Genomic DNA, 114,631 nt, shown 5'->3' with positions numbered 1-114,631 from the left:
TCACCGCGTTCGACGTCGTACTTGACGGCTCGAAGGTCTGCATCCACGGCCATCGCGAACGAGGTCGTACCGGTGACATCCCCACGGAAGTTCTCCTCGAACTTCGGGTAGTTCACCTGCGCCAGGGGCTCCCGAGCGAGCTGCCTCTCACGAAGTTCGAACTGCGTCTTCTTGATGTACTCGATAGTGAAGTCGCCGGCGGGAAGAACCTGCCGGATGCGCTCCAGCGCGCTGTACGCCGCTTGCGACGTAGCAGCGGCGATTCCGCTGATGATTACGCCGCGGAATCGCTCTGCGTTGTCCCGAGCGCCCGGGCTGTAGGAAACGCCCTCCGGCCTGTCCACGTCGTCCTTCGGGTCAACCGCCCACCTCGTCCACAGGTAAAGGTCTTCAAGCGCCAAGATGCCGTGGTCGCTCTCCATGGCAATTCGCCCAGCGATGCCCTCGCGGTCACGACCGAACGCAGCGGCAAGGTCAAAGATGAACGTTTTGACGGCCATCGGGTCCAACGGCCCCCAGGCGTTCACGGCATTGCGCCACCGCAATGGACTTTGAATGAACCAGCGGGTGGCCCAGGTCAGCGCATGTTCGCGCTGCGCCCGCAGGGCCTCATCCACTGGATCAGCCAGGGGCGAACAGTAGGCCGCCTTCATCTTCTGAAGCGCCAGGCGCTCAAAGTCATCTCGCGGGACCTTGCCTGGCACCGACAGCGCCGCCTTGAGCAACCGATTCACCACGTAGTCGCGCGATGGATTCACGCTTGCCAGGTGGGTCCATGCAAGGCCGGCGAGCGCCTCTTGGACCTGTGGAGGTGCGTCAGGAATGGATGCCAGCAGGTCCTCGGCATGCTCCCTAGAAGTGGCGCCGTTCGCTGCCTCGCCCGCGATTGCAACCAACTCAGGAACGGAGACGGCGGGATACGCCTCGACGAGGGGCCAGAACCACTTCGGATAGCCGTTGATTTCGAGGAGCGCATATCGAAGGGCCCGGCGAACTTCCGCGTCGGTGAGGGCGGGGAGCGCCATCCCATCCGCAAGCTCAAGCTTGAGGCCCTGCAGGCCAGCTGCAGTGATGTGGAAAGTCGAGTTCGGCTCGCTCTCTTTGAAGGTCGGGGCTTTGTCGCGCCACAGGCGACTCATGCCTTGTCGGGTAGCCGCAGCAATCTTCGCGCCGGCGGCCTTCTCGAACGCCTCGAAGTCGACCTCACCGTATCTTGACGTGCGATTCGTCTGAAGCAACCACCCGGCGATCCACTCAAGCGCCAGGGTATCCGTTCCGGCAGCCAGGGCGCTCAAGCGCTCGGTGAGCTGCCGCTTCGCCTTGGCGCCGACGGTGAGCTTCTCGTTCTTCGGCTTGACCGGTTTAGGCGTCGGCTGCTGTGCGAAGGCTTGCGCGCGTTGAGCCTGCCACTCCGCGTACACGCGGGTGAGCTGCGCGTCGTTCACTTGAACTACATCCTCGGGCGTGTAGGTGGTGGGTCGGCGAAAGCCAACGACCGCCAGCAGCAGATCGTCGTCATTAAGCTGCCTCTCGAGGGTGGCCCGCAGAACTGCGAGGCGCACGGCCGCATTCGCCTCTACCGCTGACCTCAGCTCCTCGATTGCGCTGCTCTGCAGATAGCGGTCGTGGATGTCACGGGTCGCGACCAGGTACAGGCGAGCGACCTTGATCGCCTGGGCGCCATCGGTCCGCACCACCAAGGCTTCGAGAACCGTGGCAACGAGGTCGACGTACTGCTGATCCTCGCGGTTGCGTTTTTGAGTCACCTCCCTCTTCACCATGCGCACAACGAGCCCGCGCGCCAGCTGATACAGCTGGTCGTCAGTTGCATCGGCCAGCATGCTTCCCTTCTCAAGGGAGTAGGAAAGCTGGAACCCGCGCGGCCCGGCCAGGAACTGGTTGTCGACCATCACGGCGACATCACGAGGCGAGAAATAGCTCCATCCCAGTTCTCGCAACAGGAGGCTGACGACGCCTTCGCGCACAGTGGTGCTCACCACCGCAGCGGCGGCGAGAGCAGCAAGATCGGCGGGCCGACGCAATGCAAGGAAGTAGCCGACGTCGCTGCTGTCAGAGAGGACGAGGTCGAACTTGGACCCGTGACGCTTGAGAAGCTTCGCCCGCAACGGCTCGATCTTGCACGCGGTAGCAATGTCGAGCAGGACGTCGCGCGCCCAGTAATTATCCTGGTACTGGTCGTACAGGCTAGCGATGGTACCGGCCAATCGGTCTGGCCCGGCCTGCCAGAAGTTCTCAGACGTCAACCGGAACATGGTGCGGCCGATGTGGTCGCCCTTTTCCACCAAGCGCTTGATGCTCTCTGTCAAAGCGTCCTGCGCAGCCTTGGTCGGGACGGCCGGATTGCGCAGGTCACCGAAGAACGCCAACGCCTGCGGGTCTTTCTGCACGATGACCTCGCGGCAATGCGCGTTCAGCGTGGCGAGCCATCCCGCCATCGGCAAGAAGGCGCGCTGCACACCTTGCTCGCCGCTGGTCGCAGCCCAGGTGAAGTTCTCGAGGAGCCGCTCCGCCTGATCCGGCGAGTCCACCAAGCCGGCGAGCCGTTTGGCCGCGAGGAACGGCGCGAGCTCATCGGGATAGACCTTGACCTGGTGGAAGCCCGCGTCGATGAAGAGCTGGGAGTTCAAGAGGGCCTTGATGCCTGCCTCGTGAAGCATCGGAGACGCAATTAGCCGGGCTGACAAGGCCGTTTCAGGAATAGCCAGGGTCGCCTCGGGCATCTCGATGTTCACCAGCTGGCACACAACCGACGCTGAGGCCAGGCGCTGAGCCGCACCGGTCAGGACCTCCTGTGCAGGGCTGCCAGCGTCAACGAGCCGATGGTCGGCCCCACGCAGGGTGCCGATGGCGTTCACGACGCGCTCGAACACCTCGGTCAAGGATTCTGGCGGGCTGGCCACCATGTTGATGCGAGCAAGGATGTCCAGGCCGCCCGGGCTGCGGACGAAGCCCGACAAGCCGCGCTCATTGGCAATCTCGATCAGTTGCTTGGCATCCAGCGCTGGATATCGCCCCGTGAGGTACACGGCAGCCTGGTGGTCTTCCAGATGAGCCATGGAGAACAGGCGCAGCGGCACTGGCTCCGGCGCCTCGGCTTCCACTGCTACGCTGGCCGCACCGCCAGTACCGAGACCACTCGGTCCGCCCGAGCTCCCGATAGTCTTCGGAGCCTGCTTAGAAAGCAGCTCCGAGAGCTTCTCGAAGACGCCTGCAGTGAGGACGGCCGGCCGCGTCGAAATCACCCACCGAACATGCTCGTTCGGCCAGCTCAGTTCGTCGGCAACGTCTCCGACGAGGTGGCTGATGCTCTCGTCCTTGCCGCCGGCGGCGGCCTCGTCCAACGAGTCGACAAACACCGTAATGGGGCCGACTGGCGCAGCCTTCCACACGCGATAGGCGTCGCGGTCATCGCCATTCAATGCCTTGTCGAGACTGCCGCGATCCGCGAGTTGGCGCAGCGCGATGAACACGGCGGTCTCGCCATTCGCACGCAGTTGCGCCGCCTGCTGGCGCATTTCGGTGGTCTTCCCGAAGTTTGCTGCTGCAACGATGACGCTGCTGCGATTCTCGAGCACTTTGGCCCACGCCACCTGCTTGCCACGTAGCTGCGCAGCGATGAGTTCGTCCTGGTCGTAGCTTTCTCGCTCGACAAAACGTCGATTCAAATCGTAGTAAGCCAATTCGTCCTCCGCTGTTTGTATCTGTTTTATGCGGGAGCAGTTTAGTCACATGCAAACACTCTGAATTGCATCAGCGGCCCACGCGCATCGAGTGCTCGATTTTTCTGTGCAGCGGTCAAACTTGCCGCTGTCCATCGGTTGACCGGTGAGGAAAAAAGCGGTCGCTCGGCCTATCGGCGGCGAGTGACTCCGAGCAGCCTAAAGCTGACCACCCAGTAGAGGTCCAAACGTTGATTTCCACCTCAAAAAGGGTCAAGCTTGTGCGGATGCAAAAGCATGGTGCACTAGTTGCTTGATTGGGGTGGTTTGGGGAGTTATTCCGGAGATTCCCCAATCCAACCCGTTGATTCACAGGCTGTTACGGTACGCCATTGGGGAATGTGTCGACTGATTGGGAACTAGTGTGCTTGGCGCCTGAACGGTGCTACGGCCGTCTGTAGGCCTCATCTTGCCCTGGACGGGTTCTCTGGCCTGCCAGAGCCTGTCCTGAAATTTTTCGTAGTCGATCATCGAATGACTCAGAGCGAAATCTTCGTAACTCGTGGGCAATGGTCGCTGGTCTCGACTACTTGGTTTGGCATCGTCTTCACGGGCACCTTTGAAGACGTAGGAGCCTTCTGAAGTGCACCCAAGTCCTGGCTCAACAAGATGTGGTCTAGGCCCTCAAACCCTTTGCAACCCATGGATTTTGACAAAGGCACCTGCACAAGGCTGGGGTCGCCGTCGGAAATTTCCTGCCAGAGGTACTTGCTCGTCACGCTGCCGTTGGCGTCAGTCTTGTTGGGCTTGTCTGCGAAGGTGCCATCTGCGCGCACTTCGTTCTTGGATACATTAGCTTTTTCCTCCTCGTCGAGCTTCCGGTTGAAGTCGCCCAGTACGACGAAAAGGGGTGAGCGCTTGGCAACGTCTTCGATCCAGTTTTCGAGCGGCACTACCTGCCGATTGAGTACTTTGCACGCAGCCTCGTCACTGGTCAGCAGATTTCCGTCCGAGTAACTGTCCTTGTTGAGGCTTGCGCAGCCTGACTTGAGATGCACGTTGAGGAACGTGACCAGTTTGCCGTCGATGCTCAGTACTAGTTCTAGACCTGGGCGTACCTTGCGAATTGACGTTGGGGTGGTTGGGTCTTCGGTGACGGAGAGACTTGGTTGAGCAGTGCATGCACCTTTCCCCAAGGACCTCCTCCAAGCAAAGCCGACGGTTTGGAATGCGTTGTGAGGAGCTACACAAACTTCAAAAGATGCTGCGTGCGCTCCTAGAGCTGCGCGGATCGTCTCCTCTGACTTCACCTCTTGGATCGCAAACACAGCGATCTGATGTTCCGTGACCAGAGCGTCGAAGGTGCCTCGCAGGCCCTGAAGCTTCTGTTGGTACATTGTGTTGGGTCCGGCGGCCCACTTCTTTGCAGTGAGCTTGTAGGCATTGCAAGGTGCCACTTGCTGGGCCTGCTCAGCGCCCCCAGCAACTTCCGCGAAGGCTGCTTGGCATTTCGCCGCACGGGCCAGTTCATCCTTCGTGGGCTCCTCGCCCTTTATCTTCTTGGGCCTGCTGTCGCACCACTTCACCGTCGGGGCAGTGCACACCTCGATGTGCTTGCTGAAATCAGCCTCAGTACCTGCCCAGGCTAAGTTGAATGCAGCGACTCCGATTTCTGCGGCCGTTGCGGGCAAGAAAATGTATGAGGCAAGTGCCCCGGCTACAAAGCGTTTGAGCATATCCTGATCCCTCCATTTTCGTGAAGAGCATGCTACTTTGCTAAATCGGTGAAGTCATGAAAAGAATGCGCATCAACCAGCGAATGCGTGATTTTCCGTTTGCGTCAGCACCCTTTACGATGGGCAATCACCGAGGAGAATCGGATGGCCGAAGTCATGGAAGCGCTTGGTTTGCTTGGCGGAGCTGCGGCAGTTGTGGGGGCGCTCAGCGCTTGGATCGGCAAACTCTGGGCTGATCGCATTCTGAGCAGGGAGAGTAGTGAGCACCAAAACAGGCTCAAAGAGCTTGAGTCAAGCCTTCGTCATCAAGTGGATGCCCAACTCGCACAAGTGAATTTCGAGTTGGGAACTTTGAAAGAAAAGACACTGAAGGCCCATGCGGACAAGCTTGTCTGCTATGGGTTTGCCATCGATGGCGTCGCGAAGTTGCTCGCCGAATTCAGCGCATTTGTGAACGACGTGCCCGGGGCAAGATCGTTTGATGAAGCGTTCGTGGACTTTGACTCCGCAAGAATCCGCGCCTATGGGCACATGGCTTTGGTTGCTCCCCAGTCTGTCATGACCGCTTACGATACCTTGGTCGAATACTTCATTTCAGTTCGCAACGGTGAGGTGCAGGCTGACTGGAAAAAGGGGCGAGAGCTTGCGCTTGCGTGGATAAATGCAGCTCGCACCGACATGGGGGTAGATCCAACGCCTGTCCGCTATGAAGGTACCCTTTGACCGGGGCAGGGTTGTGGCGACATCGGTGAGTAAGGGGCAAGGGATGAACGGGAGATGCCAAATTGATCGATGAGCAGCGGGTCGCTCCAGGAGAGATCCTGCCCGCGACACCGGAAAACCTGGAGCGTGTTGCAAAGCGATGGGAGGGCTTGCACGAGCGCCTGGACGCCAAGATGAAAACCATCCAAGGCCTCGACCGGACGCCTGAAGAGAGGCTGATCGCACAAGCTGCCAAATCCCCTACATCCGCAAAGCGCGTGAGTTGGCTGCGCAAGGCGGCAGATCACGTCAGTGATAGCACGGCCCATCTGGCCGCTTGCAAGAAGGGTTGCGCGCATTGCTGTCACATCGCCGTGATGATTTCGCGAAGTGAGGCCCAGGTCATCGCCAAGGAGACGGGGGCCAAGCTCAATGTCAAAGCGGGTGCGTTCACGATGGACCACGCAGAGGAAGCTCCTGGCGCGTATCAGGCTGCGACAGATCAGGCCTTTGGGAAGCCTTGCCCTTTTCTGGCCGATGGGAGTTGCAGCATCTACAGCAGCCGCCCCTTGCAATGCAGGCTTCTGTTTAATCTCGATAACGATGCCCTTCTATGCCAACTCATGCAGGGAGGGGCAACCAACGTGCCGTACCTGAATACCAAAATTCACCACTACGCTGCGGTGACCATTCTGGGCGCGCACCAGGACTATGACGACATCCGCCACTGGTTTCCTCAGGGTCTGAAGTAGAAAATCTGCGCCAGCCCAGCTGGATCGGTAGCGCTACAGGCTCCGTAGCCGTTCAACCAGCGCCTCGGCACTAGCTGCGGTTATACCTGTCTTGCCATCCACGAGGAACAAGGAGCGATTGAACGGACGGTACAGCCATGAGCGGTCGTCAATAGCCAACCATGGAAACACAACGCGATCATTGGCACGTAGCCAAGCATTGCATTCGGCTTCCCGTTCAAAAGCCTGCAGCGACTCAGGAACGCTCTCCAGTTGGCTGAATTTAGCTGTGGCACCTACGAAGCGATGGGCAACGTCAGTGGAGAAGCGCGCGCGCAGATCGTCGAGCGGAGCTTGAAGACGCCAAGTACTGGTGATCACAACATCCCAGTCGGGAGTACGGCGCAGCACTTGTTCGAAGACTGGCAGGCAGCAGAAATGCCGAGACTCGTGGCAGTGCTCCGGATGCAAGACACCGTCGAAGTCCAAGAAAAGTGTTTTCACAAAAAAAGTATAGGGGGATATCTGTTGTAAGTAGTCCCTTAGTTGGTGGAGATTTCGCAAATACTTCGCTGGCGTCTAGAGAGGGCGTCAGCTCGTTGCAACCCGACGTCCGCACTCCCGAGGTGTTTGCCTCACCGACGCAAGTAAGTACCCCCAAGCCTCTCCAGTACAAAGTATTGCGTGCCCCTCTGTTGAATTGCGCGTCGCATAGCAATGTGTAATAGTAGAACAATGTTCGTATATCCCACATCTCAAGGAGAGCTAATTCGAGCCGCGCGCGGTACACGCACGCAGGCCGAATTTGCGAAGTTGCTAGGTTGCGATCGATCTTGTCTCTCGCGTTATGAGAGGGAGCAGCTCGGTGCTTCCCCCATGGTGATCAGCCGGTGCTTAGACATCGTTGCGAAGTCGATGAGGAGCAGCGAGGAGACGCCTAGGCCGTATGAGCGTGCGCTTGCGCAAGCGCGCCGTGTTGTTGCAGAACTGGAGAGGTTGGGGGACAAATGAATCTGCCGCTTTTGGCTCCTATGCCGCATGAGTTCGTGCTTGCCCACGCTGGGCGGATTGGGTTCTTTTTCTGCGGTCGAATTGCCAAGAGCCAAAGGCTCCGGCTCATCGAGAGGCTCGCGGAGAAGCACTGCGAAGGCACGGCCGCGTTCTCTCTGCTGGAGCAGGTGGCCACGATCGCGGGAATGAACGCCTCAGACTACGCGAGGCAGCACAGCCTTTTGCCCGCGCTACGAGTCGCAGAGCGGGATACAGCGCCAGCCCTTCATGGATCTGCAGTCAGGCAAGGGATCACAAAACTCGTCGGATCACGACTGCACACACACAGAGTGCACCTGTGCCCCAGGTGTGTCGCAGAAGATTTGTCGCACTGGGGCTTTAGCTGGTTTCGACGTACCCACAATCTTGCAGGCGTTGAGGCCTGCCCCGTGCACGGCGAGGCTTTGCACTGGGTGAAAAATCCGGACCCGTTTTCACTTCTTCCACAGCACTGGGTTGAACTGGGTGAAGTCGAGCGTGTCGAGTTTGACCTCGCGAATGAAGCTGAACGCCAGTTTCAAATTCGGTTACAAGAAATCTATGAAATGTTTCTGGATCGAGATAGGCCGTTCGACTTGTCCGCGATCTATGGCCCATTGGCCCGCAGGGTGCGTGAAATCGGTCTGAGGAACAGCCGTACCGGGGTGAAACCGCCGCTCAGCGACTATGTTCTGAACTCTGCACCGCGAGCGTGGCTTGTTCGCCATTGGCCAGAGCTTTGCAAGAAAGAGTCTGGAGAGTTCTTTAGTTCATTGGATCGACTTCCCGGCCCATACGTGACTCCAGGCTCTGGTTGCGCCTATGCCGTAGCGCTTGTGACACTCTTCGAATCAACGGAGGAAGCCGCGCGATCACTGGCCACTCCGGTCGCACGACGTAAGCCAGATGAGAAAGCGGCAATGAAGTCTCAGTATTCGGCGGAGTACTGGACGACGGAATTTTTGGAGGTATTCATAAGTTGCGCAGGAAACATAACTGCGATTTCTAAGCAACTGGGCCTCGACAGAGGTTATGTGGCAAGGAAAACAAAAAGCTTGGGTTTGCCATCCCTGAAGGGGATCAGCTCCACGCCCAGGTGGCGTGCACTGGAAAGGTTTGGTGCCGGGGAAGGCCTTGCAGCGGCTTGCTCGGCTGAGGGCGTAGACCTCGGGCTTGTTGAGGAACTGCTGCGTGTAGCGAGTGGAAAGCTGTTCCGAGCCGTGAAATCAGTAAAAAGCAAAAAGAGTTCCGAGGTCACCGCACGAGGCGTTGCGATCCTGACGACTTAGGCGGGACTCGGAAAACATGGATTTGGTTCGACTTGTGCGAGGCAGGAGAGGTGCAATGATTCGCCTGGATGCCAGAAATGTCGCTCACTAGGGCCCTGGAAGCCAATGAGTTCATGTCTCTGAAGTTCAAGTCAGCTACACCGAAGCGAATGTCACTCTCACAGAACTGTTTTTTGCGATGTTGAGGCCTTTGCCAAGCTGTGGGAACAGGCGTTCAGCAAGGCCATGCGGGTGAGGGGTAGTTTTGCAATCGCCGACAACTTCTGGCGCAGTCCGCCCACGGTTTCGCAAATGATCCCGATGGTCATTCGTTTGCCCGGGTGTGCAACATGCCATTCCAGCGCAGTCAATCGGACAGCTTGTGCAAGCACAGCATCACGTGTTTTCCAATCTCTACGCTGTGTCGCGACGGCCAATGGTTCAGAGCGTTCGCGAATGGAAGTCTGAAGCCAAGTACGGTCATTTCTATACAGCCAAGCATATACAGCGGGATCCAGTTTTCTCCAATCGCTGGAGGAGGATGTTGGAAAGGCTTCAACGATCTTTCTCCAGGAGCCGCGTGATTGCTCCTGCATTCTGGAGAATCTCGCTTCCCGCCATTGAGCATGCAGGCCTGGTTCGGTTAGCAGCACTCGGGTCACGCTTTCGACCGAAATGCCTGCCGCAGACGCTGCGATAGTTTTATCAATGCCCCTCTGGAGTTGCTTTATCAACTGGACGCGTACATCTGGGCTTAGGACCTTGGGGCGCCGAGGAGATGCAATGCCCTCTCTCGCAGCCCAAGACATTGCTGTGGCGACTGTGACACCCGACTGTTTTGCCGCCATGGATATCGATTGCCCTGAGCGAACTGCCTCCACGAGACGGGCCCTGCGGGGATCGCCGGAATCGCCAACTCCTTTCATAGTCGGCCCCGTCGTTTTGCCTGCGGGAGCTATGTCATAGAGAGAGAGGTACTCATTGTTGTTGTATGCGGACCAAAAGTCCTGCCAAGAATCGAACAACAAGGCAATCCAAAAAAGATGAATTAGCGGATGCCGACTGATCCTGGGGCTAGTCGGATGGACCATTCTGCGCAGCCGAGCAGATAGGCTTCGCAGACCCTTTGTCGATGCCAACCATGGCCAGAACTTAGTGAGCGAATTGGCAGCAATGACGCCATAAAGTGTTTGATCAAACCGGATCTGGTCGATTCTTGAGGTGACGTGATGCGCAATCTCCAGCCGCACCAGTTCGCTGAGGTAGAGTTTGTCCAACTTTTCAGGGGAAAATGCGAAGGGCCTTGGAAGACGCCAAAAAGCCAGCGCGCTTTCCGCAAGAAGATGATGGTCGCCGTTCCAGAAAAATTCTTCATCCATCGAACTCTGCAGGCGCGCTTGCTGAGGAAGGATCCAGCCGAAGCGATCCCGCCCTGACACCTTGTCTGTTGCAACGAGGAGCGGTTTTCGATGCACCTGGCAGATGTGAACTCCGGGTACTTGGTGTTCTACATGCCAGTAAGCAACACCATAGCCACTTTGGTCCAACTGCATGCACACTGGGCATGCCTTGAGGGGGTGCGAGGCGCCGAACTGGGAAGCCGCTAAGCCCAACTGGGCTTTCATGACTGGCGACGAACCCGTTGCTATTTGCGTCAACCAATGTTCAGATTTTGGAGCCGGGTGAAAAGGGAAGTAGAACGGAAGCAGAGTGCGCTCAAGGATGATCTCTCGGGCGGTTCCGAGTGCGCCGTGAGTTCGATCAACCAGTGTTTGAACATGCGATGGGACATCATGCGCAGATCCGGCTCGATGACTACCGAACAGCGTCGCACAAGTCTGGGCGGGCGTTCTATGACCACTGATGAAGTGGTAGCGACTGCACAGACTGAATAGAGTCTCTCCCGGCAACCAGTCAAGCAGTGGTCGGAGCGCAACCAGCTCACCCATTGAGACCGCCGATGCCATCGGCGGATGTCAGCGGATTCGTCGCAGCAAATGCGACAAATGGCTCGGTGTAATGCCCAGCCGAGCGGCGACTACCTTGTGGGGGTTGCCTTGGTCTATCAAAAGTCGCGCCTCTGCCACTCGCTTTCGATTCACGACACTTTGCTGCATCTGGGTGCGACCGGGCGACAATGACTCAGCGGCCTCCAGCCACGCCTCAGCCGCAGCCGCTCGGGTGAACCAGTAAGAGGGGACCCATTCATTCGGATCAAGTTTGCGACGGAGGGCCGCAGAGGCGCGGACATCATTGAGCTCGCAAAAATCTGGCGGCAAGAGTGCGCGCACTCGTGGAAGCGCCCCGGAGCGCATCTGCTCCTTAAGGTGACTCAGCGGGTAGCCACTTCCTTCTGTATCTAGCCCCCACAGTACTCCAGCGACGGTTTTCTCTTCGGCGTAGGGATCTTCGCCGCGATCGCTTGCGAAATCAGCTTCTGACCACCCAAGCTTTGCGATAACGCGTGCGCCTAGTCTTGATTCGGCCGCTATCTGAGAATGGGCGCCGTTTTCATTCAAGCGGATTGCCTGTGTTTGACTGTGATACGCGCATCTAGTTGACGCAGGCATGGCTAGTCGGAAGCAGTCATGGCAGCGAAGGCGTGGAAAAAGACCTAGAGCGCCAAGACCAATGACTGCGAGCGCCTCGGCAGTTCGGGGGCGGCATTGTCCGTGGTCTTTCCATTCGCGCATAAGCATAGAAAATCCAACTCTCATCAAGCGCGCCGGGTCTCGCATCAGCGAGCCAAGCCGAGGAATCACCGGTACTGGCAACAGACGCGGGAGCGTAGCGAGCCAATCACTTCGCGTCCGCGTTGCCAGAAGCGTTGGCGATGTCAGTGCAATTGCCGAGTCACGACGTCGGATCCAATCGTCAGCGACGGCCTCCATATCTGGGGCCAGCCTCGCGAAAAACTCAGGCGAACATTCGGTGGCAATGTGAGCGGCGTCGCGCGACGCGGATACAGCGCTGGCTCTGATAAGACTCAATGCGTAGTAGCACTCCAGCGCGTGCTCACCCTGCCCACGACCATGCCGCCAATACAGACCCGGGGTCAGTGAGCCCTCCTCGTCTACGATCGCGCGTCCTGTTTTTCGCAGCCGCCTATAAACCGGAAGGAAGCCATCCACCCTGTCAGCCGTGGTTAGCGGGAGCCAGCCTAGCGGGGCGATATGGTCGTGAGCGCTGATGTGCATGCCCCCCAATTTACATGTGAACCAAGTGGATTTCACAAAGTTGACAGCCACGTTTCCAAGTGGCCGAACAGTCGGTGTAACGGCGCTGTAGCTGCCAAGAAAGTGCGTCCGAACTGCGTCGAAGCCTGGGGTTCAAAATGCCCACCGCTGCTGCGAATGGTGCACCAAATTTGAGTGGGCGAACGTCGACACATCGGGTCATTCACTGGGTCAGCAATTGCTTGCTGCGCAAGCTGACAGCCACGTTTCCAACAGGATCACCACGAGATCGGTTTGTGATCTAACCTTTCAGGCAATTGCAGCGCTTTTCACTCGTCTTCATCCAATGAGCCCTCTCCTTAGCGCAGCCCAAGTCAGTCAGTACTTGGGCATCTCCAAACGAAGTCTGGAAACCCTGCTGTCGCGCGGTGACGGGCCTAGATTTTTGTGGGTCGGGTGTCAGCGACGCTGGGCGCAGAGCGAACTGACTGAGTGGACTCGCACAAGAATCGTGAATTCGAAGAAGGAGAGCCAATCCACACTCAACTAGTACAAGTTTCCAAACAAAAAACGCCAGCACAGGGCTGGCGTTTCAGGGCTATCAGTGCCGGGGCACAGAATCGCAGTTGGCGCTTTGATTCTAAGTCGTCTGGTCAGGTAGTCAAGTCGTGCACGCCCATATCAGGGCAGCAAGGAGCTGACATTGGCATCGATCAGAATGACTGAGGCAAGATTGCGCCTTATTCAAAAAAGGCAGTTGCGAGATGCGTGGGGCAAAGACTATGTGGCGGCCGTCTGGGCGACGCCTGCCGAGGCTCCCGGAATTTCCACCCCGACCATCTTGCACCCCGCCAAGGTTGGTTGCAGGGCGATGCACACTTTGAGTCGACCGGAGACTTGGACGGCACTTCTGGCTCTGTATCACCCTTCGGTCTGGGACATTCACGAACAGCGGATGCTTTACCCAGGACCACGCCCCCATTTTCTGGATGGTCACTCCTCAGCCGTTGGGCAATCGTTTAGGCCTTTTCGCGGGACACTGGTCGTGTCCGAGGAGATGGGTGCTTTGAGCAAGCACCCGAAGTGTCGTGTGCAGCGCGCAGACGGAGATGACTGGGCCCCCTTTCCCTACATAGGTGACTTGCTCTTATTCATGCGCGACGCAGCAGGCCCTTACTGTGTCAACTGGTCGGTGAAGGACAAGAAGGAGGACTTTCGCCGACGCGGACCCCGGCCAGGCAAGCCCCTAAAAGACGAGGTTGACGCCTCAGCGCTTCATCGACATGCATTGGAGGCCGCCTACTACTTGGATGCGGGTATCCCTACCGTTCAGGTCGCTGGGAGAAAAGTCGATTCGACTATGAGGTCCAACCTCAATCGGTTGTTTCTCAGCCATTCGGAACCTGTGCCATTGTCACTACAGATGCGTTCGAAGCTCTGCGCTCACTTCGCTCAGGCGGTTGGTTCATCCAGACCCGCGTACAAGATTGTCCGGGAAGCGGCACAGTCCCTTGGGGTTGAGGAGACGGTGGTGAAAAACGTTCTTGAACAAGGAATTTGGAATCGCAGCATTCGAGTAGACCTGTTTGAACCAGTGTTGCTTGATCGACCGCTCAAGCGAGAGCGCGAAGATCCAGTGTTTGTTTATGGTGATTGGTTCTCCAGGGGGCGCGCATGATGATGTGTGGTCACCAATTGGAGGTGCCTGAGGGGCTTGGCTGCCTTGCTGTCGGCGTTCGCTACTACTTCTGCGGAAGATGCCCGTCCACTGGAGTCTTGTTCGCATGGTTCTACCGAGAGCAGAAGGCGGAAGGGGCATGGCGAGTCGGCTACGTACGCTTGGCTGAAAGCCTCGTAGAAAGAGAGCTTACGAGGTCAGAACCGGGTATCCGGCCATGCGAGAGGCAATGCAGCTTGCCCCCAGCATTGGCTGATGTTGAGGGGCTCAACTTCGACGAATTGCTGCAGCCCAACTACGCGCGAAAAAAGTCCCATGACGACGACGTCCAGCATCGACTGGATGCTATCTGCCCACTGTTGGATCATGAGCGAGAGATCCTGCACGCTCTCAATCCGTTAAAGGAAATCGCTCGCATTCGAAAGCGCCTAGGTTTGAAGTCGCATGTGCATCGTCTCCAATACTGGTTTTTCTGCTACGTGCTGCATGGGCGAAACAGGTGGTCATTGAAGCCCAGCACCCACTGCAATGGAACATGGTCCCGAGACTCCGAGAGACACGCAGGCAAAAAATTCGGCAGGACTCACGCCAATGGCAAACGCTGGGGCTGGCCATCGGTGATTTTTCGTGACCAGGTAATTGCGAGCTACCTAAAGAGGTGCGGAAACGGAAAAACGATGCGCTCAATTTGCAATGCTGCGCTCACTGAGGACTTCGGATGCACCACTGTCTTCGACGAGCAGGGGCGCATACAAATGGTTCATCCAATGAACGAACCGTTTCCCACTTATGGCCAGTTCAGGCACATAGTCGTGAACAAGTTCGGTTTGAAAGAAGTCCAAACTACAGTCTATGGTCAGGCACGCATGCGCAGAGACGCTGTTGTAGACGAGGGGAGCTACTCGTCGCAGTACGCCAATGCGCTCGAGTGCTTGGAGGTTGATGCGTACTACTGCAAAGACCGACCTATAGCTTCTGACTCTGATGGCGTACTGCCAACTTTGGTTGTCGCCCGAGCGGTTTGTGGGGTAACCGGAAAGCGGCTTGGTATTGGTTTCTCCATCATCGGTGAGCGCCAGGATGCGTACAAATCAGCAATTGTTTCAATGGCGATGCCTGCTGAGATGCTTGCGCGGGTCTATGGCGTCCCGGTGGACTCACTGCGCGGGCACACGCCAACTATGTCCCGCTCGTTGTTGTCAGATCGAGGGCCTGCGGGGCAACAGTCGCTGCTGGATGATTTGGAGGCAAAGTTTCCCGTCAAGTCCATCACGGTCTCTTATAGCGGTCAGTCGAAGCCGACTGTTGAATCCGCAAATCCTCGAACGCCTAAGCTTGAAGGCGCACCGTCGTTCCTTCAAAGCAGCCACTTCCTGGGATCAATGATGAAGCGTGAGGTGCTTCGCACAATGGCTGAAAATCATCATTCCAACATCATCGAGCGGTTGGCGCCCGCCGTTGTTCACGAGTTTCACACACTGGCTTACCCCGCGACGCCACATTTCTACTGGACCTACTTGAGCGAGCGACTGCGCACCTGCGCCCAGTTTATGGACTGGCGCGACGCCATGCGCGCATTTGGGACTCGCACTAAGTTTGCGGTACTCAAGTCTGGGCTCGCGTGGAAAGGTGTCACTTTCAGTTCGCAAGAGCTTCGCGACGGTCTCCATGAGGAGCTGGTGCGCAAGGGCGTTGAATACGTTTCAGGGTACACGCTCAGCCTTGTCGCAAGATGCGTTTGGGTCGAAATTCGAGGGAAGCTATTGGAGCTTGAACCGAGCCTGCGGATTCAATCTGATATGGAGGAGCTACTTCTGCCCTTGTCGTCTCTGGTAGACCTTGTGCAGGAGAGGGCGGAGGTCAATTCAGCCACTCGGCAGGCTGCGCAGGCGTCGATGGTTCAACTGGAGAGAACGGTCAAGGAAGAAACGGGCTTCTCGCTAAACGCTGGGCAGCGTCGCGGCGGTTCTCCGAAAAAGACGGCTTCTGCCTTAGCCGAGGCAAAGGCTTTGCGCGGTGCGCCATCTGTGCCGACTAGGAGGCGTGCATGAAATCAAATCCATGGGTCGCTCCATACCTGATCGGTGGTGGTCCCAATCGCTATGCCCATATCGAGCGTCATGCGGTGGCTCAGCGTATCGATGGACAATCCGTTGTCGCGCGGGCAGAGGTTCTGAAAGCCGCGATGAAGAATGTTTTTCTCTGTGGCGAGCAAGCATCTTTGCTGCTGGACGAGCTCCTGGGGATAGGAGAAGGCCATGCACGGAATAACTTCGGATCTTCTCAACAGATGATTGGGGCAATGTACAGTCTTCAGCCATGGGGCGAGACTCAGTCTGCCCGCATGCTGACGGGCCTCGCAGGAACTGGCAAGACCCAGCTTGTACAAGCTATGAAGCGATTTTTTCTTGATCGCTCAGGAGGCGTTGAGCTGGCTGGGCACGGCAAATTTTTGAGTCAGCCTGCATGGTTTATGTCACTGAAGGAGGGAAGTAGTCTCAATTCCCTGCTTGCTCCCTACTTAAACGCCGAGATTGCAGGCGTTGAGGGTAAAGGCCTTCCAAAGAAAAGCCTCAGCCAACCACACCTTCTGCAACTCGCAAGCAGAGTCAGCCGTAGGGACGGTGTATGCATGATCTTTGTCGACGAGTTTCAATTCATCACGAAAAGTGACCAGGCGAACTCGCTGGCGATGTCGCTACTGCTGCAACTAATCAGCCTGGGCCCCCGCGTCGTCTATGTGGCCAATTTCAGTCTAGCCCGTAGGATGAGGAGGCGGCGTCCCGAGGACCGCCACCGAGTACTCCCTGATCCTTTGGAGCTCCTTCCTGATGCATCGGATAGCGCTGACTTCCGGAACTACATTGTGGAGCTGACCCGAGTAGCTCCGGACGACTTCAAATTCGAAGTCTCGGAAGTGACGGGACTACTGCACCGTTACACGTTCGGCATCAAGAGGGCTGTGGTCGAACTGATGGTGGGAGCCTGGGCGCACGCCAAATCAAATCGGGGTGGGCGCGCCGATGTTACGGAATCGGATGTGAAAGCCGCCTATGCTTCATCCGGGTACTTGGCTCATCGCAACGACGTGGAAGCTTTGTGGCGCCATTCCGTCGGTGGCAAAGATATAGATCCGGATTTGCTCAATCCGTTGCGTATTGAGGATCTGGCGGGAAACGTGGTCGTCGCTCAGAGCGCAATCGACAATTTCAACCAGCGCGTCAACGAACGGCATGTCGAAAGCATGCTAACCCCTAGTGAGCGAGATGCTCTTGCAAAACTCGCCCCTCCAAAAAAAACCAAGACTGCAGGCGGGAAGGTACGCCCATTGCGTCCAGGGGCGGCGACCAAGCAGGCACTCCTCGATGCGTTCGAGCACGTGGCCAAAGACTTGTGATCGTTTCTCGCAGAATTGTCGCTGCCATCGCGCGCACTGCGGCTTGCTGCCCAAAAGAAGAAACTGATTCAGTGGATTGGCCGTTGCTTGCAGCTTCGGCTGAAATTACAACTTTTGTTTTCTATTGATCTGGTGGCTTCGACGGATGCGCTTCTTATTACGGCTTCAGAGAGGCCAACCCTCAAATGCGGATTTTTCCAGACTATATTTCTCTGGCCACCTCCACAGCCCGTTCGCGCAGCCATTGCAAAGCCAGATCCTTGTCACGGTGGCGGTGCCATTGCAAGGTCTGGCGCATGACGGGAATCTCCAGTGGGGGCTCCCACACCTGAATGGGCAGCCCGTACTGCAGTGCGCGCTGGGCAAGGCGCTTGTGCACGGTGGCAATGCGTGCCGTGCCGATCACCAGGCTGGGCAGGGATGCGAGGGTGGGCGCGGTGACTTCGATGCGGCGCTTGACGCCGAAGCGCTCCAGAAACCAGCCATCGAACGCGGGGATCTGCCGCGCGCCGGAGTAGTCGGCCACCACATGTCCCGCCGCCAGGTAGTCGTCAAAGCTGAGCTGGCCTTGGATGTGCGGGTTGCCCGTCCAGGTGACGCACATGTATGTCTCCTCGAACAGCGTCATGCTCGGGTGTTTGGCCGACACATATTGCTCGGGGATGATGAGCATGTCGGCCCCGTACTCCTCCAGCTGTTCCACGGGGCGGGCGTTTTGCGCCCGCAGATGCACCTGGACCCCGGGCGCTTCGTGAAACAGCCTCTCGATCAGCGGCTGCATGAACACGGTGGTGGTGAAGTCTGACACCAGCAGCGTGAAGCTCCGGGTGTCGGTAGAGGGGTCAAAGCGGGGCTTCTCGGCGATGGTGCTGTCGATGCGCATCAGCACTTCACGCACCGGGTCCAGCAGCGCCTCAGCGCGGGGCGTGAGCACCATCTGACGGCCCTGCGGCACCAGCAATTCATCGTCGAAATACGCACGCAGCCGCGCCAGGGCATTGCTGGTGGCGGGCTGGCTCAGGTGGATGCGCTCGCCTGCGCGGCTGATGTTGCGTTCGGTCAGCAGCGCGTCCAGCGCCACCAGCAGGTTCAGGTCGAGTTTGTTGAATCGCATGGGCTACGGGTAAACGTTGATATCCGCGATATCAATTGATGAAATCTGAAAAATCCATTTTTCGAATGTGAGCTTACTCCCTACAGTAACCACCGAACCGATGTCCAGCCCCTTTGGTCATCAGATTCCCAAATAAACAGAACGGAGACAAATGATGAAACACTGCCCATCAGGCGCAGTGCGGCGGGGTGCTGCCCAAAGCCGCAGAAGCCGCCTCACGCTGGCCCTTGCCACTCTGGCTGTCACCCCCTGTGTTTCTGCCATCGAGCTGGACACTGGCAACCCCGACTGGAAGCTGCGCTGGGACAACACCGTCAAATACAGCCTCACCGGACGCCTCAACACGGCCTTGCCTGAGTTGTCTTCCGTGTTGCCCGTGACGGCCAACCAGAACGACGGCAACAACAATTTCAAGCGCGGCGTGGTGTCCAACCGCGTGGACCTGCTCAGCGAGCTGGATCTGACCGGCCCTCGCTACGGTGCGCGCCTGAGTGCGGCGGCCTGGTACGACCAGACCTACAACAGCCATACGGACAACACCAGCGCCACGTCCAACCACAGCCCTGCGAGCGATTTTCCGGCGGAGACCCGCAAGCTCATGGGGCGCAAGGCCGAGCTGCTGGACGCCTTTGTCTACGGGCGCTTTGACGTGGCTGACAAGCCGGCCACCGTGCGCCTGGGCCGCCATACCCTGCTGTGGGGCGAAAGTCTGTTCTTCGGCGCCAACGGCATCGCGGGCGGCCAGGCCCCGCTGGACCTGATCAAGCTGCTGTCGGTGCCCAACTCCACCTTCAAGGAAGTGGCCCGGCCGACCGGCAAGGTCTCGGGGCAGGTGCAACTGTCGTCCGACGTGACGGTGGGCGCGTACGTGAACTACGAGTGGGAGAAGACCCGGCTGATGCCCGTGGGGGCCTACCTCTCGACCAGTGATTCGCTGGGCCCGGGTGCAGAGCGCATCAATGCGGGGCCCACGGGCACGTTCATCCGGCAGGCGGACCTGGATGCCAAGAACTCAGGCCAGGGCGGCTTGCAGCTGCGCTGGCGGGTCGAGTCCATCGACACCGATCTGGGTTTCTATGCCATCCGCTACCACGCCACCACCCCCAGCAACATCAACAACGTGCTGGTAGGCCTGCCCCCCGCGCTGAGGGCCAGCAGCTACCGCTGGATGTACCACGAGGGCGTGCGCGCCTATGGCGCCAGCTTCTCCAAAACGATAGATAACTGGGGCCTGGCGGGGGAAGTCTCGGTGCGCCACAACGCGCCCCTGGCCAGCTCTGGGCAGTCCACCCTGGCCACCATTGGCGTGAATGCGGGCCTCAACAACAACAGCAACCCGGGCTACGCGGTGGGCGAGACCGCGCACGCGCAAGTGTCCTGGATCGCATCGCTGGGCCCTTCGTGGATTTCGCGCGAAGCATCGTTTGTGGGCGAGGTGGCCTGGAACCAGCGCACCAAGGTCACACGCAATGCGCAGATGCTCAACCCCAATGCCGACAAATCGGCCACTGGCGTGCGCATGGTGTATTCGCCCAGCTACCGGCAGGTGCTGCCGGGTCTGGATCTCACCCCCTCCATCGGCATGGGCTACACGCTCGGCGCCTCGTCAGCCGTCGGCCCGGGGTTTGGGGTGGACAAGGGCGGCGACATCAACCTCGGTCTGGCCGGGGTGTACCTGGGCACATGGAACGTGTCGCTGAACTATGTGCATTACCTGGGCAAGGCCGCGCCCACGCTCGATGCCGCCAACAACGCGCAATACAAGCAAGCGCTCAAAGACCGCAACTCGCTGACGCTCTCGGTCCGCACCACCTTCTGATCTGGAACTCTGTCATGAAGCACTACCTGCACATCGCGGGCGCCTGCCTGCTGTCGTCTGTGGCCCTGGGCGCTGCACACGCCGCCGTGAGCGCCGAGGAAGCCGCCAAACTCAAAACCGAGCTGACCCCCCTGGGGGCCGAGCGCGCTGGCAACAAGGAGGGGACCATTCCGGCATGGAGTGGTGGCTATACCACCCCCATCGCGGGGTTTCAGAATGGCGGGCGCCGGGGCGATCCGTTTGCGGGCGAAAAGCCGCTGTACAGCGTCACCGCCGCCAACATGGCCGAACATGCGAGCAAGCTGACCGAAGGCACGCAGGCGCTGCTCAAGAAGTACCCGCAGACCTTCCGGGTGGATGTGTACAAGACGCATCGCACTGCCGCCGCGCCGCAGTGGGTGTATGACTACACGGCCAAGAATGCCACGCAGGCCAAGCTGGATGGCGAAAAGGTGACGGGTGCCTACGGAGGCATTCCCTTCCCCATCCCCAAGACGGGCGAGGAGATCATGGCCAACCACGAACTGCACTGGCGTGGAGAGGCCTGGCAGGCCGACTTCCGGGGCTATCTGGGCACGGCCAACGGCCAGCGCGTGCTGTCGGTGGAGGGGCGTGGCGACTTCCAGATGCCCTACTACGCCCAAGGCCAGCACGACAAGTTCACGGGCGAGTACTGGACCATCCGCCTGGTTAACAGCGGCCCACCGGTGCGTGCGGGCGAGGCCATCACGGGCCGGTCGCACCTGGACCAGGACAAGAGCGCATCGTGGGTGTACCTGACGGGGCAGCGCCGTGTGCGCAAGCTGCCCAATGCCTGCTGCGACACGCCCACGCCTGCCACCGCAGGCGTGGCAAGTTTCGACGAAATCGACGTCTTTGCCGGGCGCAACGACCGCTTTGACTGGAAGGTCGTGGGCAAGCAGGAGATGCTGATCCCCTACAACAGCAACCGCCTGCATACGCCCACCAAGGACAGCGATGTGCTATTGGCCAATCACCTGAACCCCGACCACGTGCGCTGGGAGCTGCACCGCGTGTGGGTGGTGGAGGCCACCCTCAAGCCCGGCCAGCGCCACCAGGCGCCCAAGAGCCGCTACTACGTGGACGAAGACACCTGGGTGGCCGTGCTGGGCGACCGCTGGGATGCCAAGGGCCAGCTGTGGAAGACCATCTGGTCCCACCCGGTGGTGATGCCTGACCTTCCTGCCACCACGCCGCAGCAGCAGTGGGGCTTCAACGATCTGATCTCTGGTGCCTGGTATGCCAGCGGCGTGGTCAACGAGCGCAACCAGCACTACAAGATTGTGCCGCGTCGCCCGGACAGCTTCTTCTCGCCCGATGCCATGGCGGGCGAGGGTGTCCGCTGAGCGGGACGGAACCATGCATATTGCGATCTATGTAGCTGCAGCCATCGCTGCGGCGGGGGCGGGCTGCGCCTTCGCACAGGTGGGGGATGCACTCCAGCGCCCTGCACTGAGCGTGAAGGCACCTCAGCGCGCCGTGCTGCTGGCAGCTGCCGCTGCAGGGCAGCGGCTGGTGGCGGTGGGCGAGCGCGGAGTGGTCGCGCTGTCCGACGACCGGGGCGTGACCTGGCAACAGGCGGCCTGCCCGGTCAGTGTGAGCCTGACGATGGTACGTTTTGCAGACGAGCGCCGCGGTGTGGCCGTGGGCCATGGCGGCACGGTGCTGACCACGTCCGATGCCGGCGCCAGCTGGTCGTTGCGGCTGGACGGCCGCCGCCTGGCCGTGCTGGCCAAGGCGGCCGCTACCACGCCCCAGGCGCTGCAGGACGCAGAGCGCCTGGTGGCCGATGGCCCGGACAAGCCCTTCATGGATGTGGTGGTGTGGGACGCCCAGCGCATGCTGGCGGTGGGCGCCTATGGCTTGGCCTTCTACACCGCCGATGGTGGGCAGACCTGGGCGCCCTGGATGGGCAGGTTGCCCAATCCCAAGGCCCTGCACTGGTACGTGGCGCGTCGCCAGGGCAATACCCTGCTGCTGGCGGGTGAGCAGGGGCTGCTCGCCCGCTCCAGCGACGGCGGCGCCACGTTCGAGGCCTTGCCATCGCCCTACAAGGGCAGCTGGTTTGCGGGCGAGCTGCAAGCCAACGGACAGGCGGTCCTGGCGGGCCTGCGGGGTAACGCCTGGCGCACGGGCGACGCGGGCAACACTTGGTCGCAGCTGGTTTCGCCCACGCAGAGCACGATCACTGCCGTGGCCGACGACGGCCAGGGCGGTCTGTGGTTTGCCACCCAGGCGGGCGCTGTGCTGCGCCAGCAGGGCGATGCACTGGTGCCGCTGAACGCTGCGCCCGTGCCCATGCCGTCTGCACTGCTGCCGCAGCGCGAGGGTTCTTTGCTCGCGCTGGGCGTAGCCGGTGTGGTGCCCGTGGTGATACAGGGGGCGCAGCCATGAGCACGCCGTCCTTCGATACCCGATCGGGCTCGCTGATCGAGCGGGCGCTGTTCAACCACCGCGCCGTGGTGGTGCTGTTGTGTGCCCTGGTCACTGCCCTGCTGGGCTGGCAGGCCACGCGGCTGCAGCTCAATGCGAGTTTTGAGAAAACCATTCCCGCTAGCCATCCCTACATCCAGAATTTTCTGGCCTACCAGTCGGAACTCAGTGGCCTGGGCAATGCGGTGCGCGTGGCCGTTGCCCGCCCCCAGGGCAACATCTATGACGCGCAGTACCTGGACACCTTGCGCCGCCTGTCCGATGAGGTCTTCTTGCTGCCGGGTGTGGACCGTGCGCGAATGAAGTCGCTGTGGACCCCCACCACGCGCTGGGTGGGTGTCACCGAAGATGGGCTGGAAGGGGGGCCGGTCATCCCCGATGGTTTTGATGGATCGTCAGCCAAGCTGCAGCAACTGGTGGCGAACGTGGCACGCTCCGGAGAGATCGGCCAGACGGTGGCGCGCGATGCCGCATCGACCGTGATCTTTGTGCCCCTGCTGGCCAAGGATGCCCAGGGCCAGTCGCTCGACTACGCCCTGCTGTCGCGGCAGCTGGAGACGTTGCGTGGCAAGTACGAGGCCGAAGGAGTGGCTATCCACATCACCGGCTTTGCCAAGATCGTGGGCGACCTGATTGATGGCGTGCGGGCCGTGCTGGTGTTCTTTGCCATCGCGGTGGCCATCGCCACGGCCATGGTGTTCTGGTACACGCGCTGCATCCGTTCCACGCTGCTGGTCGTGCTGGCGTCGCTGGTGGCCGTGGTGTGGCAGCTGGGCCTGCTGCCCTTGCTGGGGTATGCACTCGACCCGTATTCCATCCTGGTGCCGTTTCTGGTGTTTGCCATTGGCATGAGCCATGGTGCGCAAAAGATGAACGGCATCATGCAGGACGTGGGACGGGGCGTGGACAAACTGGTGGCGGCGCGGTTCACCTTCCGGCGCCTGTTCCTCGCGGGCTTGACGGCACTGCTGGCAGACGCGGTGGGGTTTGCCGTGCTGCTGGTCATCGACATCCAGGTGATCCGTGAACTGGCGATTGCCGCGTCGATTGGCGTAGCCGTGCTGATCTTCACCAACCTGATCCTGCTGCCCATCATGTTGAGCTACACCGGTGTCAGTGCGGTGGCTACCGAGCGCAGCCTGCGCGCCGAGCAGGCCGATGCGGCAGGCGCTGCCAAACACCCGCTGTGGGCTCTGCTCGACCGCTTCACCCAGCGGCCCTGGGCCACGGTGGCCGTGGCCGCCGGGCTGGTCATGGGGGTGGGGGGCTTTCTTGTCAGCACGCAGCTCAAGATTGGCGACCTGGACCCGGGGGCGCCCGAGTTGCGCGCAGACAGCCGCTACAACCGCGACGTGGGATTCATGAACGCAGCCTATGGCGCGGGCAGTGACGTGCTGGCGGTGATGGTCAAGACCCCTGAGGGTCAGTGCTCCCACTTCGATGCGCTGAACAAGGTCGATGCGCTCGAATGGGAGCTGCGCCAGATCGACGGCGTCGAGAGCACCAACTCGCTCTCCCTGCTCAACCGCCGGGTGCTGTCGGGCCTCAACGAAGGCAACCCACGGTGGTACGAGTTCTTGCCCAACCAGGACATGCTCAACACCGTGACGGCCAGCGCACCCCGTGGGCTCTACAACGATGCCTGTGGGTTGTTGACGGTGTACGTCTATCTGCGCGACCACAAGGCCGACACCCTGGCGCGCGTCGTGGGCCACATCGAGGCCTTTGCCCAGCGCAACAACACGGCAGACACCCAGTTTCTGCTGGCCGCCGGGTCTGCGGGCATTGAGGCGGCCACCAACATCGTGGTCAAGGATGCGTGGCGAACCATGCTGCTCATGGTGTACGGGGCGGTGGTCGTGCTGTGTTTTGTGACCTTCCGCTCGTGGAAGGCGGTGGTGGTGGCCGTGCTGCCGCTGGTGGTCACGTCCTTCCTGGCCGAAGCGTTGATGGTGGCACTGGGCATGGGCGTGAAGGTCGCCACGCTGCCGGTGATTGCGCTGGGCGTGGGCATTGGCGTGGACTACGCGCTCTACATCCTGTCCATCACGCTGTCGCAACTGCGCGAAGGCAAGAGCCTGTCGGAGGCGTACTACCGCGCCCTGCTGTTCACCGGCAAGGTCGTGATGCTGACCGGCGTCACGCTGGCTGTGGGCGTGATCACCTGGGTGGCGAGCCCGATCAAGTTCCAGGCCGACATGGGCTTGCTGCTGGCGTTCATGTTCCTCTGGAACATGCTGGGAGCCCTGGTGTTGTTGCCCGCGCTGGCCCACTTTTTACTGAAGCCCGCGACGCCTATCGCCAACGTCCGCGCGACTGGGCGCGGTGTGCACGGGGTGCCGCAGGGCGCTCATTGACTGACAACGAGGACGAACCATGACCACGACCCACACGATGTGCGTTGCTGCCGGTCTGTTGCTGGCATGCGTCAACGCACAGGCCCAGCCCAGCCCCCAACCGGCCGCAGTGCTGGATAGCTACATCGCCGCAGTCCACGCGGGTGACATGGCCGCCGTGCGCGCGCTCATCGCGCCGGAGGTGGAGCGATCGGACTTTCCCGGCTGCACCCCGTCCATGGACAACCCCACCTGCCTGGCGCACTACATCGACGCCACGGTGGTTCGGCCGCAGGCCCGTTTGTCTGTGCTGAGCACCGAGGTGGATGGGGACCGGGTGTCTGCACTGCTGGAGGTGCGCAGCGAGCTGTATCACCGCGCCGGTGTGGAACGCATCGTGGGCCGCGATGTGCTCCGTGTGACCGATGGGCGGATCCAGTCCTTCCGCTTTGTCCCCGACTTTTCCGACGCGCCCACGGCCGTCTTTTTTGGCACGCTGGGCATTGGCCCGCGTGCCTCCCAAGCCCCCGCAAAGTGATCCTATGTTCAAGTACTTTCCTACCAACTACGTCTGGAACCTCTCGGTCGATCTGGCCATCGAGATGGGCGCACGCATCGGTGAAATCGAGGAGATGTGCGCTCCGCTGCAAGAGGCCGCCAAGGCGCCCGATGCCGCTGGCACGCAGGCCTTCCGTGAAACCTGGGTGCGCATGGCGGACAAGCTCTGCGGCTTGGCCGAAGAAGATGAAGCGCGCGGCTGGCTGTATTCCGCTGGCGAGAAATACCGCCGCGCCTCCAGCTATCTCATCACCGCAGAGCGCCTGCAGGCGCACAGCGCTCCGGGCCGACTGGCCCTTTACGAGCGCGAGCTGGAACTGTTCCTCAAGGGCTCACGCCTGCTGGGCGACCGGGTGCAGCGTGTGGAGATTCCCTATGAAGGCAAGCACCTGTCGGCGCTGTACTACCCGGCCCATGGTCTGAAATCGGGGGAGCGGGCGCCCTTGCTCGTGCAGCTAAACGGCCTGGATTCGACCAAGGAAATGAAGTATCTGGTCGGGTTGCCAGCATGGCTGGCCCAACGTGGTGTGTCCTCTCTGGTAGTGGACCAGCCGGGTACCGGCGAGGCGCTGCGGCTGCACGGGCTGACGGCACGGTACGACACCGAACACTGGGCGAGCCGCGTGGTGGACTGGCTGGAGCAGCACCCCGACGTGGACCCAAAGCGCATCGGCTGCGAGGGCGTTTCGCTAGGCGGCTACTATTGCCCGCGCGCCGTGGCCATGGAGCCGCGTTTTGCCTGCGGCGTAGCCTGGGGCGCCAACCACGACTGGCGTGATGTGCAAAAGCGCCGGTTGGAGAAAGAGGGCGACTTCCCCGTGCCGCACTACTGGGCTCACGTGTGCTGGGTCTGGGGCGCCAAGGACGTGGACGAGTTCATGCACATCGCGGAAAACGTGCACCTCGATGGCGTGGTCGAGAAGATCAAGGTGCCTTTCCTGGTCACGCACGGCGAGCGCGACTCGCAGATCCCGCTCAAGTGGGCGCACCGCACCTATGAGCAGCTGGTCAACAGCCCGAAGCGCGAACTCAAGATCTTCACCGACCGTGAAGGCGGCGTGCAGCACGCCAGCTTTGACAACAGCATCAACGCCGGCCACTACATCGCCGACTGGGTGGCCCAGACCCTGGGTAGTCATACCGCCTGAGAGCCCCGCAACTGCCCTGACAACCTCTACCACCAAGGATCAACAGATGAACATCATTGGACCCGACGCGCTCGTTTTTGGCGTGGACGACGTCGCTGCCTGCGCCCAGTACCTTACCGACTACGGACTCACTCCCGTGGGCGTCACCGCTGCTGGTGGGCGCTTTGAAGCGCTGGACGGCACATGCGTGGAGATCCGCTCCCAGAGCGATCCTTCCCTGCCCCCCGCGCTGGGCACTGCCAGCATGTTGCGCGAAACGGTCTACGGGGTCGCAGATGCGGCCACGCTCGACGCCATCGAAGCCGAGCTGGCGCGCGACCGCGCCGTGGTGCGCCAGGGCGGCGTGCTGCGCACCGCCGATGACTTGGGCTTTGCCCTCGCTTTCCAGGTCACGGTGCGCAAGCCGCTGGCATTGCCTGCTGAGGCCGTGAACGCGCCCGGTGCCGTCCCGCAGCGTGGGCCCAACGCCCTGGGCCTGTCGCCCGACATGGCGGCGCGGCCCCGTTCGCTGTCGCATGTGGTGTATTTCGTGCCCGATGCGGCCAAGGCCGAGGCGTTCTACGCCCGACTGGGCTTTGTGTGCACCGATCGCTTCACGGGTGTGGGACCGTTCTTGCGCCCTGCGGGCACGCAAGACCACCACACGCTGTTCATGATCCAGACGCCTCCGTTTATGAAGGGCTGCGAACACTTCACCTTCCACATGGGCGGCCCCACCGATGTGTTGCTGGCGGGGACGCGGTTTGTTGAAAAGGGCTACCAGAGCTTCTGGGGGCCGGGGCGCCACAAGTTTGGCAGCAACTGGTTCTGGTACTTCAACTCGCCCCTGGGTTGCCATGTGGAGTACGACGCCGACATGGACCAGCATGACGACAGCTGGGCCGCGCGCGAGGTGCCGATGAGTGCCGATGCTTCGCAGCTCTTCCTCTTTCAACACCGCGAGAAGTGGGCGCCTTCGGGCCCGCCACCTGCTGGTGCACCGCACTGAGAGCCGACCATGAAGCTCTGCCACTGGAACGATCTGCCCGATGGCGAGTCGCGGGGCTTTGACCCCGCAGGCCGTGGGCAGGACACGGTGCTCATCGTGCGCCAGGGCGAGCGGCTGTACGCCTATGCCGATCTGTGCCCCCACCTGGACACCCCCATGGCATGGCGCAAGGACAAGTACCTGAATGCAGCAGGTGATCGCATCGTCTGCGCGGCACACGGCGCGCTGTTTGACATCACCAATGGGCTGTGTACCTTGGGCCCGTGCCTGGGCGACGCCTTGGTGCCCGTGCCATTGACAGTACAAGCGAACGGCGAGATCCACATCGCCCCTACCAATCACAAGGAGACAAACCCATGAGCCTTTCTCACCAACGCATTTTGATCATCGGCGGGGGCTTTTCCGGCATGGCAGCCGCCATCGAACTGCGCAAGCAGGGTGCCCAGGTGGACCTGGTAGAGATCGACCCCGGCTGGCGCAGCTACGGTGCGGGCATCAGCCTGGGGGGCGCCACGCTGCGGGCGTTTCGGCGCCTGGGAATTCTCGAAGCGTTTCTGGCGCAGGGCAACGCCTCGGACGGCGTGAAACTGCACCTGCCTCACGGCCCTCTGGTGGCCACCTTGTCCACGCCCCGCATTGCGGGGGGCGATGTTCCAGGCGGCGGTGCCATCATGCGCCCGGTGCTGGCCCGCATCCTGGCCGAGGCCACCCGCGCGGCGGGCACCAACGTCCGCCTCGGCTGCACCTTTTCTGCCATTGAGCAAGAGGCCAACGGCGTGCAGGTCACTTTCACCGACGGACAGCGCCAGCGCTATGACTTGGTGATCGGCGCCGACGGCCTCAACTCCAAGGTGCGTGAGGCGGTGTTTGAAAACGCCCCCCAGCCACGTTACAGCGGCCAAGCGGTATGGCGCGCCGTCCTGCCCAAGCCGCCAGAGATCGAGACCGCCACGATGTGGATGGGCCCGAAGATCAAACCCGGCGTGAACCCTGTCTCCAAGACCGAGATGTATCTCTTCGTCACCGAGCCGCGCCCGACCAACGACCATGTCGATCCGGCCACCTTTGCGGACCGGTTGCGTGCATTGCTCGATGGGTTTTCCGCCCCCACGCTGCAGTCCATCCGCAGCCAGATTGGACCGGATTCACAGATTGTGTTTCGCCCGCTCGAAGGCCTGCTCATGCCACGCCCGTGGTCGCGCGGCCGGGTGGTGCTGATTGGTGACACGGTGCACGCCACCACGCCGCATCTGGCGTCCGGGGCCTGCATCGGGATCGAGGACGCCTTGGTGCTGGCCGATGAACTGGCTCAGTCGGGCGATGTACCGACTGCGTTGTCGGCCTTCGAAGCCCGCCGCTGGGAGCGTTGCCGCATGGTGGTCGAAAACTCCGCCCGGCTGGGCGAGATCGAAATCGAAGGCGGCGACAAGGAGGAGCATTCGCGCATCATGCGCGAGTCCCTCATGGCGTTGTCCCAACCCATCTGAGGCGAGGTGCGCATGATCACAACCCAATCGCTGCGGGGCCGGGTGGCCCTGATGGTGGGCCACTGCGCAGGCATGGTGGATCTGGTGGCCTTGCCCGTCTGGGTGGGCACGCTGATATCGGTGTACCGCTTCGACCCGCAGCAGGCCGGCTTGCTGGCGACGCTGTTTTTGGCTGGAGCGGTGGCCGCCAGCCTGGTGTTGGCGCCGTTCTTTCAGTTGTTGCGCGGGCGCACCGTGGCGACCTGCGGCTTTGCCGGCGCGGCCGTGGCGTTTGCCGTGGCGTCCACCACCACCCAGTTCGCCTTGTTGGCGATGCTGCATGCGGGGGCAGGTATTGCTGCGGGCACGGCCCTGAGCGTTACCCATGGCACCATTGCCCGCAGCCCCAACCCCCACCGCATGTTCGCCCTGGTGGGCATGGCACTGGGGGTATTTGCCATCGCGTTCCTGGGGGGCACCCCCGTGCTGGTGGCCAAGCTGGGTGGACCCGCGTTGTTCCAGGTCTTTGCCGGCGTCATGGCAGTGGGCGCGGTGGTGGCGGCTCTGGCGTTTCCCGAGGCCGACAGCGTAGGCGGCGCGGCCACTTCGCGGGCTCCGGCTGCGCCTCTGCCCGCTGCGGTCTGGTGGGGCGTGCTGGGCATCGCGGCGCTCGGGCTGGTGCAGTCCATGACCTTCAGCTTTCTGGAGCGCGTGGGCAGTGACCGGGGCTACGGACTTCAGGCCGTCACCGGCGTGCTGATTGCCCTGGGCGTCGTCAACCTCTTTCCCGCAGCGTTGGCCGCTGTGCTGGAAAAGCGCTGGGCTGCCCGCAGCGTTCTGCTGTCGGGACCTGCGCTGCAGGCCTTGCTGGTGGTGGTGATCATGAACTCGCCCGTGTTTGCGCCCTATGCCGCAGCCGCCGCCGTGTTTGCGGCCGTGATGATCTTCACGCACACCTTTGCCTTTGGCGTGCTGGCGCGGCTGGACCCCAGCGGCCGTGCCTTGGCCGCCACCCCCGCCATGCTCATGTTCGGCGCGGCCATTGGGCCCATCCTCGGCGGCACCTTGGTCAAGGCCTGGGGCTATGGCAGCCTGGGGGTTGCGGCTTTGGTGATCGACGCGGTGGCGGTCTATGCATTTGCACGCATCCACCGTGCCCCGGGTACTGCAGGTGCAGTGAAAGGCATGGCATGAGCAGCCCTGTTGCCTTTGTGCAGACGCAGCCCTGGCTCAGCCGCCGCGCCTGCCTGGTGGCGGCTGCAGCAGGCATGGCTGCGCCGTGGGTCCAAGCGCAGTCAGGCCGACACATCACCTTCATCGTGCCCCAGCCTGCGGGCAACCCCAGCGATGTGTTTGCACGCAAGCTCCAGACCCTGATGCAGCGGGAGCTGGGTCAGACCATCGTCATCGAGAACCTGCCGGGCGCCGGTGGCTCCATCGGTGTACAGCGCATGCTGAACGCGCCTGCCGATGGTGCGACGGTGGTGGTGGTTTCGCAGACCGAGCCCATCCTCACCCCGTTGTCGCTGGCCAGCGCGCGCTACAAGCCCGAGCAGATGCGCGCCATCGGCACACTGGGGCGCACCAGCTACGTGCTGGCAGGCCGGGCCGACATGCCCGCCACCACCCATGCGCAGTTGCTGGACATGGCGCGGCAAGCGGCTGCTGCTGGCAAGCCACTGACTTTCGGGCACATTGGGCAAGGCTCGATGATCCACCTCATGGGGACCCAGTGGGCGCGCCTGTGTGGCGTGCGGCTGGTGCATGTGCCTTACCGGGGCGTGCCACCGGTCGTGCAAGACCTCATGGGCAATCAGATTGATATGTCCTTTGTGCCGCTGGGCGGCGCAGCGCTGAACATGCTGGAGACGGGCAAGCTGCGTGCCTTCGGTAGCACCGCCGCCAAGGCGCCTTCGCTGCTGCCCCACCTCGCACCGCTGAGCCAGCAGTCTGCAGCGCTCAAGGGCTTTGAATACACCGCCTGGGGTGCGCTGCTGGTGGCGCGCCATACCCCCGATGCGGCAGTGCATCGCCTGCACCAGGCCTTCGGTGTGGCCCTGCGCGACCCCGAGGTCCAGAGCTTTTTGCGCGCCAACGGCACCGAGCCCCAGGAGCCGCTATCGCTCGACGCCCTGGAAAAGTTTTACCAATCCGAAATCCAGATCCATCAGGCCCTCGCCCGCACCGTGGGCGTGGTGCCTGAGTGAGCTTTGTAACCCCTGCCATGACCAAACCCCCACGCCGCTTTGTGGACCTTTCCATTTATCTGGAAAACGATGTCCTCTCCGACCCGCCGCCCCTGGCGCCCAAGATCACCTACCAAAAGCACGCCGACACGCTGCCCGAGTTCATGGCCATGATCCCGGGCACGCAACCGGATGATTACCCCGATGGCGAAGCCGCAGCGGCCGAGTGGGTGACGCTCACCACGCACAACGGCACCCACCTGGATGCGCCGTGGCACTTCCACTCCACGCAGGATGCAAAGAACGGCGGTGCCCGCCCCTCCATCACCATCGACGAGGTGCCGCTGGAGTGGTGCTTTCAGCCGGGTGTGAAGCTGGACTTCCGCCATCTGCCCGATGGCTATGTGGCCACTTCGGCCGATGTAGAGGCTGAGCTGGCCCGCATCGGGCACACGCTGCAGCCGCTCGACATCGTGGTGGTCAACACCCGCGCTGGGTCGCGCTACGGGCACAAGGACTACCTGGGCGCCGGTTGCGGTATGGGCTACGAAGCGACGATGTACCTGCTGGAGCGCGGTGTGCGCCTCACGGGCACCGATGCCTGGAGCTGGGATGCGCCGTTTTCGTATACCGCCCAGCGCGTGGCCGAGACGGGCAACAAGGCCCTGATCTGGGAGGGGCACAAGGCGGGCCGCGATATCGGCTACTGCCATCTGGAGAAGCTGCACAACCTGGAGGCGCTGCCGCCCACGGGTTTCACGATCAGCTGCTTCCCCCACAAGATCCGCGGTGCCTCGGCAGGCTGGACGCGCGCGGTCGCCATTTTTGAAGACTGAGGAGTCCGTTCATGGGTTTTCCATCCATCCACCGCGTGGTCACGGGCCACAACACTCAAGGCCGGGCCGTGGTCGCCAGCCAGGGGCCGCTGCCTACCGTGGTCGAGATTGCCGCCATTCCCGGTACGGTGTTCCATGAGGTCTGGAGCACATTGCAATCGCCCGCCGTCGTGGACAACGGCCCGGACCCTACGCTCGGTCCGCTGGTGCTGCCGCCCCCGCAGGGTGGCACGCGCATCCGGTTCGTGGACATTCCGCCCGATACGCCCGAGTTCCTCGCACGGGGTGCCGAGCGCATGCATGACGCCTTCAGCCAGATTGGCGATGCGGCCGCCTCCACGGTGAAAACCGACTCCCCCCACCCGCTGATGCACCGTACCGAATCGGTGGACTACGGCGTGGTGATTGAAGGCGAACTGACGCTGGTGCTGGACGAAGGCGAAGTGCCACTGCGCCCCGGCAGCGTGGTGGTGCAGCGGGGTACCAACCACGCATGGGCCAACCGTTCGGGCGCGCCGTGCCGCATGCTGTTTGTGCTGGTGGACGGGCGCTTTGATGCGTCGGTGGCCGCACCTGCCAAGGAGCAGTCATGAGCACGCGCCGTCAATGGCTGGGCGCTGCAGCGTCCGCAGCGGTGGTCCCCTGGGCGTGGGCCCAGGCCCCGTATCCCGCGCGGCCGTTGAGCTGGGTGGTACCTTACCCGGCGGGGGGCTTTGGCGACGCGATGTCGCGCCTGCTGGTGCAGAAGCTGGGAGAGCGCATGCAGCAAGCCGTGGTGGTGGAAAACAAGCCCGGCGGCGCCGCGCAACTGGCGGCCCAATACGTCAAGCAGCAGCCCGCCGATGGCCACACCTTGCTGTACGCCGATATCGGCCCGCTGGCCATGTACCCAGCGCTGTACGCCAAGCTGAGCTTCAGCCCCCTCAAGGACTTTGCGCCCCTGACACGGTTGTTCAGGTCGCCGCTGGTCGTGGTCGTGCCTGCGGGCAGTCCGTTCCAGACACTGGCCGACCTGCTGCGCGCGGCCGCTGCGGGGGATGGCCTCAACTATGGCTCGTACGGGCAGGGCAGCCAGCCCCATGTGTGGACCGAGCAGCTGCGCATCAAGACACGCTCGCGCATGACCCATGTGCCCTACCAAGGCGCAGCGCCCGCGCTGCAGGACCTGATGGCCGGGCGCCTGGACTTCATGTGCGATGTTGTGGCTTCGAGCCTGCCACTGGTGCGCGAAGGCAAGCTGCGCGCGCTGGTCAGCGTGGGCAGCGAGCAGCGCCTGCAGGTGCTCCCCCAGGTGCCCACCCTGACCGAGGCCGGGCATGCGGACCTCGATATTCCGGGCTGGAATGGTGTCATGGTGCGGGCTGGTACCCCGGCGTCCGTGGTCGATGTGCTTCACAAGGCGGTGGTGACCGCGCTGGAGTCTCCCGAAGTGCTGGGCCGCTACCGGCCGCTTGGCCTGGAGCCTGCACCACTCACGCCAGCTGCATTCGGCGAGTTCATCCAGGGCGAATCGCAGCGGTGGGGTTTGGCCATTCGCCAGGCCGGGATCAAGGTCGAATGAGCCTCTTTGATCTGCAGGGCCGCATCGCTCTGGTCACTGGGGCCACCCAGGGCCTGGGCCTGGCCATTGCGCGCACCCTGTCTGCCCAAGGCGCCAGCGTGGTGGTCTCCGACCGTTATGCACTCGCCTGCGAACAGGTGGCTGCATCGTTGCCGAACGCCATCGGTGTTGCTGCCGACATGGCCGCGCCAGCTGACATCGCTGCGCTGGTGGAGCGCGCCGGGCCCTTGGACATCCTCGTATGCAACGCCGGCATTCAGGGGCCGGCCGGCCCTCTGGCTGATGCCAGAGATGCCGACTGGCATCAGGTGTTTGACATCAACCTGCGGTCCGCAGCGCGGCTGTGTGCACTGGCGTTGCCTGGCATGGCGGCGCGGGGCGGTGGCAGTGCCGTGCTCATCTCCAGCATTGCGGGCCTGCGCGGCAACCGTTCGATTGGCCTGTACGGTCTGACCAAGGCGGCCCTGGCCCAGCTGGCGCGCAACCTGGCCGTGGAGTGGGGCCCAGCGGGTGTGCGGGTCAATGCCGTGTCGCCCGGCCTCATCCGCACGCCGCTGGCCGAGCAGCTCATGGCTGATGAAGCCTTCATGGTCAGGCGTGTGCAGGCCACGCCACTGCGGCGCGCTGGAGAACCCGAGGAAGTGGCTGGTGTGGTCGCCATGCTGGCCAGCCCGGCCGGGGCCTTTGTGACTGGACACAACCTGGTGGTCGATGGCGGCACCACCATCAGCGATGGGAGTTGAAAACATGTACCACATGCTGAGCTGCAGATCGGCGTACAACGCTCGCCCGCCTTGTCCGCCGTTTTGCTCTCCGTTGCCGAAATGCCGGGCCTGGCGGACTTCCAGGTTATCGGCTGGTTTGGCCAGGTGTGCACCGCCGGGTGCTCCCAACCAAACCGCGCGCGAATTCGGCGCATTTCTGACCGCAGAGACCGACCGCTATGCCTGCGTGATCCGGGCGACGGGGCTGCGACTGGAAACCCCTTCTTCTTGATAGGACTGGCGATGCGATTTGCAACTTTGAAAGACGGCAGCCTGGACGGCCGCCTGGTACTGGTTTCATCCAACGGTCTGCAGGCCGTCGATGCCGCTCCGATAGCTGCGAGCCTGCTGGGGGCCTTGCAGAACTGGGACGCTGTGGAACCCGCTTTGCGTGAGCGCACGGCAGCGCTGGAGGCGGGCACCGCAACCGGCATCTTTGCGTTCGATCCCGCCGCCTGCAGCGCGCCGTTGCCGCGCAGCCCGCAGTGGCTCGATGCATCTGCGTTCCTCAACCATGGACGCTTGATGGAGCGCGCCTTCAACACGCCACCCATCCCGCATTTCGACACCATCCCGGTCATGTACCAGGGCGCGAGCGACGACTTTCTGGGCCCGCACGATGAAGTACCGATGCCCAGCGAGGCCGACGGCATCGATTTCGAAGGCGAGTTCGGCGTCATTTGTGGCCCGGTACCCATGGGCGTGACGCCTGAAGCGGCATTGGGCTGCGTGCGTCTGGTCGTGCAGATCAACGACTGGAGCCTGCGCGCGCTGGGCCCGCACGAAATGAAGACGGGCTTTGGCTTTTTGCAAGCCAAACCCTCCACCAGCTTTGCCCCGCTGGCGGTGACTCCCGATGAGTTGGGGGATGCCTGGCAGGACGGGCGGGTGCATCTGCGGCTGCACGTGGACTCCAACGGCCAGTGGTTTGGCCACCCCCATGGGGGCGAGATGAATTTCAGCTTTGGCCAGTTGATTGCCCACGCGGCCCGCACACGTCGACTCACGGCGGGCACCATCATCGGGTCGGGCACGGTGTCCAACCAGGGGCGCGATGCAGGCTCTGCTTGCCTGGCCGAGCGGCGCGTGATCGAGATACTGGACGAAGGTGCGGCCAAGACGCCGTTCATGCGCTACGGCGACACCGTGCAGATGCAGGCGCGTTGGCCCGATGGCCGCGAGGGGCCGTTTGGTGTCGTGAGCCAGCGCGTGGTGCCACCCGGTTCGGAGCAGCGCTGATGCATGTCCTCATCACGGGCGCCGGGGGTTTTGTAGGGGCCGCCCTGGCGCGGCGCCTGCTGGGGCCGTCCCCGATGCTGGCGGGTCAGCGGCCTGTGCGCTTGACCCTGGTGGACCGGATGGCCCCCGCCCAGGTGCCGCCGCCCAGCGTGCGCTGGCATGCGGGCAGTTTTGCCGACCCCGCACTTCTGCAGGCCATGCGCGAGGACCCTCCAGGCTGCGTGTTCCACCTTGCCAGCGTGCCCGGTGCGCTGGCAGAGCGTGACCCGTCGCTGGGTGTGCAGGCCAACTTGCTCGATACCGTGGCCTTGCTGGAGGCGCTGGCCGGTGGAATGCGCGACGGCGGTGGCAGCGCTCCACGCGTGGTGTTTGCGAGTTCTGTTGCGGTGTATGGGGCGGTCGGACCATCCCCTGTGTCCGAGTCGCAGGCGCCCCAGCCCTTGTTGAGTTATGGCACCCACAAATGGGCGACGGAATTGCTGCTGGCCGACTACAGCCGCCGTGGTGAACTGGACGCCTGCAGCCTGCGCTTGCCCGGTGTGGTGGCCCGCCCGTCTGCTGAAACCGGTCACGGCTCGGCATTCATGAGCCAGATCTTTCATGCGCTGCGCTCCGGACAGTCCTACACCTGCCCGGTGTCGCCCCAGGCCACGGCCTGGTGGATGTCGCTGGAGCGTTGCCTGGACAACCTGCTGCACGCCGCACAGCTTCCGGCAACCACCATGCCATTGTCCCGGTGCTGGCAGCCGCCTGTGCTGCAGGCTTCGGTCGGGGCGGTGGTCCAGGCCATGGCGCAATCCCTCGGCCGAGATGCGCAAGCGGGTATCCGCTACGCACCCGACCCACACATCGAGGCGTTGTTTGGCCGGTTGCCGACCATGCAAACTCCCCAGGCTGACGCCGCCGGGTTTGCGCACGATGGGTCGGTTCAGGCACTGGTGGAGCGAGTGATGCGCCACTTGGGCATTGCGGAGCAGGCAGCGTTCTTGCATGGTTAGCCAAGGTGCTCTGGTCGTGGCCGACACGGCTGCCTGGATGTAGAGGGGGGCGTCGCCGGGCGGCAGGCGAACTGTTGTGCTGCAACTGGTGGGGCAGGTCAACAGCTGGCTTTGCATGCCCGGCGATGATTTTCCGATGGGGATGGCGTGACTTCCTTGCATCCGAGCGAACCTTTGCCGGTTGGCAGACACCGCGCCACGGGCGGGGGCGACGCCCAGAGGGAGCATGGAAAGGCTTGTCTTTGGGCGCGATGCCTGTCGGCCTCAGCGGACCACCAGGGTCGGCCCCCTGGCCAAGTGCAAGATCTTGTACGCCACTGAACCCATGAACAGGGACTCGGCAGCGGTCAGGCCCTGCGAGCCGATGGCGATGCCGCAGCTGCCCAGGGTATGGGCCAGGCCCACGATCTCTGTTGCGGCGTCGCTCCCCATGAGGGCATGCAGGCGCCAGTGCAGGGCGGCGGCCTCCAGCAGCTCGCGGGCGGGGGCCATGGCGGTCCAGCCGCGTTGCACCAGTTCGGTTTCGGCGGCCTCTAGGCTCAGCCAGGGCTCTACATGCACCAGATCCACCTCGGCGTGGGGCGCGAGTGCCGCCAGGCGTGCAGCTATCGCGGCGGCGCGCAGTGCGCAGGCCGAGCCATCTACCGCCACCAGCCAGCGCGCACGACCCGTGCCCGCCGGTCTTGAGCCCGCGCTGTGCCAGGTCGCGGCAACCAGGCGGCCCGTGCTGTCGCGCCGCGCCAGGTCGGGCGCGGGCAGGGCGTCTGGCAGGGCCGTTGTGGTCATGATGCGCTCCGGTGTTGCCGGTGGCCTGAGAACTTCAGGCTGAGCACCACGGAGATCAGGATGATTGACCCCACGATGGACAGCGACCACTGCACCGGCATGTGGAACCAGGGCATGGCCAGCATCTTGCCGCCGATGTAGATCAGCACCAGGGCCAGGCCGTACTTGAGCAGGTGAAAACGCTCGGCCATGTCGGCCAGCAGAAAGTACAGCGCCCTCAGCCCCATCACGGCGAAGATGTTGGAGGTGAACACGATGAACGGATCGGTGGTCACGGCAAAGATCGCCGGAATGCTGTCCACCGCAAAGACCAGGTCGCTGGCCTCGATCATCACCAGCACCAGGAACATGGGGGTGGCATACCGCAACCCATTGATGTTCACAAAAAAAGCCTGGCCATGAAAGCCGGGCGTGATGCGCATGTGGCCGCGCAGCCAGCGCAGCAGCGGGTTCTGGTCCAGGTCGGGCTTCTGGTCGGCCATGACCAGCATCTTGATGCCGGTCACCACGAGAAACAGGCCGAACACATACAGCACCCAGGCGAATTCAGACACCAGCCAGACGCCGCCCAGGATCATGACTGCGCGCATGGCGATGGCCCCCAGCACGCCATACAAAAGCACGCGGCGCTGCAGCTCGGGCGGGACGGCGAAGTAGGTGAAGATCATCACAAACACGAACATGTTGTCCACCGACAGGGCCTGTTCGATCAGGTAGCCGGTGAAAAACTCCAGCGCCTTGCGGTTGGCTATCTCGCGGCCGACGGCGCCATCCAGGTACCACCACAACAGGGCGCCAAACGTGCTGGCCATGGCCACCCAGGCCGTGGCCCAGCTCGCAGCTTCTTTCGCTGATACGCGGTGGGCCTTGTTGCCACCGAGCACGAACAGGTCCAGCGCCAGCATGACCAGCACAAAGGCGATGAAGCCGGCCCACATCGGGGCCGTAGCCAAGGATTCGATGGTGTGCATCTGTAGCCCCTGGGGCGGCGTGGCTCGCCGTGCTGTGTGGCGGTGGAGAGGGGTGGCGCGGTCGGTCTGGCGGCCCCGCCGTGGTGCCTCAGCTGGCAGCCATCCACAGCACCAGGATGCCCGCCCCTACCCCTGCGGGTATGCCAAAGCGTTCGAGCTTCGAGGCGGGTTCGCCAGCAATCACTTCCACCGGCACGGTGCTGCGTTCGATCACCTGGTTGGTGATGGAGTGCTCCACCAGGCGCACCAGCGAACTCTTGCGTGCGGTGCTCATCAGGATGCAGTCGCACGCCAGCCGGCGCGCCACGGCCACGATGCAGTCAGCCTTGTCGCCGACCTCGTAGTGGACGGTGTAAGGAACTCCGGCCGCATCCAGGGCCTGCCGCACAGGCGCAAGCGCGAGGTCGGCTTGCTCGCGGTGGAAGTCGGCCCGATCGCTTTTGTTGGTGAAGTCGCTCACATGCTTGGAGAACGGTGGCTGTACGTTGAGGACATGGACCTCCAGGCTGGGGTTCTTCTCGAACTCGCTGATCACGTGGCGTATGCCGTGTTGTGATTTGGGTGAGCCATCGGTGGGGACAAGGACTTTCAACATGGTGGTCTCCTTCACATGCATCGGTGTGGCGGTGCCATGCGCCCCGCGCCAGGCGCCTCGACGAGGCCCCACGATAGCCGCGCAGCCGGTTTGTAAAAGCAGATAATTGAGAAGCAACAGTTCTGAAAAACCGGAGAGACACCGGAGAACACCGGGAAGGTACCGAACCATGGGGCCCGACTTCAGCTATCGGCATCTCTACTACTTCTGGGTGGTGGCCAAGGAAGGAGGGGTTGCGCGCGCCGCCGAACGCCTGGGCATGGCCGTGCAGACCGTGAGCACGCAGGTGCGCGAGCTGGAGCGCTCTTTGGGTTATGCCCTGCTCAAGCCCGCAGGGCGCGGAGTGGCGCTCACCGATGCCGGGTTTGCCGCGATGCGGCAGGCCGAGCAGATTTTTCAGCTGGGGGAACAATTGCCCGCGGCCGTGCGGGATGCCGTGGGCGCCCCCGTGGTGCGCCTGGTGGTGGGGATCTCCGACGACCTGCCCAAGCTGGCCGTGCACAGCCTCATGCAGCCGGTGATGCAGGAGCCCAACCTGCGGCTGCTGTGCCTGGTGGACGAGTTCGAGGACCTGCTGGGCGACCTCGCACTGCATCGGCTTGACGTGGTGCTGGCCGACCGCGCTGCGCCGCCCAACCCCAACCTGAAGGTCTACAGCCATCTGCTGGACACATCGCCCTTGGCCTGGTACGCGCCAGCGCCCTTGCAGACGGCCGCACGGCGGGGGTTTCCGCAGTCCCTGTCCCAGGTGCCGGTGCTGCTGCCCACCCACCATGCCGCAGTGCGCGCCCGCATCGACCAGTGGTTCGAGCGCATGGCCATCCGGCCGCAGGTGGTGGGCGAGTTCGAGGACAGCGCCCTGCTCAAGACCTTTGGCGCGGCGGGCATGGGGGTGTTTCCGATGGCGGGCCTGGTGCACGACGACCTGACGGCCCGGTATGGCGTGAAGCGGGTGGGCGCGTGCGAAGGGGTGGAGGAGCACTTCTTTGCAATAGGTGCGCGCAAGAAAGTGCTGCACCCGCTGGTGGAGCGGTGGCTGTCGGCCGGACACTAGCAGCCCGTCGCACTTGGGTGGCGCAGTGCATACGGACCCCGGGGTGGTCAATTGCTATCGAATATATAGCTAAAAGTCCATATTGAACGCGCGCAGAGGCCGGTTTTTGTTTGAATTTTCAGCGCCTTGGGCAACGCAGGTGTTTCCAGCGCCGCCGCCAGGCGCGGTGGGCCAGGGCCGGTGACAATAGCGCCCCCGTCTGCCACATGGCCCCCAAGAAATGACACATCCCCCCGCCAGGAGCTGGAACAGCCAGTGGTTCGTGCCCACCGGCGAACAGCAGCAGGTGCTGCAGTCCAGCGCACCCGCCCTCATCATCAGTGCGCTGGCGGGCACGGGCAAAACCACCACGCTGTGCATGAAGGCCTGCCAGCTGCTGGCGGGCGTGGGGCCGCAGGGGCGCATCCTGGTGCTGGCCTATTCCCGCGCCGGTGTGACGGCGCTGCGCGACCGGTTTCTCAAACTCCACGGCGCCGTGCCCGCCAGCCTGGAGATCCTGACGATCGAGCAGCTCAGCGAACAGGTGCTCAAGGCCCAGGGCGATCCGGTGGTCAAGCTCGATGACCCGGTGCAGCGGCGCTTTTTGATCCTGCAGGCCCAGCAGGCGTTGCGCCAGGAACTGGCGCGCAGCCCGGACCCGGATGCCGACGCCGTGCTGGCGCATGACGTGGACATCGACGCTTTTCTGGCCTTCGAAGCCCTGGCCAAGAAACGGCAGCTGGACAAGCAGTGTGAGGACCATGGCGGCACCTTGCGGGATTTCTGTGAAGCGCAGGACCTGGACTACGGCCTGTACCGCCTGCTGCGGCACTACGAGCGCATGCGCGTGGGCATGGACCACGAACCCCGCTTCTATGCCGAGGGCGACTGCAGCTTCGAGCTGTGCCGTCAGCTCGACCTGCTGGGCTGGGATGAGCCCTGCGAGCCGCTGATGGGGCGCTATGGCGCGGTGCTGTTTGATGAACTGCACGACCTGGACGAAGGCGCGCTGACGATTTTGCGCAAGCTGGTGCAAAGCCACAACGGCGTGTTTGTGGGCGCGGGCGACTTCAACCAGCACATCCATGAGGGCGCTTTCTCGGTGTTTGGCGGCGCGCTGCAGCACATGCTGGGCAGCCTGCCTGCGGGCACGGAAGTCCTGCGCATTCACACCACACGCCGCTTTGGCGCGGAGATATGTGCGGCCCTCAATCCCTTGTTCGGGGTGGAGTTTGCGTGTGCTGCGCAGAGTTCAGACTCGTTCGTGCACCTGGGCTACGACACCGACGCGCACTGCGCGCAGCAGCTGGTGGAGCTGCACACCCAGATTGTTCAGGGCTGGGGCGGCCTGCGGGCTGACACATCCGACAAGGCCGACAAAGGCGCGCACAGCGCGCTGAACGTGGTGCTGCGCAACCCGCAGGACAGCATCCTGCTGGAGTGGGTGTTTGGGCACGAAGGCGTGCACTACGGCTGCCAGGGGATGGGCGCCTTCTACCTGCGCCGCGAAGTGGCCCTGGTGCTGGGCCTGATGTGGGCGCTGGACGGCGACAGCGCCGCAGAGCGACCCCTGACCCCGGGGATCGTGGCCGCCGCCATCCAGGGGCTGCTGCACTATGGCCGCCGCAACGCCCGGCCCGATGCGGTGGACCCCGACGTGCTGGCCCAGGGCCAGTTTGACGATGCAGGCTGGAGCGTGGGTCCGGGGGCCAGCGAAAGCCAGCAGCTGGCCGCGACCCTGCATGGCAATGCGCCGCTGATGCAGCGCTACATCGTGCACGGCACGCTGGACCGCAACGCCCCGCCGCTCGCAGACGCCTGTGCCCAGGCCATGGCGCTGGGGCCGGAAGTGCTGGCCGATGCGGGCGCGTTCTTCAGCCATGCGCTGGTGCGCCACATTTTTGACGATGCCGCCATCCATGGCGTGGAGCGGCAGGCCTGCCTGGCCAGCCTGGAGCAACTGGCACGGCTGGCGCAGGGCATGCCTGCGAGCGAGTTCCTGGGCCGCCTCACGCTCATGGCCACCACCAGCATCGCGATGTACCAGGCCAAAGAGCCCGTCACCCTGCGCCTGCTGAGCGTCGAGGCGTGCAAGGGGCGCGAGTTCATGTTTGTGGCCGTGCCGTTTGTGGAGCGCGGGCGGTTTCCGGGCCCGGCCTCGCATGCAGAGGCCTACCGCGAGCGCAACATGCTGTACGTGGCCATGACCCGTGCGCGCACGGCGCTGTGGCTGCTGGAGAGCGCTGCGCGGCCGGTGAGCCCGGGGCCGGTGTAGCCAGGGCTGCCAGGGAGGGGGCTTAGACCTTGCCGCGTCCCTTGCGCGGGGCGCGCGCGGCCTGTGCGGGCGCCCGGGTGCCTGCCTGGTCGAGCCACAGCAGGGCATCCATCTGGGACATGAAGCGCCGCAGGTAGTCGGGCGACAGCGCGCGCATCAGGCTCAGCGAGCGCAGCACCAGCTTGTGCGAGTTCAGCGGGCCCGCGTTTTCGGGCCCCCGGTGCAGGGCCTGCACCACCTGCTGCTCGGCCGAGATCTTGGACCAGACCTCGCTGAACTGGCGCACGCTTTTCATGTCGGGCAGGTGTGTGCCTGCGCTGGCGTGCAAGGCGTCGGTGGTGTCGGCATGGGGCTCGGCCGATGCGCGGGCCCTCAGCTCGCGGTTGAGCCGGGCCAGGGGGGATGGCGCAGCGGTTGCCGGGGTCGCCCCCGTGCCGGGTGCCGCCGCTGCGGTGGCGGCAGACCGGGCCTCGCAGGCATAGGTGGCCACGGCCTGCTCCAGCCGCTGCGCCAGCACCTGCTGCACGGCTGCGGGCTGGCCCGGCAGGCGCTGCGCCAACACCTCCAGGTAGTGGAAGCGGGCCGGGTTGTGGCGCTGTAAGCCTTCGGCGCGCAGCGTCTCCAGCATGGCCTCGCCGGGCTGTTCATTCATGGCGCGGGGCTGGTGTGTTCGAGGCCTTGGGCACCGGGGCCATTTCCACGCGCCGGTTCTGCGCGCGACCCTTTTCATCGGCGTTGTCGGCCACGGGCTGCTCGGCGCCAAATGCGGCGGCAAACACCTGGGACGAGGGCATGCCCTCGTCGATGAGCGCGCGGGCCACCGTGAGGGCCCGCTGGGCCGACAGCTCCAGGTTGTCGGCAAAACGCTGGTGGGGGCCGCGCAGCAGCGTGGTGTTGTCGGTGAAGCCGCTCACCATCAGCATTTCATCGCGCTCGCGCAGGTAGACCTGCAGGGGCTGCACCAGGCTCTTGAGCAGCTGGCGGCCTTCGGGGCGCAGCTCGTCGGAGCCCGTGGCAAACAGCACGCTGCCGCTGATGCCGATGCGGCCGTTGTTCACCGTGACGCGGCCGCTGGCCAGCGGAATGGCCAATGCTTTCTCCAGCGCCATGCGGCGCTGTTCTTCCTGCTGGCGCTTTTCCACCTCCTGCTTGAGGCTGGCCACCAGGTCGATCTGCACCACCAGCACCCCGGCCAGAATCAGCACGAACGCGCCCAGCAAACCGGCCATGAGGTCGCCGAATACCGCCCACACGGGGGCGGTGGGTTCGGCGCTGTCGTCCAGGGTGTCGTCCAGGCCGGTCACGCGGCGGCTCCCTCGGCCACTGCTGTGGCCACGCTGGCAGGTCGGCCCGCGTTGCCATGCAGCCTGCGCAGGTCTTCCACAATGCCCTGCTGGGCGCTGATGCTCAGGTCAATCACCTCGCGCGCCTGGGCCACGTAGTAGGCCAGTTGTTCGTCGCTGCGGTTCATCGACTGGCTGATGGCGCCCTCGATGCTCTGCAGGCCTTCCACCAGCTTGTCGTTGCTGGCGCTGAACAGGCCCACGCCATGACCGAAAGCCTCGCCCAGGCTGGACAGCTCCACCGCGCTGGCAGCCACATGGGCGGCCACTTCGTCCACTTTGCCAGCCTGTGCGCCCAGCGCCTGGGCAAACTGGTCGCCCGCCTGTTCCAGTACCCGGGCGGCGGAGCCGACCAGGGCGTCGATGGCCGCGCGCTGCTGCACGGCGGCATCGTTCACGGCGTGCAGCAGGGTGCCCAGCTGCTCCACCATGGCGGTGCGCTCGGCCAGCGCGGTGTTGTCGCGCTCGCTCATGCGCGCCATCTCCTGGCGCAGCTGGGTGATGACCTCGGCCGCAGCCTGCGGCACGTCGGATGCGGTCTGCAGCAGGCGCGTGAGCGGCGCCTCCAGCGCCGACCCGAGCGTGGCCAGGTGCTGTGCGACGGCGGCCTGCAGCGTGTCGAGCCGCTCCACGGCGGCCTGGCCGCGCTGGGCTTCGGCGTCGCGCAGGGCCTGCAGCTCGGTGCGCCACACGCTGGTGAGTTCGTCCATGCGCTGGCCCTGGGCCTGCACCCACTGGGCCTCGGTGGCAAGGCGCGTGCGCAGCAGGGTGTCCGACTGCTCCATCAGCGCCGCCGTGCTGCCCAGGGTGCGCGCCACCTGCTCGGTCATGCGCTCGGTGACCTGGGTGGCGGTGGCCTCCAGCGCCTGGCACACGCCCTGCTGCTGGGCCACCGCTTGCTCGCCCACACGCTGCCACTCGGCCGTCAGGGCGCCTGCCATGCCGTCCATGGAGCGGCTCCAGGCCTCCAGCCGCTGCTGGTCGGCGGCGAGCTGGGTGGTGTGCGATTGGGCCACGGTGTTGTTCAGGGCCTCCAGCCAGGCGCTGGAGCGCTGGTCGAGTGCCTGGCTGGCGGTTTGCAGCGTGTGGCCGATCTGGGTGGCCGTGCCTTCGAGTGCCTGGCAGGCTGCTTGCTGTTGCGCCACGGTGTGTGCGCCCACCTTTTGCCATTCGGCACTGAGGGTGCTGGCCAGGCCTTCCATGGTGCGGCTCCAGCCCTCCGTGCGCTGCTGGTCGGCCGCCAGCTGGGCCGCGTGCGATTGGGCCACGGTGTCTTGCAGGGCGGCGAGCAGGGCGTCTGCGCGCTGGTCGAACGCCTGGGTGGCGCTGTGCAGGGTGTGGCCGATCTGCGCGGCAGCGCCCTCCAGCGCCTGGCCCACGCCCTGCTGCTGTGCCACCGTCTGGGCGCTGGCCTGCTGCCATTCGGCGGCGAGTGTGGTGGCCATGCCGTTCAGGGCGTCGCGCCAGCCTTCCAGGCGCTGCGCATCGGCGGCGGCCTGTGCGGTTTGCAACTGGGTGGCCGATGCCTGCAGCGAGGCCAGCAGGGCGCTGGAGCGCTGGTCAAACGCCTGGGTCACGGTCTGCAGGGACTGCTCCAGTTGGGCCACCAGCGTGGATTGGGTCTGGCTGTGGCTTTGCAAGGCGGTGATCCAGGTGTCGGCCACCTGGCGGGCCGTACCCTCCCATTGGCCCGACAGCGCCTGCATCTGCGCATCGGTGGTGGCGCGCAGGCGGTCGTGCGAGCGCTGGGCCTCTTGGGCCAGGGTGGCCATGGCTTGCTCCACCACGGGGCGGATGGCCTCCCCGGCCTGGCGTGCGCTGGCGCCCAGGCTGTCTTGCAGCGAGGTGCCCACGGCGCTGGCCAGCTGGGTGTAGGCGGCAGCGGCTTCGCGGTGAAATTCTTGCTGCTGCGTCACCAGCTGGGTGCCCAGCTGTTCGTTGCGCCGCTCCAGCCCTTCCGCCAGGCCCTGCAGGCGCTCAGCGATCAGGGGCAGGGCCTGGGCCTGTGTCTGCAGGGCGTGCAGCATCTCGTCATGCCGATGGGCGGGCGAGAAGGGGCGGAACAGGGTGGGGATGTGGGCATCCAGCAGGCGCACGGCCGCCAGCCGCTCGCGGCGGCTCAGCGCCGACAGCAGGCCCAGCATGGCCGAGGCGGCCACACCGGCCACCGAGGTGCCAAACGACAGGCCCAGCCCCTTGATGGGCGCCGACAGCGCGGCGCGGATCGACTCCAGGCTGGACGAGGTTTCCAGCGCAGACATGGTGCCGCTGAAGGTGATCACCATGCCGAGGAAGGTGCCCAGCATGCCCAGCATGACCAGCAGGCCCACCAGGTAGGGCGTGAGGGCGGGGCCTGGCAGTGCCACACGCTCGCCTTCGATGCGCTGGCGCACGGGGTGGCGCAGCGCGGGGGCCAGGCGGCCCAGCCAGCCGTTCAGGTCGGCCAGCGGTGCTGGTCCTGCCGTGCCGTCGGTCAGCGCGCGCCCCAGGGACTGGGTGGCGGCGCGGAATTGCCACAGCTCATAGGCCCCCAGCACATAGACCGCGCCAATCACCGCCGTCATGGCCAGCGCCAGGGGGCTGGTTCCGACAAAGCCCCAGCCCACCCAGCCCACGGCCGCCAGGCCCACGGCGAAGACGGCGGGCATCACACTCTTGTTCATTCCTGTTGTCCTGTTTTCTCGTTGTGGGCGGCTTCCAGCAGCCCCGTGATGGGTAGCAGGCGCACTTGCATCTCGGCCAGCAGCAGCGCCTGCATGTCTTGTTCAAAAGCCCACAGCCAGCCGCCTGGCTGGCGCCAGCGGTGCGGCTCATCGGCCAGGCCCCGGGCTTGCAGCGCCTGCTGGTGCGCCTGGTGGCGGTGGGCCAGGCGGCGCTCCAGGTGGCTGGGCAGCGACGCCCACAGCCGCTGCTCGCGCGCGCCCAGCATCTGCTCCATGACGGCATCCAGGGCCGCCAGCTGCCGCAGGGCGGGGCGGCCCTTGGCGATGGCATGGCGCACCTGGGCCCGCAAGGCCAGCAGCCGCGTGTCCATCTGCCGCTGCAGCTCCAGGTAGCGGGGGCCATGGGCACCAAAGTCGGCATCGACCTCGGGATCGGGCAGCGCCACGGGCGTGTTGTCGGCCCGCGCGCGCAGGGGTTTGGGGGCTGCGGTCCGGGCCGTGAGCAGCGCGGACAGGTCCGCCTGGATCTTCTGGACAAAACGGTCCAGTGCGGCCAGGTCGATGGCCAGGCCAGGTCCGGCCCCTGCGCGCCCTGCCTCTGGCAAGGATTCGATGGCATGCAGCGCCCGGCTGAGCTGTACGGCGTCCACCGTGCCCAGCCACTGGCTCAGGGTTTGCGCCACATCGGGCTGCGGCAACTGTGCCGCCCGCGCGCCATCGTCCCGCGCCCATTGCTGGAGCAGGACAACAAGGCGTGAGCTGTTGAGTCGGTGGTGCAGGTACATCCCGTGGAGGCCATTCACTGTGCTGGCACCCCGCACTGGATCACTCCGGGCGCAGGGGCATCAGGGAACGGGTCCCCAGTGGGCAAAGCCCGCCATTTTCGCAGGAACGCCGAACCGGCCCGCCCGGGCCAGGAGGGCGTTGCAGGTGTTACATGTCCGGAACCCCTGGGAGAGATGGGAAAAGCGGCGCAGAGAGGCCGCAGGCGCCCTGCGCCGGGGCGCTATGACCCAGGGAGGGCTGGCGGGGCTTGGGGGAGCCGCCAAGGAGTGGGGGCTCAGTAGGTTTCCAGGTGCAGGCGGCCCTCGCGCTGCAGGGTCGCGCCCACGGTGTCCCAGTCCAGCCCGGCCTCGCTGGCAATGTCGCGCAGGGCCATCACCACGCCTTCTTCCATGCTTTTCAGGCCACACACATAGAAGTGGCTGCTGCCGTCCTGCAGCAGCGCGGCCAGGTCGGCGGCGCGCTCGCGCATCAGGTCCTGCACATAGCGCTTGGGCTGCCCGGCGGTGCGTGAGAACGCCAGGTTGATGTCGATGAAATCCTTGGGCAGGTTTTGCAGCGGGCCAAAGTACGGCAGCTCCTGCTGCGTGCGGGCTCCGAAAAACAGCATCAGCTTGCCGCCCTCGAACTTGCCGCTGTTGCGCAGGCGCCGCCGCCATTCGGTCATGGCGCGCATGGGGGCGCTGCCCGTGCCGGTGCAGATCATCACGATGTGCGAGCGGGGGTGGTTGGGCATGAGGAAGGAGCTGCCAAACGGCCCCACCACCTGCACCTTGTCGCCCACCTTCAGGTCGCAGATGTAGTTGGAGGCGATCCCCTGCACAGGGTGGCCGTCATGGTCCTGCGTCACGCGCTTCACCGTCAGGGCCAGGTTGTTGTACCCGGGCCGCTCGCCGTTGCGCGGGCTGGCGATGGAGTATTGGCGCGCGTGGTGCGCCTTGCCCAGTGCATCGGTGCCGGGTGGGATGATGCCAATGGACTGCCCCTCCAGCACCGGGAACGGCATGCTGCCAAAGTCCAGCACCACGTGGTGGGTCTCGTTCTCGAAGCCCGTCTCGGTGCAGTTGAAGTTGCCGACCACGGTGGCTTCGGTAGGGCTTTTGGGCGGGAACAGGTTGGTGTAGGGGTGGGCAGCCGACCAGGGCGGCACCGTGGCGCCGTACTGGGCCGAGCGGAACGCTTGCGTGCCCGGTTCCACGGGCGCGGCAGGGCCGGAGGTAGGTACGGCATCCACGGGCGGCACAACACCTTCGGCGGTCAGCGCATCGGGCGGGAGTTCGGGCGGCAGCTCTTCCCAGGTGAACTGCTCCTCAATCGTGTATGCGCGCGCCAGCGGCATGGTGCGCCAGTTGTCGATGGAGCCTGTGGGGCAGGGCGAGATGCAGGCCATGCAGCCGTTGCACACATCGGCCCGCACGACGTAGTTGTTGTCGTCGTGTGTGATGGCACCTACCGGGCAGGTGGCCTCGCAGGTGTTGCAGCGGATGCAGATCTCGGGGTCGATCAGGTGCTGCTTGATGACGGCGGTCTGGACGGCCATATCCATGGTTGTTCTCCTGAAGGCCTCGCGGTCGGTATGGGGGTTGTACCGGGAGGCGGGCGGGGTGCGCTATCGGCAAAAACGTGGGGCCCCGGCCCATGTTGCCCTGCTCCCTGGTATGGGCAACGGGGCAACGCTGGTGTGTGGGTGGGTCAGCCGAACCGGACGTATTCAAAGTCCACGGGTTGGCGGTTGATACCCATGACCGGGGGAGCAATCCAGCCCGCAAATTTGCCAGGCTCGACCACACGCCCCATCAGCGAGGCCACAAAGGCAAAGTCCTCCGGCGTGGGCAGCCATTCGGCCTTGCGCGCCGTCCATTCCGCTTCGCTCACCACGCGGCCATCGGGCGACATCTTGATGCCCGCGAGGGCGCCGATCTGGCGGTTGAAGGCCTTGTGTGGCACGACCAGGCGCGTGGGGATGCCGGCTTTCTCCAGCACCTTGTTCCAGCGGCCCACCCCGGCCATCGAGTCCTTGATGAAGTCGTCGCGCAGCACCTCGTTCAAGGCGTTGAGCATGGGCACGTCCTTCTCCTGCAACTGGCCGTTGACCACTTCCAGCACCTTGTAGGTCTGGCCTTTGAGGATGTGGTCGTCACCTCGCTTGCCTTCTTCGTAGCGGCCCTTGAGGCCCGAGCTGTAGAAGGTGGCGGCGTTGCTCGACTGGTCGGCACCGAACAGATCGATGGTCACGCTGTAGTGGAAGTTGAGATAACGTTGGATGGTGCCGAGGTCGATGGCGCCTGCTGCGCGCACCTGGGCCGGGTCGTCGGTCTTGAGGTCGTTCATCACCTGCGCGGTGCGCGACAGCACGCGCGAGACGCCGCTCTCGCCCACGAACATGTGGTGGGCCTCCTCGGTCAGCATGAACTTGGTGGTGCGTGCCAGCGGGTCAAACGCGCTCTCAGCCAGGGCCGACAGCTGGAACTTGCCATCGCGGTCGGTGAAGTAGGTGAACATGAAGAACGCGAGCCAGTCGGGCGTCTTCTCGTTGAACGCGCCCAGGATGCGCGGGTTGTCTACGTCGCCCGAGGTGCGCTGCAGCAGTGCCTCGGCCTCTTCGCGGCCGTCGCGGCCAAAGTGCTTGTGCAGCAGGTAGACCATGGCCCACAGGTGGCGGCCTTCTTCCACATTGATCTGGAACAGATTGCGCAGGTCGTACATGCTGGGCGCCGTCAGGCCCAGGTGGCGCTGCTGCTCGACCGAGGCGGGCTCGGTGTCGCCCTGCGTCACGATGATGCGGCGCAGGTTGGCGCGGTGCTCGCCGGGCACGTCCTGCCAGGCTTTTTCCCCCTTGTGGTCGCCAAAGTGGATCTCTCGGTTGGTATCGCCGGGGTTCAGGAAGATGCCCCAGCGGTAGTCGCGCATCTTCACGTGGCCAAACTGTGCCCAGCCATTCGGGTCCACGCTCACGGCGGTGCGCAGATAGACCTCATGGTTGGTCGAGCCCTCGGGGCCCACGTCGTCCCACCAGTTGATGAAGTTGGGCTGCCAGCCTTCCAGGGCGCGCTGCAGCGTGCGGTCTTCGCTCAGGTTGACGTTGTTGGGGATCTTCTCGCTGTAGTTGATGGTGCTCATGGATGTCTCCTCGCGGGATGGAAAACCGAACGGTTGGGGTGGGGCTAGACGCGGTTCAGATCAAAGCCAGCTTTCTGGCCGGTGCCGTAGACCTTGAGCGCACCTTTGTCGCCCACGGCGTTGGGGCGGTTGAAGATCCAGTTCTGCCAGGCGGTGAGGCGGCCAAAGATGCGAGTGGCCATGTTCTCCTTGCTGGCAAAACGCAGGTTGGCCTCCAGCCCTGTGAGCGCGTCGGGCGACATGGCGGCGCGCTCCTCAATGGCGATGCGGATTTCGTCGTCCCAGTCGATGTCGTCCGGGGCTGCAGTCACCAGGCCCAGCGCCAGCGCAGCGTCGGCATCCAGAGCCTTGCCGACGGCTGCGCGGGCGGCCTCCAGTGGCGCGGCTTCTTCGTAGAAGCGGCGTTGCAGGCGGCTTTGGTCGTTCACCATCGGCAGCAGGCCGAAGTTGAACTCGTTGAGCGTGATATTGGGTGCGCGTTCCGTGTCGTCGGGCAGGGCCAGCATGTAGGTGCGATCGGCGGCAAAAGCCAGCTCGGCCAGGGAGCCCGCAAAGGCCGAGCCGGGCTCTACCAGCGCGAACAGGCTGCGCGAAGACACATCGAGCCGCGCGAAGGTGCGGCGCAGCGCGCCGATGGTTTCGCGTACCAGCCAGTGGTCCTGGTGCGCTATCAGCGTGGCGTCGCTGGCCAGCACCGCCTGTGCGTCGCCTTCGGTCTTGAGCAGCCAGGTGCCGATGTCCAGCTCGTTGGTGCGCAGGTTCAGGATGGCATCGTCCAGCTGGCGCGCCAGGGCCAGGGGCCACCAGGCGGCCCCTGCGGCTTCGATGCTGGCGATGTCCGTAGGCTGCACGCCAGTGGGGACCTTCAGCGTGATGGTGGCTGTGCGGCGGGTGCGGTCGATGTCCACGCTCACATGGGCGTAGCGCAGGCTGTCGGCCGTTTCTTCGCGCTCCACGCGGGGCAGGGCCACGCCTTGCGCGTGGCTTGGGCGGGGGCTGCCCTCCGCCAGACGTGCGGCGGTGTCATCCACTGCAGCAGCGAACTGCGCAGGCTTGGCAATGCGGTCCACCAGGCGCCAGTCCACCGCGCGTTGGCCGCGCACGCCTTCCACGCTGGTGCAGAAGATGTCGGCCAGGTCGTGGCGCACGTGGCGCTTGTCGGTCACACGGGTCAGGCCGCCGGTGCCGGGCAGCACGCCCAGCAGCGGCACTTCGGGCAGCGACACGGCCGAAGAGCGGTCATCCACCAGCACGATCTCGTCGCAGGCCAGGGCCAGCTCGTAGCCGCCGCCTGCGCAGGCGCCATTCACGGCGGCCACGAACTTGAGGCCCGAGTGCTTCGAAGAATCCTCGATGCCATTGCGCGTCTCGTTGGTGAACTTGCAGAAATTCACCTTCCAGGCGTGGCTGGAGACGCCCAGCATGAAGATGTTGGCGCCCGAGCAGAAGATGCGGTCCCGGGCGCTGGTGACGATGACCGAGCGCACCTGTGGATGCTCGAAGCGGATGCGGTTGAGGGCATCGTGCAGCTCGATGTCCACGCCCAGGTCGTAGCTGTTGAGCTTGAGCTTGTAGCCGGGGCGGATGCCGCCGTCTTCGGCAATGTCGAGCGACAGGCGTGCCACTGCGCCGTCCACGGCCAGCTTCCAGTGGCGGTACTGCGTGGGGTCGGTCCGGTAGTCCACGCGGGACGGGGGCTGCACAGGGTGGGTCATGGCGTCTCCTTGGAATGGGTTTGTGCAAAATAATGCATGTTTTGCCTGTTGATGTGCATCATGATGCATATCAACAGGCAAGTCAATGCATGTTTGTGCGGTGATTCGTCAGGAGGTGGCGCGTGGTGGAAAGGGCGGCGCTGGGCGGACAGGGCCACACCCTGTGTGGGGCGTGGCAGGTGTGGGGCTCAGGCCGCCCGGGCTGTGGCCTTGCGCACGCCCGCGTGCAGGGCGGCCAGGCTTTGCTCGGGCGTCTGGCCCGAGGTGTCGATCGTGATGTCGGCCTTGGAATAGAAGGCGGCGCGCCCGTCCAGTATGCGCTTGAGGTCGTCCATGGCTTCCCTGCTGGCCGCCATGGGTCGCATGTCGCCCTGGGCTACCACGCGGCCCATGTGTTCTTCGGGTGCTGCGCGCAGCCAGACGGTGGTGCAGTGCGCCAGCAACTCGTTGAAGGTGGCCGGGTCCGACACAATCCCGCCCGGTGTGGCGATCACGACCTCGCTGTGGATCTGGATGGTTTCTTCCAGCGCCCTGCGTTCATAGCGGCGATAGGCCGTGGTGCCATAGAGGTCGTGGATCTCGCGCACGCTGCAGCCCGCCAGGCTTTCGATCTCGCGGCTCAGTTCGATGAAGGGCACGTCGAGTGCACGCGCCAGCAAGGGCCCCAGGGTGGACTTGCCTGCACCCCGCAGGCCCACCAGGGCGATGCGCCCGTGCCGGGCTGTGTCATTGCTGCCGCCGCTCAGCAGCTCATGCAGGGCCAGGCGCACGCGGCGCAGCTCGGGCTCGCTGCGGTGCTCCAGCAGCTCGCGGATCAGCAGCCATTCGGGCGAGCTCGTCGTGAAATCGCCCATCAGTTCGGCCAGCGAGCAGTGCAAGGCGCCCGCCACCTGCTGCAGCACCAGGATGGACGCATTGCCCGTGCCGTACTCCAGGTTGGCCAGGTGCCGCTCGGACACGTCGGCCGCCACGGCCACGGCCTTGCGGGTCAACCCCCGCTGCGCGCGCAGGTTGCGCACCCGCTCCCCCAGCGCCACCAGCACGGGGTTCTTGGGTTCCTCGGTCGTGGTTGCGGCCGTGGCAATCGTTGGCAAACCCGTCCCTGCCTCTTCTTGTTCGTTCATACCCATCCTTGTGCGCCAATTGCCGCCCTGTATTTGCTCAGGGAAAATACCGAATATGCACTATAGTGCTTGACGCTGACTGAATCAGAAACTATTGTTCGTGTGACGCAACATACTGCATGTTTCGGGGTGGCGCAAGGACATGGATCAAACCATTGCCTTTGCACTTTCGCCCCTGATGCCTTCACCTGAGACACCCATGTCCACCAAAGCCGTATTTCACCAGACCCTTGCCACGTTGACGGGCCAGATCGCTGGACAGCCGCTGGATGCGGCGCTGGCGGGCTGGCTCAACCAGAACCACGGCCCCGGGAGCGATGTGTACGAGCGGCTCAAGGACGCGTGCACGGTGGGGGTGCGTGAAGGCTGGTTGTGCGAGCGCGAGGGCGGTGGCATCCGCTACGGCCGGGTTTTCAAGCCCGAGGACGCCTTGCACCGCTTCTCGGTGGATGTGGTGGACATGCAGGACCTGGCGGGCCCGCACCACACGCACCCGAACGGCGAGATCGATTTGATCATGCCGCTCACGCAGGGCGCGACTTTTGATGGCCACCCTGCTGGCTGGTGTGTCTACCCGCCCGGCAGTGCACACCATCCCACGGTGGCGCAGGGACGCGCCCTCGTGCTCTACCTCCTGCCCGAGGGACAGATCCACTTCACCCGGTAGGCCCCACGCTGGCCTGACGACTTGTTGCCGACTCCTTTCCCCTATTTGAAGAAAGCCCCGCATGACTGAACTGCTCCCCAACTATGCCGCAGGGCGCTGGCAACACGGAACCGGGCCGGGCACCGCGTTGCGGGACCCTGTGCTGGGCACCGCGCTGGTGCGGGTGGATGCGGCAGGGCTGGACCTGGCCGAGGCATTTGCGTTTGCGCGTGATACCGGTGGCGCGGCCTTGCGCGCAGCCACCTACCGCGAGCGCGCCGCGATGCTGATGGCTGTGGTGAAGGTGTTGCAGTCCCATCGCGACAGCTACTACGAGATCGCTACGGCCAATGCCGGTACCGTCAAGAACGACTCGGCCGTGGACATCGATGGCGCCATCTTCACGCTGGGCCAATATGCCCGATGGGGAGATGCTCTGGGCGACGTGCGTGCCCTGCGCGACGGAGGCGCGGTGAAGCTGGGCAAGGAGACTGTCTTCCAGTCGCAGCATCTGCAGGTGCCCCGGCAGGGCGTGGCACTGTTCATCAATGCGTTCAACTTCCCGGCCTGGGGGCTGTGGGAGAAGGCCGCTCCCGCTCTGCTGTCGGGCATGCCCGTCATCGTCAAACCAGCCACGGCCACTGCATGGCTGACGCAGCGCATGGTCCAGGATGTGGTGGATGCCGGTGTGCTGCCCGTGGGCGCGCTGTCGGTCATCGCCGGAAGTTCAGCGGGGCTGATGGACCAGCTGCAGCCCTTCGATGTGGTGTCGTTCACGGGTTCGGCTGAGACGGCGGGCGTCATCCGCGGCCACCCTGCGGTGGCCCAGCGCTCGGTGCGCGCCAACATCGAGGCCGACAGCCTCAACAGCGCCCTGCTGCTGCCGGGCGAGGCCCCGGGCAGCGAAGCCTTCCACCTGCTGGTGCGCGAGGTGGTGCGCGAGATGACCGTGAAGTCCGGCCAGAAGTGCACAGCCATCCGCCGCATCCTCGTGCCCGCCGAGGTGTACGACGCGGCTGCCGAGGCCATTGGTGCCAAGCTGGCTGGCATCACAGTGGGCAACCCGCGCAACGACAGCGTGCGCATGGGCTCGCTGGTCAGCCGCGCCCAGCTCGCATCGGCGCGCGAAGGCCTGGCCACACTGTTGGCCCATGCCACGGTGCTGTACGACGGCCGCAACCAGCCTCTGGTGGATGCCGACCCCGCCGTGGCCGCCTGCATGGGGCCCGTGCTGCTGGGCGCGCGCGATGCCGATGCTGCGCAGCCAGTGCACGACGTGGAGGTCTTCGGCCCCGTGGCCACGCTGCTGCCCTACCGCGACAGTGCGCATGCGATCGCGCTGGCGCAGCGCGGCCAGGGCTCGCTGGTCACATCGCTGTATGGCAATGACGAGGCCGCACTGGCGCACACGGCGTTGGCGGTGGCTGCCAGCCATGGCCGCGTGCATGTGGTCACGCCCGATGTGGCGCAGGCCCACAGTGGCCATGGCAATGTGATGCCCATGTCGCAGCACGGCGGCCCGGGCCGTGCGGGTGGTGGTGCCGAGCTGGGCGGGCTGCGTGCGCTGGACTTCTACCACCAGCGCAGCGCCGTGCAGGCCAGCCCCGCAGTGCTGGCGGCACTGGGTGTGCCCGATCTGGCGTAGCCCCTTTTTTTGCGCAGGCCCTTTCCCTGCAAGAACCTCGGAGACATCCCCATGACCCGCCTGCCAGAGCATTTCAACTTTGCGGAGCACCTGTTTGCGCTGAACCGCGCGCGCGGCGACCGCATGGCCTACATCGACGACCATGAAACCCTGAGCTATGGCGCCCTGGAGGACCGTGCGCGCCGCTTGGCGGCGGTGCTGGCGGGGGCCGGTGTGCGGCGCGAGGAGCGGGTGCTGCTGCTGATGCTCGACACCTGCGACTGGCCCGTGGCCTTTCTGGGCTGCCTGTACGCCGGTGTGCTGCCTGTGGCCGTCAACACCTTGCTCAAGCCGGAGGACTATGCCTACATGCTGTCCCACTGCCGCGCGCGGGCAGTGCTGGTGTCGGGGGCGTTGCTGCCTGTGCTGAACGACGCCATGCACCGACAGCCGAACGAGGTGGCCCTGCAGGTGGTGTCGCAGCCGCAGGGGCCGTTGCCCGGCGGTGCGCTGGACATGCGGGCTGCCATCACTGCTGCGGCGCCCCTGTCGGCGCCCGCTGCCACGGGGCCGGATGCGCCGGGTTTCTGGCTGTACTCATCAGGCTCCACAGGCAAGCCCAAAGGCACGGTCCACACCCACGGCAACCTGTGGTGGACGGCCGAGCTGTATGGCAAGCCGGTGCTGGGCCTCACCGAGCAGGACCGGTGCTTCTCGGCTGCCAAACTCTACTTTGCCTATGGCCTGGGCAACAGCCTCACCTTCCCCTTGTCGGTGGGGGCCACGGTGGTGCTGATGGCCGAACGCCCCACGCCCGATGCCACCTTCGAGCGCTGGACGCGGCACCAGCCCACCGTGTTCTTCGGGGCCCCCACGGGTTTTGCGGGCATGCTGGCCTCGCCCCGCCTGCCGCCACGCAGCGCGGTGTCACTGCGTATGTGTTCATCGGCGGGCGAGGCCCTGCCCGCCGAGATCGCGCAGCGCTTCAAGGCCCACTTTGGCTGCGACATCATCGACGGTATTGGATCCACCGAGATGCTGCACATCTTCCTGTCCAACCGTCCGGGGGATGTGCGCTACGGCACCACGGGCAAGCCCGTGCCAGGGTACGAGGTCTCGCTGCGTGGTGAAGACGGGCGCGAGGTGCCAGATGGCGAGATTGGCGACCTGTACATCCAGGGCCCCAGCGCAGCGCTGCTGTACTGGAACAACCGCGAGAAGACGCGCGAAACCTTCCAGGGCGCCTGGACCAAGAGCGGCGACAAGTATGTGCGCGATGCTGAGGGTTACTACACCTACGCCGGGCGCAGCGACGACATGCTCAAGGTCAGCGGCATTTATGTATCGCCTTTTGAGGTGGAGGCCACGCTGATGCAGCACCAGGCGGTGCTGGAGGCCGCCGTGATCGGTACGCAGGACGCCGATGGTCTGACCAAGACCAAAGCCTTCGTGGTGCTCAAGGAAGGGCAAGCGGCCACGCCAGACGACCTCAAGGCCTTTGTGAAGGAACGCCTGGCTCCCTACAAGTACCCACGCCTCATCGAGTTCGTACCCGAACTGCCCAAGACCGCGACGGGCAAGATCCAGCGCTTTCGGCTGCGCGAGCGCGAGCAGGGGCCGCAGCCATGACGGCCGTGGTGGATGCTCCGCGCAAGGCCTCTGTGGCCTGGCGGCAGCGCACGGTGGAGATGGAGTACGCGTGGATCGCGCCCGAGCGCAAGGCGGCCCCGCTGGTGGTGTTCCTCCATGAGGGTCTGGGATCGGTGGCGATGTGGAAGGACTTCCCGCAGCGGCTGTGCGAAACGGGAGGATTCCGGGGGCTGGTCTTCTCGCGCCCCGCCTATGGCCGGTCCACCCCGCGCGCGGAGGGCGAGGTGTGGGGCGTGGACTTCATGCACCAGCAGGCGCACGAGGTGATCCCCGCCTTTCTGGATGTGCTGGGTGTGCGGGAAGCGCCCTGGCTGTTCGGCCACAGCGACGGTGCCTCCATCGCGTTGCTGTTCGCTGCGCGGTGTCCGGAGCGCACACGCGGCCTGGTGCTGCTGGCCCCGCATATCTTTGTGGAAGGCGTGACGGTGGAGAACATCGAGCGTGCGAAGCATGCCTACCTGCATACCGACCTGGCGCAGAAGCTGGGCCGCTACCACGACGACCCCAACTCGGCCTTCTGGGGCTGGAACCGCATCTGGCTGGACCCTGCGTTCCGCGCCTGGAACATCGAGGCCGAGATCGCCGCCATCCGTGCGCCCGTGCTGGCCATCCAGGGGCTGGACGACGAGTACGGCACGCTGGCGCAGATACGCGGCATTGCGCAGCAGGTGCCTGGCACCCGGCTGCTGGAGCTGCCTGGATGTGCGCATTCGCCACACCGCGATCAGCCCGAGGCGGTGATTGCGGCCACCGTGGCCTTCATCGTGGGCTCCGATTTGTGACGCGCATCCCACGCTGCAGGCCGTTGTAGCGGCGCGGCTATTCCACCCGGCGGCGCAGGCCCTCCAGGTTGGTGACCGTGATGCCGCCGTATTCGATCTCCAGCAGGCCCGCAGCCTGCAGGCGCTTCAAGGCTGCATTGCAGCGCTGGCGCGACACCCCCGAAAGGTTGGCGATCTCCTCTTGCGAAACCTGCAGGTGCGGGTCGCTGCCCGGGTGCAGCCAGGGGTGGAACAGGCCCGCCAGTGCCCGCGCCACCTGGCTGTCGGTGTCCAGCAGGTGGTGGGCCGTGAAGTTGCCCAGGAACCAGTGCAGGCGTTCGTTGATCTGGCGCAGCAGAAAGTGGTCGAAACTGCGCTCGGTAGCATGCAGCCACTCGAAGGTCTCCACCGGCATCAGCGCAACGCGGCTGGGGCGCAGCGCAATGATGTCGGCCGTGCGCGGGCTGCCGCGCAGCAGGGTGCCTTCGCCAAACCAGCTGCCCGCCGACAGCCCGCCCAGCGTGACCGAGCGGCCGTCGCCCGAGGTCACCGTCCACTTGAGCAGGCCTTCGATGGCGCCGTACCAGTGCAGGGGGGTGTCGCCAAGTCGGCACAGTGCGCCTCCCTGGGGCACATCCACCTCGCGCAGCTCATCGCGCACACGCGCCTGCGCGCCGCTGTCCAGCTGCGGAAACCAGGCCGACGCTGCGAGCAGATCGTCCATGGTGGGGGGCGTCACTTTGACCAACATGGTGGGGCATTCTCCTGTGTGCTGCACCGTTCAAAAGGCAGACCCACGTATACCCTGAGTCCAAATGTCGTCGGGATGACTGAATGGGCGGGGTCGGGAAAAAATAATCTGCAGCACTGGCATTTTCCGTTACGCACCGTGATGACCCAACGCAAGGTCTTTGACACCACAGCCCTTGGCTCAGGGCGTGGCCTGTCGGCCGCCAGATCCGCGTTGGTGCACCACTGAGCCGCACCTCTTTTCATCGCCACAACAAACCACCCGCAGGAGACACAGGATGATGTACACACGCCGCCACTTCATGAACCAAATGGGCAGCGCAGCGGCGCTGGCAGCCCTGTCGCCCCTCGCTGCGCAGGCCCAGGCCCAGGCGCTGGATCAGGTCAAGGTCCTCTACGGATTTCCGGCGGGCAGTGCAGGGGACAGCGTGGCGCGCCGGGTGGGCGAGAAGCTGGCAGGCTCGCCCTACACGCGCAACCCTGCTGTGGTGGAGAACAAGCCCGGCGCAGGTGGACGCATTGCGCTGGAGTCGCTCAAGGGGGCTCCTGCGGACGGCTCTGTGCTTACGCTCTCGCCGTTCTCGTGTACATCGATCTATCCCCACATCTACAGCAAGCTGAGCTACGACCCCGTGAAGGACTTCGTGCCGGTGTCGATTGCTGCGGTGATGCACCATGGTCTGGCTGTGGGGCCGCTGGTGCCAGCGTCGGTCAAAACGGTGAAGGACTTCCTGGCCTGGGCCAAGGCCAATCCGGTGCTGGCCAACTACGGCTCGCCCGCAGCAGGCTCCACGCCGCACTTCATTGGCGCTCTGCTGGGGCTGAATAACGGGGTGGAACTCAAGCATGTGCCTTACCGGGGCTCCATCCCGGGCGTCACGGATGTGGTGGGTGGGCAGATCGCCTCCATGGTCACGCCCAGCGGCGATTTCATCCCCAACCACAAGGCCGGAAAACTGCGGCTGATTGCGACTTCGGGCCAGGCGCGCTCCCCGTTCTCACCCGAGGTGCCCACGTTTGCCGAGCAGGGCTTTCCAGAGCTCACGACCGAGGAATGGTTTGGCTTCTACGCCCCGGCCCGCACGCCCGCTGCCGTGGTGGCGGCCGCCAACGCGGCCATCAACGCTGCCATCAAGGAAAAGGCCGTCATCGACAGCCTGGCCGTGGTGGGGCTGATCGCCAAGGGTTCCACCCCCGGCGAGATGCAGGCATCGCAGCAAGCCGAGTTCGAGCGCTGGGGCCCGCTTGTCAAGAAGGTCGGCTTCACGGCTGAGTCTTGATCGCACGAGGAACCCATCGCATGGATCTGACTGTGAAGCGCGTGGCCGTGGTGGCCACCGGTGTCATCGGCGCGAGCTGGGCCGCGTACTTCTTGGCGCGTGGTCTGGACGTGGATGCCTGGGACCCGTCGCCAGGCGCGCAGGAGCGCCTGCGTGCGGCTGTGGCCGCGCACTGGGAGGCTTTGTCGCGCCAGGGGCTGGCGGACGGAGCCCACCTGGATCGCCTGCGTTGGCATGACCGGCTGGAGGACGCGCTGGCGCAGGCCGACTTTGTGCAGGAGAACGGGCCGGAGCGGCTGGACGCCAAGGTGGAGCTGTTTCGCCGCATGGATGCGGCAGCGCCTGCCCACGCGATCCTGGCATCCAGCACCTCGGGCCTGGCCATCAGCGACATCCAGCAAGCCTGCGCGCGGCCTGAGCGGGTGGTGCTGGGCCACCCGTTCAACCCGCCGCACCTGATTCCGCTGGTGGAGGTAGGCGGCGGCCAGCAAACGGAGCCCGAGGCTGTGGTGCAGGCGATGGCGTTCTACGCCCACATTGGCAAGCGCCCCATCCAGGTGCGGCGAGAGATCAAGGGGCACATTGCCAACCGCCTCCAAGCCGCGCTCTGGCGCGAAGCCTTTCATTTGGTGAACGAGGGCGTAGCCACCGTCAGCGACATCGACACCGCCATCGCCCAGGGCCCCGGCCTGCGGTGGGCGCTGATGGGGCCGTTCATGAATCTGCACCTGTCGGGCGGCGAGGGCGGCATTGCGCACCTGCTGGCCCACCTGGGCGGGCCCATCGAGGACTGGTGGCGCGACCTGGGGGCCCCGTCCATGGATGCGGCCCTGCAACACCAGGTGGTCGAAGGGGTGGCGCAGGCGTTGGGCACGCGGCAAGCCACTGAGCTGGCCCGCGCGCGCGATGCGCTGCTGATCGAGCTGCTGCGCGCCAAGCAATCGTCGGGTGCGCTGGACTGATGCGCCCTGCACACAGAAAAAATCCTCCGAGACAACACCATGCACCCTGCATTCCTTGACGACGAAGACCAGATCGCGCCGCCGCGCACGCTGCGCCGGTCCCTGGACGATGGCGCGTTCACGCTGCGCTCCCCCGAGGCCCTGCGCCCCTATGCCCGCTGTGTGGGCGAATGGCTGGAACGCTGGGCGCAGGAGACGCCCGACACGCTGGCCCTGGCCGAGCGCGATGCGGGCGTCGAGCAATGGCGCGGCCTGAGCTACGCACAACTGCGCCGCGAAGTGGGTGCGGTGGCCCAGTCGCTGCTGGACCTGAAGCTGCCCGCCGGGCGCCCCATTGCCATCCTGTCCGACAACGCGGTGGATCACGCGGTGCTCATGCTGGCGGCCATGCATGTGGGCATCACACCCTGCTCCATGTCCAGCGCCTACGCGCGCTCCCAGGACCCTAGCCGCTTGCACAGCATGCTGGCGGTGCTGGAGCCCAGCCTGGTCTACGCCTCCGATGCGCAGGTCTACGCGTCAGCGCTGGCCGGTTACGGCGGTGAGGTGGTGAAGGTCTTCAGCCGCCATGCCGACCGCTGTGCAGGCGCGCTGGCGTTTGAGCAGCTGCAGCGCGGGCAGGAGACACCTGCCGTGCGCGAGGCGTTTGAAGCGCTGGACGCCGATGGCCATGCCAAGTACCTGCTCACCTCCGGCTCCACCGGGCGGCCCAAGGTGGTCATCAACACCCACCGCATGCTGTGTGCCAACCAGCAGATGATGGCCCAAACTTGGCGCTTTCTGGCCCACGAAAAGCCGGTGCTGGTCGATTGGCTGCCCTGGAGCCATACCTTCGGTGGCAATCACAACCTGAACATGGTGCTGTGCCACGGTGGCACGCTCTACATTGACGAAGGCCGACCGGTGCCGGGGCTCATCGACAAAACCGTGCGCAACCTGCGCGACGTGCAGCCCACCATGCTCTTCAATGTGCCCCGGGGTTTCGACATGCTGCTGCCGTTTCTGGAGGCCGATGACGCCCTGGCCGCGCAGGTGCTGGCTCGTGTGCGTCTGGCCTTTTATGCGGCGGCCGCACTGGCCCCCTCCACCTGGCAGCGACTGGAGACGCTGGCCCACCGGGTGCGTCCGGCACGGCCCCTGTGGCTGACTACCTCGTGGGGTGCCACCGAAACCGCACCCGCCGTGACCACCGCCCACTGGCGCCTGGAGGGTGCGGGCTGCATTGGCGCGCCGCTGCCAGGGCTGGAACTCAAGCTGGTGCCCAACGGCGGCAAGCTGGAGATGCGGGTCAAAGGTGTTTCGGTGTTTGCGGGCTACCGCAACGCGCCCAGCGAAACCGTCGCTGCTTTCGACAGCGAGGGCTACTACCGCATTGGCGACGCAGGCTATCTGGCCGACGCCGACCGGCCCGAGCGGGGCGTGGTGTTCAACGGGCGCGTGGCCGAAGATTTCAAGCTGTCCAGCGGCAGCTGGGTGTCGGTGGGCACATTGCGGGTGGAGCTGGTGTCGCAGCTTGCGCCGCTGGTGCAGGACATCGTGCTCACGGGCCACAACCGCGACGAGGTGGGGATGCTGGTGTTCCCATCGGCAGCCGGTGTGGCCGATACGGGCAGGCTGGAAGCGGCCTTGCGCGCGCTGATGCATGCGCGGCGCAATGCGGGCGCGGGGTCTTCACAATGCCCCACACGGGCGCTGGTGATGCGGGAGCCGCCCGATGCTGACGCGGGGGAAATCACCGACAAGGGCTATATCAACCAGGGGGCTGTGTTGTCACGCCGCGCAGCAGCGGTGGCTGCGCTCTACGCCGAACCCGCTGCTGCGGGTGTGATCACCGGCTGACTGTCCGGGGAGAGGGGCGGGGGAGGCGTGCATGGGGCAGGGCCCATGCACGCAGGCCGGTACGGCCTGCAAGAACCAAAGGCCTTATCAGGCCGTTGCGTCCTTGAGCTTCTTCAGCGCGCGGGTCTTGATCTTGACCGATGCGGGCTTGGCGGGGAACCAGCGCTCTTCACCGGTGAAGGGGTCCTTGCCGAAGCGCTTCTTCTTGGCAGGCACTTGCTGCAGGCCGATCTTCAGCACGCCGGGCAGCGTGAATTCGCCAGAGCCCTTCTTGTGCACGGAGCCCAGGATGGCGGCTTCGAGGGCTGCCAGCACGGCCTTGGCGGCCTTGGGTTCCACGCCCGATTGCTCGGCCAGATGGGCTACCAGCGTGGTCTTGTTGAAAGCCGTCTTGATGGGCTTGAGCGCTGCGGGGGCCGCTGCTGCAGGCTTGGCAGCGGGGGCTGCGGCCTTCTTGGCGGGAGCAGCCTTTTTGGCTGCGGGTGCTGCGGCCTTGACGGCGGCTTTCTTTGCGGGTGCTGGAGCTTTCTTTGCAGTTGCCATGATTGTTTCTTCGTTGGTTTGGATTGCGATCGGCCCTCTCCGATTTGTCGAGAGCCTGCGTGATTTTAGGTGCGAGAACGCCCAGACCGATAGAGGGCATGTCCTGCCGGTGTCTGAGGCTTCTGCATGGCCCTGTGCCGAGGGGCATGGTGTGGGCCGCACTGGGGGTTTGGGGGGCAGTGCCGAGGTGTGTTGAACGCACACAAGCAGATGCCTCGGAGCGCCTGGTGGCCCGGGCCACAGCAGTCCACGGCCGCCCGGGAAAGGTCTGCCAGACCAGCCTTCATACAATCCCGGCAGGCCGCAGCGCGCAGGGGCGGCCTTTCCTGTGCTGCCTGGTGCAGCTTTCCTTTTCTGGTGTGGTGCCCGCAAAGCGCTTGTTTGTTCATGCAACTCAGTCGAATGCTCCACCTGCTGGGGGCCCTGGTTCTGGTGGCCACGATGGTGCTGGTGGGGCGCCTGGCCACCACCGAATGGCAATCGGTGCACAAGGCGTCGGAAAGTTTGCGCTTGCTGGAGCAGCTGCGACGCGGGCTGGTGGCGGTGGAGATGGTGTCGCGCGAACGTGGGCCCACCAACGGTGCGCTGGGCGATGCCTTGCCCATGGCGCAGCAGCGCGCCCAGGCGTTGCAGGAGGCGCGGGCGCGTACCGACCAGGCGTTCGAGGCCCTGCGGCAGGCCGTGGCGGCCGCACCCCGTTCTACCGCCGACGGCATCCATCTGGTGCAAAGCCTTCAGACCGCGCGCAGCGCGCTGGTACAGGCCCGCGCAGATGTGGACCAGGTGCTGGCGCTGCCGCAAGCGCAGCGCTCGGCCGAGGCCATCCGCGACGCTGTGCAGGGCATGGTGGCCGTGGTGCCCCTGCTGTCGCCGGTGACCAACCCACTGGCCAGTGCCGCCCAGCACGCCTACCCCGCGCTGGGCGACGATGTGCAGGGCGCGCGCCTGGCCGCAGCGCTGCGCGAATACGCAGGCCTGCTGGGCTCCCACTTCACGGCGGCCTTGGTCAAGGCGCAGCCGTTTTCTGCGGCCGAGCGCCGAGCCATTGACGAGACGCGGGGGCGCATTGCGCAGTTGCGCACGCTGGTAGAGCTGCGGCTGCAGCTGCCGGATGAGGCCCAAGCGGTGTCGCAGGCGTGGAGCACGGTGGAGGCGAGGTACTTTGGCGTGGCGCAGGCGCTGCTGGGCCAGGTGCTGGCGCAGGGCGATGGGGAGGGCCACTACGGCCTGTCGGCCGCCGAGTTCGCGGCCCTGTATGTGCCCGAGATGAACCCCATCCTGGCGCTGCGCGATGCGCTGCTGGCCCAGGCCCGCGACCGCGCGCAGCAGGAACACCAGCGCGCGCTGCGGGTGCTGGTCTGGGCGCTGGCGGGCTCCGGGGCGCTGCTGCTGGTGCTGGGCGGTGCGCTGTATGTGATCCAGCACCGCGTGCTGCAGCCCTTGGCCAAGACCACGCGGGCCCTGAAAGCGCTGGCCAACAACGACCTGCAGGCGCCTTTGCCCGTCCCCCTGGCCGACGACGAGATGTCGGCGGTCATCGGTGCGGTGCGCGCGCTGCAGGGCCAGACCCGCCGGCGCCAGGACCTGGAGCGCGAGCGCGACCTGCTCATCGAGCAGCTCAGGGAGCAGTCCGAAACCGACTACCTCACGGGCCTGCCCAACCGCCGTGCCTTCATCACCCAGGCGCGCACCGCCCTGGCGCAAGCCACGCGCTACGGCGTTGACATGGCTGTGCTGGTGCTGGATGTGGACTGGTTCAAGCAGCTCAACGACAGCCTGGGCCACGCTGCGGGCGACAAGGCGCTGCTGGCGGTGGCCGATGTGGTGCGCGCCGAACTGCGCGAGGGCGATCTGGCGGCGCGTTTTGGGGGCGAGGAGTTTGTGCTGCTGCTCAGCCACTGCAACCGGGAGCAGGGCCTGCAGTTTGCCAATCGCCTGCGTGAGAAGGTGGCCGCAGCGCAGGTGATGGGCGTGGCCGACCCCGAGGTGCGCGTGACGGTGAGCCTGGGGATTGCGGACTCGGCCCACGGGGGGTGGGGTCTGGATGCCCTGCTGTCCGCTGCCGATGCGGCGATGTACCAGGCCAAGAATGCGGGGCGTAACCGGGCCGTGGCCGCTTCAGTGTCGCCAGACTGAGCGCCTTGCCAGGCTTTCTGCCTGGCCTGCTCAGTGGTGGTGGATGGCGGCCTGCTGCCGCTGGCGCCACTGCTGATAGCGCGAGCGCTGCAGCGCCAGCAGCTCCACCAGCCCCCAGGCCAGGGCGCACACCAGCATGCCCCGGCCCACGGCCCAGCGATAGGCCTCAGTCCTGCGCAGCGGCCGGTGCATCGTCAAAGGCTCCGTCGCACGCCCATTCGTGGGTGCGGGGCAGGTCAAAGCTCAGCCAGCCCCCTTCATCGAACAGCTGATCCAGCAGCCGCTGCAATCCGAGCAATTTCCAGAGCATGGTGCGCCTCTTTCGTAGGGAGGTTGAAGGAAGACCGTGGCGATCTGCCGGGCAAGTTACCGCCGTTGTGTGACGGTTTTGCGTCGGTTCGCATGAACCCAACAGCGGCCCCGCCGCGCGCCTGTTTGCCCACCCGGGCGTGCTGGCGGGCGCTATCCTCTTGCGGTGAGTCCTTGCCATCCCTTCTGAAAAACCCCTCAGCACATGCTGCCCGAGCTTCTGGCACTGGAAAAAATCCTGGAGCAGGGCGCGCCCCATCTCGATGTGCAGGTGGTGCGGCAGGTGCAGGTGGCCACCGGCGAGCGGTTTCCGGTCTACACCGTTGGTGTGGGCAACCCGGCACTGGATGTGCCTGCGGTGGGCTTTTTTGGCGGCGTGCACGGGCTGGAGCGCATCGGGGCCGAGGTGGTCATCGCCTACCTGCAGAACGTGGTCATGCGCCTTCAATGGGACACCACCCTGCACCGGCAGCTGGAGCAGGTGCGCCTGGTCTTCATGCCCATCGTCAACCCGGGCGGCATGTGGTCGGCCACGCGGGCCAACCCGCGCGGCGTGGACCTGATGCGCAACGCCCCGGTGGACGCCGTGGACCGCGTGCCGCTGTGGGTGGGTGGGCAGCGGGTGAGCGCGGGCCTGCCCTGGTACCGGGGGCGCCTGGGCGACCCCATGGAGGCCGAGAGCCAGGCGCTGTGCGAGGTGGCCACGGCTCAGCTGCTGGCGCGGCCCTTCAGCATGGCGCTGGACTGCCACTCGGGCTTTGGCGTGAAGGACCGGCTGTGGTTTCCGTTTGCGCACACGCGCAAACCCATTGCGCACCTGGCCGAGCTGCATGCGCTGCAAGAGATCTTTTTGCAGGCTCACAGCCACCACCAGTACATCATCGAACCGCAAAGCACGCAGTACCTGGCGCATGGCGACCTGTGGGACCACCTGTACCTGCAAGCCTGCCAGACCCTGCCCACGCACACCTTCCTGCCGCTCACGCTGGAGATGGGCTCGTGGCTGTGGATCAAGAAGAACCCCCGCCAGCTGTTCTCGCGCAACGGCATCTTCAACCCGCTCATCAACCACCGCCAGCAGCGCGTGCTACGGCGGCACCTGTCGCTGCTCGACTTTCTGGCGCGTGCGGCCTGCAGCCATGCACGCTGGGTGCCCGCGCCCGATCAGCGCGCACAACGCCGCGCCGACGCGCTCGCGGCCTGGTACTGAAACGGAGCGCTGCACTATGCGCCAATGGATCCTGCTGCGCGGTCTGACCCGCGAAACCGCCCACTGGGGCGGGCTGGTGGCCGACCTCCAGCAGGCGCTGCCCGGCGATGCCGTGCTGGCCGTGGACCTGCCCGGCAACGGCTGCTGGCACCACAGGCCCTCGCCCACCACGGTGCAGGGCATGGTGCAGGCCTGCCGCGCCGATCTGGCGGCACGCGGGCTGGTGCCGCCTTACCACCTGCTGGCCATGTCGCTGGGCGCCATGGTGGCGGTGGAGTGGGCGCAGGGGGCGCCGGAGGAGATCGCGAGTGGCGTGCTGGTCAACACCAGCCTGCGGCCGTTCAGCCCGTTCTACCACCGGCTGCGCCCGCAGAACTACGGCGCCCTGCTGCGCCTGGTGCTGTTGGCCCGCCCGGCCGAAGCGGTGGAGCAGCAGGTGCTGGCGATGACCAGCAACCTGGCCGCAGCGCGCGCCCCGGTGTTGGCGCACTGGGCCACCGTGCGCAGGCAGCGGCCGGTGTCGGGCCGCAACGCGCTGCGCCAATTGCTGGCCGCCGCGCGCTACCGGGCTCCGGCCACCGCACCGCTGCCCCCCTTGCTGCTGCTGGCCAGCCGCCATGACCAGCTGGTGGCCAGCGCGTGTTCGCAAGCGCTGGCCGCTGCGTGGAACCTGCCGCTGGTCATGCACCCCTTTGCAGGCCACGACCTGCCGCTGGACGACCCGGCCTGGGTGGTGGAGCAGGTGCGGCAGTGGGCAACACGTGGGCCGCACCCCTCGGGCAGCGCGCCGGTTACGGCTGCTTGAACACCACGGCTTCCAGGGCCATGGCGCGGATGCTTTCTGCCGCCGCATCGGCCTGCGCGCGCGTGTCGTAGGGGCCCACGCGCACACGGATGCGCCGCCCCTTGGCGCCGTCCAGCTCCTGGCGGAAGGCGGGCAGGCCCTCGTTGAGTAGCCGCGCTTGGGCCTTGCGCGCATTGGCCTCTTCGGCAAACAGGCCCACGTTGATGTAGTAGCCCGCTGCTGTGCCCACGGTGGGCAGCGGTTTGTCGGCAGCGGCAGCGGCCGGTGCCGACGCAGGTGCCTTGGGCTTGGTGGCGGCACTGGCGCGGCTGGCGGCGGCCTCGCGCCGGGGGGCGGGCGTGCTGGCGGCCGAGGCTGTCGGGCTGGTGGTGGCCGATGCGCTGGTGGATGCGGCGGGTGCGGCCGTCTTGGCTGGTGCGGGGGCCGACGCGGCTGCCTTGCTGGAAGGGGCTGAAGCAGGCCGTGCTGACGGGGCGGGCTCGGCCGGTGGCGGTGCCACCGTGGCGGGCGGTGCTGCCGGTGCCGAGGCCTTGGGGGCTGCGGATGCCTTGGCTGGGGGGGCTGCTGGTTCTGGTGCCGATGCGGGGGCGGGTCGCGACTCGGCAACCGGGGTCGGTTCGGGCGCCACTGTGGGCATGGGTGCTGCCGTGGATGTGGCCTGGGCCGACGCCGCTGGTGTGGTGGCCGATGCGGCCGTGGCCGCTGCGGTGGCCTGCGCCACGGTCACGGCGGGCTCCAGCGCCAGGGGCTTGGTGTCTGAAGGCGACCAGACCAGGTAGGCGATCAATGCGGCCACGCCCAGTACCACGTTGGCCAGCACCACCATCTGCAGGCGCTTGCGCGAGCTGGCCTGCTTCTCCAGCAGCGCGCAGGCCTCGGGCACAGTGCGCGATGCGGCCAGCGCGCGGGCGATGCGCTTGCGGATGTCGGCATACAAAATGGCATTGCCATACAGCCCCGGCACCGCAAAGGCCAGCACCGCAAACGCGCCCAGCACGCCCAGCTCCACACCCGGCGGCCAGTTCAGAAAAGACCGGCCAATGCCAAACACGATCAGCGCCAGCCCCTCGGCCGCCGCCACGTAGACCAGTGCGGCGCTCCAGAGCTGGCGGAACACCATCCAGTTCAGCGTGGCCAGGCAGGCGGCCCAGTTCCAGGTGGTGGTCGTGCGGCCGGTGCTGTCAAAACGCTCGAAGACGGCCAGGTAGTAGTCGGTGTTGACGGGCCCCAGCGCCAGGCGGGACAGCGCGGTCATGGCGTTGTCGGACGGGGAGTCGAGCGACATGGCCGGAATGATGGAGGCGACAGGGTCCGTGTGGTCGAGCATGGGCCGATTCTGTCACGCACCGCCGCGCACGCCACCGGTGTTGGGTGCAAGTCGCCCCGCTGTTGCGGCCCCGCCGCACAGGGGCCCCGCCGCCGCGCGCCGACCGCGCCCGCCGCCCGGCAGGTGCGGTGGGCGTGTGGCCGGGGCTTCTATCCCGTTTCAGCGCTGGAATGTTGAAAAAATAGGCCGTTTCCGCGCATCCAGTATCGATTGTTTGCTATCAAAAATACAGTATTGAAGCCACGCGCACGGCCCCGCTCAGCCGCCCCGCACCATGGCCATGACCTTGGCCGCGTCCAGCGTGGCGGCCTTCTGCTGGATCTGCGGCAGGTACTGCGACTGCATCTGCTTGGCGGGCCCCAGCAGGTTCTGGAAGGTGTCGCGCAGCATGGCCGTGCTCATCACGCGGCCCCCGGCGTAGTAGCGCTTGGCCACCTGGCCCAGCGCATAGGTGGTGGCAAACGAAAACGCCATGCCCGTGGCCGCACTGCCCAGCCCGCCAATCGTCCGGCCCGCCGCCTTGCCCAGCAGGCCGCCCAGCAGCTTGCGGCCAAACTGCTCCAGGTACTGCGATGTCATGCCCACCCCGGCAGCGGCGATGAACTCCTTGATATGGCCCTGGTCCAGCTCCACCCCATGCGCCTTGCCAATGCCGTACACCATCTTCACCTGCAGCGGAATGATGGCCATGGACGCCCAGGACTGGGGCAGCAGCTCCAGCGCGCCGTTGAGCAGCGCGTAGTTGAGGATGGACTTGTCCAGCTCGGCATCGGCCGGGCCGGGGGGCGTTGTCGTGGCCTGGGTGGCTGCAGGGGTTGGTGCCGCAGCGGCGTAGGCTGCAGCGCCCGCCGCCCCCCAGGGCGTGGCCGAGGGGGCGGATTTTTCCACCACATCCACCAGCGCATCGGCATCGTGCTCAAACGCCGCCGTCTGCTGCGCACCCAGCTGCAGCGCGGCCTTCAGCGCGGCCAGAAACTGCGCCTCTGCCGCCGTCTGCCGCCCATCCACATCGCACACGCACACGGCCATCTCATAGGCCAGCTGGCGGTGGGCCGGGTCGCTCAGCGCAGCGGCGGCGGCCTGCACGCTGGTGCGCTTGAGCAGCACATCCTGGTAGATGCGCGGCAGGTCGGCCATGCCGCTGTCGCCCGCGAGCGACTGGGCGATGCGGCGGATTTCCTCGCGCTCGGCATCGTCCTTGGTGCCGTCTGCAAAAGCGGCTAGCAAGGCAATGGTGAGGATCGATTTTTGCTGTTCGATGTTCATGCGGTGCGGGCCCGGTACTAAATGGAAGAAGCGATTCCGCAGAGTGCGCAACGGCGGCGCAGGGCTGCGGGGCTGGGGTTCAGATGCAGTCTAGGCCGCAGGCTTTCAACGCCACAGCGTGTGGGGAATTGCCGGAATCTGGTAACCCTCTGTATCGCGCTCCGCCTGTGGGTCAGGCCGATGCGGGTTTCTCCTTGCGTAGTTGATCGACTGTGCGGCGTTGCCGGGTTTGCCGGGTTTGCATACAGTGGGTGCCTCATTGCAACAAGGAGACACGGCATGCGGCTGGCGGCGACAGGGATGGGTGCGGGCAACTTTGCCCCGATGGGGGACACACGATGAACATCGCCCACCTGCTACGCCGCAGCGCGCAGCTCTATCCCGACCAGCCCGCCGTGCTGCACGGCGACCAGCTTCTGTTTACCTACCGGGCGCTGGGCACCCGCACCGCCGCGCTGGCCGCCTGCCTGCGCGAGCACCACGGCGTGCTGCCCGGCGACCGCGTGGCCATCTATGCCGCCAATGCGCCGGAGTATGTGGAGGCGCTGCACGCTGTTCTGTGGGCGGGCGCCGTGTCAGTGCCCGTCAACTACAAGCTGCATGCCAAGGAGCTGGCCTATGTGCTGGCCGACTCGGGCGCACGCGTGGTGCTGGTGTCTGAGGCCTTGTTGGCCGCCGCACACGAGGCCGGTGCCGACCCCGCCCACACGCTGGTGCTGGGCTCCGAGGCCTACCAGGCCGCCGTGTCGCACGCCCCCATGCCCGTGTGCGACCGCGCGCCGGACGACCTAGCCTCGCTGTTCTACACCTCGGGCACCACCGGCCGCCCCAAGGGTGTGATGCAGACCCACCGCAACCTGCTGGCCATGACGGCCTGCTACTTCACCGATGTGGACGACGTGCTGCCTGGCGACGCCATGGTCTACGCCGCGCCCATGTCGCACGGCGCGGGCCTGTACAACTACGCCCAGGTGCTGCGCGGCGAGCGGCATGTGGTGCCGCGGTCGGGCGGCTTCGAGCCTGCCGAGCTGGTACAGCTCGCGGCCAGCGTGGGCCAGCTCACGCTGTTTGCCGCGCCCACCATGGTGCACCGCCTGGTGGACCATGTGCGCGCCACGGGCGCCGATGTGAGCGGCTTCAAGACCATCGTCTACGGCGGCGGCCCCATGTACGCCGACGACCTGCGCAACGCCCTGGCCGTGATGGGCAACCGCTTTGCACAAATCTACGGCCAGGGCGAAAGCCCCATGACCATCACCGCCCTGCAGCGCGCCCAGCTGGCCGACCGCAACCACCCCCGCTGGGCCGAGCGCATGGTATCTGTCGGTGTGGCGCAGTCGCTGGTGGAAGTGCGTGTGGTCGATGCCACAGGCCAGCCCCTGCCCCCGGGCGAGACCGGCGAGGTGGTGGTGCGCGGCGATACCGTGATGCCCGGCTACTGGAACAACCCCGAAGCCACGGTGCAGACGCTGCGCGATGGTTGGCTCTGCACCGGCGACATGGGTGCGCTGGATGTCGATGGTTTTCTCACGCTCAAGGACCGCTCCAAGGACGTGATCATCTCCGGCGGCAGCAACATCTACCCGCGTGAGGTGGAAGAGGTGCTGCTGCTCCATCCCCAGGTGCACGAGGTCGCCGTGGTGGGCCAGCGCGATGCGGAGTGGGGCGAGGTGGTGGTGGCCTACCTGGTGGCAGGTGAGGGTGGCGCGGTGGAGGATGCGGCGTTGGATGCCCTGTGCCTGGAACACATTGCGCGGTTCAAGCGGCCCAAGGAATACCGGTGGGTGGAGGGGTTGCCGAAGAACAGCTATGGGAAGGTGCTGAAGACGGAGTTGCGGGGGATGCGGGCGTGACGTCTAAACTGGCATGCTCTTTTTACTAGGGGGCGGACATTGAGAATGCAGACCTCCTCACTCGATACCTAGAAGATGCAGAACTGCACAGAGCTAGTCTTTTGCCGTGACACAGTTGACCCTGACTTTGTCACTTCCACGCTTGGCCTTAGGCCAACGCAGAGCTACAAAGTAGGCGATGTCGTTGACATTGGTGGCATAGAGCGACCATCTGCAGTAGGCATGTGGAAGTTGCGGCTGGATGATTTCCACACCGCTGAATCCATTGAAGAACAAGTCGTCCGATGGTTGGCGCTGCTCAACACAAAGAGTGAGCGTATGAATTATCTAAGGCAGCTTGGATATTCGCCGTATCTTGATTGCAGAGCGGAGAAAGGCTCTCTTTCACTGTGTTGATCCTGCGGTACTTACCGGATTGGGAGCTTTGGGCATCGCGCTCAGCGTGTGGCTCTACGAGGCTTCTGTTACGGAGTCAGGACTCAATGGTTGATCGCAATGGGGAAAATTGAACTTCAACACTGGGCCCAAATCCCCCATTCGCTGCGCCAGTAAACCCGCCACCCCCACGGTTACCCCACCCCTCATACCATCCCCCTCTTTGCCCGCAGGAACTCCTCCCATGCCCGCCACCCTCAAAATCGATTTCGTCTCCGATGTTTCCTGCCCCTGGTGCATCATCGGCCTCAACGCGCTTGAGCAAGCAGCGGATCGGTTGAAGGGCGAAGTCGCGCTGGACCTGCACTTTCAGCCGTTCGAGCTGAACCCGCAGATGGCGCCCGAGGGCCAGGACATTGGCGAGCACCTGCAAGAAAAGTACGGCGCCACGCCCGAGCAGAGCCAGAAGAACCGCGAGGCCATCGCGGCGCGCGGGGCGGCGCTGGGGTTCACCTTCAGCATGGACAAGCGCAGCCGCATCTACAACACCTTCGATGCGCACCGGCTGCTGCACTGGGCCGAAGAAAAGGGTCTGCAGCCCGCGCTGAAGAAGGCGCTGTTCAAGGCGTATTTCACCGACGGGCAGGACCCGAGCAACTACGAGGTGCTGGTGCGGGTGGCGGGCGAGGTGGGGCTGGATGTGGCCGAAGCGCGTGCGCTGCTGGCCTCCGACCGCTACGCCGACGAGGTGCGTGAGCGCGAGCAGTTCTATCTGCAAAACGGCATTCACTCGGTGCCCGCGATCATCATCAACGAGCGCCACCTGATCCAGGGTGGGCAGCCGGTGGAGGTGTTTGAGCAGGCGCTGCGGCAGATTGCGGCGCAGGGCTGATGCTATATATTTGATAGCTTTTTGGGTGTGATGGACGCGCGGTAGGGGCTTTTTTTGCTCATAAAAAAGGGGCCGATGGCCCCTTGTTTGATAGCGAGTCCTGCCCCCGCCCCGCGTTGCCTTACTTGCGCAGCGGGATGGCCGTGGCGCGGTCCACCGGCACGGCGGTCACGCTGTTCTGTGGCGAACCGTCGATGAGCTTTTCGGAGTAGGTCAGGTAGACCAGCGTGTTGCGCGGCGCGTCCACCATGCGCACGATGCGCAGGCGCTTGAAGAGGATGGACATGCGTTCGCTGAACACTTCTTCCTGCTGCTTGAGCGGCGCAGGAACGTGGATGGGGCCGACCTGTCGGCAGGCGATCGACGCCTCGGCGCGGTCTTCGGCCAGGCCCAGCGTGCCCTTGATGCCACCCACGCGGGCGCGCGAGACGTAGCATGTCACACCCTGCACGGCAGGGTCGTCGTAGGCCTCGACGATGATGTCGTGGTCGCGGCCGATCCACTGGAAGGCGGTGTCCACCGTGCCGATTTTTTCGCCGGACGCTGCTTGTGCCGTGCCAGTCACACCCACCCAGGCGGCGCCAGTGGCCAGGGCCAGCAGCGCCGAGGTGACGGCTTGCTTGAGGGTTGTCATGCGGAGGCCCCGGCTTCGGTGCAGCGCTGGGCCAGATGGGCCAGGGCTTCTTCGACCTGGTCCACCAGCACCAGGCACAGGTCGCCGGGCTGCAGGCGGGCCAGCGCGGTGTCGATGGCGATGAATTCGCCACGGATTTCTTCGATGTGTTTGGTGCGCGATGCGCCGGCCAGGCCTTCGCGCAGCAGGGCCATCACCTCGCCGTCGGCACGGCCGCGCTGGGCGGCGTCCTGGTACAGGATCACGTCGTCAAACGCGGCGCCCAGGATCACGGTCTGGTCGCGGATGTCTTCGTCGCGGCGGTCGCCCGCGCCGCTGATCACCACGCTGCGGCGGTTGCCGGGCAGGGCGTCCACGGCCTGCACCAGGGCGCGCATGGCGTCGGGGTTGTGGCCGTAGTCGGCGATCACGGTGGCGCCCCGGTAGTCCATGATGTTGAAGCGGCCGGGTGCGTTGTCGCTGTCGTTCACAAAGCCCGACAGGCCCCGGCGGATGGTCTGCCAGGGCATGCCCACGCCCCAGGCGGCGGCCACGGCAGCCATGACGTTCTCGACCTGGAAGCCGATCTTGCCGTTGCGGGTGATGGGCACATCGCGCAGGTGGATGGTCTCGCGCCACGAACCTTCCGAGGCCACGATAGACTCGCCATCCACGTACACCGTGCGGTGGCCCTGGGCGCGGTGCGTGACCATCACGGGGTGGTGGCGGTCGCTCGCAAAGTAGATCACCTTGCCGGGGCAGGCCGAGGCCATGGCGGCCACGATGGGGTCGGCGGCATTGAGCACGGCGTAGCCCGTGGGGGCCACGTTCTGCACGATCACCCGCTTGAGCACGGCCAGGTCTTCCACCGTGGTGATGTAGTTCAGGCCCAGGTGGTCGCCCGCGCCGATGTTGGTGACCACGGCCACCTGGCAGCGGTCGAAGCCCAGGCCCTCGCGCAGGATGCCGCCACGGGCGGTCTCGAACACGGCGGCGTCCACCTCGGGGTGCAGCAGCACGTTGCGGGCGCTCTTGGGGCCGCTGCAGTCGCCGCTGTCGATCTGGCGGCCGTTCACGTACACGCCGTCGGTGTTGGTCATGCCCACACGCAGGCCCTGGGCGGTGAACAGGTGCGCCATCAGGCGGGCGGTGGTGGTCTTGCCGTTGGTGCCAGTCACGGCCACGGTGGGGATGCGGCCGTCGTCGCCATGGGCAAAGAGCTTGTCCACCATGGCCGCACCCACGTTGCGGGGCTTGCCATAGCTGGGCGCGAGGTGCATGCGCAGGCCGGGGGCGGCGTTCACTTCGACAAAGCCGCCGCCTTGTTCTTCGAGCGGGCGCAGCACGGTCTCGGCCACCATGTCCACGCCGCAGATGTGCAGGCCCACCATCTGGGCAGCCGCCACGGCGCGGGCGGCCACTTCGGGGTGCACGTCGTCGGTCACGTCGGTGGCGGTGCCGCCGGTGGACAGGTTGGCGTTGTTGCGCAGGATGACGCGCTGGCCTTTCTCGGGCACCGAGTCGGGCGTGAGGCCTTGCATTGCCAGGCGGGCCACGGCGATGTCATCAAGGCGGATCTTGGTGAGCGAGGTGGCGTGGCCTTCGCCACGGCGGGGGTCCTGGTTGACCACCTCCACCAGCTGGCGCACGGTGTGTTCGCCGTCGCCCAGCACCTGGGGCGGCTCGCGGCGTGCAGCAGCCACCAGCTGGTCGCCCACCACCAGCAGGCGGAAGTCGTGGCCGGGCAAGAAGCGCTCGACCATCACGGTGCCGTAGTCGGCGGCGTTCTTGTAGGCCTCTTCGAGCTGGGCGCGGTCGGTGATGTTGACGGTGACACCCTTGCCCTGGTTGCCGTCTTGCGGCTTGACCACCACGGGCAGGCCGACCTTGAGGGCGACTTCCCAGGCTTCGTCCACGCTCTCGACGGGCTTGCCCAGGGGCACGGGCACACCGGCGGCGTGCAGCAGGCGCTTGGTCAGGTCCTTGTCCTGGCCGATGGATTCGGCCACGGCGCTGGTCGAATCGACCTCGGCGGCCTGGATGCGGCGCTGCTTGGAGCCCCAGCCAAACTGCACCATGCTGCCGCGCGTGAGGCGGCGGTAGGGGATGCCCCGGGCCACGGCGGCTTCGACGATGGAGCCGGTGCTGGGGCCCAGGCGCTCGTCTTCGTCCAGCTCGCGCAGCTCGGCGATCACGGCGTTGGCATCAAAGCTGCCATTGCCCAGCGCGGCTTCGATGAGCTGCTGCGCGTATTCAAACGCCTTGCGGCCCACGGCCTCTTCGCTGTATTCGACGACCACCTGGTACACGCCCACATCGCTGGTGGCGGTGGTGCGCGCAAAGGTCACCGGGCAGCCTGCCTGGGCCTGCAGGGCAAGCGCAGCGGTTTGCAGCACATGGGCCAGCGAGACATCGCCGCCACCGGTTTCGGGGTGCAGCGCGCCAATGGCGGGGAACAGGGCGCGCAGGCGGGCCTCAAACCCGGCCATCTGGCCCACGGCACGCTCGGTTTCCGAACAGGCCACCACGGCTTCGATGGCCATGTGGCGGCTCCAGAGGTTGGGGCCACGCAGGGCCCGGGTGCGGGATACATCCATGGGATTTCTTTCAGTAGTCGTCGGGGCTCGCGGGCCGCGTTCCAGTCGAATGCGTGTGTGGCTGTGTCAATGGGGCTGTAGGGCTGTCAGGCGGGCAGCTCGGGCTCGAAGGTCTTGATGCCCGCGCCGATCAGGTCGGGGGCAATGTCCAGCGCCCAGGCGGTACCCACGGCGGCCAGCAAGGCCTCGGTGTCGGGCACCACGGCGTTGCGGCCGAAGGTGAGGTCCGACAGGGCCCCCAGCACATGCTCGGCACTGCCGGTGGCCAGCACCACGCGGCCGTTTTTCACGAAGACGGCGCGGCCGTTGTCCTTGGCGCGGTGGTCCACGATGGCGGGCAGCGTGCCGTCCTGTGCATACAGCACCACGTCGCCGTCGGACAGCGGGGCCAGGTCGGCCACCTGGGCGATGGCGGCATTGAGCACGGCAGCGCCTTCGGCCAGCACCACGTCCACCTGGGTGCGCATCACCTTGGTCATCTGGTCCTGCTCGTGCACGTCAAACTCGGCCAGCGTTTCCACGCCGTCCATGTCGGTCACCACGCCCACCTGGCAGCGGTCGTAGGCCAGGCCGTCGCGCAGGATGGTGCGCGCGTCGCTTTCGATCACAGCGGCCTGCACCATCTTGTTCATCAGCAGGCGGTGGGCGGCCTCCCAGTGGGCGCAGTCGGTGGCTTCCACGCGGCGGCGGTCCAGGAACAGGCCGTCGCGGCAGGCCAGGCCCGTGTGGTGGCCGCTCAGGTGCAGCAGCCAGGCCACCACACGCGAGATGGTGGCGGTGTTGCGGGTGCCCGCAACGCCCACCAGGGGGATGCGGCCAACGGGGCCTTCATCGTCACCTTCGGAGGGGAACAGGTGCTCGGCAATCGCCTGGCCCACGGGGCGAGGCGCGCCTACGGCGGGCTTGAGGTGCATCAGCAGGCCGGGGCCGGCGTTCACTTCCACAATTGCGCCGCCTTGGGTGTGCAGTGGCTTGGAGATGTCGCGCGCCACCATGTCGATGCCCGCGATGTCCAGGCCCACGACCTTGGCGGCCAGCTGTGCGATGTAGGCCACCTCGGGGTGCACGTCGTCTGTGCAATCCACGGCCACGTTGCCGTTGCGCTGCACCACCACCTGGCGGCCTGCTGCGGGCACAGAGTCGGCGGCCAGGTCCTGGCGCTTGAGTTCGAGCTGCACCTTGGTGTCGGTGGCCAGGTCGATGATCTCCAGCGGGTACTCTTCCTCGTAGCCCCGGCGGGGGTCGGAGTTGAGCTGGCTGTCGATGAGTTCCTTGACGGTGTTGCGGCCATTGCCGGTAATGCTGACCACCTCGCCGCGTGCGGCGGCCACCACCTTGCCGCCCACCACCAGGATGCGGTGCTCGTCGCCGGGGATGAAGCGCTCGACCATCACGTCGCTGCCCTCGGGGTAGGCCACGTGGTAGGCGGCCTCGATGTCTTCCTTCTTGCGCAAATCCAGCGTCACGCCCCGGCCGTGGTTGCCGTCGGACGGCTTGACCACCACGGGCAGGCCGATGTCCTGCGCGGCTTCCCAGGCCTCTTCGGGGCTGTTGACCACCTGGCCTTCGGGGATGGGCACGCCGCAGGATTGGAGCAGGCTCTTGGTCAGGTCCTTGTCGCTGGCGATGCCTTCCGCGATGGCGCTGGTGAACTCGGTCTCGGCCGTCCAGATGCGGCGCTGGCTGGCGCCGTAGCCCAGCTGCACCAGGTTGCCGTCGTTCAGGCGGATGTGGGGGATGCCCCGGTCGGTGGCGGCGGTGACGATGCAGGCGGTGCTGGGGCCAAGGTACTGGTCGTCCACCTCGGTGCGCACGCGGGCCACGGCGGCGGCCACGTCAAAAGGCTGGTCGTTGATGGCCGCCATGATCAGCGCATGGCCTTGGGCCAGTGCCACGCGGGCCACGCTTTCGTCGCGGGCGCGGAACACCATGCGGTACACGCCGCGCTGGGAGGTAGAGCGCGTCTGGCCAAAGCCGGTGGGCATGCCCGCCAGGTTGAGCAGCTCGATCACGATGTGCTCGAGCACATGGCCGCACCAGGTGCCCTCTTGCAGGCGCTGCAGGAAGCCGCCACGCTCGCCCACGCCGCAGTGGTGTTCGATCAGCGCGGGCAGCCAGGCCGTGAGGCGGTCATTGAAGCCGGGGATGGTGTTGGAGGGATAGTCCTCCAGCTCGCCCAGGTCCAGCCAAACTTCCAGGACCGGCCGGTAGGTCCAGATATTCGGGCCCCGCAGGTAGTTGATGCGAAGCAGTTGGATGTCGTTGAGTTTCGCCATGGATTGCAGCGGGTGTGTTTCCGGCCTTGTGAGGGCTTTGCGTGGAAAAAGGGGACGAAGGGGGACTTTGTTGGACGATGATTGTGCGCCAGCCCGGGGCCTGTTCGCAGTGTCAGCCAAATGGCTGCCGCAGACGTTACAGGAGGATGCCGTCGCACCGTGGCGTGCAGTATCGGTGAGAATTCCCGCTTTCGCGAGTTCGGCCACCGCAGGCTGCCGGTGGCGGAAAAACCAACCAAAAATGCAACATCACCATTCTGTGGACGCCTCGGGTGTCTTTTCTGGCCCCGTGGGGGGCGAATTGCGGGCCATGCTCGCTTCCAAAGAGAACGTGCTGGCTGCGTTACAGGTTGACCTGAGTACCGCGCTGCGGTTTGCGACAGGCTGGGTGGTGGTGACGTCCGAGCGTCTGCTGGCCTGCGAGCCCGGCACCACGACCTGGCGCAGCTGGCCGCTGGGTGACGGCCTGGCCCTGCGCCTGCACGACCATGGCGGTGTGGGTTCCCTGGAGCTGCACAGCCCCCAGGCCCGGCTGGCGCTGTGGCGCTTTACGCTGGCGCACCACGCCCAGGCATTGCGCCTGGTGCAGCGTTTCGAACAGCAGATGGCCCTGGGCGCAGGCAACACGGCCGCCGAGGACGACGAGCCCGCCTGCCCGACCTGCCACACGCCCCTGCCGCCCGACACCGACGAATGCCCGGCCTGCGCCCGGGCCCAGCCCCCGCAGACGTCCACCTGGGTGCTGCTGCGCCTGTGGCGTTTTGCCCGGCCCTACCGCAAGCAGCTGGCCGCCGGGTTTGCGCTCACGCTGGCGTCCACCGCCGCCACGCTGGTACCGCCCTACCTCACCATCCCGCTGATGGACGACATCCTGATCCCGTTCCAGAACGGCAAGCAGATCGACCCCATGCTGGTGCTGCTGTACCTGGGCGGGCTGCTGCTGTCGGCCCTGCTGGCCTGGGGCCTCTCCTGGGCGCGCACATATATATTGGCGCTGGTGTCCGAGCGCATTGGTGCCGACCTGCGCACCACGACTTACGAGCACCTGCTGCGCCTGTCGTTGGACTACTTTGGCGGCAAGCGCACCGGCGACCTCATGGCCCGGATTGGTTCCGAGACGGACCGCATCAACGTGTTCCTGTCGCTGCATGCGCTCGACTTCGTCACCGACGTGCTGATGATCGTGATGACGGCGGCCATCCTGTTCTCGATCAACCCGTGGCTGGCGCTGGTCACGCTGGTGCCGCTGCCCTTCATTGGCTGGATGATCCACACTGTGCGCGACCGCCTGCGCACCGGGTTTGAAAAGATCGACCGCGTGTGGTCCGAGGTGACCAATGTGCTGGCCGACACCATCCCCGGCATCCGCGTGGTGAAGGCCTTTGCGCAAGAGAAGCGCGAGGCCCAGCGCTTCCGTGACGCCAACCAGCACAACCTGGAAGTCAACGACAAGCTCAACAAGACCTGGAGCCTGTTTACCCCCACAGTGTCGCTGCTGACTGAAATCGGCCTGCTGGTGGTCTGGGCGTTCGGCATCTGGCTGGTGTCACGTAACCAGATCACGGTGGGGGTGCTCACCGCCTTCATCGCCTACATCGGGCGGTTCTATGGGCGGCTCGATTCGATGAGCCGCATCGTCTCGGTCACGCAAAAGGCGGCCGCAGGTGCCAAGCGCATTTTTGACATCCTGGACCACGTGAGCAACGTGCCCGACCCTGCCCAGCCCGTCAAGGTGGACAAGGTGCAGGGTGCCATCAGCATGCAGGGTGTGGGCTTCCGCTATGGCAGCCGTGCCGTCATCAAGGGGCTGGATCTGGATATCCGCCCCGGCGAGATGATCGGCCTGGTGGGCCATAGCGGCTCGGGCAAGAGCACGCTGGTGAACCTGATCAGCCGCTTTTATGACGTGAGCGACGGTTCCATCCAGGTGGATGGCATCGACATCCGCCGGTTTGCCGTGGCCGACTACCGCCGCCACATCGGTCTGGTGCTGCAAGAGCCCTTCCTGTTCTTCGGCACCATTGCCGAGAACATCGCCTACGGCAAGCCCGAAGCGACGCGCGAGGAGATCGTGGCCGCTGCCCGCGCTGCGCATGCGCACGAATTCATCCTGCGCCTGCCCCACGGCTACGACTCGCTGGTGGGCGAGCGCGGCCAGGGCCTCTCGGGCGGCGAGCGCCAGCGCATCAGCATTGCGCGCGCACTGCTGATCGATCCGCGCATTCTGATCCTGGACGAAGCCACCTCGGCCGTGGACACCGAGACCGAGAAGGAAATCCAGAAGGCGCTCGATAACCTGGTGCAAGGCCGCACCACGATTGCCATTGCCCACCGCCTGTCCACCCTGCGCAAGGCCGACCGCCTGGTGGTGATGGACCGGGGCGAGGTGGTGGAAGTGGGGCCCCACGACGAACTCATGGAAAAGCAGGGCGCCTACTGGCGGCTCTACGAAGCCCAGGCGCGCCGCGCCGAAGAAGACGCCCAGGCGGCCGGGGTCATCATCGACAGCAGCCTGCTGCACCCTGCCCACCCTGCGGGCAATCCCTGAAAAGTTGTGAGCGAGCTTGCCATGAACGCACCCCTGACCCCGTCGTCTACGCCTGCCTTCCAGTTGGCGCGCAACCCCCATGGCCGCCTGGTTCTGACGCTGCCCGACGGCTCGGAGCATGAAGGCGTCACCCCCGTGCGGGCTTTCCCCATCGCCGCGCCTGGCGAGGGGCTGTCGCTGGTGGGCGCGGATGGCCATGAGTTGTTGTGGATTCCGCAGGTGGACCAGGTGGCGGGCCCGGCCCGGCAGCTCATCGACGAGGAGTTGGCGGTGCGCGAGTTTGTACCCACTATCGAAAAAATTATTGCAGTGTCGAGTTTCTCAACGCCCAGCACCTGGCAGGTGGAGACCGACCGGGGCCCGGCCAGCCTGGTGCTCAAGGCCGAAGAAGACATTCGCCGCCTAGGCGGGCGCACCCGGCTGCTGATCGCCGGGGGCGACGGCATGCAGTTCCGCGTCAAGGACACCACCGCGCTGGACCGGCACTCGCGCAAACTGCTGGAACGTTTTCTCTGACCGGCTCGGGGCCCCGCAGCCCCAGCTGAGACCTCTCTAGACCCCTCTTTTTCTCTTTCTCGGTGCGCTGAGCGCCTCCGGGCGCCCCTTGGCGCATGGTCAACACGCACAAAAGCCACAGGCTGGCCTGGTGGTTGTGATCGCTTGTGCGCTCAATCCTTGTTTTCAGCCCACATCAGGCTCGCAGATGGCTTGAACCTCTTCTGAAATCTAGGTGAAAACCCTTGTTTGAGGTCAATCGGTGAAAAAGACCTAAATTTCCCCTTCTTTTTGCCGTTATGAATTACGAAGACGTCGGAAAACCCTCTGCACGCCAAGACACATCCATTCACCATCCGGGGCCACTGCCATGCAAATGCCACCTGTCGATCGATCGCCGAGCTGGCGTCCTCAGGGCGCTGATTTGTATTCCACTGGCGCCTCCGGCGCGCCGCCGGTGCGGCCCATCAATGCGCCCAACCCGGTGGAATCCATGGACCGCCTGGGCGAGGGCGCTGTCGTGCGTGAGCCCGACAAGCCGTCTGCCCCGGACACCGCCAACCGGGACTGGACCGAGGTCAAGAAAAAGGAAACGGTAGAAGAACCCCCCGAGCCACCCAAGGAGCCCATCTACAAGCAGCTGCTGGAACTCATCCAGTCGATGTGGCGGGCCAGTGGCACGGCGGTGGAGGTGGCGCAGGACATCAACAAGATGACCCTGCAGGAGCGCATGGCGCAGCAGGTCAAGAACGAGCCACTCACCTATTCAGACCCCAAGGTCAAGCGCACCGGTGGGTTGTAGTTTGCTATATTAATAATAGCTATCAAGGCTTGATGGACGCGCGGTAGCGGTCAAATTTTCTTGTATTTTTCACGCCACGGCATCACGGCCGGGGCGATGAGGCGGCAGCTGCCGCCTGGGCGGCGGCACGTTGCTGGTCTCGCTGCTCCCGGTATTTGGCGGCAAAGACCCGCACTTCCTCGTGCGACACATAACCGTCCTTGTCGGTGTCTGCGTCATCGAACGCGGCGGCCAGCCGGGGAAACAGTTGCACCTCGGTGCGGCTCAGCTTGCCGTCTCCGTTGAAATCCAGCATCTTGAAATCACGCAAGGCCTTGGCTTCCCCTTTGGTGGGTGCGGGCGGTTGTGTGTCGGCGTCCGGCGCCTGTGCCCAAGCTGCGCTGCAGGCTGCGATCCAGAGGGAGAGGGCGGCCACGAAGGCTCGGGGGATGGGGGTGTGCAAAACAGGGCTCCTTGAAGGCGGGTGGTGGCCCGACCCTGACAGACCGCGAACCGGGCGGTCAGTTCCCGGCGGGGCGCAGCGGCGCCGTGTTGGAGATGCCGCTGTTCACATGCCCAGCCGGCACATGGCGCGCGGCCGAGGTCACATGGCCCGTCTGGTCGTCGAAGAAAAAGTCGGGTTCGAACTCGCGCAGAAACTCGCCCTTGGGCAGGCCGCCCAGGAACATGGCCTCGTCCACATTGATGTCCCAGTCCATCAGTGTGCGAATCGCACGCTCATGCGCCGGTGCGCTGCGCGCCGTGACCAGGGCCGTGCGGATGCGCATGCCTGTGGTGCCTCCCGCCTCCCCGGCGGACTGCAGCCGGTGCAGGGCGGCGAGCAGGGGTTTGAAGGGGCCGTCGGGCAGCGGCAGGGCGGCCTTGTCGGTTTCGTGCTGCTGAAAAGCCGCCAGACCCTGGGCCTGGTACACGCGCTCGGCCTCGTCGGAGAACAGCACGGCGTCGCCATCGAACGCGATGCGCACTTCTGCAGGGTTGGCGTCACCGGCCTGCATGGATTCGGTCACCACCCGCGCCGCCGGGTAGCCCAGGTGCAGGGCTTCGCGCACATCGGCCTCGTTGGCCGACAGGAACAGGTGGGCGCCCAGCGGCCGCAGGTAGCGGAACGGATCGCGCCCCTGCGTGAAAACCCCGCGCTGGATGGTGGGCAGGCCATGGGCGTGGCACGAGCGGAACACGCGCATGCCACTGACCGGGTCGTTGCGCGAGAGCAGCACCACTTCCACGCGCTGGTGCTCGGTCGTGTTGAACGCGAGCAGCTTGCGCACCAGCGAAAACGCCACGCCCGGCGCTGCGGGCACATCCAGCCGCTGGCGCTGCAGGTCCACATAGGCGCGGTCGTTGTCTTTCTCAAAAACGCGGTTCTCTTCCTCAAAATTGAACAGCGCGCGCGAGGAGATCGCCACCACCAGCTTGTCGTCCAGGGTCACTGCCATACGTTAGAGCGTGTTATGCACTTTTACGTGCCCGCGAAAGCCGGAGAAAGGCCCGGCAACTAGGCGCAGGCCGCGCGGCGGTATGAATACCGCAAGTGGCCTGCAACAACGTGGCCGGGCCTTTCCCCGGTTTTCCCATAGGGTCGGGCCCACAGGCAGGCGCTCGCGGCGTTGCAGCACTTGCCAAGGCGCTTGCCTTGGCAGCGCGCTGCGCCTTGCGATCACCAGCCTGTGGGCCCGACGCGGGTGCGTAAAAGTGCATAACACGCTCTACTTCACAAACTGGTTAAGTTGGATGATAGGCAGCAGCACGGCCAGCACGATCAGCATCACGATGCCGCCCATGCCCACGATGAGCAGCGGCTCCAGGATGGTGGCGAGCGCCATGGCGCGGCGTTGCACTTCAGTCGAGAGCTGGCGCGCGGCGCGCTGCAGCATCACGGGCAACTGGCCGGTCTGTTCGCCCAGGCGCGCGAACATCGACAGCAGGCCGGGGAAGCGCTTCTTCTGCGCCAGCGCCGAGGCCAGCGGGGCGCCCTCGCGCACCAGCACCAGGGCATCGAGCGCATCGGCACGCAGGGCGCGGTTGCTCAGGGTTTCGGCTGCGGCCTGCAAGGCTTTGAGGATGGGCACGCCTGCGCCCGAGAGCATGGCCAGCGTGCCCGCAAAACGCGCCGCGTTGTAGCCCCGCGCCAGCTTGCCCACCAGCGGCAGCTTCAGCCAGGCGGCATCGAACTTTTCGCGCACAGGGTCGATGGCCAGTGCCCACCGGGCTCCGACGGCGGCCAGCACTGCGGCCGCGAGCATCACCCAGCCATAGTTGCGCACAAAAGCGCTCAGGCCCAGCATGGCCACCGTCAGGAAGGGGAGGGCCCGCTTGGTGCCCGCAAACACGCTGGCCACCTGCGGCACCACATAGCCCACCAGGAACAGCACGATGGCAATCGCCACCAGGGTGACGATGGCCGGGTAAAGCGCTGCGCCCACCAGCTTGGCCTTGAGCGCCTGCCGTTCTTCCAGGTCGTCGGCCAGGCGCTCCAGCACCAGGCCCAGGTTGCCGCTGTGCTCGCCCGCGCCAATCACGGCGCAGTAAATGTCGGAAAACTCCCGCGGGTGCTGCGAGAGCGCGCGGGCAAACGTGGCGCCCGCATTGACCTCGGCCCGCAGTGCAGCCACCAGGTGGCGCTGGCGTTCGTCGTCGGCTTCTTCGGACAGGGCCGTGAGCGCCCGCTCCAGCGGCAGGCCCGACGACACCAGCCCGGCGATCTGCCGCGTCCAGATGGCCAGCGCGGTGGCGCTGAACACGGGCCGCGTGAACAGACGCTGGCCCAGGCTGGCAGCGCGACCGTCCTGCGACTGGCCGGTTTGCACCGGCTCCACCGCCAGCGGCACCAGGGCCTGCGCCCGCAGCAAGCTGCGTGCGGCCTTGGCGGTGTCGGCCTCCATGAGGCCTTTGCGGGTCTGGCCCTGGGCGTCCAGGGCTTCAAAGGAAAAAGCAGGCATGCGGGCGTAGGCGGTTAAGCGGTAGCAAGGAGGTCCGGCAGTCTCACCACACGCGGGCAGCAGGCTGAGGTGGGTGGAATCACTGCAGCCCCAGATGGTAGCCGCTACCAGAGGCACTCCCGCCCATGCCATGTCATGCCACGCCGGCGGCCGCTGCATGATCCAGGTCAAGGCGTGAGACTGCCCGGTGCGCAGAATCAAAAGTGGCCTGCGGCATCCGGCGGCAGGTCTTGTGGACGGACAAGGAGTCTTTCATGCTGAAGAACAAGGTAGCGCTGGTCACCGGCGCTTCGTCGGGCATCGGTCGTGCGATTGCCCTGGTGTGGGCTCGAGAGTGCGCCCGGGTGGTGGTGTCGGATGTGAACGTGCAGGCAGGCGAGGAAACGGCCGCACTGGTGCGCGCAGCCGGGGGAGACGCCACATTTGTGGCCGCCGACGTGGGCAAGCCCGGGGACTGCGAAGCGCTGGTGATCCGCACCGTGGCCCACTATGGCCGCCTGGACATCGCATGCAACAACGCGGGCATTGGTGGCCCCCAGGCACCCACGGCCGACTACCCGCTGGACGGCTGGGCGCAGGTCATCAACACCAACCTGTCGGGCGTGTTCTACGGCATGAAGTACCAGATCGCAGCCATGCTCAAGAACGGCGGGGGCTCCATCATCAACGTGGCGTCCATCCTGGGCGCCGTCGGCTTTGCCACCGCACCGGCCTACACCGCCGCCAAGCATGGCGTGGTGGGACTGACCAAGGCGGCCGCCCTGGAGTACAGCGCACAGGGTGTGCGCATCAACGCCGTGGGGCCTGCCTTCATCCACACGCCGATGATCAGCGGGCTGGAGCAGGACGCAGGCATCCACGCCATGCTGGTAGGCGCGCACCCCGTCGGGCGCCTGGGGCAGCCGGAAGAGGTGGCCGAACTGGTGGCTTGGCTGGCGTCCAGCAAGGCGTCGTTCGTTACCGGGGCGTATTACCCAGTGGATGGTGGTTATCTGGCGCGATAAAGCGCGAACAGACGCTCAGGCCGACACGGTGGCCTGGCCGAGCGTGGCGTGGGCCTGCGCGGCAATATCCAGCGACCGCAGCCGCAGCGCCGGGTCGTACACATCACTCACCAGCATCAGCTCGTCAGCCCCGGTGGCTTCGCTGAGCTGCGCCAGCCCCGTGCGCACCGTGTCGGGCCCGCCGATCACGGCGGCGGCCAGAAAGTCGCCGATGGCTGCACGTTCCTGCGGTTGCAGGCGCTCCGCATAGTTCTCTACGGGCGGCAGCAAGCGGCGCCGGTCGCCCGTCAGAATGCCCAGCACCCGCTGGTAGGTGCTGCTGGCCAGAAACTCCGCTTCCTCATCGGTGGGCGCCGCAATCAGCGGTACGCCAATCGCCACATAGGGCTGGGGCCAGGCGGCGGAGGGTCGGTACAGGTTGCGGTACAGGTCGATCGCCTGGTGCAGCAGGCGCGGGGCGAAGTGCGAGGCAAAGGCATAGGGCAGGCCGCGCTCGGCCGCGAGCTGCGCCGAGAACAGGCTGGAGCCCAGCAGCCAGATCGGCACGTTGGTACCTGCGCCGGGCATGGCAATCAGGCGCTGGCCCGGTTCGGCCGGTGCCAGCAGGCGCTGCAGTTCGGCCACGTCCTGCGGAAAGTCGTCGGCCGTCTCCACCCGGCTGCGGCGCAGCGCGCGCATGGTGGCCGGGTCTGTGCCGGGCGCGCGGCCCAGGCCCAGGTCGATGCGGCCTGGGTACAGCTCGGCCAGCGTGCCAAAGGCTTCGGCCACCACCAGCGGCGCATGGTTGGGCAGCATCACGCCGCCCGAGCCCACGCGGATGCGTGACGTGCCGCCGGCAATGTGCCCCACCAGCACGGCCGTGGCCGAGCTGGCAATGCCTGCCATGTTGTGGTGTTCGGCCAGCCAGTAGCGGGCAAAGCCCAGTTGCTCGGCGTGTTGGGCAGTGCGCAGTGCAATCTGCAGGGCATCGGCCACGGTGCCGCCTTCGCGGACGGCCACCAGGTCCAGCATCGACAGGGCGGGGCGGCGGGGAGTAGAAGTCATGGCTGCATTGTCTGGCCGCTGGTGCCTTTGTGCTGGCGCCAGGGCAGAGTCGGCAGGGCCCGAAGGGTTGCCCGGCGCGATTTTTACGGCCGGGCCATTTTTTGGTAGCCAAAACGACGGCGGCGCCACAGAATGTTTCAAGGATTTTCCGCGTGGGCATGTTCCCGTGTGCGCGGCCCCTGGCCGTTTAAGGGATGACGATGGGTTTCTTCAGCCGTTTGTTCAAGATCAAGGAGCAGGATCCGACCAGCCCCGACACCACCTGGGCCATGGAGGACAACGGCAGCGAACTGGTGCTGGACGCGGAATACGCGGCCACCCTGATGACTGAAATCGACATCGACGCCGCCATTGCCAGCCACGAGCGCTGGCGCCTGCAGCTGCAGGACATGGTCAACGGCCGCTCGGAGGAGGTCATGCGGCCCGAACGCATTTGCCAGGACGACCGTTGCGACCTCGGCCGCTGGCTGTATGGCACGGGGCGCGTGCGGTTGGGGCACTACCCTGCATTCGAGATGCTCGTGGCCCGCCACAAATACTTCCACCAGCAGGCCGCCGACGTGGTCACGCTGTTCCAGTCCGGCGAGCAGCAAAAAGCGGTGCAATTGCTCAACAGCAGTTGCCGCCATGCCTCCAACCAGGTGCTGTTGTTGCTCAAGGAACTCAAGCGCGGGCTGGGGCGCTGATCTTTGTGGTGGGGCATGGAAAGCCCCTGGCGGTCAGTAGCTCCGCCCCCCCTTGTACATCGCATGCTGCCGTCGATTCAGCGTGGCCGCCTCTCCCAGCCGCCCCATCGCCGCGCCTGCATGCGCATGCGTGATGGCCATGCCCAGGCCGTCGGCCGCGTCGGTGCCCGGCAGGCCCGGTAGCTGCAGCAGCCGCCGCACCATCTCCTGCACCTGGCTCTTGGCGGCGCGGCCGTGGCCGACGACGGCTTTTTTCATTTGCAGGGCGGTGTATTCGGCCACGGGCAGGTTGCTGGCCACCAGGGCGGTGATGGCGGCGCCGCGTGCCTGGCCCAGCAGCAGGGTGGACTGGGGGTTGACGTTGACGAACACGATTTCGACCGAGGCCACATCGGGCTCATAGCGGGCTGCAACCTCGGTGATGCCGTCGAACAAAATCTTCAGGCGCCCGGGCAGGTCGCCCAGGGCCAGCGTGGTGGTGCGGATGGTGCCGCTGGCCACATAGCTGAGCTTGTGGCCGTCCACGTCCACCACGCCAAAGCCGGTGGTCTGCAGGCCGGGGTCAATGCCAAGAATACGCATTTGCTATAAAGTTAATAGCTATATGGGCAATGTGGTCGCGCGCAGACGGCCATTTTTGCTCAAAGTCCGAAGTACCAGCGCACTGAATGGAAGAACACGGGGGCCGCAAAACACAATGCGTCCACCCGGTCGAGCAGGCCGCCGGCACCGGTGACGGACATGCCCTGCATGCCCCAGCTCGTGATGCCCCGGTCGCGCTTGAGAGCCTTCATCACCAGGTGCCCCAGGCTGCCTGCCACGCAGGCCAGCAGGGCCATGCCCAGTGCCTGGCCGGGTTTGAACGGGGTGATGAAGGTGAGCAGCCCGCCCACCAGCCCGCCCACGGCCACGCCAGCGAGCCAGCTGGCCCACTGGAAGCTCTGGCTCACCTGCGGCGCCACGGGGGTGTGCGGAAAACGCCGCCCCAGCAGGTGCTGCACCACCATGCAGGTCTGCACCACAAAGACCAGGAAGAACACCAGGAACGCACCCTTGTCGCGGTAGCCCGGGAAGTCGAGCAGCAGCAGCGCGGGCACATGGCTCATGCCATACACGCAGACCATGATGCCCCACTGCAGCTTGGCGTTGCGCTCCAGAAACCGCTGTGGGTCGTTGGCCAGCGCACTCACCACGGGCAGCGCCAGAAACACATAGACCGGGATAAAGACCGTGAACAGGTCGAACATCTTGCTGCCCACGATCCAGAACTGCAGCGGCAGCACCACGAAGAACGCCAGCACCAGGCTGCGGTGATCGCCCCGGCGCGTGGGCGAGAGGGTGATGAACTCGCGCAGCGCAAAAAAGCCCACGATGGCAAACAGCACGGTGGCCACGGTGTCGCCCAGCACCCAGCCCACCCAGAACACGGTGGCCATCATCCACGAGGTCTTGAGCAGGCCCCAGAAGCGCCTGGCCTCCAGCATGCGTGCTTCGGACTCGGGGTCGTCACTCGCATGCTCGCGCAGATTGCGCACAAAGGCCCACACGGTAACGATGGACAGGATGCCGAACACGGCGATGAAGAGGGCGCCGATCTGTTGGGTGGCGGTCAAGCCGCGGAGGAAGTTGTTCATGTCGTTGCCGCCCGGCCGCCCGAAGGGAATGACGCGCCCTCTTGGGGGGCAGCGATACGCGAAGCGATGAGCGTGGGGGTCATATTCAGACTTCCCGCAAGGCGATCACGGCGCGGCGTGCGCGATCGAGGAAAGGGCGGCGTTCTTCACCCGCTTCGAGCTGGATGGGCGCGCCAAAGGTCACCGAGCACAGGATGGGCACGGGCACCACTTCGCCCTTGGGCATCACGCGCTGCACGTTGTTGATCCAGGCGGGCACCAGCACCACCTGCGGGAACATCTGCGCCAGCTTGAACAGGCCGGACTTGAAGGATTGCGGTTCGTCGCCATGGCCGCGTGTGCCCTCGGGGAAGATCACGATGGAGTCGCCGCTGGCCAGCGCCCGCACCAGCGGTGCCAGCGGATCGGATTCTGGGAGGGCGGCGCGCAGTTCTTCGGGCGTGGGGGTGCGCGGTGGCATGTCGGGCGATGGGTCGGGGCCGCCTGCCATGGCGGTGTCTGCGTCGGCAGATGCGGTTGCCATGGCGCCAATCACGCCGACGGGCTCTGTCGCCGCAGGGGCGGGCGGGCGGGCGGGCGTGGCTTGGCGGTCAACATACACGGCGTTGAACACGGCGGTGGTGATCCACTGCCGGAACGGCGTCTTGGTCCAGTAGTCCTTGGCGGCAATGGGTCGCGTGATGCTGCGCAGCTCTTCGGGCAGGGCGGCCCAGATCAGCACCATGTCGGCGTGGCTCTGGTGGTTGGCGAAATAGATGCGCTGCTCGGCCTTGGGCGGGCAGCCATACCAGCGGGCCTGGGAGCCGGTGAGAAACCGCACGATCCCCAGCAGGACAAAACTCATCAACTTGGCAAGCATGGGGCGGATCATACGGGGCGGTATGGCCTGCGCCGCCCAGTGTCGTGGCAGGCTGCCGCCGCGCCGCAACACCCACCTACACCCAGATCCGGTACGCCCAGAACGCCTCGTCGCCGTAAATGCCGTCGTAGAGCGCCTGCGGCGCATAGCCCGTGATGCGCCGCGTGACGCGGCACAGGTGCGACTGGTCCGAAAACCCCGCGCCTGCGGCCACATCGGCCCATCTGACGCTGCCTTGGGCAGCATCGGCCGCGATGGTGTCGAAGAACGCCTGTTCGGCCTTGCCAAAGCCGCGCAGCTCGCGCAGAGGCAAACCGGCCCAGCGCTTGATGCGCCGCTCCAGCTGGCGCAGGCTGCGTCCGGTGGCGGACAGGGCGGCCCGTTGCGCCAGGTGCGCGACCCAGTCGCCGTAGCGCTGCGTCTGCAGCGCCTGGGCGGGGCGGCAGGCCTGCCAGCGGGGCTCCAGGAAGTCCTCCAGGCACTGCAAGCGGGCCGCGTTGTCGGGCAGGTTCTGCACCACCTCGCACAGCGCCACCCAGTCGGGTGGCAGCAGCGATTGCGCGTCCACCATGCGGTCGGTCAGGGCGCCGGGGTCCACGCCGGTGAGCTGGTGCAGCGCGTCGGGCATGAACATCACCATCATGGCGTGCGTGGGCCCGGCGCAGTAGCTGGAGGTGGGGCGGGTCTGCGGGCCCGCCAGCACCCAGCGGCCCGGGTAGGCCTCGCGCGGGCTGTGCTGCGTGGGCATGGTGTCGGGGCGCTCGGCTACCAGCGCCTCGCTGCGGCCTTCAAACCACCAGCTCAGGCTGCACAGCGGTGACGCCGGAAAGCGGTTGATGCGCTGCGCATCGCTGAGCGTGTAGCCCACCGTGCTGCGCGCCATGGCGGCGCGCAGGCAGGCAGTGAGGCTGGCGCGCGGCAACCACAGCTCGCCCGAAGGGATCAACCCGGCGGGGTGCCGAGGGGAGGGTGGGGCCAAGCTTGCCATGGGGCGGGAGTGTAGGCGACGGGGGCTGTCGCAATCGTTCAATACGGCCGCGCTGCTGCGCTGCAGCATGCGGGGCATGAACTCGACCTCCGCCCCAGTGGTGCCTCCCGCCACTGCCTCTGTATCCTCCCCCGCCGTTCCTCCCACCTCTTTTTTGCCCCGCGGCCCGCGCAGCCGCTGGTGGGGCCTGCCACTGCTACGTTCCATGCGCGCCGACTACCTGGGTTTTGTGACCCAACTGCAACGCGAACATGGCGACCTCACTCGCATGCGCCTGGGTTACGAAGACGCATGGGACCTGATGCACCCCGACCTGGTGCGCGAGGCGCTCATCACCCATGCCGACCAGCTCATCCGCTGGGAGCGTGGCATAGCAGTGTTCGAGGAGGTGTTTGGCCAAAGCGTGCTGGTGACCGAAGGCCATACCTGGCAGCGCCAGCGCCGCATGCTGATGCCCGCCTTCACCCCCAAACGGGTGGCGGGCTACGCGCGGCTGATGACCGATGCCGCCCGCAGCGCGCTCGACGCTGCTGTGCCCCCGGGCCAGCCCGGTGCGCGGGTGGCGGTGGATGCGCTCTGGACCGATGTGGCCATGGACGTGATCCTGCGCACGCTGTTCAGCACCTCGGCGCAGGCCGATGCGCGCGAGGCCGCCTGGGCCACACAGACACTGGGGGCCATGGCCTACCAGGAGATGTTCATGCCCTTCACGCTGCCCGACTGGCTGCCCCTGCCGGGCAAGGCGGCCAAGCGGCGCGCCATCCGGTCGTTGAAGGGGCTGGTGTGGCGCCACATCCATGCCCGCCAGGCCGAGGTGGCCGCGCCCGGCGCCCCGGAGCGCTCAGACCTGCTGCACATGCTGCTGGCCCTGCGTGACGAGCAAACCGGCGAGGCCTTGTCGGCACAAGAAGTGTTTGACCAGTGCATTGTCAGCTTCCAGGCCGGGCACGAAACCAGCGCCACCACGCTGCTGTGGTGGACCCTGCTCATGGCCCAGCACCCCGAGGCCGCGCGGCGCGCCCAGGCCGAGGTCGATGCCGTGTTGCAGGGCGGCACCCCGGGCCCCGAGCATCTGGCACAGCTGCCTTGGCTGGGAGCCACGCTGAAAGAGGCGCTGCGCTTGTACCCCCCGATCGCCGCGCTGATGAGCCGCCGCACCACCGCGCCCATCGCGCTGGGCGGGGTGCCGGTGCCCCGAGGCGCCATGCTGCGCATCACCCCCTGGGTGCTGCACCGCGACGCGCGCTGGTTTTCCGAGCCGGACTGCTTTCGTCCCGAGCGGTTTCTGGACGGCGCGCCGTCCATCCCCCGGGGTGCGTGGATCCCGTTCGGGCTGGGGCCGCGCGTGTGCATTGGCCAGCACTTTGCGATGCTGGAGATGACGCTGCTGGCGGCGATGCTGGTGCAGCGCTATACGGTGCGGCTGCCGGAGGGCGTTGCCGTGGGAGCACCCCGGTTGCAGGTGACGCTGCGGCCGGAGGGGGCGTCTGCGCTGTGGCTGCAGCGGCGGCGCGAGGCGCCACGGGCGCAATAGGGCGGCTGCTTACCGGTACACGATGTTCAGGGCAGCTCCGCGCCGCCCATGCGTCCCAGGATCGTGCGCGTGCGCCCTGCCAGGTAGGCCGACCCCGGCGTTTTCTCAAACCGCTTGGGCGCGGGCAGCATCACCGCCAGGCGCGCGGCTTCGGCGGTGCTCAGGCGGCTGGCGCTCTTGCGAAAGTAGTGCTGCGCGGCGGCTTCGGCGCCGAACACGCCCTCGCCCCATTCCACGTTGTTGAGGTAGATCTCCAGGATGCGCTGCTTGGAGAGCAGCTGCTCCAGCGCCAGTGTCAGCACAAATTCCTGCCCCTTGCGCAGCAGCGTGCGTTCGCCCGACAGCAGCAGGTTCTTGGCCAGCTGCTGGGTGATGGTGGAGCCACCCCGGATCTTGGGCGCACGCACCGGGCGCTCGGGGGCACGGGCCTGCGCCTTGCTGGCCTGGGCTTCGGCCTTGGCGTTGCGTTCCCAGGCTTTTTCAATGGCGTTCCAGTCCACGCCATCGTGGTTCACAAAACCATCGTCTTCCGAGGCGATCACCGCGCGTTTGAGGTGGTCAGAGATGTCCGCATACGGCACCCATTGCTGGCGCCAGGGCACATGGCCTTTGGTGGCGAGCAGGGTCCAGGCTTCGGAGCGCTGGAAGGTGGTGGACTCGGGGTTGATGGCCACCATGGCGGCAATGCGCAGCACAAAAAACAGCTGCAGCGCCACCAGCGCGATCACCAGCAGACCCAGCCAGCGCAGCATGGCTTTCATCGTGGCGTCCCCGGGGCTCAGGCGGTGGCGGATTGCTGCATCTCGCGCAGCACCTGGGCCGAAGGCGGTCGCACGCCGCGCCACAGCAAGAAGGCCTCGGCGGCCTGCTCCACCAGCATGCCTAGGCCGTCGCGGGGCACTGCGCCGTGGCTGCGGGCCCAGTCCAGAAAACCTTGCGCTGCGGGACCGTACATCATGTCGTAGGCCAGGGCCCCCGGGCGCAGCACGGTGGCGGGCACGGGCACCCCGGCACCGGCCAGGCTGCTGGCCGTGGCGTTGATGATCACATCAAAATTGGCCGTTGCCGCACTTGGTTCCAGCGCCTCTAGCTCTGCTTTTTGTAGCAAGGCGAGTGCGCTGTGCGACTGCACCAGTGCCAGGGCCTTGGCCAGCGTGCGGTTGGCCACGGTGATGTGGCGCGCCCCCGCCAGCAGCAGCGGGCCCAGCACGCCCGCAGCGGCGCCGCCTGCCCCCACCAGCAGCACATCGCGCCCGGCGAGTGGCACACCCGCGTTGTGGGTGATGTCGGCCACCAGGCCCAGGCCGTCGGTGTTGTCGGCGTAGATGCTGCCGTCGGCACGGAAGGTGAGGGTGTTGGCCGCGCCTGCCAGTTGCACGCGCTCGCTGCACACGGTGGCCAGGCCCGGCGCCTCGGTCTTGAAAGGCACGGTGACATTGCAGCCGCGCCCGCCCTCGGCCACGAAGTCGCGCACGCCCTGGGCAAAGCCGTCCAGGGGCACCAGGCGGCGCTCGTAGGCGATGGGCTCGCCCGTGAGTTCGGCAAAGCGCGCGTGGATGGCGGGCGAGCGGCTGTGCGCCACCGGGTTGCCCATCACGCAATACAGGTCGGCGGAGAGAGGCGAAGATGTCATGGGAATAACAAGGGCTGCATCAGGGGGCGGGGTTCGGCCAGGGCCGCCGCGGAACTGGCTTTGCCAGGCCGCTGGCGGCGTCCCCCTGGGGGGAAGGCGCCGCAGGCGACTCAGGGGGGGTTACCGAACACTGGTTTCGAGGGTCTGGTCGCGGGTGAACTTGAAGCGCGCCACCATGGCGATCTGGTCTGCCTTCTTGCGCATGTCGGCGCCGAAGGCACCAAAGGGCCCGGCGGCACGCGCAATGGCCTCGGCGCGGCGGTCCAGGGTGCTGTTGCCCGAGCCTTGCACCACCTCGGTGCCCAGCACGCGGCCGTCGTGGTTGACAGTGACGATCATGGTCAGCTCGCCATACAGCTTGCGCCCGGCCTGTTCGGGGAAGTTCTCGGTGCCCTTGTCCTCGACCTTGCGGCGCAGCGCGTCGTAATAGATGGCGTAGGCCTCTTCGCGCGTCGCGGGGCTGATGTAGCGCTTCTTGGGGCGCGAATTTTCTTCGTTGATGCGCTTCTCGATCTCGGCCAGCAGCTTGACGAGCTGGCGGCGCTTTTCCTGTTCATTCGCCTGGTCGGCGCTCTGGCTGGGCTTGCGCGGGTCGGGCTCGGGCATGGTGGCGAGCTGCTTGCGCAGCTGGGCCAGCAGTTGCGCCTGCTGCTCCTGCATCGCATCCATCTTGCGCTGCGCTTCCTCGAAGTCGTCGCCCACGGCCGTGAGGGCGGTGTGGGGCAGGGGGCTGGTGGCGCGGCCTTTTTCAGCGTCGCCACCGCCCGCCAGGCTGGCCTGGGCAATCGCCTGGGCCTTGTCGGGGCGCTCGTTGGACTTGGCGTTGACCAGGATGACTTCGAGCGGCGTGTCCTGGAACACGCGATTGAAGCCCTCGGGGTCGATGAAGCGCACGGAGATGAGCGCAGCGTGCACGGCCACCGAGAAACCCAGCGCGAGCTGCAGCGTGCTGACGGTGCGGAGGAAGGCAGGGAGTTTCATCGCCGGCAATTATCAGGGGCGTGGTCAGGGGGTGGGAGCGGCCGCTACGGCTTCAGCGGGTGCTTCGTTCACATCCACCGCGATGGCAATCGGGCCGGCCACGGTGTCGTCGTCTTCGTCCGCATCTTCCACCGGGCCGTCGTCGCTGCTGTCGGCCGGGTCGTCCAGGCGCTCGATCACGGTGCCGTGAATGTCGAGGGTGATCTCGTCCACCTCGCCCAGCTTGACCTTCAGGCGTGCGCCGCGCGGCAGGTTCTGCGCGCCCAGCACGGGGAAGACGAGCGGAATGTCGTCTGCCCGCACCAGGAAGGTGCCGCCCGGGCCTTCCTTGAAGACGGTGGCGTTCAGCTCGGTGATACCGTTCTGCTCCACATATTTCAGCGTCCAGAAGCGTTCCATGCCCGCCTGGTAGCCGTTGTAGGCGCCGTAGGCCGCGTCAAAGCTGCTGATGATGGAGAACAGGTCGGCGTCCTTGGGCTTGAAGGGCGCGGCCAGCGCAGCGGTTTTGCCGTGGCGGGCGCAGGCAATGATCTGCCACTGGTTGACCAGGTCGGTGTAGCGGCGCAGGGGCGAGGTGGCCCACGAATACGCTTTGACGCCGATGCCCGCGTGCGGCAGTGCCTTGGTGCCCATGCGCACCTTCACGCCCGGCGCCATGCTGGCCTGGCTGCGGTAGATGCCGGGCACGCCCAGCTCGGCCATCCAGCTGCCCCAGGTGCTGTTGGCGACGATCATGGCCTCGGCCACGATGAGGTCCAGCGGTGCGCCGCGCTGGCGCACGCTGATCTGCACTTGTTCATCGCCCGTGGGCTCGGCACCGTTGTTGCCGACCAGGCGGAAGTTGTAGTCCGGCCGGTTGAAGTTCTCGGGCTTGCCGCGCACCACTTCACGGCGGGCCTTGAGGTCCTTGGCCAGGCGGTGCAAAAAGGATAGCTGTCCACGCAAGTCAGACAGGCGGTGGGGGTCGTTTTGATGCTCAAACGCCGGGTTGGTGAGCCATTCTTCCGTCACCACGCTGTCGAGCTGGTCGTGGCGCAGGTTGGCGGCGATGTGCACGCGCTCCAGCTTGGTCTCGGAGCTTTTGAACTCCAGCGTGGCTTCGTCGATGGTGACGTACAGCGACACGGCCGGGTTGGCACGGCCTTCGTCCAGCGTATAGGTCTGCACCACGTCGTCGGGCAGCATGGTGATCTTGTAGCCCGGCATGTACACCGTGGACAGGCGCGCGCGGCCGAGCTGGTCGATGGCGCTGCCCGGCTGGATCGCCAGGCCCGGCGCGGCGATGTGGATGCCCAGCACCACAGTGCCCGTGCCCAGGCCCTGCACCGACAGCGCGTCGTCGATTTCGGTGGTCTGCGAGTCGTCGATGGAGTACGCCTGCGCGGTGGACAGCGGCAGCTCGTCGGCAATGACCGGTGCCGTGACGGCCGGAAAGCCCGTGCCCTTGGGGAAGTTCTCGAACAGGAAGCGCTTCCAGTGGAACTGGTAGGCCGAGTCGATGGCACCGGCCTTTTGCAGCAGATCGAGCGGCGCAGTGTGCGTGGCGCGGCTGGCGTCCACCACGGCCTTGTACTCCGGCGCGTTCTTGTCGGGCTTGAACAGGATCTTGTAGAGCTGGTCGCGGATGGGCTGCGGGCATTCGCCCCGGCCCAGCTGGGCTGCCCATTCGTCGATCTGCGCGAGGATCGCCTTCTTCTTCTCGATGGCGGCTAGCGCCTGCTGCAGGATTTCGGCCGAGGCCTTCTTGAAGCGGCCCTTGCCCGCGCGGCGGAAGTAGTGCGGTGCGTCGTACAGGCGGAACAGGGCGCCGGCCTGCTGGGCCAGCGTGGCGTTTTCGGAGAAATAGTCCCGCGCCAGGTCGGCAAAGCCGAACTCGTCCTCGGGCGCGAACTCCCAGGCCAGGTCCAGCTCGATGGTCTCGGCCACAGCCTGGGCCTGGGCGATAAGCTCCGCCGGGGCCGGTTTTTCGAACTTCAGGAGGATGTGGGCGGCCTTGACCTTGACCCGTTTGCCCGAATCCAGCTCGACCTGGGCGGATGTGTCGGCTTCCGACAGGATACGGCCGGCGAGAAATTTACCAGCTTCTTCAAACAGTGCATGCATGGCAGGGATTGTCCCATGGGCGGCGCAGGGCGCCCGGATGCTGGGCGCGCAAGCCACCCCCTATGATGCGCACCACCTCGCCGGCATCGCACCAGCGCTGAACCCCTTCTGAGTGAGCCCCATGTTTTTTGACGCTGTTGCCGCACCGCTGTTTCTGGTGGCTTTGACGCTGCCATTTGTTTTTGGCTATACCCAACCTCCCAGCTCCAACTTCTGGCCTGTGATGGCGTCGTGGTCCTGTGGCCTAGTCATGCTGTTGCTATGGTGGTGGCGAAGCAGGCGCGCCAGGGCGGGCGCTGAAGGTGGGGTGGAAGGGCGTGTATTCATTGCGACCCAACTCGCAGCAGGGCTGTTGCTGGCGGCGTTGCTGGGTAGCGTCATCGGGCTGGTGCAGTACTTTGCCGGGGACGTCGGGTTATCCCCCTGGGTGCAGGCCTCCACACCTGGTCAGGCGATTGGTAACTTGCGGCAGCGCAACCAGCAGGCGTCCTTGCTGAGCCTGGGGGTCTGGGCGCTGTTGTGGATATTGGCCCAGATCCAGGCGCGGTTGGACGCCGGTGGCAAGGCTGCTCAGGTGCAAGAGGTCTTGCTGGGCGGGGGAAGGCCTTGGCCTGCCTGGCTGGTGGGAATCCTACTGGCTTGGGGGATGGCGTTGCTAGCCACGGGAAGTGCCGCGACAGCCTCGCGGACCGGTGCCTTGCAGTGGCTTGTTGTGCTAGGTTTGTTGATACTGTGGCGTGCCAGTTGTGGTCGCGTGGCCTTGGGGCTTTCGCTGGCCGGTGTCCTCCTGTATGTCGCTGCGGCCTGGTTGTTGCCCCGTCTGCTGCTGGAATGGACGGGCTTCACCATGGACGGCCTTTTCACACGAATTCTGGACGAAGAACAGGCTTGCACCAGCCGCCGAGCCCTGTGGGCGAATGTTCTGCATTTGATTGCCGAAAAACCATGGCTGGGCTGGGGATGGGGTGAACTAGACTACGCGCACTATGTCACCCTGTTCCCTGGCGTGCGGTTTTGTGTGTTGCTGGACAACGCCCACAACCTGCCTTTGCAACTGGCGGTAGAACTGGGGTTGCCGGTAGCTGTACTGGTGTGTGCCACGGTAGGCGTCTGGATGGTGCGTGCGAAGCCCTGGCGCGAGTCGGACCCGGTGCGCCAGCTCGCCTGGGGGGTTTTGGCCATCATTGGTGTGCACAGCTTGCTGGAGTTTCCCTTGTGGTACGGCCCCTTCCAGGTGGTCACCCTGCTGGCTGTGGCTTTGTTGTGGCAGGGCGCTCTGCCGCGCTGGTTAGTCGGGCCGGCCGCGCGGGTTGCTGTGGGCATGGCGGTGGCAGGTGCTGTGATGCTGGGCGGGATGGCGGCCAGGGACTACTATCGCGTCAGTCTGCTGTACCGGCCCGTGCCGCTGCGGCCCGCTGCCTATCAGGACGACACGGCGGCCAAGGTGTCCGACACCCTGTTTTTCTCGGATCAAGTGGATTTCGCGCTGCTGACCAATACCTCGCTCACCCGCGAGACAGCCCCGCAGATCAACCTGCTGGCGCGGGAGTTGTTGCATTTCTCGCCCGAACCCCGCGTCATCCAGGCGCTGATCGAGAGCGCCGTGCTGCTGGGCAAAGACGATGAGGCCGCGTTCCATATGAAGCGCTACCGCATTGCCTACCCGGCGGAGTACGAGCGCTGGAAAAGGCCGGGGGCGGCCAAGGCGTCGTCGGGGGTGTCAACAGCGCCCTGACGCGGTTCCACTGTGCCGCGGAGTTGGCTCAGGTCGGGGCTCAGGCCAGGTCCAGAAACTCCACCACCTGCGGCAGGTAGTCGGCAAAGTTGCCCAGCGCATGGTCCCCGCCCTCTTGCACAATCTGCCGCGCCTCGGGGTACCTCCCCGCCATCTCCCGCCAGTCGAGCACTTCGTCGCCTTTTGCAATGATGGCCAGCTCCGGACCCGCCGGGGGGCGGCCGCGCATGTCCAGGGCCTGTAGTTCGGCGATGTACTCGGGCAGAAAGTAGAAACGCTCTTCGGGGTTTTGCCAGGTGGTCTGTTCGCCGATGTAGCGGGCCAGGTCGCGGGCCGGGTCCACGGCGGGGTTCAGCATCACGCTGGGACAGCCCGTGTGCTGCGCCACCCGGCTGGCATAGAACCCGCCCAGCGACGACCCCACCACCGCCATGGCCGCGCGCGGCCAGGTGGCAATGCCCTCTGCCACCAGCGCCATGGCCGCCTGCGGCGAGGGTGGCAACTGCGGGCACCAGAAGGTGACCGCCGGGTGGTGCTGGGCCACATACGAAGCCATCTGGCGGGCTTTGGCCGACAGGGGCGAGGAGCGGAAACCGTGCAGGTACAAAAGGTGCGTGGTGGCCATCAGGAGACAAAAAAAGCGAGAAAAACGCGGGGCAGGGGAATCACTGCTCCAGACCGGGCGGCGCAGGCATAAGATGGGGGTATCAAATCGTAACCACGGGGCGCCATGCAGCGCGGCGCCTTGATTCGCTCCCTGCACCATGCCCGATTTTGCCCCGCTCTCCACCACCCGACGTTGGGCGCTCGGATCAGGCGACAAGCCTCCCGCCACGCTGGGCCGGTTTGAGCTGAAAAAGCAGCTAGGCCGGGGTGCGCAGGCCACGGTGTGGCTGGCGGTGGACCCGCGCCTGCAGCGCGAGGTGGCCATCAAGCTCATGCGGCCCTTGCAGGACCAGGACCCTTCGGTGCTGGAGCAGTGGCTGCGCGAGGCGCGCCATGTGGGGCGCCTCGCCCATCCGAACATCGTGCCCGTGTTCGAGGCCGATGTGCAGGGCCTGCAGCCCTACATCGTGTTCGAATACGTGCCCGGCCGCACATTGGCGGAGCATCTGGCCCAGCAGGGGCGGTGCACGCCGCACGATGCGGTGGCGCTGATGGTGGATGTGCTCGACGGCCTGCAGGCCGCGCACCAGGCGGGCATCGTGCACCGCGACCTCAAGCCCTCCAACATCATGGTCGATGCCCAGCGCCATGCGCGGGTGATGGACTTTGGCATGGCGGCCCCCGTGCAGGCCGCGCCCGATGCGCAACTGGCCAGCGGCACACCGGCCTACATGGCCCCGGAGGCTGCCGCAGGCGCTGCCCCCACCCCGGCGATGGATGTGTACTCCGCCGCCCTGGTGCTGGTCGAGCTGCTCTCGGGCAAGCCGCTGATCCACCAGAAGGACACCTGGCAGGCGCTGTACCGTCTGGCGAACGAAGACCTGGCCCTGCCCGAAGACCTGGGGCCGGGCGTGGACGACGGCCTGCGCGCCATCCTGCAGCGTGGCATGGCGCGCGACCCGGGCCAGCGCTACGCCTCGGCGGCAGAGTTTCGTGACGCGCTGCGCGCCTGGGCCGCCCCGGCCAGTGCCCCCACAGCCACGAGCAATGCCACGCTGGACTTCTTGCTGCGGCGCATGCGCCACAAAAGTGATTTCCCGGCGCTGTCGGATTCGGTGGCGCGCATCCAGCGCGTGGCCAACTCGGAAGACGACAGCATCAGCGACCTCACGCACGAGATCCTCAAGGACGTGGCGCTGACCAACAAGCTGCTGCGCCTGGTCAACAGCGTGCACTACGCCCATGCCAGCCGGGGCACCATCAGCACCGTGTCGCGTGCGGTGAGCCTGGTGGGTTTCAACGCGGTGCGCAACATGGCGCTGAGCCTGGTGCTGCTGGACCATATGCAGGACAAGCAGCATGCCAGCCAGATGCGCGAGGAGTTCCTGCGCGCGATGATGGCGGGCTCGGTGGCCGCCGAGCTGTGCGGGGCCAGCCAGGCGGCCGAGGAAGCCTTCATCGGCGCCATGTTCCAGAACCTGGGGCGCATGCTGTGCGAGTTCTACTTTCCGGAAGAGGCGCGCCAGGTGCGCAGCCTGGTGGCCTCGGGGCGCATGGAAGGGGGCGAGGAATCGGCCTCCCTGCAGGTGCTGGGGCTGGGGTTCGAGGACCTGGGCGTGGGCGTGGCCCGCGTCTGGGGTCTGCCAGAGAGCCTGCAGCGCTGCATGCGCAAGCCGCTGGGCTCACCCACACAGCGCGCGCCCGAACAGGGCGCGGAGCGCATGCGCTGGGCGGCCATGGCGGCCAACGAGGTGGCCAGCACGCTGCTGTTTGGCGATCCTGCCCAGATGGAGGCCCAGCTGGGCCAGGTCGGTACCCGGTACGCCCGCACCCTGGCCCTGTCGGCCGAGTCGATTGCCGAGGCCACTTTGCGCGCGCGCCACAAGCTGGTGGCACTGGCCGAGGCGCTGGATCTGCGGGTGGCGCCCGACACCCCCGCTGCCCGGCTGCTGCGGCTGCCGCAGCCTGCTGGTGCCCAGCCAGTGGTTGAGGATGCCCTGGGCTCCCACGAGTTGCGCCCCAGCGAAACCCCGCCCCTGCCGGCCGTGCTCGAATCCCAGGCGGGCGGTGCGGTGTCGGTGGCGCAGGTCAACGAAGTGCTGGCGGCAGGCATCCAGGACATCACCAACGCCATGGTCGAGAGCTTCCAGCTCAACGATGTGCTGCGCATGATCCTGGAGACCATGTTCCGGGCGCTGGGCTTTCGCCGCATGGTGTTTTGCCTGCGCGACCCCAAGACGGAGGTGCTGACCGGCCGTTTTGGCCTGGGCGAGGGCAGCGAGGCTGCTGTGCGCGCCATGAAAGTGCCGCTGAAGGCCCACGGTGACCTGTTTGCCGCCGTGTGCCTGCGCGGCGCCGACACGCTGATCAACGACGCCACCGAGCCGCGCATGCAGGCGCGCCTGCCGCAGTGGTACCGCACAGGGCTCAATGCCCCCTCATTCCTGCTGCTGCCGCTGCAGATCAAAGGCCAGACCTTTGCCCTGATCTATGCCGACCAGACGGTGGCGGGCGGTATTGTGGTGGACGACAAGGCTCTGGGCCTGCTGCGCACCCTGCGCAACCAGGCGGTGATGGCCTTCCGGCAGGCGGGGTGACGGCGCAGGGGGCAGGTGCCACGTTGTCCTGGCCATCCGATAATCGGGGGATGGCCGTCGTATTTGAAAAGCCCACGCTCTCCCAGCGCCTTGTTCCCCTTTTCCGTGGGTTCGACCTTCCCCTCATTCTGGTGGTGGCCCTGCTGACCTGCGCGGGCCTGACGGCCATGTACTCCTCGGGCTTCGACCACGGCACCCGTTTTGCCGACCACGGGCGCAACATGCTGATTGCGGGCGCTATTCTTTTTGTAGTGTCCCAGGTGCCGCCGCAAAAGATCATGGCCTGCGCCGTGCCGCTGTACGCAGCGGGGGTGGCGCTGCTGGTGGCCGTGGCGCTGTTCGGCATCACCAAGAAGGGGGCTACACGCTGGATCAATGTGGGCATCGTCATCCAGCCCAGTGAAATCCTCAAGATTGCGATGCCGCTGATGCTGGCCTGGTGGTTCCAGAAGCGCGAGGGCACCTTGCGCCCGCTGGATTTTGTGGCGGCGGGGCTGCTGCTGGTGGTGCCGGTGGGCCTGATCATGAAGCAGCCCGACCTGGGCACCTCGCTGCTGGTGCTGGCGGCGGGCCTGTCGGTGATCTTCTTTGCCGGCCTGTCCTGGAAACTGGTGCTGCCGCCAGTGCTCATTGGCGGCCTGGGCATTGCCATCCTGGTGATCATGGGCGATGCGTGGTGCGCGGACGGGGTGCGCTGGCCCGTGTTGCACGATTATCAGCAGCAGCGCATCTGCACGCTGCTGGACCCCACCCGCGACCCGCTGGGCAAGGGCTTCCACATCATCCAGGGCATGATCGCCATCGGCTCGGGGGGCGTGTGGGGCAAGGGCTTCATGGCTGGCACGCAGACCCACCTGGAGTTCATCCCCGAGCGCACCACCGACTTCATCTTCGCCGCCTATTCCGAGGAGTTTGGCCTCGCAGGCAACCTGTTCCTGATCGTCTGTTTCCTGCTTCTCGTCTGGCGCGGCCTGGCGATTGCCGTGGGAGCCACCAGCCTGTTCGGGCGCCTGATGGCAGGTGCCGTGTCGATGATCTTCTTCACCTATGCCTTCGTGAACATGGGCATGGTCAGTGGCATTCTGCCCGTGGTGGGGGTGCCGCTGCCCTTCATCAGCTATGGCGGCACGGCCATGGTCACGCTGGGGCTGGCGCTGGGCATCCTGATGTCGGTGGCACGAGCGCAGAAGCAGGACACCAAGGACCCTCGGGCGGCGCTTTAGGGGCTGATTGCTATCCCCTGCGAGACCGCAGGTTCGCTCATGGCCGGGTCTGGCGCAGGGGCTTGTGTGGCGTTGCGTGCGCCGGGCCTTCCGGTTACAAAGTGGCTGCCAACTGTGTTTTGGCAACCTCTGGAGGTACTCCCATGGCGTCGAAGTTCGAGCTGAAGAAGTCCAAGAACGACAAGTTTGTGTTCAACCTCCTGGCGGGCAACGGGCAGGTCATCCTGACCAGCGAGATGTACGACTCCAAGGCCAGCGCGCTCAACGGCATTGAGTCCGTCAAGAAGAATGCGCCCAACGACGGCCGCTATGGACGGCTCTGTGCCAAGGACGGCTCCCCCTACTTCACGCTCAAGGCGGCCAACGGCCAGGTGATCGGCCAAAGCCAGATGTACTCCGGCGAAAAGGCGCGCGACGCGGGCATCGAGTCCGTCCAGCAGAACGCCCCTGGCGCGCCAACCAGCGACCTGACAGCGGCAGGCTGAGGGGCTGAAGCCCGGGTGCGGGCGCTGCCGCCCGTGCCCTTGCGCCCGTGCGGGCATGGCCGGGCGCCTAAAATGCCCCGATGACTTTCCGCACTCCCACTGCCGCCCCCCAGCGCGCGGCAACCAGCCAGCGCATCGATGTTGCCCGTGAACTGCTGCTGACCCCCTTCGGCCTCGACGAAAGCCACCTGGCCCGAGCTCTGGCCGAGATCCGTGCCCACCAGGTGGACGATGCCGACCTGTACTTCCAGTACACGCGCAGCGAAGGCTGGAGCTTGGAGGAAGGCATCGTCAAGACGGGCTCCTTCAGCATCGACCAGGGCGTGGGTGTGCGTGCCGTGAGCGGCGAGAAGACGGCCTTTGCGTATTCCGACGACATCTCCGAGGCATCGCTGCTGGACGCGGCCCGCACTGTGCGGTCTATTTCAGCCTCTGCGCGCGCAGGTAAAGCAAAGGTTGCTACTAAAAAAGTAGCGTTGAGCCGCAGCCTGTACCCGGGTGTGGACCCGATCGCTTCGCTGGACAGCACGGCCAAGGTCGCGCTGCTGGAGCGGCTGGAGCAACGCGCCCGTGCCAAGGACCCGCGCGTGGCCCAGGTCATGGCGGGCCTGGCCAGCGAGTACGACGTGGTGCTGGTGGCCCGTGCCGATGGCACCCTGGCAGCCGATGTGCGTCCGCTGGTGCGCCTGTCGGTCACGGTGATCGCCGAGCAGAACGGCCGCCGCGAGATGGGCTCCGCCGGCGGCGGCGGGCGTTTTGGCCTGGCCTATTTCGACGACGAGCAGATGGGCAAGTATGTGGATGAAGCCGTGAATGCCGCCCTGGTCAACCTCGAATCGCGCCCCGCGCCAGCGGGCGAGATGACGGTGGTGCTGGGTTCGGGCTGGCCCGGCATCCTGCTGCACGAGGCCGTGGGCCACGGGCTGGAGGGCGACTTCAACCGCAAGGGCTCCAGCGCCTTCAGCGGCCGCATCGGCCAGCGGGTGGCGGCCAAGGGTGTCACGGTGCTGGACGATGGCACCATCGCCGACCGCCGGGGCTCGCTCAACGTGGACGACGAGGGCCACGCCAGCCAGCGCAATGTGCTGATCGAGGACGGCATCCTCAAAGGTTACATTCAGGACAGCCTCAACGCGCGCCTGATGGGCGTGGCGCCCACCGGCAACGGCCGCCGCGAGAGCTACGCCCACATCCCCATGCCCCGCATGACCAACACTTACATGCTGGGTGGCGACAAGGACCCACAGGAAATCATCGCCAGCATCAAGAAGGGCCTGTACGCCAGCAACTTTGGTGGCGGCCAGGTGGACATCACCTCGGGCAAGTTTGTGTTCTCGGCCAGTGAGGCCTACTGGGTCGAGAACGGCAAGATCCAGTACCCCGTGAAGGGCGCCACCATCGTGGGCAGCGGCCCCGAGTCGCTCAAGAAGGTCACCATGATCGGCAACGACATGCGCCTGGACAGCGGCGTGGGCACCTGTGGCAAGGAAGGCCAGAGCGTGCCCGTGGGCGTGGGCCAACCCACGCTGCGCATCGAGGGGTTGACGGTGGGCGGGACGGCCTGAGATCTGGCGCGGGTGCGCCCATGTGTTGCGCGCTCCCACCACCTGCGTTTCGCAGAAGGTGCAAAGCGCTGCGCAGCTCTGCAGGCAGCGCAAAATGGGGATCACCATGCCTGCCACGCGTCCCAGCCAACTGCTGACACTCCAGTCGTTTGGGGACATCAGCCGTTTTTTGCGGGAAGGTGTCGCCGACGAAGACTCGCGCCAATTGCGCGACAGCCTGGGTGCGCTGTCCATGCAGATCGACGAAGCAGTTCGCGCCCGCCGCACCAGTACGGACACGACCGAGATCACGCGGCGCGTTGTGGCGCTTTCGCACTGCGCAAGAGAGCACCAGCTGTTCTTGACGGGCCTGGGCTCCGCCTGGCATGCGCTGTACGAGTTTGGCGCCTACCAGCGCGCGTTGCGCGACTTGCGCAATGCCATTGCCGACTGGCAGCAGATGCTGGAGCGCCGCAGCACCCGCGAAAGCGCGAGTTTTGACCACTTCGAGCTGCTGGCATGGCGCACGCTGGGCGAGGCGCTGTTGCTGGTGGATATGTACGAGCACCAGAGCGATCCTCCCAGCGATCTTCAGGAGGTGCCGCCGCGCAAGGTGTCAGCGCTGCAGCGCATGCAGGCCTGGTTGCGCCGCTTGCGAAGCTGAGGCGCAAGCCTGGGCATTCGGTTTTAAATGGTGCAGGTTGTCGTGCAATCGCAACAGTCTGGGGTTGCTGCACTGCCGCACTCCTGTGCTACATTGGCTGCCATGCAAGTTCGCAGCGCGTTTTATTTTTGGTTTTTTATCTCGGTCCCCGGCGGATGAGAGGAAAACGCGCAAGCAAACACAACCTCCCCATACCAACCGCCGACGCTGCAAAGCCCGGCGGTTTTTTGTTTTTCAGCCCTCCCGTTTTTCCATCCACTCCAACCGACTCCACGAGGAAGCAACCATGACGGTCTCCAACACCCCCACCAGCGATGCCTGGTACCGCAGCGTCGAGAAAACCAGCCAGACCGACGACGAACGTATCAAGGACATCACCGTGTTGCCTCCTCCTGAGCATCTGATCCGCTTCTTCCCCATCGGCGGTACGCCGGTGGAGACGCTGATCACCCAGACCCGCAAGAACATCCACAACATCATGGCTGGCAAGGACGACCGCCTGCTGGTCATCATCGGCCCCTGTTCCATCCATGATCCCGCTGCTGCTGTGGACTACGCACGCCGCCTGATGGCCGTGCGCAGGCAGTACGCCGACACCCTTGAAATTGTGATGCGTGTGTATTTCGAGAAGCCACGCACCACCGTCGGCTGGAAGGGCCTCATCAACGACCCCTACCTGGACGAGAGCTACCGCATCGACGAGGGCCTGCGCATTGCGCGCCAGTTGCTGATCGAGATCAACCGCCTGGGCATGCCTGCAGGCAGCGAGTTTCTCGACGTGATCTCGCCCCAGTACATCGGCGACCTCATCAGCTGGGGCGCGATTGGTGCGCGCACCACCGAAAGCCAGGTGCACCGTGAACTGGCCTCGGGCATCTCCGCGCCCATCGGCTTCAAGAATGGCACGGACGGCAACATCCGCATCGCCACCGACGCCATCCAGTCGGCCAGCCGGGGCCACCACTTCCTGTCGGTGCACAAGAACGGCCAGGTTGCCATCGTCAACACCAAGGGCAACAAGGACTGCCACGTGATCTTGCGCGGCGGCAAGACGCCCAACTACGACGCCGCCAGCGTGGCCGCTGCCTGCAAGGACCTCGAAGCCGCCAAGCTGCCCGCCACGCTGATGGTGGATTGCAGCCACGCCAACAGCAGCAAGCAGCACGAAAAGCAGCTTGAAGTGGCGCGTGACGTTGCGGCGCAATTGGCGGGTGGCTCGCGCAGCGTGTTTGGTCTCATGATTGAAAGCCACCTCACGGCAGGGGCCCAGAAGTTCACCCCAGGCAAGGACGATGCGAGCAAGCTGGAATACGGCAAAAGCATCACTGACGCCTGCCTGGGCTGGGATGATTCGCTGCAGGCGTTGGCAGAACTGTCTGACGCTGTGAAAGCGCGCCGCGCGCGTTGAGTGCCTGCGCAGCGACTGGCTCTAAACTGAGACCCCAGAAGACTGCATATCCCGTGCAGTTCCGGGCTTCCATGGGCCTCTTGGATGGGCCCTTGGAGCAAGTCCGCAGTTCAGAAGAAAGGTGAGTCACCATGCATAGCGAAGTGTCGGTCAAGCTGACCGGAGACCAAGAGTTCCGTTTTGACCTGGAGGGCGCAGAGCCCATGGGCCACGAGGCAGGGCGGCGCTGGCTGGATGAGCAATTCATCTCGCTCGACTGCGAACCACTGCGCGCCAGCGGCAAGGTGCTGCTGGCCGACAAGGTGCTCACCGTGGCCCGCGCCGCAGGGGCGCCGCTGATGCAAGACGCCGCCTGGTCGCGCGACTTTGCGCGCGCTGCCAGCGCTGCGCTGGCCAAGCCCATCGTGCGGGTGGATGTGCCGGGCATGGCAGTGACTTTCTGATTTTTTTGCCTGATGGGCAGTCTGCGGATGCATCGATGGCGTTCTCCCTGACGGTGCAGAAACTTGCATAGCCATTTGCTAACGAATTTTTTGGGCCATCGGATTTTTTACTGCAGGTACGGGTTTTCCCGTGCGCTGCACATTTACCGTTCGACGATTTCGTTTCCATGTGTTTCACTTTCAAAACAGTGAAATTCCAAGGGAATGAGCTATGTACTCGGAGGCGGTTCAGTCGAGCCATCCAGCCTCGCAGCAGGCGGCCTGTAGAGACTATCTGCTCGACTGTTTACTCATTACAGCTCGCTGCCACGGCGAAACGCTGACCCGTGATGCAATCATGGCGGGGCTGCCTGCCAACAAGGCACGGCTTACCCCTGGGCTGTTCGCCCGTGCGGCCCGCAGGGCGCGGTTCAGTTCCCAACTGGTGCGAAGCCCGCTTGTGCGGCTCAACCCGGCGTTGTTGCCAGCAATTTTGTTGCTGCGCGATGGAAGCGCGTGTGTACTGACTGGGTGGGATGCCCAGCAAACTGTAGCGCACGTGATCTATACCGATTTGCCCGACAGCCAAGTCGTGGTGGACCGCGTCGCCCTGGAGGCGCTCTACAGTGGTTCCTCCATCTACTTGCGGCCGACCATGCGTTTTGATGCTCGGGCTCCGCAAGTTCATGCAGGCCGCCAAGGGCACTGGTTCTGGAGTGTCATAGCGGAGAACAGAGGGCTGTATCGGGACGTGCTGCTGGCGGCGTTCATTGCCAACTTGCTTGCCCTGGGGCTGCCCATTTTTGTTCGAGTGGTGTATGACCGGGTGGTTCCCAACAACGCACTGGACACACTGTGGGTACTGGCGGTGGGACTAATGGTAGTGCTGGTGGGAGATTTGGTGCTGCGCATCCTGCGCAGTCGTTTTGTGGATCTGGCCAGCAGTCGTGCTGACATTCGTTTGTCCGCGTTGATCATGGAGCGTGTGCTGGGCATGAGGATGGAGCTGCGCACCACGTCGGCTGGCTCCTTTGCCGCAAACCTGCGCGCTTTTGAGGCCGTTCGGGAATTCATCGGATCGGCCACGGTGATCGCCTTTATTGACCTGCCTTTCGCGCTGATTTTCATGGCGGTCATCGCATGGATAGCTCCGCCCATGTTGATCCCCCTGGTTGTTGGATGCGCCTTCATGCTGCTCTTCTCCCTTGGTGTTCAAAGGCAGATGCGTCGCCTTTCCGAAACTGCCCATAGAGCGGGTGCGCAGCGCAACGCCACGTTGATAGAAGGGCTCGTGGGTATGGAGACGCTTAAGACCTTGGGGGCAGAGGCTGTCGTGCAACGCAAATGGGAGCAGAGCGTCGCCTTGCTATCACGGGTGGGGGTCCAGTTGCGATTCCTGTCCACATCGGTCATGCAAAGCTCCTCCTTCGTACAGCAGTTAATCAGTTTGGTAATCGTGATCATTGGCGTTTACATGATCGCGGACAAGCAACTCACCATCGGTGGCCTGATCGCGTGCACCATGCTCGCGTCCCGGGCTATGGTTCCAGTGGGGCAAGTGGCCGGCTTGCTGGTTCAGTACCATGCGGCGTCTACTGCGCTCAGCTCCCTTGACGAGGTGATGCAGCGCGAGGTGGAGCGTCCGGAAGGGGCGGGTTTCATCAGCCGTGGCGCTCTGCTCGGTGCCATAGAGTTCCGTGATGTCAGCTTCACCTATCCGGGGCAGCAAGTGCCCGCTTTGCGCAAGCTGTCTTTTTCCATCCAGCCCGGGGAGCGGGTTGCGATTCTTGGACGCATTGGCTCCGGGAAGACCACCTTGGAAAAGCTGATTCTGGGGTTGTACCGCCCGTCAGAAGGGGCTGTTCTCATCGATGGCATTGACCACCGTCAACTGGACCCGGCAGAACTGCGTCGGCAGATTGGTTGTGTGCAGCAGGACGTCATGCTGTTTTATGGCACTTTGCGCGAGAACATCACCATGGGAGCCCCGCTGGCCGATGACGCAGAGGTGATCAAAGCGGCAGAAGTGGCGGGTATCCTGGACTTGGTCAATGGGCATCCGCAAGGTTTTGACATGGTGGTGGGAGAGCGCGGTGAGTCCCTCTCCGGTGGTCAGCGCCAGGGGGTTGCCATTGCGCGTGCCGTCATCAATGACCCTGCGATCGTGCTGCTCGACGAACCAACGTCTGCCATGGATCACTCCAGCGAAGAGGGGATCAAAAAGCGCTTGAGCGCTTTTAGCCAGGGCAAGACCTTGATTCTTGTCAGTCACCGGGTGTCGTTGCTTGACATGGTGGATCGCATCATAGTGATGGACGCCGGGCGCATAGTGGCGGACGGACCCAAGGACCAGGTTGTCACTGCCCTGCGGCAGGGCCGCATTGGAAAGGCGGCATGACCATGACCGCCAGTGCAGAACACGGTGCTTATGAAGCACGGCACCATGCAAGCCAAAGCGCCACAGTTGCAGGCGAAGGGTTGTTTGGGCGATTTCTGCAACGCGTGGCAAGGTCAAGCCATGGGCCGATTGATGCGGAGGGCGATGCTGATTGGGCCCGGCTGCAGCAAGAGCCACTTCGGGCCCGCCTTCTCTTGAGGTTTGCTGCACTGATCGTTTTGGTGCTGCTGGGTTGGGCGGCGGTATCCCCGATTGACGAGGTAACTCGTGGAGATGCGAAAGTGGTTCCATCCAGTCAAGTACAGATAGTGCAGAGCGTGGACGGCGGGGTGGTGGAGTCGTTGCTGGTGCGTGAAGGTCAAGTGGTAGAGGCGGGTCAGCTTTTGATGAGTGTGGATCCCACACGGTTTGTTTCCAACATGCTGGAGAGTCGCGCCAGCCAGTTGGCGTTGCAGGCAAAAGCCTTGCGGCTGCAAGCTTTGACGCGGGGCTTGGCTTTTAACCCTTCACCTGAGTTGCAGCGTGATGCGCCAGAGATTGTGGCGCAGGAGCGGCGACTTTATGAGTCTCGTCGCGAGGAGATCAGTGCGCAGATATCGATCTCGCAAAATCAATTGATGCAGCGCCGCCAGGAATTGAATGAGGTACGGGCGCGTTTGGCACAGGCCAATCAGGGTATGGCATACCTGCAGCAGGAGTTGAGCGCCACCCGCCCCATGGTCAAAACCGGGGCGGTGTCAGAAGTCGAAGTTTTGCGGTTGGAGCGGGATGTATCCCGACTCAAAGGCGACCAGGAGCAGGCCACCGCCCAGATGTCCCGCGTGCAAGCCGCAATCCAGGAGGCAGAACGCCGCATTGAAGAGGTTCAACTGACTGCGCGCAATCAGATGAGTGCTGAGTTGTCAGAAACCATGAGCAAGCTTTCAAGCCTGTCAGAGGGCGGGCGGGCGCTTGCCGACAAAGTCAAACACGCTGAAATCAGGTCCCCCGTACGAGGTACCGTGAAGCGTGTGCTGGTGAACACCGTGGGCGGGGTGGTGCAGCCTGGCAAAGAGGTTCTGGAAATTGTGCCGCTGGATGACACCCTGATCCTTGAGGCCAAAATTTCGCCCAAGGACATTGCCTTCCTTGGCCCGGGGCAGAAGGCACTGGTGAAGTTCACGGCCTACGACTTTTCTATTTACGGTGGGCTTGATGCCGACGTGATCGGCATTGGCGCAGATTCACTCGTGGATGACAAAGGCAACGCTTTTTATCTGGTGCGGGTGCGTACCCACAAACCCAGCCTGGGGGACAGCCAGCCCATCATCCCTGGAATGGTGGCGCAGGTTGACATTCTCACTGGCAAGAAGACGATCCTGTCTTATCTGCTGAAGCCCGTCCTTCGAGCCAAGGCCAATGCACTGTCCGAACGATGAAAACCAGACATTGTTTTCTCACCGGGGCTCTGGTGAATGTGCCAGCCCGTTGGTACCAGGCGTTCCCTGAGGGCATTGCTTTGCCTGGCCCGCCGTTGCCTCCGCACGAACCGCCGAGCCCGGACAGCCCAGCCTCGGCAGGCGTAACTGTGGTGTGGGTGCCCGTCGCCCACACGAACTGGATGGAATGGCTGTTGCAGCTGTCAAGAGAAGCGCCCGCATGCCACCCAGTGGTTCTATCGGCGATGCCTGAGGATCAGGAGGCACTGCTTGCGTTGCAAGCGGGTGCAAAAGGATATGTCCATTTGCACTCCGCGCCCTCCTTGTTTAGGGAGGTGGCTGTTGTTGTAGAGCACGGCGGTCTATGGCCAGGGGCGGGTTTGGTGGCCCGGTTTCTTGCAGCCACGACCAACTTGCTGCAACGCAGCGAAACCGCGGGACGTGGTGACATTTCGATGCTATCGGCCCGCGAAAGCCAAGTGGCCAAGGCCGTAGCTGCGGGGCTCTCCAACAAAGAAGTGGCATCACGCTTGAACATTTCAGAGCGGACCGTCAAAGCACATCTGGGCGCTGTGTTTGAGAAGCTGGAGGTGCGTGACAGGCTTCAACTGGCGCTCTTCCTGTCTGCTGGTGCTCGCACACCTCGCAAGGCTGGCGCGGAGGGCGGTGATGCCTGATAAGCACCCCAATCCCAACCCCCTCAGTGAGACCGATGCCAGCCTTGCCCGGGTGACGGAAGATTTGATCAATCTCCTTGTTGAGCGAGGGGTGATCCGATTTACAGATTTGCCGCAGGCCGCCCAGGACAAACTGCTAGCCAGGCAACAAACCCGGTCTCATCTGGCCAATAGTTTGCGTCTGCTGAGTGATGAGGGTGAGGACGGCCTCTTGTGAGCAACGGGGTTTCTGCCAGCGTGTTCTGTCTCTGCTCGATCAGTCTGGTTGTTGCCGGTGCGCTGTCCTTTTTATCGCTCGCGCATGCGGGGTAAGCCGAAGTTGTACTTCAGTCCAATAGCCAGCCTTGCGTTACAGGGCTAACCTGCGTTCCATCTGCTGGAATGGATGCATTGAGCATTCCAAGCCATGCGGTTGTGGAGACGATCATGACTCAAATCGCTACCGTTGTTGCTGTCGTCGGGACCGCTTTTGCTACTGACACAGCGGGGATTCGCCACCAAGTGCAAGTTGGCGAGTCTCTGCAACTTGGGGATGTCATTGTTACCCTGGGAGACTCTCGCATTGAGTTGCAAATGAGCGACGGCGATGTTTTTCAGATGGCTGCGAATGAGAACGTGAAGCTCGATGACAGCATGGTGGAAGCGCCTGGAGGTACCCCTGCCGTAGAGAACAGCGTAGCCGATGGCAGCATTCAGGCTGTGATTGAGGCCCTGCAGCGTGGGGGTGACCTGGATGAATTGGAAGCCACCGCGGCGGGCGGCGGTGGCGGTGGCGGTGGCGGTGGCCATGGCTTTGTGCAGTTGCTGCGCAATGGGGAAGAGACCGATGGGGTGGAGTACCAGTTCGGTTTTGAACCCCAAGCAGCGGCGGCTTTGGTTGGCTCGGGTGATGCATTCATTGAGTCCGATGCCGATGCCGATGCAGATGCCGATGCCGATGCAGATGCCGATGCAGATGCCGATGCAGATGCCGATGCAGATGCAGATGCAGATGCAGATGCCGATGCAGATGCAGATGCAGATGCAGATGCCGATGCAGATGCAGATGCAGAAGCAGATGCCGATGCAGATGCAGATGCCGATGCAGATGCAGATGCCGATGCAGATGCAGATGCCGATGCAGATGCAGATGCCGATGCAGATGCAGATGCAGATGCCGATGCCGATGCAGATGCAGATGCCGATGCAGATGCCGATGCAGATGCAGATGCAGATGCA

Annotated in this window: 96 protein-coding genes (1 of these 96 cut by a window edge); 58 read left to right on the top strand and 38 right to left on the bottom strand. The window is 65.0% G+C overall.

The window, feature by feature from the left end:
- Positions 1-3,701, bottom strand: partial view of an NACHT domain-containing protein gene (locus CBY09_RS21355; RefSeq protein WP_094291590.1) — the 5' portion only. It extends 577 nt beyond the left edge of the window; 3,701 of the gene's 4,278 nt are visible here — the first part of the coding sequence; its start codon is at positions 3,699-3,701; its stop codon lies beyond the left edge, outside the window.
- Between the two features lie 518 nt (positions 3,702-4,219).
- Positions 4,220-5,416 (bottom strand): hypothetical protein, encoded by a 1,197-nt coding sequence (locus tag CBY09_RS21350; protein WP_094291589.1) that lies wholly within the window; start codon positions 5,414-5,416, stop codon positions 4,220-4,222.
- 144 nt (positions 5,417-5,560) lie between these two features.
- On the opposite strand from CBY09_RS21350, the gene CBY09_RS21345 reads away from it, so the two are divergent.
- Together CBY09_RS21345 and CBY09_RS21340 are read left to right on the top strand one after the other, a co-directional pair.
- Entirely contained in the window at positions 5,561-6,139 is a 579-nt protein-coding gene (locus CBY09_RS21345) for a hypothetical protein (protein WP_094291588.1), read from the top strand.
- 62 nt (positions 6,140-6,201) lie between these two features.
- Positions 6,202-6,870: a YkgJ family cysteine cluster protein gene (locus CBY09_RS21340; RefSeq protein WP_094291587.1), complete on the top strand. Its 669-nt coding sequence runs from the start codon at positions 6,202-6,204 to the stop codon at positions 6,868-6,870.
- 33 nt (positions 6,871-6,903) lie between these two features.
- On the opposite strand, the gene CBY09_RS21335 is transcribed toward CBY09_RS21340, so the two are convergent.
- Positions 6,904-7,353 (bottom strand): HAD domain-containing protein, encoded by a 450-nt coding sequence (locus CBY09_RS21335; protein ID WP_094291586.1) that lies wholly within the window; start codon positions 7,351-7,353, stop codon positions 6,904-6,906.
- A gap of 503 nt (positions 7,354-7,856) precedes the next feature.
- On the opposite strand from CBY09_RS21335, the gene CBY09_RS21325 reads away from it, so the two are divergent.
- Positions 7,857-9,167 (top strand): TniQ family protein, encoded by a 1,311-nt coding sequence (locus CBY09_RS21325; RefSeq protein WP_094291584.1) that lies wholly within the window; start codon positions 7,857-7,859, stop codon positions 9,165-9,167.
- A gap of 158 nt (positions 9,168-9,325) precedes the next feature.
- Here CBY09_RS21325 and CBY09_RS21320 read toward each other — a convergent pair whose 3' ends face one another.
- A complete protein-coding gene (locus tag CBY09_RS21320; protein WP_240515813.1) occupies positions 9,326-11,095 on the bottom strand; it encodes a TnsD family Tn7-like transposition protein in 1,770 nt (589 codons plus the stop codon).
- Positions 11,096-12,668: 1,573 nt separating this feature from the next.
- On the opposite strand from CBY09_RS21320, the gene CBY09_RS24330 reads away from it, so the two are divergent.
- The 4 genes from CBY09_RS24330 (at position 12,669) to CBY09_RS23770 (ending at position 17,397) form a co-directional block, all read left to right on the top strand.
- Complete coding sequence (locus CBY09_RS24330; RefSeq protein WP_420807471.1) at positions 12,669-12,872, top strand: helix-turn-helix transcriptional regulator; 204 nt, start codon at positions 12,669-12,671, stop codon at positions 12,870-12,872.
- A gap of 981 nt (positions 12,873-13,853) precedes the next feature.
- Positions 13,854-14,000, top strand: coding sequence for a hypothetical protein (locus tag CBY09_RS23975; protein ID WP_205734188.1), 147 nt, complete (start codon positions 13,854-13,856; stop codon positions 13,998-14,000).
- A gap of 236 nt (positions 14,001-14,236) precedes the next feature.
- Positions 14,237-16,051, top strand: a complete 1,815-nt coding sequence (locus CBY09_RS21310) for a hypothetical protein (protein WP_133066325.1) — start codon at positions 14,237-14,239, stop codon at positions 16,049-16,051.
- Positions 16,048-17,397, top strand: a complete 1,350-nt coding sequence (locus CBY09_RS23770; RefSeq protein WP_133066324.1) for an ATP-binding protein — start codon at positions 16,048-16,050, stop codon at positions 17,395-17,397. Before CBY09_RS21310 ends, CBY09_RS23770 begins: the two co-directional genes overlap by 4 nt.
- A 202-nt stretch (positions 17,398-17,599) precedes the next feature.
- Here the strand turns inward: CBY09_RS23770 and CBY09_RS21295 are convergent, their stop codons facing one another.
- Positions 17,600-18,511 carry a LysR family transcriptional regulator gene (locus CBY09_RS21295; protein WP_094291578.1) on the bottom strand — a complete coding sequence of 304 codons (912 nt, stop codon included), beginning with the start codon at positions 18,509-18,511 and terminating at the stop codon, positions 17,600-17,602.
- Between the two features lie 154 nt (positions 18,512-18,665).
- On the opposite strand from CBY09_RS21295, the gene CBY09_RS21290 reads away from it, so the two are divergent.
- The 17 genes from CBY09_RS21290 to CBY09_RS21210 all read left to right on the top strand — a co-directional run bounded on the left by CBY09_RS21290 (position 18,666) and on the right by CBY09_RS21210 (position 36,864).
- On the top strand, positions 18,666-20,330 hold the full coding sequence (locus tag CBY09_RS21290) for a DUF1302 domain-containing protein (protein WP_094291706.1): 1,665 nt from the start codon (positions 18,666-18,668) through the stop codon (positions 20,328-20,330).
- A gap of 14 nt (positions 20,331-20,344) precedes the next feature.
- Positions 20,345-21,697: a DUF1329 domain-containing protein gene (locus CBY09_RS21285; protein ID WP_094291577.1), complete on the top strand. Its 1,353-nt coding sequence runs from the start codon at positions 20,345-20,347 to the stop codon at positions 21,695-21,697.
- A 13-nt stretch (positions 21,698-21,710) separates the two neighbouring features.
- Entirely contained in the window at positions 21,711-22,745 is a 1,035-nt protein-coding gene (locus tag CBY09_RS21280) for a WD40/YVTN/BNR-like repeat-containing protein (RefSeq protein WP_094291576.1), read from the top strand.
- Positions 22,742-25,141, top strand: coding sequence for an efflux RND transporter permease subunit (locus CBY09_RS21275; RefSeq protein WP_094291575.1), 2,400 nt, complete (start codon positions 22,742-22,744; stop codon positions 25,139-25,141). Before CBY09_RS21280 ends, CBY09_RS21275 begins: the two co-directional genes overlap by 4 nt.
- Before the next feature lie 19 nt (positions 25,142-25,160).
- Positions 25,161-25,658, top strand: a complete 498-nt coding sequence (locus tag CBY09_RS21270) for a nuclear transport factor 2 family protein (RefSeq protein ID WP_094291574.1) — start codon at positions 25,161-25,163, stop codon at positions 25,656-25,658.
- A 4-nt stretch (positions 25,659-25,662) separates the two neighbouring features.
- Positions 25,663-26,826 (top strand): alpha/beta hydrolase family protein, encoded by a 1,164-nt coding sequence (locus tag CBY09_RS21265; RefSeq protein WP_094291573.1) that lies wholly within the window; start codon positions 25,663-25,665, stop codon positions 26,824-26,826.
- Positions 26,827-26,872: 46 nt separating this feature from the next.
- The gene (locus tag CBY09_RS21260) at positions 26,873-27,814 is read left to right on the top strand and encodes a VOC family protein (RefSeq protein WP_094291572.1); all 942 of its coding nucleotides are present in this window, start codon (positions 26,873-26,875) and stop codon (positions 27,812-27,814) included.
- A gap of 9 nt (positions 27,815-27,823) precedes the next feature.
- Positions 27,824-28,174 carry a Rieske (2Fe-2S) protein gene (locus CBY09_RS21255; protein ID WP_094291571.1) on the top strand — a complete coding sequence of 117 codons (351 nt, stop codon included), beginning with the start codon at positions 27,824-27,826 and terminating at the stop codon, positions 28,172-28,174.
- Positions 28,171-29,301 (top strand): FAD-dependent oxidoreductase, encoded by a 1,131-nt coding sequence (locus tag CBY09_RS21250; protein ID WP_094291570.1) that lies wholly within the window; start codon positions 28,171-28,173, stop codon positions 29,299-29,301. The genes CBY09_RS21255 and CBY09_RS21250 overlap by 4 nt, the downstream gene beginning before the upstream one ends.
- A gap of 12 nt (positions 29,302-29,313) precedes the next feature.
- The gene (locus CBY09_RS21245; protein WP_094291569.1) at positions 29,314-30,474 is read left to right on the top strand and encodes an MFS transporter; all 1,161 of its coding nucleotides are present in this window, start codon (positions 29,314-29,316) and stop codon (positions 30,472-30,474) included.
- The gene (locus CBY09_RS21240) at positions 30,471-31,487 is read left to right on the top strand and encodes a tripartite tricarboxylate transporter substrate binding protein (protein ID WP_094291568.1); all 1,017 of its coding nucleotides are present in this window, start codon (positions 30,471-30,473) and stop codon (positions 31,485-31,487) included. Before CBY09_RS21245 ends, CBY09_RS21240 begins: the two co-directional genes overlap by 4 nt.
- Before the next feature lie 17 nt (positions 31,488-31,504).
- Positions 31,505-32,302, top strand: a complete 798-nt coding sequence (locus CBY09_RS21235) for a cyclase family protein (protein ID WP_094291567.1) — start codon at positions 31,505-31,507, stop codon at positions 32,300-32,302.
- Between the two features lie 11 nt (positions 32,303-32,313).
- Positions 32,314-32,895 (top strand): cupin domain-containing protein, encoded by a 582-nt coding sequence (locus CBY09_RS21230; protein WP_094291566.1) that lies wholly within the window; start codon positions 32,314-32,316, stop codon positions 32,893-32,895.
- Positions 32,892-33,863, top strand: a complete 972-nt coding sequence (locus CBY09_RS21225; protein ID WP_094291565.1) for a Bug family tripartite tricarboxylate transporter substrate binding protein — start codon at positions 32,892-32,894, stop codon at positions 33,861-33,863. Before CBY09_RS21230 ends, CBY09_RS21225 begins: the two co-directional genes overlap by 4 nt.
- Positions 33,860-34,606 (top strand): SDR family NAD(P)-dependent oxidoreductase, encoded by a 747-nt coding sequence (locus CBY09_RS21220; RefSeq protein WP_094291564.1) that lies wholly within the window; start codon positions 33,860-33,862, stop codon positions 34,604-34,606. The genes CBY09_RS21225 and CBY09_RS21220 overlap by 4 nt, the downstream gene beginning before the upstream one ends.
- Positions 34,607-34,870: 264 nt before the next feature.
- Entirely contained in the window at positions 34,871-35,866 is a 996-nt protein-coding gene (locus tag CBY09_RS21215) for a fumarylacetoacetate hydrolase family protein (protein WP_094291563.1), read from the top strand.
- Positions 35,866-36,864 carry an NAD-dependent epimerase/dehydratase family protein gene (locus tag CBY09_RS21210; protein ID WP_094291562.1) on the top strand — a complete coding sequence of 333 codons (999 nt, stop codon included), beginning with the start codon at positions 35,866-35,868 and terminating at the stop codon, positions 36,862-36,864. Before CBY09_RS21215 ends, CBY09_RS21210 begins: the two co-directional genes overlap by 1 nt.
- 264 nt (positions 36,865-37,128) lie before the next feature.
- Here the strand turns inward: CBY09_RS21210 and CBY09_RS21205 are convergent, their stop codons facing one another.
- From CBY09_RS21205 to CBY09_RS21195, 3 genes are all read right to left on the bottom strand, one after another.
- Positions 37,129-37,650, bottom strand: coding sequence for a universal stress protein (locus tag CBY09_RS21205; protein ID WP_094291561.1), 522 nt, complete (start codon positions 37,648-37,650; stop codon positions 37,129-37,131).
- Positions 37,647-38,621 (bottom strand): TerC family protein, encoded by a 975-nt coding sequence (locus CBY09_RS21200; protein ID WP_094291560.1) that lies wholly within the window; start codon positions 38,619-38,621, stop codon positions 37,647-37,649. Before CBY09_RS21200 ends, CBY09_RS21205 begins: the two co-directional genes overlap by 4 nt.
- Positions 38,622-38,709: 88 nt before the next feature.
- Positions 38,710-39,216: a universal stress protein gene (locus tag CBY09_RS21195; protein WP_094291705.1), complete on the bottom strand. Its 507-nt coding sequence runs from the start codon at positions 39,214-39,216 to the stop codon at positions 38,710-38,712.
- Between the two features lie 169 nt (positions 39,217-39,385).
- Between CBY09_RS21195 and CBY09_RS21190 the strand changes: the two genes are divergently transcribed.
- A complete protein-coding gene (locus CBY09_RS21190) occupies positions 39,386-40,270 on the top strand; it encodes a LysR family transcriptional regulator (RefSeq protein ID WP_094291559.1) in 885 nt (294 codons plus the stop codon).
- Between the two features lie 220 nt (positions 40,271-40,490).
- Positions 40,491-42,524, top strand: coding sequence for a UvrD-helicase domain-containing protein (locus CBY09_RS21185; protein ID WP_094291558.1), 2,034 nt, complete (start codon positions 40,491-40,493; stop codon positions 42,522-42,524).
- 22 nt (positions 42,525-42,546) lie between these two features.
- Here the strand turns inward: CBY09_RS21185 and CBY09_RS21180 are convergent, their stop codons facing one another.
- The 8 genes from CBY09_RS21180 to CBY09_RS21145 form a co-directional block, all read right to left on the bottom strand.
- Entirely contained in the window at positions 42,547-43,176 is a 630-nt protein-coding gene (locus CBY09_RS21180; protein ID WP_094291557.1) for a DUF2894 domain-containing protein, read from the bottom strand.
- Positions 43,169-43,828 carry an OmpA family protein gene (locus tag CBY09_RS21175; protein WP_094291556.1) on the bottom strand — a complete coding sequence of 220 codons (660 nt, stop codon included), beginning with the start codon at positions 43,826-43,828 and terminating at the stop codon, positions 43,169-43,171. The genes CBY09_RS21180 and CBY09_RS21175 overlap by 8 nt, the downstream gene beginning before the upstream one ends.
- A complete protein-coding gene (locus CBY09_RS21170) occupies positions 43,825-46,530 on the bottom strand; it encodes a DUF802 domain-containing protein (RefSeq protein WP_094291555.1) in 2,706 nt (901 codons plus the stop codon). The genes CBY09_RS21175 and CBY09_RS21170 overlap by 4 nt, the downstream gene beginning before the upstream one ends.
- Positions 46,527-47,315, bottom strand: a complete 789-nt coding sequence (locus CBY09_RS21165) for a DUF3348 family protein (protein WP_094291554.1) — start codon at positions 47,313-47,315, stop codon at positions 46,527-46,529. Before CBY09_RS21165 ends, CBY09_RS21170 begins: the two co-directional genes overlap by 4 nt.
- 275 nt (positions 47,316-47,590) lie before the next feature.
- A complete protein-coding gene (gene boxA, locus CBY09_RS21160; RefSeq protein WP_094291553.1) occupies positions 47,591-48,859 on the bottom strand; it encodes a benzoyl-CoA 2,3-epoxidase subunit BoxA in 1,269 nt (422 codons plus the stop codon).
- Between the two features lie 146 nt (positions 48,860-49,005).
- A complete protein-coding gene (boxB, locus tag CBY09_RS21155) occupies positions 49,006-50,433 on the bottom strand; it encodes a benzoyl-CoA 2,3-epoxidase subunit BoxB (protein ID WP_094291552.1) in 1,428 nt (475 codons plus the stop codon).
- Between the two features lie 44 nt (positions 50,434-50,477).
- The gene (gene boxC / locus CBY09_RS21150) at positions 50,478-52,148 is read right to left on the bottom strand and encodes a 2,3-epoxybenzoyl-CoA dihydrolase (RefSeq protein WP_094291551.1); all 1,671 of its coding nucleotides are present in this window, start codon (positions 52,146-52,148) and stop codon (positions 50,478-50,480) included.
- 188 nt (positions 52,149-52,336) lie between these two features.
- Entirely contained in the window at positions 52,337-53,272 is a 936-nt protein-coding gene (locus CBY09_RS21145) for a helix-turn-helix transcriptional regulator (RefSeq protein ID WP_094291550.1), read from the bottom strand.
- Positions 53,273-53,471: 199 nt separating this feature from the next.
- Here CBY09_RS21145 and CBY09_RS21140 point away from each other — a divergent pair, with 199 nt between their 5' ends.
- From CBY09_RS21140 to CBY09_RS21125, 4 genes are all read left to right on the top strand, one after another.
- Positions 53,472-53,939, top strand: coding sequence for a DUF4863 family protein (locus tag CBY09_RS21140; protein WP_094291704.1), 468 nt, complete (start codon positions 53,472-53,474; stop codon positions 53,937-53,939).
- A gap of 61 nt (positions 53,940-54,000) precedes the next feature.
- Positions 54,001-55,563, top strand: coding sequence for a 3,4-dehydroadipyl-CoA semialdehyde dehydrogenase (locus CBY09_RS21135; RefSeq protein ID WP_094291549.1), 1,563 nt, complete (start codon positions 54,001-54,003; stop codon positions 55,561-55,563).
- Positions 55,564-55,614: 51 nt separating this feature from the next.
- Positions 55,615-57,171, top strand: coding sequence for a benzoate-CoA ligase family protein (locus CBY09_RS21130; RefSeq protein WP_094291548.1), 1,557 nt, complete (start codon positions 55,615-55,617; stop codon positions 57,169-57,171).
- Positions 57,168-57,974, top strand: coding sequence for an alpha/beta fold hydrolase (locus CBY09_RS21125; protein ID WP_094291547.1), 807 nt, complete (start codon positions 57,168-57,170; stop codon positions 57,972-57,974). The genes CBY09_RS21130 and CBY09_RS21125 overlap by 4 nt, the downstream gene beginning before the upstream one ends.
- Before the next feature lie 37 nt (positions 57,975-58,011).
- Here the strand turns inward: CBY09_RS21125 and CBY09_RS21120 are convergent, their stop codons facing one another.
- On the bottom strand, positions 58,012-58,704 hold the full coding sequence (locus CBY09_RS21120) for a Crp/Fnr family transcriptional regulator (RefSeq protein ID WP_094291546.1): 693 nt from the start codon (positions 58,702-58,704) through the stop codon (positions 58,012-58,014).
- Between the two features lie 280 nt (positions 58,705-58,984).
- On the opposite strand from CBY09_RS21120, the gene CBY09_RS21115 reads away from it, so the two are divergent.
- Genes CBY09_RS21115 through CBY09_RS21105 form a run of 3 tightly spaced genes read left to right on the top strand, consistent with a single transcriptional unit; the run spans position 58,985 to position 62,784 of the window.
- On the top strand, positions 58,985-59,983 hold the full coding sequence (locus CBY09_RS21115; RefSeq protein ID WP_094291703.1) for a Bug family tripartite tricarboxylate transporter substrate binding protein: 999 nt from the start codon (positions 58,985-58,987) through the stop codon (positions 59,981-59,983).
- Between the two features lie 20 nt (positions 59,984-60,003).
- Positions 60,004-60,945, top strand: coding sequence for a 3-hydroxyacyl-CoA dehydrogenase NAD-binding domain-containing protein (locus CBY09_RS21110; RefSeq protein WP_094291545.1), 942 nt, complete (start codon positions 60,004-60,006; stop codon positions 60,943-60,945).
- A 39-nt stretch (positions 60,946-60,984) separates the two neighbouring features.
- On the top strand, positions 60,985-62,784 hold the full coding sequence (locus tag CBY09_RS21105; RefSeq protein ID WP_094291544.1) for a feruloyl-CoA synthase: 1,800 nt from the start codon (positions 60,985-60,987) through the stop codon (positions 62,782-62,784).
- An 87-nt stretch (positions 62,785-62,871) separates the two neighbouring features.
- Here the strand turns inward: CBY09_RS21105 and CBY09_RS21100 are convergent, their stop codons facing one another.
- Entirely contained in the window at positions 62,872-63,327 is a 456-nt protein-coding gene (locus CBY09_RS21100) for an HU family DNA-binding protein (protein ID WP_094291543.1), read from the bottom strand.
- 387 nt (positions 63,328-63,714) lie between these two features.
- Between CBY09_RS21100 and CBY09_RS21095 the strand changes: the two genes are divergently transcribed.
- On the top strand, positions 63,715-65,463 hold the full coding sequence (locus CBY09_RS21095; RefSeq protein WP_133066323.1) for a diguanylate cyclase: 1,749 nt from the start codon (positions 63,715-63,717) through the stop codon (positions 65,461-65,463).
- Between the two features lie 30 nt (positions 65,464-65,493).
- On the opposite strand, the gene CBY09_RS23920 is transcribed toward CBY09_RS21095, so the two are convergent.
- Positions 65,494-65,655, bottom strand: coding sequence for a hypothetical protein (locus tag CBY09_RS23920; RefSeq protein WP_165773958.1), 162 nt, complete (start codon positions 65,653-65,655; stop codon positions 65,494-65,496).
- A complete protein-coding gene (locus tag CBY09_RS23915; RefSeq protein ID WP_165773957.1) occupies positions 65,630-65,773 on the bottom strand; it encodes a hypothetical protein in 144 nt (47 codons plus the stop codon). Before CBY09_RS23915 ends, CBY09_RS23920 begins: the two co-directional genes overlap by 26 nt.
- A gap of 204 nt (positions 65,774-65,977) precedes the next feature.
- Between CBY09_RS23915 and CBY09_RS21090 the strand changes: the two genes are divergently transcribed.
- Together CBY09_RS21090 and CBY09_RS21085 are read left to right on the top strand one after the other, a co-directional pair.
- Positions 65,978-66,982: a M14 family zinc carboxypeptidase gene (locus tag CBY09_RS21090; RefSeq protein ID WP_094291541.1), complete on the top strand. Its 1,005-nt coding sequence runs from the start codon at positions 65,978-65,980 to the stop codon at positions 66,980-66,982.
- Between the two features lie 16 nt (positions 66,983-66,998).
- On the top strand, positions 66,999-67,787 hold the full coding sequence (locus CBY09_RS21085; RefSeq protein ID WP_094291540.1) for an alpha/beta fold hydrolase: 789 nt from the start codon (positions 66,999-67,001) through the stop codon (positions 67,785-67,787).
- Here the strand turns inward: CBY09_RS21085 and CBY09_RS21080 are convergent.
- Together CBY09_RS21080 and CBY09_RS21075 are read right to left on the bottom strand one after the other, a co-directional pair.
- Positions 67,774-69,114, bottom strand: coding sequence for an SPOR domain-containing protein (locus CBY09_RS21080; RefSeq protein ID WP_094291539.1), 1,341 nt, complete (start codon positions 69,112-69,114; stop codon positions 67,774-67,776). The genes CBY09_RS21085 and CBY09_RS21080 overlap by 14 nt on opposite strands.
- Positions 69,115-69,372: 258 nt before the next feature.
- Positions 69,373-70,380, bottom strand: coding sequence for a DUF533 domain-containing protein (locus tag CBY09_RS21075; RefSeq protein ID WP_094291538.1), 1,008 nt, complete (start codon positions 70,378-70,380; stop codon positions 69,373-69,375).
- Positions 70,381-70,718: 338 nt separating this feature from the next.
- Here CBY09_RS21075 and CBY09_RS21070 point away from each other — a divergent pair, with 338 nt between their 5' ends.
- The 3 genes from CBY09_RS21070 (at position 70,719) to CBY09_RS21060 (ending at position 73,500) form a co-directional block, all read left to right on the top strand.
- Complete coding sequence (locus CBY09_RS21070) at positions 70,719-72,233, top strand: AMP-binding protein (RefSeq protein WP_094291537.1); 1,515 nt, start codon at positions 70,719-70,721, stop codon at positions 72,231-72,233.
- A gap of 75 nt (positions 72,234-72,308) precedes the next feature.
- Positions 72,309-72,629 carry a DUF4279 domain-containing protein gene (locus tag CBY09_RS24325; RefSeq protein WP_094291536.1) on the top strand — a complete coding sequence of 107 codons (321 nt, stop codon included), beginning with the start codon at positions 72,309-72,311 and terminating at the stop codon, positions 72,627-72,629.
- Between the two features lie 223 nt (positions 72,630-72,852).
- Positions 72,853-73,500: a DsbA family oxidoreductase gene (locus CBY09_RS21060; RefSeq protein WP_094291535.1), complete on the top strand. Its 648-nt coding sequence runs from the start codon at positions 72,853-72,855 to the stop codon at positions 73,498-73,500.
- Between the two features lie 121 nt (positions 73,501-73,621).
- On the opposite strand, the gene CBY09_RS21055 is transcribed toward CBY09_RS21060, so the two are convergent.
- From CBY09_RS21055 to CBY09_RS21045, 3 genes are all read right to left on the bottom strand, one after another.
- Complete coding sequence (locus tag CBY09_RS21055) at positions 73,622-74,134, bottom strand: CreA family protein (protein ID WP_094291534.1); 513 nt, start codon at positions 74,132-74,134, stop codon at positions 73,622-73,624.
- Positions 74,131-76,710 (bottom strand): cyanophycin synthetase, encoded by a 2,580-nt coding sequence (gene cphA / locus CBY09_RS21050; protein WP_094291533.1) that lies wholly within the window; start codon positions 76,708-76,710, stop codon positions 74,131-74,133. Before cphA ends, CBY09_RS21055 begins: the two co-directional genes overlap by 4 nt.
- A gap of 86 nt (positions 76,711-76,796) precedes the next feature.
- Positions 76,797-78,986 (bottom strand): cyanophycin synthetase, encoded by a 2,190-nt coding sequence (locus CBY09_RS21045; protein WP_094291532.1) that lies wholly within the window; start codon positions 78,984-78,986, stop codon positions 76,797-76,799.
- Positions 78,987-79,227: 241 nt separating this feature from the next.
- On the opposite strand from CBY09_RS21045, the gene CBY09_RS21040 reads away from it, so the two are divergent.
- The 3 genes from CBY09_RS21040 (at position 79,228) to CBY09_RS21030 (ending at position 82,831) form a co-directional block, all read left to right on the top strand.
- On the top strand, positions 79,228-81,534 hold the full coding sequence (locus tag CBY09_RS21040; RefSeq protein WP_094291531.1) for a cyanophycin metabolism-associated ABC transporter: 2,307 nt from the start codon (positions 79,228-79,230) through the stop codon (positions 81,532-81,534).
- Between the two features lie 21 nt (positions 81,535-81,555).
- Complete coding sequence (locus CBY09_RS21035; RefSeq protein WP_094291530.1) at positions 81,556-82,050, top strand: cyanophycin metabolism-associated DUF1854 family protein; 495 nt, start codon at positions 81,556-81,558, stop codon at positions 82,048-82,050.
- Between the two features lie 349 nt (positions 82,051-82,399).
- Positions 82,400-82,831, top strand: a complete 432-nt coding sequence (locus tag CBY09_RS21030) for a hypothetical protein (protein WP_063459004.1) — start codon at positions 82,400-82,402, stop codon at positions 82,829-82,831.
- Between the two features lie 82 nt (positions 82,832-82,913).
- On the opposite strand, the gene CBY09_RS21025 is transcribed toward CBY09_RS21030, so the two are convergent.
- From CBY09_RS21025 to gspF, 3 genes are all read right to left on the bottom strand, one after another.
- Positions 82,914-83,273, bottom strand: a complete 360-nt coding sequence (locus CBY09_RS21025) for an EF-hand domain-containing protein (RefSeq protein WP_420807470.1) — start codon at positions 83,271-83,273, stop codon at positions 82,914-82,916.
- A gap of 58 nt (positions 83,274-83,331) precedes the next feature.
- On the bottom strand, positions 83,332-84,267 hold the full coding sequence (locus CBY09_RS21020) for a 5'-nucleotidase (RefSeq protein WP_094291528.1): 936 nt from the start codon (positions 84,265-84,267) through the stop codon (positions 83,332-83,334).
- Between the two features lie 270 nt (positions 84,268-84,537).
- Positions 84,538-85,770, bottom strand: coding sequence for a type II secretion system inner membrane protein GspF (gene gspF / locus CBY09_RS21015; protein ID WP_094291527.1), 1,233 nt, complete (start codon positions 85,768-85,770; stop codon positions 84,538-84,540).
- Positions 85,771-86,024: 254 nt separating this feature from the next.
- Between gspF and CBY09_RS21010 the strand changes: the two genes are divergently transcribed.
- Positions 86,025-86,774, top strand: a complete 750-nt coding sequence (locus CBY09_RS21010) for an SDR family NAD(P)-dependent oxidoreductase (RefSeq protein ID WP_094291526.1) — start codon at positions 86,025-86,027, stop codon at positions 86,772-86,774.
- Between the two features lie 15 nt (positions 86,775-86,789).
- On the opposite strand, the gene CBY09_RS21005 is transcribed toward CBY09_RS21010, so the two are convergent.
- Positions 86,790-87,818 carry an LLM class flavin-dependent oxidoreductase gene (locus tag CBY09_RS21005; RefSeq protein WP_094291525.1) on the bottom strand — a complete coding sequence of 343 codons (1,029 nt, stop codon included), beginning with the start codon at positions 87,816-87,818 and terminating at the stop codon, positions 86,790-86,792.
- Positions 87,819-88,018: 200 nt separating this feature from the next.
- Here CBY09_RS21005 and CBY09_RS21000 point away from each other — a divergent pair, with 200 nt between their 5' ends.
- The gene (locus CBY09_RS21000) at positions 88,019-88,504 is read left to right on the top strand and encodes a CZB domain-containing protein (RefSeq protein ID WP_094291702.1); all 486 of its coding nucleotides are present in this window, start codon (positions 88,019-88,021) and stop codon (positions 88,502-88,504) included.
- Between the two features lie 33 nt (positions 88,505-88,537).
- Here CBY09_RS21000 and ruvC read toward each other — a convergent pair whose 3' ends face one another.
- From ruvC to CBY09_RS20980, 4 genes are all read right to left on the bottom strand, one after another.
- A complete protein-coding gene (gene ruvC / locus CBY09_RS20995) occupies positions 88,538-89,086 on the bottom strand; it encodes a crossover junction endodeoxyribonuclease RuvC (RefSeq protein WP_094291524.1) in 549 nt (182 codons plus the stop codon).
- Positions 89,087-89,145: 59 nt separating this feature from the next.
- Positions 89,146-90,138 (bottom strand): phosphatidate cytidylyltransferase, encoded by a 993-nt coding sequence (locus CBY09_RS20990; RefSeq protein WP_094291523.1) that lies wholly within the window; start codon positions 90,136-90,138, stop codon positions 89,146-89,148.
- Positions 90,139-90,223: 85 nt separating this feature from the next.
- Positions 90,224-90,997 (bottom strand): lysophospholipid acyltransferase family protein, encoded by a 774-nt coding sequence (locus CBY09_RS20985; protein WP_094291701.1) that lies wholly within the window; start codon positions 90,995-90,997, stop codon positions 90,224-90,226.
- Between the two features lie 76 nt (positions 90,998-91,073).
- Entirely contained in the window at positions 91,074-91,985 is a 912-nt protein-coding gene (locus CBY09_RS20980; protein ID WP_240515806.1) for a helix-turn-helix domain-containing protein, read from the bottom strand.
- Between CBY09_RS20980 and CBY09_RS20975 the strand changes: the two genes are divergently transcribed.
- On the top strand, positions 91,984-93,519 hold the full coding sequence (locus tag CBY09_RS20975) for a cytochrome P450 (RefSeq protein WP_276208314.1): 1,536 nt from the start codon (positions 91,984-91,986) through the stop codon (positions 93,517-93,519). The two genes, CBY09_RS20980 and CBY09_RS20975, sit on opposite strands and share 2 nt — an antisense overlap.
- A 26-nt stretch (positions 93,520-93,545) precedes the next feature.
- On the opposite strand, the gene mtgA is transcribed toward CBY09_RS20975, so the two are convergent.
- The 4 genes from mtgA to CBY09_RS20955 all read right to left on the bottom strand — a co-directional run bounded on the left by mtgA (position 93,546) and on the right by CBY09_RS20955 (position 98,236).
- Positions 93,546-94,280: a monofunctional biosynthetic peptidoglycan transglycosylase gene (gene mtgA, locus CBY09_RS20970; RefSeq protein ID WP_094291521.1), complete on the bottom strand. Its 735-nt coding sequence runs from the start codon at positions 94,278-94,280 to the stop codon at positions 93,546-93,548.
- Positions 94,281-94,297: 17 nt separating this feature from the next.
- Positions 94,298-95,152: a shikimate dehydrogenase gene (gene aroE, locus CBY09_RS20965; RefSeq protein ID WP_094291520.1), complete on the bottom strand. Its 855-nt coding sequence runs from the start codon at positions 95,150-95,152 to the stop codon at positions 94,298-94,300.
- 120 nt (positions 95,153-95,272) lie between these two features.
- Positions 95,273-96,133, bottom strand: coding sequence for an energy transducer TonB (locus CBY09_RS20960; RefSeq protein ID WP_094291519.1), 861 nt, complete (start codon positions 96,131-96,133; stop codon positions 95,273-95,275).
- 24 nt (positions 96,134-96,157) lie between these two features.
- Positions 96,158-98,236, bottom strand: a complete 2,079-nt coding sequence (locus CBY09_RS20955; protein WP_094291518.1) for a ribonuclease catalytic domain-containing protein — start codon at positions 98,234-98,236, stop codon at positions 96,158-96,160.
- A gap of 121 nt (positions 98,237-98,357) precedes the next feature.
- Between CBY09_RS20955 and CBY09_RS20950 the strand changes: the two genes are divergently transcribed.
- A complete protein-coding gene (locus tag CBY09_RS20950; protein WP_094291517.1) occupies positions 98,358-99,971 on the top strand; it encodes a Wzy polymerase domain-containing protein in 1,614 nt (537 codons plus the stop codon).
- A gap of 40 nt (positions 99,972-100,011) precedes the next feature.
- Here the strand turns inward: CBY09_RS20950 and CBY09_RS20945 are convergent, their stop codons facing one another.
- Complete coding sequence (locus CBY09_RS20945; RefSeq protein WP_094291516.1) at positions 100,012-100,596, bottom strand: YqiA/YcfP family alpha/beta fold hydrolase; 585 nt, start codon at positions 100,594-100,596, stop codon at positions 100,012-100,014.
- A 139-nt stretch (positions 100,597-100,735) separates the two neighbouring features.
- Between CBY09_RS20945 and CBY09_RS20940 the strand changes: the two genes are divergently transcribed.
- The 12 genes from CBY09_RS20940 to CBY09_RS23765 form a co-directional block, all read left to right on the top strand.
- Positions 100,736-103,174 carry a serine/threonine protein kinase gene (locus tag CBY09_RS20940; RefSeq protein WP_094291515.1) on the top strand — a complete coding sequence of 813 codons (2,439 nt, stop codon included), beginning with the start codon at positions 100,736-100,738 and terminating at the stop codon, positions 103,172-103,174.
- A 50-nt stretch (positions 103,175-103,224) separates the two neighbouring features.
- Entirely contained in the window at positions 103,225-104,397 is a 1,173-nt protein-coding gene (gene rodA / locus CBY09_RS20935; RefSeq protein ID WP_094291514.1) for a rod shape-determining protein RodA, read from the top strand.
- Between the two features lie 143 nt (positions 104,398-104,540).
- Positions 104,541-104,882 (top strand): YegP family protein, encoded by a 342-nt coding sequence (locus tag CBY09_RS20930; protein WP_094291513.1) that lies wholly within the window; start codon positions 104,541-104,543, stop codon positions 104,880-104,882.
- A gap of 80 nt (positions 104,883-104,962) precedes the next feature.
- A complete protein-coding gene (gene tldD, locus CBY09_RS20925) occupies positions 104,963-106,447 on the top strand; it encodes a metalloprotease TldD (RefSeq protein WP_094291512.1) in 1,485 nt (494 codons plus the stop codon).
- A gap of 106 nt (positions 106,448-106,553) precedes the next feature.
- Complete coding sequence (locus tag CBY09_RS20920; RefSeq protein ID WP_094291699.1) at positions 106,554-107,090, top strand: hypothetical protein; 537 nt, start codon at positions 106,554-106,556, stop codon at positions 107,088-107,090.
- A 286-nt stretch (positions 107,091-107,376) separates the two neighbouring features.
- Positions 107,377-108,498, top strand: a complete 1,122-nt coding sequence (locus tag CBY09_RS20915; RefSeq protein ID WP_094291511.1) for a 3-deoxy-7-phosphoheptulonate synthase — start codon at positions 107,377-107,379, stop codon at positions 108,496-108,498.
- Between the two features lie 131 nt (positions 108,499-108,629).
- Positions 108,630-108,941 carry a hypothetical protein gene (locus CBY09_RS20910; protein WP_094291510.1) on the top strand — a complete coding sequence of 104 codons (312 nt, stop codon included), beginning with the start codon at positions 108,630-108,632 and terminating at the stop codon, positions 108,939-108,941.
- A 211-nt stretch (positions 108,942-109,152) separates the two neighbouring features.
- Positions 109,153-111,318 carry a type I secretion system permease/ATPase gene (locus tag CBY09_RS20905; protein WP_094291509.1) on the top strand — a complete coding sequence of 722 codons (2,166 nt, stop codon included), beginning with the start codon at positions 109,153-109,155 and terminating at the stop codon, positions 111,316-111,318.
- Complete coding sequence (locus CBY09_RS20900) at positions 111,315-112,736, top strand: HlyD family type I secretion periplasmic adaptor subunit (protein WP_165773956.1); 1,422 nt, start codon at positions 111,315-111,317, stop codon at positions 112,734-112,736. The genes CBY09_RS20905 and CBY09_RS20900 overlap by 4 nt, the downstream gene beginning before the upstream one ends.
- A 182-nt stretch (positions 112,737-112,918) precedes the next feature.
- Positions 112,919-113,413 (top strand): helix-turn-helix transcriptional regulator, encoded by a 495-nt coding sequence (locus CBY09_RS20895; RefSeq protein ID WP_205734187.1) that lies wholly within the window; start codon positions 112,919-112,921, stop codon positions 113,411-113,413.
- Positions 113,406-113,630: a hypothetical protein gene (locus CBY09_RS20890; RefSeq protein ID WP_094291506.1), complete on the top strand. Its 225-nt coding sequence runs from the start codon at positions 113,406-113,408 to the stop codon at positions 113,628-113,630. The genes CBY09_RS20895 and CBY09_RS20890 overlap by 8 nt, the downstream gene beginning before the upstream one ends.
- A gap of 164 nt (positions 113,631-113,794) precedes the next feature.
- A partial coding sequence (locus CBY09_RS23765; protein ID WP_133066322.1) for a retention module-containing protein occupies positions 113,795-114,631 on the top strand: 837 nt, incomplete at its 3' end.

The organism is Acidovorax kalamii (assembly GCF_002245625.1).
Classification (GTDB): domain Bacteria; phylum Pseudomonadota; class Gammaproteobacteria; order Burkholderiales; family Burkholderiaceae_C; genus Acidovorax; species Acidovorax kalamii.
Note: the sequence above shows the minus strand (reverse complement) of the source record. Positions and strands in the feature narration are given on the sequence as shown.

Coding starts and splice junctions, on each gene's coding strand:
- CBY09_RS23770 (WP_133066324.1), top strand. CDS start 16,048: ATGAAATCAAATCCATGGGTCGCTCCATACCTGATCGGTGGTGGTCCC.
- CBY09_RS20915 (WP_094291511.1), top strand. CDS start 107,377: ATGACGGTCTCCAACACCCCCACCAGCGATGCCTGGTACCGCAGCGTC.
- CBY09_RS21055 (WP_094291534.1), bottom strand. CDS start 74,134: ATGACAACCCTCAAGCAAGCCGTCACCTCGGCGCTGCTGGCCCTGGCC.
- CBY09_RS21240 (WP_094291568.1), top strand. CDS start 30,471: ATGAGCAGCCCTGTTGCCTTTGTGCAGACGCAGCCCTGGCTCAGCCGC.
- CBY09_RS21110 (WP_094291545.1), top strand. CDS start 60,004: ATGGATCTGACTGTGAAGCGCGTGGCCGTGGTGGCCACCGGTGTCATC.
- CBY09_RS20910 (WP_094291510.1), top strand. CDS start 108,630: ATGCATAGCGAAGTGTCGGTCAAGCTGACCGGAGACCAAGAGTTCCGT.
- CBY09_RS21230 (WP_094291566.1), top strand. CDS start 32,314: ATGGGTTTTCCATCCATCCACCGCGTGGTCACGGGCCACAACACTCAA.
- cphA (WP_094291533.1), bottom strand. CDS start 76,710: ATGGATGTATCCCGCACCCGGGCCCTGCGTGGCCCCAACCTCTGGAGC.
- CBY09_RS21075 (WP_094291538.1), bottom strand. CDS start 70,380: ATGAACATCGAACAGCAAAAATCGATCCTCACCATTGCCTTGCTAGCC.
- CBY09_RS20980 (WP_240515806.1), bottom strand. CDS start 91,985: ATGGCAAGCTTGGCCCCACCCTCCCCTCGGCACCCCGCCGGGTTGATC.
- CBY09_RS24325 (WP_094291536.1), top strand. CDS start 72,309: ATGCAGAACTGCACAGAGCTAGTCTTTTGCCGTGACACAGTTGACCCT.
- CBY09_RS21010 (WP_094291526.1), top strand. CDS start 86,025: ATGCTGAAGAACAAGGTAGCGCTGGTCACCGGCGCTTCGTCGGGCATC.
- CBY09_RS21090 (WP_094291541.1), top strand. CDS start 65,978: ATGCTGCCCGAGCTTCTGGCACTGGAAAAAATCCTGGAGCAGGGCGCG.
- CBY09_RS24330 (WP_420807471.1), top strand. CDS start 12,669: ATGAGCCCTCTCCTTAGCGCAGCCCAAGTCAGTCAGTACTTGGGCATC.
- CBY09_RS21085 (WP_094291540.1), top strand. CDS start 66,999: ATGCGCCAATGGATCCTGCTGCGCGGTCTGACCCGCGAAACCGCCCAC.
- CBY09_RS20940 (WP_094291515.1), top strand. CDS start 100,736: ATGCCCGATTTTGCCCCGCTCTCCACCACCCGACGTTGGGCGCTCGGA.
- CBY09_RS23920 (WP_165773958.1), bottom strand. CDS start 65,655: ATGCACCGGCCGCTGCGCAGGACTGAGGCCTATCGCTGGGCCGTGGGC.
- CBY09_RS21235 (WP_094291567.1), top strand. CDS start 31,505: ATGACCAAACCCCCACGCCGCTTTGTGGACCTTTCCATTTATCTGGAA.
- CBY09_RS21290 (WP_094291706.1), top strand. CDS start 18,666: ATGAAACACTGCCCATCAGGCGCAGTGCGGCGGGGTGCTGCCCAAAGC.
- rodA (WP_094291514.1), top strand. CDS start 103,225: ATGGCCGTCGTATTTGAAAAGCCCACGCTCTCCCAGCGCCTTGTTCCC.
- CBY09_RS21200 (WP_094291560.1), bottom strand. CDS start 38,621: ATGCACACCATCGAATCCTTGGCTACGGCCCCGATGTGGGCCGGCTTC.
- CBY09_RS20920 (WP_094291699.1), top strand. CDS start 106,554: ATGCCTGCCACGCGTCCCAGCCAACTGCTGACACTCCAGTCGTTTGGG.
- CBY09_RS21040 (WP_094291531.1), top strand. CDS start 79,228: ATGCAACATCACCATTCTGTGGACGCCTCGGGTGTCTTTTCTGGCCCC.
- CBY09_RS21045 (WP_094291532.1), bottom strand. CDS start 78,986: ATGGCGAAACTCAACGACATCCAACTGCTTCGCATCAACTACCTGCGG.
- CBY09_RS21020 (WP_094291528.1), bottom strand. CDS start 84,267: ATGGCAGTGACCCTGGACGACAAGCTGGTGGTGGCGATCTCCTCGCGC.
- CBY09_RS21190 (WP_094291559.1), top strand. CDS start 39,386: ATGGGGCCCGACTTCAGCTATCGGCATCTCTACTACTTCTGGGTGGTG.
- CBY09_RS20960 (WP_094291519.1), bottom strand. CDS start 96,133: ATGAAACTCCCTGCCTTCCTCCGCACCGTCAGCACGCTGCAGCTCGCG.
- boxC (WP_094291551.1), bottom strand. CDS start 52,148: ATGACCCACCCTGTGCAGCCCCCGTCCCGCGTGGACTACCGGACCGAC.
- CBY09_RS20930 (WP_094291513.1), top strand. CDS start 104,541: ATGGCGTCGAAGTTCGAGCTGAAGAAGTCCAAGAACGACAAGTTTGTG.
- CBY09_RS20955 (WP_094291518.1), bottom strand. CDS start 98,236: ATGCATGCACTGTTTGAAGAAGCTGGTAAATTTCTCGCCGGCCGTATC.
- CBY09_RS21245 (WP_094291569.1), top strand. CDS start 29,314: ATGATCACAACCCAATCGCTGCGGGGCCGGGTGGCCCTGATGGTGGGC.
- mtgA (WP_094291521.1), bottom strand. CDS start 94,280: ATGAAAGCCATGCTGCGCTGGCTGGGTCTGCTGGTGATCGCGCTGGTG.
- CBY09_RS20900 (WP_165773956.1), top strand. CDS start 111,315: ATGACCATGACCGCCAGTGCAGAACACGGTGCTTATGAAGCACGGCAC.
- CBY09_RS21220 (WP_094291564.1), top strand. CDS start 33,860: ATGAGCCTCTTTGATCTGCAGGGCCGCATCGCTCTGGTCACTGGGGCC.
- CBY09_RS21255 (WP_094291571.1), top strand. CDS start 27,824: ATGAAGCTCTGCCACTGGAACGATCTGCCCGATGGCGAGTCGCGGGGC.
- CBY09_RS21130 (WP_094291548.1), top strand. CDS start 55,615: ATGACCCGCCTGCCAGAGCATTTCAACTTTGCGGAGCACCTGTTTGCG.
- CBY09_RS21105 (WP_094291544.1), top strand. CDS start 60,985: ATGCACCCTGCATTCCTTGACGACGAAGACCAGATCGCGCCGCCGCGC.
- CBY09_RS21035 (WP_094291530.1), top strand. CDS start 81,556: ATGAACGCACCCCTGACCCCGTCGTCTACGCCTGCCTTCCAGTTGGCG.
- boxB (WP_094291552.1), bottom strand. CDS start 50,433: ATGAGCACCATCAACTACAGCGAGAAGATCCCCAACAACGTCAACCTG.
- CBY09_RS20895 (WP_205734187.1), top strand. CDS start 112,919: ATGGAATGGCTGTTGCAGCTGTCAAGAGAAGCGCCCGCATGCCACCCA.
- CBY09_RS21295 (WP_094291578.1), bottom strand. CDS start 18,511: ATGCGATTCAACAAACTCGACCTGAACCTGCTGGTGGCGCTGGACGCG.
- CBY09_RS20945 (WP_094291516.1), bottom strand. CDS start 100,596: ATGGCCACCACGCACCTTTTGTACCTGCACGGTTTCCGCTCCTCGCCC.
- CBY09_RS21095 (WP_133066323.1), top strand. CDS start 63,715: ATGCAACTCAGTCGAATGCTCCACCTGCTGGGGGCCCTGGTTCTGGTG.
- CBY09_RS21165 (WP_094291554.1), bottom strand. CDS start 47,315: ATGTACCTGCACCACCGACTCAACAGCTCACGCCTTGTTGTCCTGCTC.
- CBY09_RS21060 (WP_094291535.1), top strand. CDS start 72,853: ATGCCCGCCACCCTCAAAATCGATTTCGTCTCCGATGTTTCCTGCCCC.
- CBY09_RS21185 (WP_094291558.1), top strand. CDS start 40,491: ATGACACATCCCCCCGCCAGGAGCTGGAACAGCCAGTGGTTCGTGCCC.
- CBY09_RS21030 (WP_063459004.1), top strand. CDS start 82,400: ATGCAAATGCCACCTGTCGATCGATCGCCGAGCTGGCGTCCTCAGGGC.
- CBY09_RS21205 (WP_094291561.1), bottom strand. CDS start 37,650: ATGACCACAACGGCCCTGCCAGACGCCCTGCCCGCGCCCGACCTGGCG.
- CBY09_RS21170 (WP_094291555.1), bottom strand. CDS start 46,530: ATGAACAAGAGTGTGATGCCCGCCGTCTTCGCCGTGGGCCTGGCGGCC.
- CBY09_RS21145 (WP_094291550.1), bottom strand. CDS start 53,272: ATGAACGAACAAGAAGAGGCAGGGACGGGTTTGCCAACGATTGCCACG.
- CBY09_RS21260 (WP_094291572.1), top strand. CDS start 26,873: ATGAACATCATTGGACCCGACGCGCTCGTTTTTGGCGTGGACGACGTC.
- CBY09_RS20890 (WP_094291506.1), top strand. CDS start 113,406: ATGCCTGATAAGCACCCCAATCCCAACCCCCTCAGTGAGACCGATGCC.
- boxA (WP_094291553.1), bottom strand. CDS start 48,859: ATGGATATGGCCGTCCAGACCGCCGTCATCAAGCAGCACCTGATCGAC.
- CBY09_RS21345 (WP_094291588.1), top strand. CDS start 5,561: ATGGCCGAAGTCATGGAAGCGCTTGGTTTGCTTGGCGGAGCTGCGGCA.
- CBY09_RS21180 (WP_094291557.1), bottom strand. CDS start 43,176: ATGAATGAACAGCCCGGCGAGGCCATGCTGGAGACGCTGCGCGCCGAA.
- CBY09_RS21270 (WP_094291574.1), top strand. CDS start 25,161: ATGACCACGACCCACACGATGTGCGTTGCTGCCGGTCTGTTGCTGGCA.
- tldD (WP_094291512.1), top strand. CDS start 104,963: ATGACTTTCCGCACTCCCACTGCCGCCCCCCAGCGCGCGGCAACCAGC.
- CBY09_RS21350 (WP_094291589.1), bottom strand. CDS start 5,416: ATGCTCAAACGCTTTGTAGCCGGGGCACTTGCCTCATACATTTTCTTG.
- CBY09_RS21215 (WP_094291563.1), top strand. CDS start 34,871: ATGCGATTTGCAACTTTGAAAGACGGCAGCCTGGACGGCCGCCTGGTA.
- CBY09_RS21120 (WP_094291546.1), bottom strand. CDS start 58,704: ATGTTGGTCAAAGTGACGCCCCCCACCATGGACGATCTGCTCGCAGCG.
- CBY09_RS21070 (WP_094291537.1), top strand. CDS start 70,719: ATGAACATCGCCCACCTGCTACGCCGCAGCGCGCAGCTCTATCCCGAC.
- CBY09_RS21265 (WP_094291573.1), top strand. CDS start 25,663: ATGTTCAAGTACTTTCCTACCAACTACGTCTGGAACCTCTCGGTCGAT.
- CBY09_RS21320 (WP_240515813.1), bottom strand. CDS start 11,095: ATGGGTGAGCTGGTTGCGCTCCGACCACTGCTTGACTGGTTGCCGGGA.
- CBY09_RS21325 (WP_094291584.1), top strand. CDS start 7,857: ATGAATCTGCCGCTTTTGGCTCCTATGCCGCATGAGTTCGTGCTTGCC.
- CBY09_RS20950 (WP_094291517.1), top strand. CDS start 98,358: ATGTTTTTTGACGCTGTTGCCGCACCGCTGTTTCTGGTGGCTTTGACG.
- CBY09_RS21000 (WP_094291702.1), top strand. CDS start 88,019: ATGGGTTTCTTCAGCCGTTTGTTCAAGATCAAGGAGCAGGATCCGACC.
- CBY09_RS21195 (WP_094291705.1), bottom strand. CDS start 39,216: ATGTTGAAAGTCCTTGTCCCCACCGATGGCTCACCCAAATCACAACAC.
- CBY09_RS20905 (WP_094291509.1), top strand. CDS start 109,153: ATGTACTCGGAGGCGGTTCAGTCGAGCCATCCAGCCTCGCAGCAGGCG.
- ruvC (WP_094291524.1), bottom strand. CDS start 89,086: ATGCGTATTCTTGGCATTGACCCCGGCCTGCAGACCACCGGCTTTGGC.
- CBY09_RS20985 (WP_094291701.1), bottom strand. CDS start 90,997: ATGCTTGCCAAGTTGATGAGTTTTGTCCTGCTGGGGATCGTGCGGTTT.
- CBY09_RS21080 (WP_094291539.1), bottom strand. CDS start 69,114: ATGCTCGACCACACGGACCCTGTCGCCTCCATCATTCCGGCCATGTCG.
- CBY09_RS21135 (WP_094291549.1), top strand. CDS start 54,001: ATGACTGAACTGCTCCCCAACTATGCCGCAGGGCGCTGGCAACACGGA.
- CBY09_RS21280 (WP_094291576.1), top strand. CDS start 21,711: ATGCATATTGCGATCTATGTAGCTGCAGCCATCGCTGCGGCGGGGGCG.
- aroE (WP_094291520.1), bottom strand. CDS start 95,152: ATGACATCTTCGCCTCTCTCCGCCGACCTGTATTGCGTGATGGGCAAC.
- CBY09_RS20990 (WP_094291523.1), bottom strand. CDS start 90,138: ATGAACAACTTCCTCCGCGGCTTGACCGCCACCCAACAGATCGGCGCC.
- CBY09_RS21210 (WP_094291562.1), top strand. CDS start 35,866: ATGCATGTCCTCATCACGGGCGCCGGGGGTTTTGTAGGGGCCGCCCTG.
- CBY09_RS20975 (WP_276208314.1), top strand. CDS start 91,984: ATGGGGCGGGAGTGTAGGCGACGGGGGCTGTCGCAATCGTTCAATACG.
- CBY09_RS21285 (WP_094291577.1), top strand. CDS start 20,345: ATGAAGCACTACCTGCACATCGCGGGCGCCTGCCTGCTGTCGTCTGTG.
- CBY09_RS21250 (WP_094291570.1), top strand. CDS start 28,171: ATGAGCCTTTCTCACCAACGCATTTTGATCATCGGCGGGGGCTTTTCC.
- CBY09_RS21140 (WP_094291704.1), top strand. CDS start 53,472: ATGTCCACCAAAGCCGTATTTCACCAGACCCTTGCCACGTTGACGGGC.
- gspF (WP_094291527.1), bottom strand. CDS start 85,770: ATGCCTGCTTTTTCCTTTGAAGCCCTGGACGCCCAGGGCCAGACCCGC.
- CBY09_RS23915 (WP_165773957.1), bottom strand. CDS start 65,773: ATGCTCTGGAAATTGCTCGGATTGCAGCGGCTGCTGGATCAGCTGTTC.
- CBY09_RS21275 (WP_094291575.1), top strand. CDS start 22,742: ATGAGCACGCCGTCCTTCGATACCCGATCGGGCTCGCTGATCGAGCGG.
- CBY09_RS21125 (WP_094291547.1), top strand. CDS start 57,168: ATGACGGCCGTGGTGGATGCTCCGCGCAAGGCCTCTGTGGCCTGGCGG.
- CBY09_RS21005 (WP_094291525.1), bottom strand. CDS start 87,818: ATGACTTCTACTCCCCGCCGCCCCGCCCTGTCGATGCTGGACCTGGTG.
- CBY09_RS21100 (WP_094291543.1), bottom strand. CDS start 63,327: ATGGCAACTGCAAAGAAAGCTCCAGCACCCGCAAAGAAAGCCGCCGTC.
- CBY09_RS21225 (WP_094291565.1), top strand. CDS start 32,892: ATGAGCACGCGCCGTCAATGGCTGGGCGCTGCAGCGTCCGCAGCGGTG.
- CBY09_RS21115 (WP_094291703.1), top strand. CDS start 58,985: ATGTACACACGCCGCCACTTCATGAACCAAATGGGCAGCGCAGCGGCG.